At 69.7% G+C, this 111,047-nt stretch carries 114 protein-coding genes, 2 tRNA genes and 1 pseudogene (2 of these 117 only partly in view); 52 read left to right on the top strand and 65 right to left on the bottom strand.

What is annotated here, in order from left to right; genetic code table 11:
- The 10 genes from panC to AC5Y4Z_RS07910 form a co-directional block, all read right to left on the bottom strand.
- On the bottom strand, positions 1 to 631 hold the 5' portion of the coding sequence (gene panC, locus AC5Y4Z_RS07955) for a pantoate--beta-alanine ligase (protein WP_499962370.1). It extends 308 nt beyond the left edge of the window; 631 of the gene's 939 nt are visible here — the first part of the coding sequence; it begins with the start codon at positions 629 to 631; its stop codon lies off the left edge, out of view.
- On the bottom strand, positions 628 to 1,536 hold the full coding sequence (locus AC5Y4Z_RS07950) for a Rossmann-like and DUF2520 domain-containing protein (protein ID WP_499962368.1): 909 nt from the start codon (positions 1,534 to 1,536) through the stop codon (positions 628 to 630). The genes panC and AC5Y4Z_RS07950 overlap by 4 nt, the downstream gene beginning before the upstream one ends.
- 123 nt (positions 1,537 to 1,659) lie before the next feature.
- A complete protein-coding gene (locus AC5Y4Z_RS07945; protein WP_499962366.1) occupies positions 1,660 to 2,844 on the bottom strand; it encodes a DUF6779 domain-containing protein in 1,185 nt (394 codons plus the stop codon).
- A gap of 88 nt (positions 2,845 to 2,932) precedes the next feature.
- A complete protein-coding gene (locus AC5Y4Z_RS07940) occupies positions 2,933 to 3,409 on the bottom strand; it encodes a DUF3180 domain-containing protein (RefSeq protein WP_499962364.1) in 477 nt (158 codons plus the stop codon).
- Complete coding sequence (gene folK / locus AC5Y4Z_RS07935; protein ID WP_499962362.1) at positions 3,409 to 3,927, bottom strand: 2-amino-4-hydroxy-6-hydroxymethyldihydropteridine diphosphokinase; 519 nt, start codon at positions 3,925 to 3,927, stop codon at positions 3,409 to 3,411. The genes AC5Y4Z_RS07940 and folK overlap by 1 nt, the downstream gene beginning before the upstream one ends.
- The gene (folB, locus tag AC5Y4Z_RS07930; protein WP_499962360.1) at positions 3,924 to 4,325 is read right to left on the bottom strand and encodes a dihydroneopterin aldolase; all 402 of its coding nucleotides are present in this window, start codon (positions 4,323 to 4,325) and stop codon (positions 3,924 to 3,926) included. Before folB ends, folK begins: the two co-directional genes overlap by 4 nt.
- Positions 4,318 to 5,151, bottom strand: coding sequence for a dihydropteroate synthase (gene folP / locus AC5Y4Z_RS07925; RefSeq protein WP_499962358.1), 834 nt, complete (start codon positions 5,149 to 5,151; stop codon positions 4,318 to 4,320). The genes folB and folP overlap by 8 nt, the downstream gene beginning before the upstream one ends.
- Positions 5,148 to 5,780, bottom strand: a complete 633-nt coding sequence (folE, locus tag AC5Y4Z_RS07920) for a GTP cyclohydrolase I FolE (RefSeq protein WP_499962356.1) — start codon at positions 5,778 to 5,780, stop codon at positions 5,148 to 5,150. The genes folP and folE overlap by 4 nt, the downstream gene beginning before the upstream one ends.
- Before the next feature lie 15 nt (positions 5,781 to 5,795).
- Complete coding sequence (gene ftsH / locus AC5Y4Z_RS07915) at positions 5,796 to 8,180, bottom strand: ATP-dependent zinc metalloprotease FtsH (RefSeq protein WP_499962354.1); 2,385 nt, start codon at positions 8,178 to 8,180, stop codon at positions 5,796 to 5,798.
- 171 nt (positions 8,181 to 8,351) lie between these two features.
- The gene (locus AC5Y4Z_RS07910; protein WP_499962352.1) at positions 8,352 to 8,765 is read right to left on the bottom strand and encodes a VOC family protein; all 414 of its coding nucleotides are present in this window, start codon (positions 8,763 to 8,765) and stop codon (positions 8,352 to 8,354) included.
- 61 nt (positions 8,766 to 8,826) lie between these two features.
- Here AC5Y4Z_RS07910 and AC5Y4Z_RS07905 point away from each other — a divergent pair, with 61 nt between their 5' ends.
- From AC5Y4Z_RS07905 to AC5Y4Z_RS07885, 5 genes and pseudogenes are all read left to right on the top strand, one after another.
- The gene (locus tag AC5Y4Z_RS07905) at positions 8,827 to 9,792 is read left to right on the top strand and encodes an alpha/beta fold hydrolase (RefSeq protein WP_499962350.1); all 966 of its coding nucleotides are present in this window, start codon (positions 8,827 to 8,829) and stop codon (positions 9,790 to 9,792) included.
- Positions 9,786 to 10,982 carry an LLM class flavin-dependent oxidoreductase gene (locus AC5Y4Z_RS07900; RefSeq protein ID WP_499962348.1) on the top strand — a complete coding sequence of 399 codons (1,197 nt, stop codon included), beginning with the start codon at positions 9,786 to 9,788 and terminating at the stop codon, positions 10,980 to 10,982. The genes AC5Y4Z_RS07905 and AC5Y4Z_RS07900 overlap by 7 nt, the downstream gene beginning before the upstream one ends.
- Positions 10,982 to 11,995, top strand: a complete 1,014-nt coding sequence (locus AC5Y4Z_RS07895) for a zinc-binding dehydrogenase (RefSeq protein ID WP_499962346.1) — start codon at positions 10,982 to 10,984, stop codon at positions 11,993 to 11,995. Before AC5Y4Z_RS07900 ends, AC5Y4Z_RS07895 begins: the two co-directional genes overlap by 1 nt.
- A gap of 46 nt (positions 11,996 to 12,041) precedes the next feature.
- On the top strand, positions 12,042 to 12,329 hold the full coding sequence (locus AC5Y4Z_RS07890) for a CDGP domain-containing protein (RefSeq protein ID WP_499962344.1): 288 nt from the start codon (positions 12,042 to 12,044) through the stop codon (positions 12,327 to 12,329).
- A 55-nt stretch (positions 12,330 to 12,384) separates the two neighbouring features.
- Positions 12,385 to 13,425: pseudogene (locus AC5Y4Z_RS07885) on the top strand (DUF222 domain-containing protein).
- A gap of 14 nt (positions 13,426 to 13,439) precedes the next feature.
- On the opposite strand, the gene AC5Y4Z_RS07880 reads toward AC5Y4Z_RS07885, so the two are convergent.
- From AC5Y4Z_RS07880 to AC5Y4Z_RS07870, 3 genes are all read right to left on the bottom strand, one after another.
- Positions 13,440 to 14,654 (bottom strand): PPE family protein, encoded by a 1,215-nt coding sequence (locus AC5Y4Z_RS07880; protein ID WP_499962342.1) that lies wholly within the window; start codon positions 14,652 to 14,654, stop codon positions 13,440 to 13,442.
- Between the two features lie 8 nt (positions 14,655 to 14,662).
- Positions 14,663 to 14,962: a PE family protein gene (locus AC5Y4Z_RS07875; RefSeq protein WP_499962340.1), complete on the bottom strand. Its 300-nt coding sequence runs from the start codon at positions 14,960 to 14,962 to the stop codon at positions 14,663 to 14,665.
- Positions 14,963 to 15,194: 232 nt separating this feature from the next.
- Positions 15,195 to 16,082 (bottom strand): SCO6745 family protein, encoded by an 888-nt coding sequence (locus AC5Y4Z_RS07870; RefSeq protein ID WP_499962339.1) that lies wholly within the window; start codon positions 16,080 to 16,082, stop codon positions 15,195 to 15,197.
- A gap of 30 nt (positions 16,083 to 16,112) precedes the next feature.
- Between AC5Y4Z_RS07870 and AC5Y4Z_RS07865 the strand changes: the two genes are divergently transcribed.
- A complete protein-coding gene (locus AC5Y4Z_RS07865) occupies positions 16,113 to 16,820 on the top strand; it encodes an SIMPL domain-containing protein (protein ID WP_499962337.1) in 708 nt (235 codons plus the stop codon).
- 7 nt (positions 16,821 to 16,827) lie between these two features.
- On the opposite strand, the gene hpt is transcribed toward AC5Y4Z_RS07865, so the two are convergent.
- The 4 genes from hpt to dacB are packed head-to-tail and all read right to left on the bottom strand — an operon-like array spanning position 16,828 to position 20,812.
- Positions 16,828 to 17,406, bottom strand: a complete 579-nt coding sequence (gene hpt / locus AC5Y4Z_RS07860; RefSeq protein ID WP_499962335.1) for a hypoxanthine phosphoribosyltransferase — start codon at positions 17,404 to 17,406, stop codon at positions 16,828 to 16,830.
- A gap of 27 nt (positions 17,407 to 17,433) precedes the next feature.
- On the bottom strand, positions 17,434 to 18,405 hold the full coding sequence (gene tilS / locus AC5Y4Z_RS07855) for a tRNA lysidine(34) synthetase TilS (protein WP_499962333.1): 972 nt from the start codon (positions 18,403 to 18,405) through the stop codon (positions 17,434 to 17,436).
- Entirely contained in the window at positions 18,384 to 19,430 is a 1,047-nt protein-coding gene (locus AC5Y4Z_RS07850) for a zinc-dependent metalloprotease (protein ID WP_499962331.1), read from the bottom strand. The genes tilS and AC5Y4Z_RS07850 overlap by 22 nt, the downstream gene beginning before the upstream one ends.
- Positions 19,427 to 20,812 (bottom strand): D-alanyl-D-alanine carboxypeptidase/D-alanyl-D-alanine endopeptidase, encoded by a 1,386-nt coding sequence (dacB, locus tag AC5Y4Z_RS07845; RefSeq protein WP_499963275.1) that lies wholly within the window; start codon positions 20,810 to 20,812, stop codon positions 19,427 to 19,429. Before dacB ends, AC5Y4Z_RS07850 begins: the two co-directional genes overlap by 4 nt.
- A 114-nt stretch (positions 20,813 to 20,926) precedes the next feature.
- Here dacB and AC5Y4Z_RS07840 point away from each other — a divergent pair, with 114 nt between their 5' ends.
- A complete protein-coding gene (locus AC5Y4Z_RS07840) occupies positions 20,927 to 21,415 on the top strand; it encodes an inorganic diphosphatase (RefSeq protein ID WP_499962329.1) in 489 nt (162 codons plus the stop codon).
- On the opposite strand, the gene AC5Y4Z_RS07835 is transcribed toward AC5Y4Z_RS07840, so the two are convergent.
- The gene (locus tag AC5Y4Z_RS07835; RefSeq protein WP_499962327.1) at positions 21,412 to 22,494 is read right to left on the bottom strand and encodes a DUF475 domain-containing protein; all 1,083 of its coding nucleotides are present in this window, start codon (positions 22,492 to 22,494) and stop codon (positions 21,412 to 21,414) included. The two genes, AC5Y4Z_RS07840 and AC5Y4Z_RS07835, sit on opposite strands and share 4 nt — an antisense overlap.
- Positions 22,495 to 22,549: 55 nt before the next feature.
- Between AC5Y4Z_RS07835 and AC5Y4Z_RS07830 the strand changes: the two genes are divergently transcribed.
- Genes AC5Y4Z_RS07830 through AC5Y4Z_RS07820 form a run of 3 tightly spaced genes read left to right on the top strand, consistent with a single transcriptional unit; the run spans position 22,550 to position 24,855 of the window.
- A complete protein-coding gene (locus AC5Y4Z_RS07830) occupies positions 22,550 to 23,794 on the top strand; it encodes a hypothetical protein (protein ID WP_499962325.1) in 1,245 nt (414 codons plus the stop codon).
- A gap of 24 nt (positions 23,795 to 23,818) precedes the next feature.
- On the top strand, positions 23,819 to 24,517 hold the full coding sequence (ppgS, locus tag AC5Y4Z_RS07825) for a polyprenyl-phospho-N-acetylgalactosaminyl synthase PpgS (protein ID WP_499963273.1): 699 nt from the start codon (positions 23,819 to 23,821) through the stop codon (positions 24,515 to 24,517).
- Entirely contained in the window at positions 24,514 to 24,855 is a 342-nt protein-coding gene (locus tag AC5Y4Z_RS07820; RefSeq protein ID WP_499962323.1) for a DUF2304 domain-containing protein, read from the top strand. Before ppgS ends, AC5Y4Z_RS07820 begins: the two co-directional genes overlap by 4 nt.
- Here AC5Y4Z_RS07820 and AC5Y4Z_RS07815 read toward each other — a convergent pair.
- A complete protein-coding gene (locus AC5Y4Z_RS07815) occupies positions 24,852 to 25,796 on the bottom strand; it encodes an NAD-dependent epimerase/dehydratase family protein (RefSeq protein WP_499962321.1) in 945 nt (314 codons plus the stop codon). The two genes, AC5Y4Z_RS07820 and AC5Y4Z_RS07815, sit on opposite strands and share 4 nt — an antisense overlap.
- On the opposite strand from AC5Y4Z_RS07815, the gene AC5Y4Z_RS07810 reads away from it, so the two are divergent.
- On the top strand, positions 25,762 to 27,570 hold the full coding sequence (locus AC5Y4Z_RS07810; RefSeq protein WP_499962319.1) for a hypothetical protein: 1,809 nt from the start codon (positions 25,762 to 25,764) through the stop codon (positions 27,568 to 27,570). The genes AC5Y4Z_RS07815 and AC5Y4Z_RS07810 overlap by 35 nt on opposite strands.
- 14 nt (positions 27,571 to 27,584) lie before the next feature.
- On the opposite strand, the gene AC5Y4Z_RS07805 is transcribed toward AC5Y4Z_RS07810, so the two are convergent.
- Positions 27,585 to 27,660: transfer RNA gene (locus AC5Y4Z_RS07805), tRNA-Thr, on the bottom strand.
- 45 nt (positions 27,661 to 27,705) lie between these two features.
- A complete protein-coding gene (locus AC5Y4Z_RS07800; RefSeq protein WP_499962317.1) occupies positions 27,706 to 28,911 on the bottom strand; it encodes a DNA polymerase III subunit delta' in 1,206 nt (401 codons plus the stop codon).
- A gap of 155 nt (positions 28,912 to 29,066) precedes the next feature.
- Between AC5Y4Z_RS07800 and AC5Y4Z_RS07795 the strand changes: the two genes are divergently transcribed.
- Positions 29,067 to 30,665, top strand: a complete 1,599-nt coding sequence (locus AC5Y4Z_RS07795; protein WP_499962315.1) for an adenylate/guanylate cyclase domain-containing protein — start codon at positions 29,067 to 29,069, stop codon at positions 30,663 to 30,665.
- 9 nt (positions 30,666 to 30,674) lie between these two features.
- On the opposite strand, the gene topA is transcribed toward AC5Y4Z_RS07795, so the two are convergent.
- The 3 genes from topA to cspA form a co-directional block, all read right to left on the bottom strand.
- A complete protein-coding gene (topA, locus tag AC5Y4Z_RS07790; RefSeq protein WP_499962313.1) occupies positions 30,675 to 33,470 on the bottom strand; it encodes a type I DNA topoisomerase in 2,796 nt (931 codons plus the stop codon).
- A 155-nt stretch (positions 33,471 to 33,625) separates the two neighbouring features.
- On the bottom strand, positions 33,626 to 34,216 hold the full coding sequence (locus tag AC5Y4Z_RS07785) for a hypothetical protein (protein ID WP_499962311.1): 591 nt from the start codon (positions 34,214 to 34,216) through the stop codon (positions 33,626 to 33,628).
- 133 nt (positions 34,217 to 34,349) lie between these two features.
- The gene (gene cspA / locus AC5Y4Z_RS07780) at positions 34,350 to 34,553 is read right to left on the bottom strand and encodes a cold shock protein CspA (protein WP_036363014.1); all 204 of its coding nucleotides are present in this window, start codon (positions 34,551 to 34,553) and stop codon (positions 34,350 to 34,352) included.
- Between the two features lie 247 nt (positions 34,554 to 34,800).
- Here cspA and AC5Y4Z_RS07775 point away from each other — a divergent pair, with 247 nt between their 5' ends.
- Positions 34,801 to 37,128 (top strand): DEAD/DEAH box helicase, encoded by a 2,328-nt coding sequence (locus AC5Y4Z_RS07775; protein ID WP_499962309.1) that lies wholly within the window; start codon positions 34,801 to 34,803, stop codon positions 37,126 to 37,128.
- A gap of 234 nt (positions 37,129 to 37,362) precedes the next feature.
- Positions 37,363 to 38,379: a PAS domain-containing protein gene (locus AC5Y4Z_RS07770; RefSeq protein WP_499962307.1), complete on the top strand. Its 1,017-nt coding sequence runs from the start codon at positions 37,363 to 37,365 to the stop codon at positions 38,377 to 38,379.
- On the opposite strand, the gene AC5Y4Z_RS07765 is transcribed toward AC5Y4Z_RS07770, so the two are convergent.
- The 7 genes from AC5Y4Z_RS07765 to ssd are packed head-to-tail and all read right to left on the bottom strand — an operon-like array spanning position 38,376 to position 42,848.
- Positions 38,376 to 38,666 carry an Rv3654c family TadE-like protein gene (locus AC5Y4Z_RS07765; protein WP_499962305.1) on the bottom strand — a complete coding sequence of 97 codons (291 nt, stop codon included), beginning with the start codon at positions 38,664 to 38,666 and terminating at the stop codon, positions 38,376 to 38,378. The two genes, AC5Y4Z_RS07770 and AC5Y4Z_RS07765, sit on opposite strands and share 4 nt — an antisense overlap.
- Before the next feature lie 31 nt (positions 38,667 to 38,697).
- Positions 38,698 to 38,973 carry a TadE family type IV pilus minor pilin gene (locus AC5Y4Z_RS07760; protein WP_499963271.1) on the bottom strand — a complete coding sequence of 92 codons (276 nt, stop codon included), beginning with the start codon at positions 38,971 to 38,973 and terminating at the stop codon, positions 38,698 to 38,700.
- 50 nt (positions 38,974 to 39,023) lie between these two features.
- On the bottom strand, positions 39,024 to 39,224 hold the full coding sequence (locus AC5Y4Z_RS07755) for a DUF4244 domain-containing protein (RefSeq protein ID WP_499963269.1): 201 nt from the start codon (positions 39,222 to 39,224) through the stop codon (positions 39,024 to 39,026).
- A 27-nt stretch (positions 39,225 to 39,251) separates the two neighbouring features.
- Positions 39,252 to 39,848: a type II secretion system F family protein gene (locus AC5Y4Z_RS07750; protein ID WP_499962303.1), complete on the bottom strand. Its 597-nt coding sequence runs from the start codon at positions 39,846 to 39,848 to the stop codon at positions 39,252 to 39,254.
- Positions 39,839 to 40,642 carry a type II secretion system F family protein gene (locus AC5Y4Z_RS07745; protein WP_499962302.1) on the bottom strand — a complete coding sequence of 268 codons (804 nt, stop codon included), beginning with the start codon at positions 40,640 to 40,642 and terminating at the stop codon, positions 39,839 to 39,841. The genes AC5Y4Z_RS07750 and AC5Y4Z_RS07745 overlap by 10 nt, the downstream gene beginning before the upstream one ends.
- Positions 40,639 to 41,802, bottom strand: a complete 1,164-nt coding sequence (locus AC5Y4Z_RS07740; RefSeq protein WP_499962299.1) for a TadA family conjugal transfer-associated ATPase — start codon at positions 41,800 to 41,802, stop codon at positions 40,639 to 40,641. The genes AC5Y4Z_RS07745 and AC5Y4Z_RS07740 overlap by 4 nt, the downstream gene beginning before the upstream one ends.
- Positions 41,799 to 42,848, bottom strand: coding sequence for a septum site-determining protein Ssd (gene ssd / locus AC5Y4Z_RS07735; RefSeq protein WP_499963267.1), 1,050 nt, complete (start codon positions 42,846 to 42,848; stop codon positions 41,799 to 41,801). The genes AC5Y4Z_RS07740 and ssd overlap by 4 nt, the downstream gene beginning before the upstream one ends.
- Positions 42,849 to 43,347: 499 nt before the next feature.
- Between ssd and AC5Y4Z_RS07730 the strand changes: the two genes are divergently transcribed.
- Entirely contained in the window at positions 43,348 to 44,205 is an 858-nt protein-coding gene (locus AC5Y4Z_RS07730) for an HAD-IB family hydrolase (protein ID WP_499962298.1), read from the top strand.
- A 420-nt stretch (positions 44,206 to 44,625) separates the two neighbouring features.
- Here the strand turns inward: AC5Y4Z_RS07730 and AC5Y4Z_RS07725 are convergent, their stop codons facing one another.
- Genes AC5Y4Z_RS07725 through AC5Y4Z_RS07705 form a run of 5 tightly spaced genes read right to left on the bottom strand, consistent with a single transcriptional unit; the run spans position 44,626 to position 50,404 of the window.
- On the bottom strand, positions 44,626 to 45,354 hold the full coding sequence (locus AC5Y4Z_RS07725) for an oxidoreductase (protein ID WP_499962296.1): 729 nt from the start codon (positions 45,352 to 45,354) through the stop codon (positions 44,626 to 44,628).
- Between the two features lie 33 nt (positions 45,355 to 45,387).
- Positions 45,388 to 47,004: a dipeptide ABC transporter ATP-binding protein gene (locus AC5Y4Z_RS07720; protein WP_499962294.1), complete on the bottom strand. Its 1,617-nt coding sequence runs from the start codon at positions 47,002 to 47,004 to the stop codon at positions 45,388 to 45,390.
- On the bottom strand, positions 47,001 to 47,876 hold the full coding sequence (locus AC5Y4Z_RS07715; protein ID WP_499962292.1) for an ABC transporter permease: 876 nt from the start codon (positions 47,874 to 47,876) through the stop codon (positions 47,001 to 47,003). Before AC5Y4Z_RS07715 ends, AC5Y4Z_RS07720 begins: the two co-directional genes overlap by 4 nt.
- Entirely contained in the window at positions 47,869 to 48,795 is a 927-nt protein-coding gene (locus AC5Y4Z_RS07710) for an ABC transporter permease (RefSeq protein ID WP_499962289.1), read from the bottom strand. The genes AC5Y4Z_RS07715 and AC5Y4Z_RS07710 overlap by 8 nt, the downstream gene beginning before the upstream one ends.
- A 1-nt stretch (position 48,796) precedes the next feature.
- Positions 48,797 to 50,404: a peptide ABC transporter substrate-binding protein gene (locus AC5Y4Z_RS07705; protein WP_499962287.1), complete on the bottom strand. Its 1,608-nt coding sequence runs from the start codon at positions 50,402 to 50,404 to the stop codon at positions 48,797 to 48,799.
- A gap of 71 nt (positions 50,405 to 50,475) precedes the next feature.
- Here AC5Y4Z_RS07705 and AC5Y4Z_RS07700 point away from each other — a divergent pair, with 71 nt between their 5' ends.
- Entirely contained in the window at positions 50,476 to 51,159 is a 684-nt protein-coding gene (locus tag AC5Y4Z_RS07700; RefSeq protein WP_499962285.1) for a hypothetical protein, read from the top strand.
- On the opposite strand, the gene AC5Y4Z_RS07695 is transcribed toward AC5Y4Z_RS07700, so the two are convergent.
- Positions 51,146 to 51,682, bottom strand: a complete 537-nt coding sequence (locus AC5Y4Z_RS07695) for a DUF4232 domain-containing protein (RefSeq protein ID WP_499962283.1) — start codon at positions 51,680 to 51,682, stop codon at positions 51,146 to 51,148. The two genes, AC5Y4Z_RS07700 and AC5Y4Z_RS07695, sit on opposite strands and share 14 nt — an antisense overlap.
- A gap of 99 nt (positions 51,683 to 51,781) precedes the next feature.
- Between AC5Y4Z_RS07695 and acs the strand changes: the two genes are divergently transcribed.
- On the top strand, positions 51,782 to 53,767 hold the full coding sequence (gene acs, locus AC5Y4Z_RS07690) for an acetate--CoA ligase (protein ID WP_499962281.1): 1,986 nt from the start codon (positions 51,782 to 51,784) through the stop codon (positions 53,765 to 53,767).
- Between the two features lie 10 nt (positions 53,768 to 53,777).
- Here the strand turns inward: acs and AC5Y4Z_RS07685 are convergent, their stop codons facing one another.
- Positions 53,778 to 54,473 carry a chymotrypsin family serine protease gene (locus tag AC5Y4Z_RS07685; protein ID WP_499962279.1) on the bottom strand — a complete coding sequence of 232 codons (696 nt, stop codon included), beginning with the start codon at positions 54,471 to 54,473 and terminating at the stop codon, positions 53,778 to 53,780.
- A 179-nt stretch (positions 54,474 to 54,652) separates the two neighbouring features.
- On the opposite strand from AC5Y4Z_RS07685, the gene AC5Y4Z_RS07680 reads away from it, so the two are divergent.
- Together AC5Y4Z_RS07680 and AC5Y4Z_RS07675 are read left to right on the top strand one after the other, a co-directional pair.
- Positions 54,653 to 55,186 (top strand): phage holin family protein, encoded by a 534-nt coding sequence (locus AC5Y4Z_RS07680; RefSeq protein WP_499962277.1) that lies wholly within the window; start codon positions 54,653 to 54,655, stop codon positions 55,184 to 55,186.
- Positions 55,187 to 56,158: an alpha/beta fold hydrolase gene (locus AC5Y4Z_RS07675; protein WP_499962275.1), complete on the top strand. Its 972-nt coding sequence runs from the start codon at positions 55,187 to 55,189 to the stop codon at positions 56,156 to 56,158. It begins immediately after the preceding gene.
- Here AC5Y4Z_RS07675 and marP read toward each other — a convergent pair.
- Genes marP through nth form a run of 4 tightly spaced genes read right to left on the bottom strand, consistent with a single transcriptional unit; the run spans position 56,151 to position 59,537 of the window.
- On the bottom strand, positions 56,151 to 57,344 hold the full coding sequence (marP, locus tag AC5Y4Z_RS07670; protein WP_499962273.1) for an acid resistance serine protease MarP: 1,194 nt from the start codon (positions 57,342 to 57,344) through the stop codon (positions 56,151 to 56,153). The two genes, AC5Y4Z_RS07675 and marP, sit on opposite strands and share 8 nt — an antisense overlap.
- A gap of 11 nt (positions 57,345 to 57,355) precedes the next feature.
- The gene (locus AC5Y4Z_RS07665; protein ID WP_499962271.1) at positions 57,356 to 58,183 is read right to left on the bottom strand and encodes an NUDIX hydrolase; all 828 of its coding nucleotides are present in this window, start codon (positions 58,181 to 58,183) and stop codon (positions 57,356 to 57,358) included.
- A 17-nt stretch (positions 58,184 to 58,200) separates the two neighbouring features.
- Complete coding sequence (locus AC5Y4Z_RS07660) at positions 58,201 to 58,839, bottom strand: TlpA family protein disulfide reductase (protein ID WP_499962269.1); 639 nt, start codon at positions 58,837 to 58,839, stop codon at positions 58,201 to 58,203.
- 14 nt (positions 58,840 to 58,853) lie between these two features.
- Complete coding sequence (nth, locus tag AC5Y4Z_RS07655; protein WP_499962267.1) at positions 58,854 to 59,537, bottom strand: endonuclease III; 684 nt, start codon at positions 59,535 to 59,537, stop codon at positions 58,854 to 58,856.
- Between the two features lie 149 nt (positions 59,538 to 59,686).
- Here nth and AC5Y4Z_RS07650 point away from each other — a divergent pair, with 149 nt between their 5' ends.
- Positions 59,687 to 60,070, top strand: a complete 384-nt coding sequence (locus tag AC5Y4Z_RS07650) for a hypothetical protein (RefSeq protein WP_499962265.1) — start codon at positions 59,687 to 59,689, stop codon at positions 60,068 to 60,070.
- Positions 60,071 to 60,169: 99 nt separating this feature from the next.
- Complete coding sequence (gene crp / locus AC5Y4Z_RS07645) at positions 60,170 to 60,844, top strand: cAMP-activated global transcriptional regulator CRP (protein ID WP_007772229.1); 675 nt, start codon at positions 60,170 to 60,172, stop codon at positions 60,842 to 60,844.
- A gap of 76 nt (positions 60,845 to 60,920) precedes the next feature.
- Here crp and AC5Y4Z_RS07640 read toward each other — a convergent pair whose 3' ends face one another.
- The 3 genes from AC5Y4Z_RS07640 to sp36 are packed head-to-tail and all read right to left on the bottom strand — an operon-like array spanning position 60,921 to position 62,345.
- Positions 60,921 to 61,712, bottom strand: coding sequence for an MBL fold metallo-hydrolase (locus tag AC5Y4Z_RS07640; protein WP_499962262.1), 792 nt, complete (start codon positions 61,710 to 61,712; stop codon positions 60,921 to 60,923).
- Between the two features lie 5 nt (positions 61,713 to 61,717).
- The gene (locus tag AC5Y4Z_RS07635; RefSeq protein WP_499962260.1) at positions 61,718 to 62,173 is read right to left on the bottom strand and encodes a RidA family protein; all 456 of its coding nucleotides are present in this window, start codon (positions 62,171 to 62,173) and stop codon (positions 61,718 to 61,720) included.
- 10 nt (positions 62,174 to 62,183) lie between these two features.
- Positions 62,184 to 62,345: a Sp36 family protein gene (gene sp36, locus AC5Y4Z_RS07630; RefSeq protein WP_120313477.1), complete on the bottom strand. Its 162-nt coding sequence runs from the start codon at positions 62,343 to 62,345 to the stop codon at positions 62,184 to 62,186.
- A gap of 69 nt (positions 62,346 to 62,414) precedes the next feature.
- On the opposite strand from sp36, the gene bagA reads away from it, so the two are divergent.
- Both bagA and bagB read left to right on the top strand, forming a co-directional pair.
- Entirely contained in the window at positions 62,415 to 63,440 is a 1,026-nt protein-coding gene (bagA, locus tag AC5Y4Z_RS07625) for an ATPase BagA (RefSeq protein ID WP_499962258.1), read from the top strand.
- Complete coding sequence (bagB, locus tag AC5Y4Z_RS07620; protein ID WP_499962256.1) at positions 63,437 to 64,585, top strand: ATPase BagB; 1,149 nt, start codon at positions 63,437 to 63,439, stop codon at positions 64,583 to 64,585. The genes bagA and bagB overlap by 4 nt, the downstream gene beginning before the upstream one ends.
- A 277-nt stretch (positions 64,586 to 64,862) precedes the next feature.
- Here the strand turns inward: bagB and AC5Y4Z_RS07615 are convergent, their stop codons facing one another.
- Positions 64,863 to 65,213: a WhiB family transcriptional regulator gene (locus tag AC5Y4Z_RS07615; protein ID WP_067317306.1), complete on the bottom strand. Its 351-nt coding sequence runs from the start codon at positions 65,211 to 65,213 to the stop codon at positions 64,863 to 64,865.
- Between the two features lie 361 nt (positions 65,214 to 65,574).
- Between AC5Y4Z_RS07615 and ponA2 the strand changes: the two genes are divergently transcribed.
- From ponA2 to AC5Y4Z_RS07590, 5 genes are all read left to right on the top strand, one after another.
- Positions 65,575 to 68,007, top strand: coding sequence for a transglycosylase/D,D-transpeptidase PonA2 (gene ponA2, locus AC5Y4Z_RS07610; protein WP_499962253.1), 2,433 nt, complete (start codon positions 65,575 to 65,577; stop codon positions 68,005 to 68,007).
- Between the two features lie 86 nt (positions 68,008 to 68,093).
- Positions 68,094 to 69,053 carry a metallophosphoesterase gene (locus tag AC5Y4Z_RS07605; protein WP_499962251.1) on the top strand — a complete coding sequence of 320 codons (960 nt, stop codon included), beginning with the start codon at positions 68,094 to 68,096 and terminating at the stop codon, positions 69,051 to 69,053.
- Complete coding sequence (cds1, locus tag AC5Y4Z_RS07600; RefSeq protein ID WP_499962249.1) at positions 69,050 to 70,156, top strand: L-cysteine desulfhydrase Cds1; 1,107 nt, start codon at positions 69,050 to 69,052, stop codon at positions 70,154 to 70,156. Before AC5Y4Z_RS07605 ends, cds1 begins: the two co-directional genes overlap by 4 nt.
- A gap of 61 nt (positions 70,157 to 70,217) precedes the next feature.
- Positions 70,218 to 70,291, top strand: a tRNA-Pro gene (locus AC5Y4Z_RS07595).
- A gap of 95 nt (positions 70,292 to 70,386) precedes the next feature.
- A complete protein-coding gene (locus AC5Y4Z_RS07590) occupies positions 70,387 to 71,556 on the top strand; it encodes a hypothetical protein (RefSeq protein WP_499962247.1) in 1,170 nt (389 codons plus the stop codon).
- Positions 71,557 to 71,813: 257 nt separating this feature from the next.
- On the opposite strand, the gene AC5Y4Z_RS07585 is transcribed toward AC5Y4Z_RS07590, so the two are convergent.
- Together AC5Y4Z_RS07585 and AC5Y4Z_RS07580 are read right to left on the bottom strand one after the other, a co-directional pair.
- Positions 71,814 to 74,933, bottom strand: coding sequence for a type I restriction endonuclease subunit R (locus tag AC5Y4Z_RS07585; protein WP_499962245.1), 3,120 nt, complete (start codon positions 74,931 to 74,933; stop codon positions 71,814 to 71,816).
- 3 nt (positions 74,934 to 74,936) lie between these two features.
- Positions 74,937 to 75,236, bottom strand: a complete 300-nt coding sequence (locus AC5Y4Z_RS07580) for a nucleotidyltransferase family protein (RefSeq protein WP_499962243.1) — start codon at positions 75,234 to 75,236, stop codon at positions 74,937 to 74,939.
- Positions 75,237 to 75,344: 108 nt separating this feature from the next.
- On the opposite strand from AC5Y4Z_RS07580, the gene AC5Y4Z_RS07575 reads away from it, so the two are divergent.
- From AC5Y4Z_RS07575 to AC5Y4Z_RS07560, 4 genes are all read left to right on the top strand, one after another.
- Positions 75,345 to 76,025 carry a DUF433 domain-containing protein gene (locus tag AC5Y4Z_RS07575; protein ID WP_499962241.1) on the top strand — a complete coding sequence of 227 codons (681 nt, stop codon included), beginning with the start codon at positions 75,345 to 75,347 and terminating at the stop codon, positions 76,023 to 76,025.
- A gap of 66 nt (positions 76,026 to 76,091) precedes the next feature.
- Positions 76,092 to 76,343 carry a type II toxin-antitoxin system Phd/YefM family antitoxin gene (locus AC5Y4Z_RS07570; RefSeq protein WP_499962239.1) on the top strand — a complete coding sequence of 84 codons (252 nt, stop codon included), beginning with the start codon at positions 76,092 to 76,094 and terminating at the stop codon, positions 76,341 to 76,343.
- Complete coding sequence (locus AC5Y4Z_RS07565) at positions 76,340 to 76,735, top strand: PIN domain-containing protein (RefSeq protein WP_499962237.1); 396 nt, start codon at positions 76,340 to 76,342, stop codon at positions 76,733 to 76,735. Before AC5Y4Z_RS07570 ends, AC5Y4Z_RS07565 begins: the two co-directional genes overlap by 4 nt.
- A 162-nt stretch (positions 76,736 to 76,897) precedes the next feature.
- Entirely contained in the window at positions 76,898 to 78,148 is a 1,251-nt protein-coding gene (locus tag AC5Y4Z_RS07560) for an HNH endonuclease signature motif containing protein (protein WP_499962235.1), read from the top strand.
- Positions 78,149 to 78,271: 123 nt separating this feature from the next.
- On the opposite strand, the gene AC5Y4Z_RS07555 is transcribed toward AC5Y4Z_RS07560, so the two are convergent.
- A complete protein-coding gene (locus AC5Y4Z_RS07555) occupies positions 78,272 to 79,468 on the bottom strand; it encodes a restriction endonuclease subunit S (protein WP_499962233.1) in 1,197 nt (398 codons plus the stop codon).
- Positions 79,469 to 79,497: 29 nt separating this feature from the next.
- Complete coding sequence (locus AC5Y4Z_RS07550) at positions 79,498 to 81,234, bottom strand: type I restriction-modification system subunit M (RefSeq protein ID WP_499963265.1); 1,737 nt, start codon at positions 81,232 to 81,234, stop codon at positions 79,498 to 79,500.
- 315 nt (positions 81,235 to 81,549) lie between these two features.
- On the opposite strand from AC5Y4Z_RS07550, the gene AC5Y4Z_RS07545 reads away from it, so the two are divergent.
- The gene (locus AC5Y4Z_RS07545) at positions 81,550 to 82,146 is read left to right on the top strand and encodes a hypothetical protein (RefSeq protein WP_499962230.1); all 597 of its coding nucleotides are present in this window, start codon (positions 81,550 to 81,552) and stop codon (positions 82,144 to 82,146) included.
- A 26-nt stretch (positions 82,147 to 82,172) separates the two neighbouring features.
- Here AC5Y4Z_RS07545 and AC5Y4Z_RS07540 read toward each other — a convergent pair whose 3' ends face one another.
- From AC5Y4Z_RS07540 to AC5Y4Z_RS07525, 4 genes are all read right to left on the bottom strand, one after another.
- A complete protein-coding gene (locus AC5Y4Z_RS07540) occupies positions 82,173 to 82,778 on the bottom strand; it encodes a restriction endonuclease (protein WP_499962228.1) in 606 nt (201 codons plus the stop codon).
- Positions 82,779 to 82,822: 44 nt separating this feature from the next.
- A complete protein-coding gene (locus AC5Y4Z_RS07535) occupies positions 82,823 to 84,208 on the bottom strand; it encodes a cytochrome P450 (RefSeq protein ID WP_499963263.1) in 1,386 nt (461 codons plus the stop codon).
- The gene (locus AC5Y4Z_RS07530; protein ID WP_499962226.1) at positions 84,205 to 84,504 is read right to left on the bottom strand and encodes a DUF4193 domain-containing protein; all 300 of its coding nucleotides are present in this window, start codon (positions 84,502 to 84,504) and stop codon (positions 84,205 to 84,207) included. The genes AC5Y4Z_RS07535 and AC5Y4Z_RS07530 overlap by 4 nt, the downstream gene beginning before the upstream one ends.
- A gap of 144 nt (positions 84,505 to 84,648) precedes the next feature.
- Positions 84,649 to 84,960: a hypothetical protein gene (locus tag AC5Y4Z_RS07525; protein ID WP_499962224.1), complete on the bottom strand. Its 312-nt coding sequence runs from the start codon at positions 84,958 to 84,960 to the stop codon at positions 84,649 to 84,651.
- A 123-nt stretch (positions 84,961 to 85,083) separates the two neighbouring features.
- Here AC5Y4Z_RS07525 and AC5Y4Z_RS07520 point away from each other — a divergent pair, with 123 nt between their 5' ends.
- Positions 85,084 to 85,767, top strand: a complete 684-nt coding sequence (locus AC5Y4Z_RS07520) for an HAD family hydrolase (RefSeq protein ID WP_499962222.1) — start codon at positions 85,084 to 85,086, stop codon at positions 85,765 to 85,767.
- Here AC5Y4Z_RS07520 and AC5Y4Z_RS07515 read toward each other — a convergent pair whose 3' ends face one another.
- Complete coding sequence (locus tag AC5Y4Z_RS07515; protein WP_499962220.1) at positions 85,768 to 86,268, bottom strand: DUF6328 family protein; 501 nt, start codon at positions 86,266 to 86,268, stop codon at positions 85,768 to 85,770.
- 95 nt (positions 86,269 to 86,363) lie between these two features.
- Here AC5Y4Z_RS07515 and AC5Y4Z_RS07510 point away from each other — a divergent pair, with 95 nt between their 5' ends.
- Genes AC5Y4Z_RS07510 through AC5Y4Z_RS07500 form a run of 3 tightly spaced genes read left to right on the top strand, consistent with a single transcriptional unit; the run spans position 86,364 to position 89,251 of the window.
- Positions 86,364 to 86,924: a hypothetical protein gene (locus tag AC5Y4Z_RS07510; RefSeq protein ID WP_499962218.1), complete on the top strand. Its 561-nt coding sequence runs from the start codon at positions 86,364 to 86,366 to the stop codon at positions 86,922 to 86,924.
- Positions 86,925 to 88,241 carry a Dyp-type peroxidase gene (locus AC5Y4Z_RS07505; RefSeq protein WP_499962216.1) on the top strand — a complete coding sequence of 439 codons (1,317 nt, stop codon included), beginning with the start codon at positions 86,925 to 86,927 and terminating at the stop codon, positions 88,239 to 88,241. It begins immediately after the preceding gene.
- A complete protein-coding gene (locus AC5Y4Z_RS07500) occupies positions 88,238 to 89,251 on the top strand; it encodes a hypothetical protein (protein ID WP_499962214.1) in 1,014 nt (337 codons plus the stop codon). Before AC5Y4Z_RS07505 ends, AC5Y4Z_RS07500 begins: the two co-directional genes overlap by 4 nt.
- Before the next feature lie 9 nt (positions 89,252 to 89,260).
- Here AC5Y4Z_RS07500 and AC5Y4Z_RS07495 read toward each other — a convergent pair whose 3' ends face one another.
- Positions 89,261 to 89,629 carry an STAS domain-containing protein gene (locus AC5Y4Z_RS07495; RefSeq protein ID WP_499962211.1) on the bottom strand — a complete coding sequence of 123 codons (369 nt, stop codon included), beginning with the start codon at positions 89,627 to 89,629 and terminating at the stop codon, positions 89,261 to 89,263.
- Positions 89,630 to 89,785: 156 nt separating this feature from the next.
- Here AC5Y4Z_RS07495 and AC5Y4Z_RS07490 point away from each other — a divergent pair, with 156 nt between their 5' ends.
- The 6 genes from AC5Y4Z_RS07490 to AC5Y4Z_RS07465 are packed head-to-tail and all read left to right on the top strand — an operon-like array spanning position 89,786 to position 95,416.
- On the top strand, positions 89,786 to 90,679 hold the full coding sequence (locus AC5Y4Z_RS07490) for an STAS domain-containing protein (protein WP_499962209.1): 894 nt from the start codon (positions 89,786 to 89,788) through the stop codon (positions 90,677 to 90,679).
- 22 nt (positions 90,680 to 90,701) lie between these two features.
- Complete coding sequence (locus tag AC5Y4Z_RS07485; RefSeq protein ID WP_499962207.1) at positions 90,702 to 91,091, top strand: STAS domain-containing protein; 390 nt, start codon at positions 90,702 to 90,704, stop codon at positions 91,089 to 91,091.
- Positions 91,081 to 91,500 carry an anti-sigma regulatory factor gene (locus AC5Y4Z_RS07480; protein WP_499962205.1) on the top strand — a complete coding sequence of 140 codons (420 nt, stop codon included), beginning with the start codon at positions 91,081 to 91,083 and terminating at the stop codon, positions 91,498 to 91,500. Before AC5Y4Z_RS07485 ends, AC5Y4Z_RS07480 begins: the two co-directional genes overlap by 11 nt.
- Positions 91,493 to 92,128, top strand: coding sequence for a SpoIIE family protein phosphatase (locus AC5Y4Z_RS07475; RefSeq protein WP_499962203.1), 636 nt, complete (start codon positions 91,493 to 91,495; stop codon positions 92,126 to 92,128). Before AC5Y4Z_RS07480 ends, AC5Y4Z_RS07475 begins: the two co-directional genes overlap by 8 nt.
- Positions 92,125 to 94,347, top strand: a complete 2,223-nt coding sequence (locus tag AC5Y4Z_RS07470; protein ID WP_499962201.1) for a SpoIIE family protein phosphatase — start codon at positions 92,125 to 92,127, stop codon at positions 94,345 to 94,347. The genes AC5Y4Z_RS07475 and AC5Y4Z_RS07470 overlap by 4 nt, the downstream gene beginning before the upstream one ends.
- Positions 94,348 to 94,393: 46 nt before the next feature.
- Complete coding sequence (locus tag AC5Y4Z_RS07465; protein ID WP_499962199.1) at positions 94,394 to 95,416, top strand: iron-containing redox enzyme family protein; 1,023 nt, start codon at positions 94,394 to 94,396, stop codon at positions 95,414 to 95,416.
- Here the strand turns inward: AC5Y4Z_RS07465 and AC5Y4Z_RS07460 are convergent.
- From AC5Y4Z_RS07460 to AC5Y4Z_RS07435, 6 genes are all read right to left on the bottom strand, one after another.
- Positions 95,361 to 95,615 (bottom strand): CDGSH iron-sulfur domain-containing protein, encoded by a 255-nt coding sequence (locus AC5Y4Z_RS07460; protein WP_499962197.1) that lies wholly within the window; start codon positions 95,613 to 95,615, stop codon positions 95,361 to 95,363. The two genes, AC5Y4Z_RS07465 and AC5Y4Z_RS07460, sit on opposite strands and share 56 nt — an antisense overlap.
- The gene (locus AC5Y4Z_RS07455; RefSeq protein WP_499962195.1) at positions 95,612 to 96,301 is read right to left on the bottom strand and encodes a HemK2/MTQ2 family protein methyltransferase; all 690 of its coding nucleotides are present in this window, start codon (positions 96,299 to 96,301) and stop codon (positions 95,612 to 95,614) included. The genes AC5Y4Z_RS07460 and AC5Y4Z_RS07455 overlap by 4 nt, the downstream gene beginning before the upstream one ends.
- 96 nt (positions 96,302 to 96,397) lie before the next feature.
- Entirely contained in the window at positions 96,398 to 96,952 is a 555-nt protein-coding gene (locus AC5Y4Z_RS07450; protein ID WP_499962193.1) for a type 1 glutamine amidotransferase domain-containing protein, read from the bottom strand.
- Positions 96,953 to 96,966: 14 nt separating this feature from the next.
- Positions 96,967 to 97,377 carry a malate dehydrogenase gene (locus tag AC5Y4Z_RS07445; protein WP_499962191.1) on the bottom strand — a complete coding sequence of 137 codons (411 nt, stop codon included), beginning with the start codon at positions 97,375 to 97,377 and terminating at the stop codon, positions 96,967 to 96,969.
- Between the two features lie 156 nt (positions 97,378 to 97,533).
- The gene (locus tag AC5Y4Z_RS07440; protein WP_499962189.1) at positions 97,534 to 98,520 is read right to left on the bottom strand and encodes an LLM class F420-dependent oxidoreductase; all 987 of its coding nucleotides are present in this window, start codon (positions 98,518 to 98,520) and stop codon (positions 97,534 to 97,536) included.
- 133 nt (positions 98,521 to 98,653) lie between these two features.
- Positions 98,654 to 99,118 carry a GatB/YqeY domain-containing protein gene (locus AC5Y4Z_RS07435; protein ID WP_499962186.1) on the bottom strand — a complete coding sequence of 155 codons (465 nt, stop codon included), beginning with the start codon at positions 99,116 to 99,118 and terminating at the stop codon, positions 98,654 to 98,656.
- A gap of 71 nt (positions 99,119 to 99,189) precedes the next feature.
- Here AC5Y4Z_RS07435 and AC5Y4Z_RS07430 point away from each other — a divergent pair, with 71 nt between their 5' ends.
- From AC5Y4Z_RS07430 to AC5Y4Z_RS07410, 5 genes are read left to right on the top strand one after another with little or no spacing between them, the layout of a single operon-like run.
- Positions 99,190 to 100,386, top strand: a complete 1,197-nt coding sequence (locus AC5Y4Z_RS07430) for a DUF7847 domain-containing protein (RefSeq protein ID WP_499962184.1) — start codon at positions 99,190 to 99,192, stop codon at positions 100,384 to 100,386.
- A 13-nt stretch (positions 100,387 to 100,399) separates the two neighbouring features.
- The gene (locus AC5Y4Z_RS07425) at positions 100,400 to 101,053 is read left to right on the top strand and encodes a DUF4129 domain-containing protein (protein WP_499962181.1); all 654 of its coding nucleotides are present in this window, start codon (positions 100,400 to 100,402) and stop codon (positions 101,051 to 101,053) included.
- Positions 101,035 to 102,189 (top strand): DUF4350 domain-containing protein, encoded by a 1,155-nt coding sequence (locus AC5Y4Z_RS07420; RefSeq protein ID WP_499962178.1) that lies wholly within the window; start codon positions 101,035 to 101,037, stop codon positions 102,187 to 102,189. The genes AC5Y4Z_RS07425 and AC5Y4Z_RS07420 overlap by 19 nt, the downstream gene beginning before the upstream one ends.
- The gene (locus AC5Y4Z_RS07415; RefSeq protein ID WP_499962175.1) at positions 102,186 to 103,163 is read left to right on the top strand and encodes an AAA family ATPase; all 978 of its coding nucleotides are present in this window, start codon (positions 102,186 to 102,188) and stop codon (positions 103,161 to 103,163) included. Before AC5Y4Z_RS07420 ends, AC5Y4Z_RS07415 begins: the two co-directional genes overlap by 4 nt.
- Complete coding sequence (locus AC5Y4Z_RS07410; RefSeq protein ID WP_499962171.1) at positions 103,163 to 104,485, top strand: DUF58 domain-containing protein; 1,323 nt, start codon at positions 103,163 to 103,165, stop codon at positions 104,483 to 104,485. Before AC5Y4Z_RS07415 ends, AC5Y4Z_RS07410 begins: the two co-directional genes overlap by 1 nt.
- Before the next feature lie 19 nt (positions 104,486 to 104,504).
- Here the strand turns inward: AC5Y4Z_RS07410 and AC5Y4Z_RS07405 are convergent, their stop codons facing one another.
- Positions 104,505 to 105,497 (bottom strand): stage II sporulation protein M, encoded by a 993-nt coding sequence (locus AC5Y4Z_RS07405; RefSeq protein WP_499962169.1) that lies wholly within the window; start codon positions 105,495 to 105,497, stop codon positions 104,505 to 104,507.
- Between the two features lie 89 nt (positions 105,498 to 105,586).
- Between AC5Y4Z_RS07405 and AC5Y4Z_RS07400 the strand changes: the two genes are divergently transcribed.
- On the top strand, positions 105,587 to 106,393 hold the full coding sequence (locus AC5Y4Z_RS07400; protein WP_499962165.1) for an RDD family protein: 807 nt from the start codon (positions 105,587 to 105,589) through the stop codon (positions 106,391 to 106,393).
- 8 nt (positions 106,394 to 106,401) lie between these two features.
- Here the strand turns inward: AC5Y4Z_RS07400 and AC5Y4Z_RS07395 are convergent, their stop codons facing one another.
- Complete coding sequence (locus tag AC5Y4Z_RS07395) at positions 106,402 to 106,788, bottom strand: hypothetical protein (protein ID WP_499962163.1); 387 nt, start codon at positions 106,786 to 106,788, stop codon at positions 106,402 to 106,404.
- Between the two features lie 215 nt (positions 106,789 to 107,003).
- On the opposite strand from AC5Y4Z_RS07395, the gene AC5Y4Z_RS07390 reads away from it, so the two are divergent.
- On the top strand, positions 107,004 to 107,738 hold the full coding sequence (locus tag AC5Y4Z_RS07390; RefSeq protein WP_499962161.1) for a PadR family transcriptional regulator: 735 nt from the start codon (positions 107,004 to 107,006) through the stop codon (positions 107,736 to 107,738).
- 72 nt (positions 107,739 to 107,810) lie between these two features.
- Here the strand turns inward: AC5Y4Z_RS07390 and glpK are convergent, their stop codons facing one another.
- Positions 107,811 to 109,376 carry a glycerol kinase GlpK gene (gene glpK / locus AC5Y4Z_RS07385; protein WP_499962159.1) on the bottom strand — a complete coding sequence of 522 codons (1,566 nt, stop codon included), beginning with the start codon at positions 109,374 to 109,376 and terminating at the stop codon, positions 107,811 to 107,813.
- Positions 109,377 to 109,425: 49 nt separating this feature from the next.
- Between glpK and AC5Y4Z_RS07380 the strand changes: the two genes are divergently transcribed.
- Together AC5Y4Z_RS07380 and AC5Y4Z_RS07375 are read left to right on the top strand one after the other, a co-directional pair.
- Complete coding sequence (locus tag AC5Y4Z_RS07380; protein ID WP_499962156.1) at positions 109,426 to 110,895, top strand: glutamate-cysteine ligase family protein; 1,470 nt, start codon at positions 109,426 to 109,428, stop codon at positions 110,893 to 110,895.
- 28 nt (positions 110,896 to 110,923) lie between these two features.
- On the top strand, positions 110,924 to 111,047 hold the beginning of the coding sequence (locus tag AC5Y4Z_RS07375) for a class I SAM-dependent methyltransferase (RefSeq protein ID WP_499962154.1). Its footprint extends 563 nt past the window's final position; 124 of the gene's 687 nt are visible here — the first part of the coding sequence; its start codon is at positions 110,924 to 110,926; the stop codon falls past the right edge of the window.

Genomic DNA, 111,047 nt, shown 5'->3' with positions numbered 1-111,047 from the left:
GTTCGCGCTGCTCGGGGTCCAGGTAGCGGTTGCGCGACGACATCGCCAGCCCGTCGTGCTCGCGCACCGTCGGCACGCCCACCACCGCCACGTCGACGTTCAGGTCGGCGACCATCTGGCGGATCAGCACCAGCTGCTGATAATCCTTCTCGCCGAAGAAGATTCGGTCGGGACGCACGATCTGCAGCAGTTTGCACACCACGGTCAGCACGCCGGCGAAGTGGGTCGGCCGCGCGGCGCCCTCCAGCTCGGCCGCCAGCGGGCCGGGCTGCACGGTGGTGCGCAGGCCGTTCGGGTACATCGCCGCGGCGTTCGGCGCGAAGACGATCTCGACGCCCTCGCCGCGCAGCAGCTCCAGGTCGGTGTCGAGGGTGCGGGGGTAGGCGTCGAGGTCTTCGCCGGCCCCGAACTGCAGCGGGTTGACGAAAATCGACACCACGACCACCGATCCGGGGACCCGCTTGGCCGCACGCACCAAAGACAGGTGCCCGTCGTGCAGGGCGCCCATGGTGGGCACCAGCATCACCCGGCGGCCGGTGTGGCGCAGCGCCCGGCCGACGTCGGTGACGTCGCGCGGCACCGAATAGACGTTGAGGGCGGCCGGGCTGAACGCGGGCTTGTCTGCCTTCACGCCAGCACCTCGAGGACATCCTGGGGGGCGTGGGCGCGCTGCGCGGTGCGCAGGGCGTTGACCCGGTAGGCCTGCGCCAGTTCCGGTCCGACCTCGGCCAGGGCGGCCAGATGCCCGGCGACCGCCGCCGCGTCACCGCGGGCGACCGGGCCGGTCAGCGCGGCCTGGCCGCGGCGCAGGGTGTTCTCCAGCGCCGCGCGGGCCAGCGGTCCGACGATGCGTTCGGCCAGCCCGCCCGGCTGGTCGTCGACCGATTGTTGGCCGAGCAGTTCGCTGCCGCGCAGCGCCGCGCGCAACGCGTCGAGGGCGTCGGCGAGCACCGTCACGACGTGGTTGCCCGCGTGGGCGAGGGCGGCGTGGTACAGGGGGCGGGCGTCTTCGCGGACGCAGAACGGTTCCCCGCCCATCTCGAGGACCAGCGATTGCCCGATCGCGTATCCGACGTCGTCGGCCGCGGTGATCCCGAAGCAGGTGTCGGGCAACCGGCTGATGTCCTCGTCGGAGCCGGTGAAGGTCATCGCGGGGTGAATCGCCAGCGGGATGCAGCCGTCGTGGGCCAGGGGCGCGAGGATGCCGACCCCGTTGGCGCCGGAGGTGTGCGCCACGATGGTGCCGGGTTTGACGGCGGCGGTGGCCGCGAGCCCGGACACCAGGCCGCCGAGTTCGCTGTCGGGGACGGCCAGCAGCAGCAGTTCGGCGTTGGCGGCCACGTCCGGCGCCGGTATGACGGGGGTGTCGGGCAGCCGGCGCTCGGCCCGCCGGCGCGACGCGCGCGAAACCCCGCTGCACGCGACCACGACGTGGTCGGCGCGCTCCAGCGCGACACCGAGTGCGGAGCCCACCCGGCCGGCGGAGATGATGCCCACTTTGAGCCTGGCCGGGCGCAGTCCGTCGAACTGCCCCATCGCAGACGACCTCACAGCTTTTCTTGGTTCGTTCCAGTCCCATCGGGTACCGGACGGTCACTAAGACTTTAATCGATGCATCATGCCGAGCCCAGCGACGGCGGGTGTGAAAAAGGTCCCAGCTCAGCCGTCGCGGCGCCGGCGCCGGCCACCGCCCGACGGCTCGGCCTGCAGTCGCGCCAGCAGGTCGGCGACCGACTGGCCGCCGCTGGGCGGAGCGTCCGCGTCCGCGCCTTGGGCGAGGGGGTCCACGCCCCGGTGGCGGGGTGCGGGCTCCGGGTACGCCGGCGGGGCCATGTGCGGCGGCGGGGCCATGTGCGGCGGTGGAGGCGGCGGGGCCGGGGGCTCGTTCGCGGGCGCGAAGTTGCCCCCGCCCTGGACGCCCTGGCCGCCCTGGTCGCTCTCGTCGCGGTACTCGGCCGCGTGGCGCGAGCGCGCCCGGCGACCGGGCTGGCCGTAGGGCGGGGGTTCGACGGGCGCGCCATGGCGACCGGCCGGCTCACCGTTCGGCGCGGCGCCGGCCCAGTTGCTGCCCGGCGTCCCGGGTGGCAGCCATTGCCCCTGCGCGCCGGCGGGCTGCCAGTCCTGCGGCGGCGGTGCTGTCGGTGGTGGCGGCGGTGGCGGCTGCCACGGGGACTGTTGGGCGGCCCCGTACGTGGCCTCGTACGGGGGCCGCGGCGGTTGAGCGGGCTCGCGCGGGGGCGGCGCCGGTTGCCGGGGCGGCAGCAATGGTTCCTCGGGCACGTCGATGATCGCGGACTCGTCGGGACGCGCGGCCGCGTTGTCCCTGGTGACCGACGTGACCCGGTCGCTGGACACCCAATCCCGGGTGCGCGGCGCCTCGGTCTCGTTCGTCTCTAGCGCCGGCCGATCCTGCAGGTCGGTGCCGAACAGGATCTCGAGGCTGGTGCGCAACGCGGTCAGTTCCGTCCGCAGCGCCGCCAGGTCGTCGGCGGCCTGGGCGCGCAGCTCGGAGGCCAGCTCGCGACGCAGCTGGGACTCCACGGTCAGCTCGTACTCGCGCCGGGCCGAAATCTCCCGGTCCAGCTGCAGGTCGTAGACGAGCTTGAGGTCGCGGACCCTGGACTGGTCCGCGTCGCTTTGGCGGCGGTAGAGCACCGAAACGAACGCGCCGGCGACTGCGGCCCACAGCGCCAGGATGACAGCGAGCTTGAGGAGTTCCACCCGATTGGTGAAAACCAGTGCGGAGCTGGCCCCCATCGCGAGGACCAGCAACGCGGTCAAGAGCACCCAACCCGGCCTGCGGCCGCCGCGCCGGACCCGGGCGCCGCGGGACAGAACGGTCATGGCCTGACTGTACCTGTGCGAGGTCAGTCAGCGTGTCGCGCGACTCCGGCGATTCTCACGCGGGTTGATCGCGGGGCCGCGAAGCGCACTAAGTTTCCGCGCCGTCGCCGCGCTCGCCCGGGTCCTGCGGCGACTTGCAGCAATGCTGCAGCCACAGCGCGGCGATCACCAGCGCCAAGGCACTGACGGCGGCCACGACGGTCCCGGTGGTGTCCTCCGCGGCGGCCCGCAGCCACGACCGTCGCGGCAGGAAATACACCAGCACGCCGATCCACCAGCCCAGCACCAGCGCGCCCACCCAGGCCGACGCCTTGGCCACCACCACGCTGCGCGCCACCGCCAGCGGGTGCAGCCAGCCGGGCGCGGCACCGATTTCGCCCTCGCTGATCTTGGTCCGCACGTAACGCGCCCACAGCGCCTCGATGATCGCCACGGCCAGCAACGACAGGCCGGTCCACACGGTGATGGGCGGAAACCACCGGTACAGGTTGACCACCAGCAGGTAACCCACGACGGCGGCGCCGACCACCGCGGCCGTCAGGTCACGCTTGCGGGTCGGTCCCATCAGGTTTCGAGCTCGAGCGTCAGATCGGACAGCCGGACGGCGGCCCGATCGGCGGGCTCCAGCTCGCCGAGCAGCTGCGCGACGGGACGCGGCCCCTCGGCGACCGTCAGCCGCGCGTCCGGCTCGATCGCCAGCCACGGCACCAGCACGAAGGCCCGCAGGTGGGCCAGCGGGTGCGGCAGCGTCAGGTTGGGCTCGCGCGCGATCAGCTCGGTGCCGTCGTAGCAGGCGATCAGGTCGACGTCGAGGGTGCGCGGGCCCCAGCGCTCGCCGCGAACCCGGCCCGCCGCCCGCTCGAACTCCTGCGCCCGCCGCAGCCAGGCCTGCCCGTCGCACGCGGGGTCGTCGGCGATGAGCACCGCGTTGAGGAACGGCGCCTGCTCCACCCGGCCCCAGGGGTCCGTCTCGTAGACCGGGGACACCGCGACGACCGCTTTGCCGAGCCCGTCGACGACCGACTGCAGCCGCGCCAGCCGGTCGCCCAGATTGGAGCCGACGGACAGCACCACACGCGTCACAGGGCCCCGCCCGCCGGGATCACCGAACCGCGCCCGCCGCGGCGCGACCGACGCACCACCACGGCGACGTCGGCGAACTGGTGCGCGATGGGCGCCTGGGGCTTGTGCACCACCACCTCGACGGCGTGCACGCGATGGTCGTCCATCACCCGGTCGGCGATGTCGCCGCCGACCGCTTCGATCAGCCTGCGCGGGGGGCCGGCGACGACGTCGGCGGCCAGCTGGGCCAGCGAGGCGTAGTCGTAGGTGTGGGTCAGCTCGTCACTGGCGGCGGCGTCGGCCAGGTCGATCCACACGGTGATGTCGACGACGAAATCCTGCCCCACCGCGCGCTCGTGATCGAAGACCCCGTGCCGGCCGCGAACCGTCAAGCCGCGCAACTCGATTCGATCAGCCATGCGTCCCGCCTTGTTTCCAAGCCTCCACGACCTTGACGGCATCGACGGACGCGCGCACGTCGTGCACGCGGACCCCCCAGGCCCCGTAGAGCGCGGCCAGCGCGGAGATCACCGCGGTCGCCGTCTCGCGCCCGTCGGGCGGTCGCGGCGACCCGTCGGGCCCGGCCAGCAGCGTGCCCAGGAACCGCTTGCGCGACGCGCCCAGCAGCACCGGGATCCCGGTGGCGATCAGCTGCGGCAGCGCGTGCAGCAGCGCCCAATTGTGTTGTCCGGTCTTGGCGAAGCCGAGCCCGGGGTCGATCACCAGCTTGTCGGGGTCGACGCCCGCGGCCACCGCGTCGTCGACGCTGCAGAGCAGCTCGGCGCGGACCTCGGCCACCACGTCGCGGTAGTGCGGGGCCCGGTGCGGGCTCTCCGACGCCACCGAACGCCAGTGCATCAACACCCACGGCACACCGGCCTCGGCCAGCAGCGGCGCCATCGCGGGATCGGCCCGCCCACCCGACACGTCGTTGACGATCTGGGCCCCGCTCTGCAGGGCCGCCCGCGCGACGTCGGCATGCATGGTGTCGATGCTAACGGTAATGCCCTGGGCGGCAAGGTCTTTGACGACCGGGAGCACACGCGCCGCCTCCGACCGCGGGTCAACGGGGCAGGCACCGGGTCGGGTCGACTCGCCCCCGACGTCGACGATCCCCGCGCCCTCGGCCGCCAACGCCAGGCCGTGCGCGACGGCGTCATCGACGTCGAGATAGCGTCCGCCGTCCGAGAACGAGTCGTCCGTGACGTTCAGAACTCCCATAACCTGCATGGGCGCCCGGCTCACTTACGCAGGATGAGGTCGAGCGCTTCGGCCCGAGACGCGGCGCTGGTTTTGAACAGGCCGCGCACCGCCGACGTCGTGGTGACGGCCCCGGGCTTGCGCACACCGCGCATCGCCATGCACAGGTGCTCGGCCTCGACGACGACGATCACCCCGCGCGGGTCGAGCTTGCTCACCAGGGCATCGGCGATCTGGCTGGTGAGCCGCTCCTGAACCTGCGGCCGCTTGGCGTACAGGTCGACCAGCCGGGCTATCTTCGACAGCCCGGTGACCCTGCCGTCCTGGCCGGGGATGTAGCCGACGTGGGCCACCCCGTGAAACGACACCAGGTGGTGCTCGCAGGTGGAGTACAGCGGGATCTCCTTGACGATCACCATCTCGTCGTGGTCCTCGTCGAACATGGTGTTCAAGACGCTGTCGGGATCGGTGTAGAGCCCGGCGAACATCTCACGGTATGCGCGCGCGACGCGGGCCGGCGTGTCCTGCAAGCCATTTCGGTCCGGGTCTTCGCCGATAGCGTACAGCAGCTCGCGGATGGCGGCCTCGGCGCGCTGCTGGTCGAATTTCCGTATGCGGGCAGGCGCGGTGTGGGTGTCCGGTCCCAAATCCGGTCCCAAACCCGGTAACGCCATCGAATCCTCCGTTCGTCAGCCGTGCGCCGGCGGGTTGGACCGGCTCACGTCGTCGTCCGGCTGCTCGGGCGATTTTCCGGTATCCGGGGTGGGCTGGCCCGGCGGCGGATAGGGCGGATAAGGCGGGTACTGGGGATTGGGCGGGTGGGGCGGGTAAGCCGCCTGGCCCTGCCCCGGGTAACTCGGCACCGGCCGCGGCCAATAGGGCTGCGGCGGAGGCGGTGCCGGGCTCGGCGCGGGCGGATACCAGCGATTGGGCTGCTGCTGCTGTTGCTGCGGCGGCCAGCCGGGCGCGTGCCAGCCCGCCGGGGCGCCGTAGTCCGGCTGGGTCGGGCCGTTCGGCACGGGCTGGCGATTGCCGCCCCCGTGAGACCCGTTGGGGCCGTGGGCGTTTCTGTCGGCCTCGACCCGCGCGGCCTCCTCGCTGGCCCGCGCGATGGCGGCCTTGAAGGCCGGCTCGGCGACCGGCGGCGGCCAGGGCTCGCCCCGCTCGATCGCCAGTTCGCCCGGCGTCTTGATCGGCGGCTTGTCCGACGGAATACGGCCGCCGAAGTCGTCGAACATGGTGAGCCGGGGCCGCTTTTGGACGTCGGCGAAGATGCCCTCCAGCTCGGCGCGGTGCAGCGTTTCCTTCTCCAGCAGCTCGCCGGCCAGCGTGTCGAGCACGTCGCGGTATTCGGTGAGGATCTCCCACGCCTCGGTGTGCGCCGCCTCGATCAGCTTGCGCACCTCGTCGTCGATGTCGCGGGCGACCTCGTGGGAGTAGTCCGCCTGAGTTCCCATGGTGCGGCCCAAAAACGGGTCACCGTGCTCGGTGCCGTATTTGACCGCACCCAGCTTGGAGCTCATCCCGAACTCGGTGACCATCGCGCGCGCGACCTTGGTGGCCTGCTCGATGTCGGACACCGCGCCCGTCGTCGGCTCGCGGAACACCAGTTCCTCGGCGGCGCGCCCACCCATCGCGAACACCAGCTGCGCAATCATCTCCGAGCGCGTCCGCAGGCCCTTGTCCTCCTCGGGCACGGCGACCGCGTGCCCGCCGGTGCGCCCGCGGGCCAGGATCGTCACCTTGTAGACCGGGTCGATGTCGGGCATCGCCCAGGCCGCCAGGGTGTGCCCGCCCTCGTGGTAGGCGGTGATCTTCTTTTCCTGCTCGCTGATGATGCGGCCCTTGCGGCGCGGGCCGCCGATCACCCGGTCCACCGCCTCCTCGAGCGCCGGTCCGGTGATGACGGTGCCGTTCTCGCGCGCGGTCAGCAGTGCCGCCTCGTTGATGACGTTGGCCAGGTCGGCGCCGGTCATGCCGACCGTGCGCTTGGCCAGCCCGTCGAGGTCGGCGTCCGGGGCGATCGGCTTGCCCTTGGAATGCACCCGCAGGACGGCCCGCCGCCCGGCCAGATCGGGGTTGGTGACCGGGATCTGGCGGTCGAAGCGTCCCGGCCGCAGCAGCGCCGGGTCAAGGATGTCGGGCCGGTTGGTGGCGGCGATCAGGATGACGCCTGCGCGGTCGCCGAATCCGTCCATCTCGACCAGCAACTGGTTGAGGGTCTGTTCGCGCTCGTCGTGGCCGCCGCCCAGCCCGGCGCCGCGCTGGCGGCCCACGGCGTCGATCTCGTCGACGAAGATAATGCAGGGGCTGTTCTGCTTGGCCTGCTCGAACAGGTCGCGCACGCGGGAGGCGCCCACGCCGACGAACATCTCGACGAAGTCCGAGCCCGAAATCGTGAAGAACGGAACCCCGGCCTCGCCGGCCACGGCGCGGGCCAGCAGCGTCTTTCCGGTGCCCGGCGGCCCGTAGAGCAGCACGCCCTTGGGGATCTTGGCGCCCAGGGCCTGGTAGCGGCTGGGGTTCTGCAGGAAGTCCTTGATCTCGTAGAGCTCCTCGACCGCCTCGTCGACGCCGGCGACGTCGGCGAAGGTGGTCTTGGGCATGTCCTTGGACAGCTGCTTGGCCCGCGACTTGCCGAACCCGAAGCCCATCCGGGCCCCGCCCTGCATCCGGGAGAACATCACGAACAGGCCCACCAGCAACAGCAGCGGCAGCACGTAGACCAGCAGCTCGCCCAGGATGCTGCCCTGGTTCACGACGGTGCTGATTTTCGCGTTTTTCGCCGTGAGCGAATTGAACAGGTCGACCGCGTATCCGCTGGGGTATTTGGTGATGACCTGGTCGGAATTGTCGGTGTCCTTATTGCCCTTCTTCAGGGTCAGCCGCAACTGCTGCTCGCGGTCGTCGATCTGCGCGCTCTTGACGTTGTCGCCGTTGATCTGGGCCATCGCCACCGAGGTGTCGACGGGCTTGTAGCCGCGGGTGTCGTCGCTAAAGTAAAAAAACGACCAGCCCAGCACCACCACAACGGCGATCGCCGTGATGGTGCGAATCACGTTTTTCCGGTTCATCAATCATCGGCCTCGCCGGCCAGGTCCTTCCCCGATACACGAAGCTGGTAAAAGTCCAGGTTACCGCTAGGGGTCATCGCCAGCCCCGGCAGAGCCGGGCTCAGCTATCCCGCTATAGCAACGAGCGGCAGTTCCCGAACGTCACGCCGGCGTGGCCACCGGCGGCCGGTGTCACTCGTAGTAGCGGGCCTCGACGACGTTGCCGTCCGGGTCGGCGAAGTAGTACGTCTGCGGCGACCACCCCCGCGCCCCGAAGCTGTGGGTCAGCCGCGCGCCGGTGTCCACGCCCTCCGCCCGCAGGCGCGCGTCCAGCGCGTCGTATTCGGCTTTCGACAGCGCAAGGCAGACGTGGTTGACGGGTTGGCCGGCACTGCCCTCGGCCACCGCGGACGACGCGGCGCCGGAAGCCATCTCGAGCGGCATCAGGTCGATGATGGAGTCCTCGCACACCCGCACGCTCGGGAACGGCGCCTCGCCCGCCTCGAACTCGCCGAAGCGCAGCGGCGCCAGCCCGACCACTCTGGTGTAGAAATCCATCGCCGCCCGCGCGTCCCTCGTCCACAGAACTACGTGGTCCAATCGCATGCCCAAATTATGGGCGCGCCGAGCCCTTCTCAGTGCGGGGTCCTTGTGATTTGGTGAGACGGTGCTTTCGTCAACCGAACGGTTAGTGGACACCAACGGCGTGCGGCTGCGGGTGATCGAGGCGGGGGATCGCGGCGCGCCCGTGGTGATCCTGGCCCACGGCTTCCCCGAACTCGCCTATTCCTGGCGGCACCAGATCCCGGTCCTGGCCGAGGCCGGCTATCACGTGCTGGCGCCCGATCAGCGCGGCTACGGCGGCTCGTCGCGTCCGGATGCCATAGAGGCCTACAACATTCGCGAGTTGACCGCCGACATCGTCGGCCTGCTCGACGACGTCGGTGCCGAGCGCGCCGCCTGGATCGGGCACGACTGGGGCGCGGCGGTCGTGTGGAACGCCCCACTGCTGCACCCCGACCGGGTCGCGGCCGTCGCCGCGCTCAGCGTGCCGGCCACGCCCCGCCCCCGCTCGGCCCCCACGGCGAGGTGGCGCAAGATCTTCGGCGAGAACTTCTTCTACATCCTGTACTTCCAGGAGCCCGGCGTCGCCGATGCCGAACTCAATGGAGATCCCGCGCGTTTCATGCGCCGGATGATGGGCAGCGCGGGAGCGTCCGGCGACGAGGCCGCGGCGCTGAGGATGCTTGCCCCCGGCCCGGAAGGCTTCGCCGATCGCATTCCCGAACCCAACGGTCTGCCGGACTGGATCAGCCAGGACGAGCTCGACCACTACGTCGCCGAATTCTCCCGCACCGGATTCACCGGCGGGCTGAACTGGTACCGCAACTTCGACCGCAACTGGGAGATCACCCCCGAGCTCGCCGGCGCGAAAATCCCGGTGCCGTGCCTGTTTATCGGCGGGACGGCCGATCCGGTGCTGGGCTTCACTCCCACCGACCGTGCGTCGGAGGTGATCTCCGGTCCCTACCGTGAGGTGATGCTCGACGGCGCCGGGCACTGGCTGCAGCAGGAGCGGCCCGACGAGATCAACGCGGCACTGCTGGACTTCCTCAAAGGAGTGGAATGGTGACAAGTGCTCCACTGCGCTTCGGCGTCTTCATCACGCCGTTTCATCCCGTCGGCCAATCCCCCACGGTGGCACTGGAATACGACATGGAACGCGTCGTCGCTCTGGACCGCCTCGGCTTCGACGAAGCCTGGTTCGGCGAACACCACTCCGGCGGCTACGAGCTGATCGCCTGTCCGGAGGTGTTCATCGCCGCGGCGGCCGAGCGGACCAAGCACATCCGGCTGGGCACCGGGGTGGTCTCGCTGCCCTACCACCATCCGCTGATGGTGGCCGACCGCTGGGTGCTGCTAGACCACCTCACCCGCGGTCGCGTCATGTTCGGCACCGGTCCCGGCGCGCTGCCGTCGGACGCGTACATGATGGGCATCGACCCCATCGAGCAACGACGGATGATGCAGGAGTCCCTGGATGCGATCCTGGCGCTGTTCCGCGCCGGGCCCGAGGAGCGCATCGACCGCCACTCCGACTGGTTCACACTGCGTGACGCGCAGTTGCACATCCGCCCGTACACCTGGCCCTATCCCGAGATCGCCACGGCGGCAATGATTTCGCCGTCCGGGCCGCGGCTGGCCGGCGCGCTGGGAACGTCGCTGCTGTCGCTGTCGATGTCGGTGCCCGGGGGGTATGCCGCGCTCGAGAACACCTGGGAGGTGGTGCGCGAGCAGGCCGCCAAGGTCGGCCGCGACGAGCCGGACCGGTCCGACTGGCGGGTGCTGAGCATCATGCACATCGCCGACAGCCGCGAGCAGGCGATCGACGACTGCACCTACGGGCTACAGGATTTCGCGAACTACTTCGGCGCGGCGGGATTCGTCCCGCTGTCCAACGAGGTTGACGGCGCCGCCCAGACCCCGCACGAGTTCGTCGCGGACTATGCGGCGAAAGGAAATTGCTGCATCGGCGCGCCCGAGGACGCGATCGCGCACATCGAAGACCTGCTCGAGCGGTCGGGCGGTTTCGGCACGCTGCTGATGCTCGGCCACGACTGGGCCTCGCCCGAGGCGACCTACCACTGCTATGACCTGATGGCCCGCAAGGTGATTCCCCACTTCAAGGGGCAGCTCGCGGCGTCGCGGTCGTCTCACGACTGGGCCAGGGGCAAACGCGACCAATTGATCGGCCGCGCCGGCGAGGCCGTCGTGAAGGCCATCACCGAGCACGTAGGCGAGCAGGAAGGCCGGGTGAACTGATGCGCGCGGCGGTATTGCGCGACGGCCGGATGGTGTACCGCGACGACGTGCCCGAACCGGTGCCGGGACCGGGTCAGGTGCTGGTCGGCGTGCGGGCGTGCGGAATCTGCGGTTCAGACTTGCATTTCGCCGCTCACGGGGACGACGTGGTGGCCATGACCGCGCAGGTGGCCGCCGGCGCCGGCGGCATGGGCGTCGACCTGAACCGCGACGTCTTCATGGGTCACGAATTCAGCGCCGAGGTGCTCGAGGCCGGACCCGACACGGACACCCATCCGCCCGGCACCATGGTGACGTCGATTCCGGTGCTGCTGTCCACGACGGGCGTCGAGCCGATCGTTTACAGCAACAACACGATTGGGGGCTACGCCGAGCGGATGCTGCTCTCGGCGCCGCTGCTGTTGCCCATCCCCAACGGCCTGGACCTCAAGCATGCCGCGTTGACCGAACCCATGGCGGTGGGGCTGCATGCCGTCAACAAGTCCAACATCGCGCCCGGGGAGACCGCGCTGGTGCTCGGCTGCGGGCCGATCGGCATCGCCATCATCGCGGCCCTTCGGGCACGCGGGGTCGAAACGGTTGTGGCGTCCGACTTTTCGCCGAAGCGCCGCGAGCTGGCCACCGCCATGGGCGCCCACGAGACGCAGGACCCGGCCCAGGACTCGCCGTTCGACACAGTCAAACCGGCGGTCGTGTTCGAGGCCGTCGGGGTGCCGGGCATCATCGACGACGTGCTGCGGCGCGCGCGGCCGGGCACCCGCCTGGTGGTCGCGGGGGTGTGCATGCAGCCCGACACCGTGCATCCGTTCTTCGCGATCGCCAAAGAGATCAACGTGCAGTTCGTGCTCGCCTACAGCCCCGAGGAGTTCGGCGAGTCGCTGCGCGCGCTGGCCGAGGGCGACATCGACGTCACCCCGCTGATCACCGGGGAGGTCGGGCTCGACGGCGTCGGCCGGGCCTTCGACGACCTGGCCGATCCCGAGCGGCACTGCAAGATCCTGGTGACGCCCTGAACGCTTCGGCGTAGCGTCAGGGTTGCCGGCACGACGGGAGGCGACCATGAAGCGTGGCATCGTCGGAGGATTGGCCGCCCTGCTGATGGCCGCGGGGCCGATCGCTTGGGCACCGCCGGCCGGCGCCGGCTGTCAATACGGAGGGCCCGTCCTCAGCAAGTGCGACGGGCCCGTCCAGCCCGACGGCACCTGGCAGCGTTGCGTGGCGGTTCCCCGCTTGATTCCCAACGGCGCCAGTTCCTACCTGATCCCCGACGGGCACTGCGAGGTGCTGGGCCCCGACCAGCACCCGTCGGACTTCACCTTCGCCGACCCGCCGACACATATCGGCTGAGCCGTCATCCGCCGCCGACAAGCCCGGTCCGGCGGACTCGTGTAGTATCGAACATATGTTCGACTCAGTGCCCGGTCCGGCGGTGATCGAGGAGCTCGCACCCGACGCGCTCATCGGGGTGGTCGAGTCCACCTACCGGGCGGAGTCGGTGCTGGTCGCGCGGCGGATGGCGGCCGTGGCGGCATTGCTGGGGCATCGGATGCAGGCCGCCGAACGGGCCGTCAGCCGGGACGGCTACGCGGCGATCGACCCGTACCAGCAGACGTCCGCGGAGGTGGCCGCGGCGATGAACCTGTCGCCGATGGCGGCGGGCTATCTGGTGTCGGACGCCGAGGCACTCGACAGGCGGTTACCCGCCATCGCGGCGTTGCTGGGCGAGGGCCGAACGGATTGGCGCACGGTCCGGTTGATCATCAGGCGCACCGATTTGATCGCCGACGACGAGTTGATCGCCAAGGTCGACCGGTCGCTGGCTGCGCGCATCGGCAAATGGTCCGGCTGGTCGAGGCAGCGCATCGTCAACGCCGTCGACGCCGCGGTGCGCGCCGCCGATCCCGACGCCGCGCGCGAGCGCCGCGAGTCCGCCGAGGACGGCCGGCACATCGGGATAACTCCGACCGACAACGGAATGGCGGACCTCTTCGGCAAGGTTGGGGCGACGGCCGCGACGGCGTTCGATCGACGGCTGTCCGAACTCGCCAGGCAGGTATGCCCGAACGACCCGCGGACGCTGGACCAACGCCGCGCCGACGCGCTGGCGGCGCTGGCGCTGGGCCACGATTTGGCCTGCGCCTGCGGACAGCCCGGCTGCACCGCCGATGCGGTCGACCCCGAGCGCGAGCGGGGCGGGCCTCGGGTGGCGCTCAACTTGATCGCCGGCGAACAAACCGTGCGCGGCGAGAGCAACCAGCCCGGGTAGATCGCGGACCGGAAATTTCGAAATCACATGCGCGACATGCTGTTTCTGTTGAAGGGGGCGCCGAGCGCCAGTCCCTTCTGCACCTGGGTCAACGACCCACGGGAGCCCGAAGAACTGCCACCCGACTGGGCACCGCCCCCACCGCCGCCACCGCGGCCCGACGACCCGCCATTCTAAAGCCGGCTGAGTCGTCATCCCCCGACGGACGCCTGCGGCACCACCGTGGGCTTGAAACCGTATCGCGGAGCGGCGAAGTGGGCCACGCCGCGACCACCGCCACCGCCCATCAGCGGCAGCCCACCCACTGTGTGCGTGGCCGGCTCAGCGGCTTCGGCCGCCCCGAGGCCGTTAAGCGACACGACGGCCGGGCTCGCCGGCGGGGCCGCGGCCGCCCAGGCGGCAGGCACCGACAACCGCCCGATCGGAACGGCATTGCCCACGGATCCAGCGGCGCTGCCGACGGCGCCCGACACCGCTTGTGGCAGCGCCTGCACGGCCTTGGCTGCGCCCTCGGCGGCCTTGGCGGCCTGCGGCACCAATCCCTGGGCCAGGCCGTGGATGTCCCTGAACGCGGTCGAAAAGAGCCGCACCGGAGAGACCAACCGGATGAACGCGTCAAAGCCCGTGCTGCCGTCGATGGTGGACGACCCGGTGAGGCCCTCCACGACATCCCCCAGTAGCCCGCCCACGACGATCCCGTCGCCGTTGCTGTTCCAGACATGCCCGGTCAGACCGAGCGCGGCCGCGGGATTCGCTAGCCACGGCGGGGAATTCGTCAGGCTGGCTAGGCCGCGCAGCACCTCCGGCACCCCCTGCGTACCCGCCGCTGTCCCCATCGCTTCGGCCACCGCGGCGGCCTGTCCGGCCATCCCGCCCGGGTTGGTGCCGGGCGCTGCCGGGGTGAACGGCGTCAACGTCGAGGCCGCCGCCGACGCGCCCGCGTAGCCGTACATCGCGGCGGCGTCTTGGGCCCACATCTCGGCGTAGTGCGCCTCGGTGGCCGCGATCGCCGCGGTGTTCTGACCGAGAACGTTCGTCGCCGACAGGGCCGCCAACAACGCCCGGTTGGCCGCGATCTCCGGCGGCGGCACCGTTGCGGCGAACGCGGCCTCGTAGGCGGCGGCCGCGGCCCCGGCTTGCGCGCTGACCTCTTCGGCCAGCGCGGCGGTGCCGTGCAGCCATCCGATTTGCGAGGTGGCCGCGGTCGCCATGGAGGCCGCGGCCGGACCCTGCCATGGCCCTTCGGTGAGGCCGGTGATCAGCGAGCGGTAGGACGACGCCGTGCTGTGCAGTTCGGTGGCCAGGCCGTCCCAGGCCGCCGCGGCGGTCAGCATCGGGGCCGAACCGGGGCCGGCATACATCAGTGCGGAGTTGATTTCCGGCGGCAACTGAGCGAAATCCAGCATGGCTCTCGTCAGCCGACCGCGGTCGTGTTCGCGGCTTCGGTGGCCTCATACGAACCCGCGCTGACGCCGAGCGTGGTGGCCAGCAGCTCGCGCAGCGCCGCAGCCTGCGCGCTGACCTCCTGGTAAAGCCTTGCGTGCGAAGCGAAATGCGCCGCGGTCAGCATCGACACCACGTCGGCGGCGGCGGGAACCACTCCGGTCGTCGGGGCTGCCGCGGCCGCGTTGCCGGCCGACACCAGCGCGTTGAGGGCGTGCATTTCCTCGGCGGCCGCGGCCAGCAGCTCGGGCTGGGCGATCACGATCGACATGCTTTTCCTCCAAAATCACGGTTACTCAACATGTTTCGGAGATTAGGCCGCCCCAGCGGGGGCGGACAGCCCTTCGTGGGCCTGTTCATGGGCGGGTCGTTAACTGTTCACTTGGCTAAGGGTGTGTGCTGGAACTTTTTGTGCTCCACCTGAAATACCTTATGAACCAATATGATTAGAGTTCGGCATGAGTTTTCACCCGATTGCCACGCGACGCGCTAGGCTTTGCGGTTCAGCGGTTTGCGGCTGCGGCGAGGTCCTGCGGCCCGGCGGCCGGATAGCCACCCGCGGACTGCAATTGCCGCGACCAACCGCCCACCAGACCGATCAGCTCGTCGAGGTCGTCGCCCAGTGCCGCGACGATCGGCGCGCAGCCCTCGTCGGTAGCCACCTCGATCTCCTCGCGAGCCTGCCGGCCCGCATCGGTCAACGCGCCGTCGCGGACCAGCCCACGTGACTGGAGCCGTTCCTCGGCGGCGGCGAAATCCGGCTCGGTCCAGGCCCTCGTGCGGGTGTAGCTGCGCAGCGGCAGGCCCCAGTAGAGCTCGGTGAGCAGGCCAATCTCCACCGCATCGAAACCCGCTGTGGTCCAAGCGTTTATGTGGACATCGCCGCGGTACTCACGCAGCTCGTCGGCCAGCCGCCAGGCGTCGGCCGGCGCCTCGCCCGGCAGTCCCTGAGCGACGAGACCCGCAAAGAGCGGCTTGCCCTCCAGCGGCAACCCCTCGGTTGCACGCCGCAGCAGTTCCAGCGCACGACCGAGGCCGTCCGGATCGGCGCCCAGCACTCGGCGCAGCTGTCGCGCCGCGCCGTCGGTTCGTGCCGCGCAGATCGTCGGGGCGTCGGTCAGCGTCCACCCGTGGGCGACCGCCGGCACCACGACCGCCGGGTTGAACACCGCGAAGGCCGCCGCGATCACCTCGCCCGGCACCTGTCCCAGCACCGAGCCGCGGCTACAGAAGTACGCCGGGCCGTCGGGCATCGCGACTTCCCCCGATTTGCCGCGACTGGGCCCGAAGCCGAGCGCGGCATAGCGTTCGTGGCATTCCGGCGCGAAGTACACCTGCCCCGCGAAGGGCTCGATCGCCAGGGCCAGCGCTCTCGCCGGTGTGAGCGTCATGAGAAGCAATCCTGGCATAGGGTCCCTGTCATGCGCCGTCTCATCCTCGCCTTGGGTCTCGTCGTCGCCGCGGCGGCGGCCTGCGACAAGCACGATGCGCCGGCCCCGGGTGCGAATCCCCGTCAGGTGACCGTGGTCGGCTCCGGGCAGGTGCAGGGCGTCCCGGACACGCTGACCGCCGAGGCCGGCATCGAGTTCACCGCCCCCGACGTCACCGCCGCGATGAACCAGACCAACGATCGCCAGCAGGCGGTGATCAACGCGCTGATCGGCGCGGGCCTGGACCGCAAGGACATCAGCACCACCACGGTCACCCTCGAGCCGCAGTACAGCAATCCCGGCCCCACGGCCGCGGCGACCATCACCGGCTACCGCGCCACCAACGCGATCCGGGTCAAGATCCACCCGACCGACGCGGCGTCGCGCCTGCTGGCACTCATCGTCAGCACCGGCGGCGACGCCACCCGGATCAGCTCGGTCGCCTACTCGATCGCCGACGACTCGCAGCTGGTCAAGGATGCCCGCGCGCGGGCGTTCAACGACGCCAAGGCCCGCGCGGACCAGTACGCCCAGTTGTCCGGCCTGCGGCTGGGCCGGGTGCTGTCCATTTCGGAGTCGTCCGCCCCCGCGCCGACGGGCGGGCCGCCGGCCCCGCCGCGCGCCATGGCGGCGGTGCCGCTGGAACCGGGCCAGCAGACCGTGAGCTTCTCGGTGACCGCGGTGTGGGAGCTCGACTAGCTCAGAGCTATTCCGCGTACACCCGCGGGTCCAGCGTGCCGATGTAGGGCAGGTCCCGGTAGCGCTCGTCGTAGTCCAGGCCGTAGCCCACGACGAAGTCGTTCGGAATGTCGAAACCCACGTAGGCGATCTCGGCGTTGGCGCGCACCGCGTCGGGCTTGCGCAGCAGCGTGCACACCCGCAACGAGCGGGGATGGCGGCTCTTCAGGTTGCGCAGCAGCCACGACAACGTCAGGCCCGAGTCGACGACGTCCTCGACGATCAGCACGTCGCGGACGTTGATGTCGCGGTCGAGGTCCTTGAGGATGCGCACCACGCCCGACGACGACGTCGACGACCCGTAGGAGCTGACGGCCATGAATTCGAACTGTGTGGGCAGCGGAATCGCGCGCGCCAGATCCGTCACGAAGATCACCGCACCCTTCAGCACGGTGATCAGCAGCAGGTCCTGACCCGTCTCGGCGGCGTTGTCGCGATAGTGCTTGCCGATCTCCTCGCCGAGTTCGGCGATGCGGGCCTGGATCTGCTCGGCGGTGAGCAGCACCGACTTGATGTCCCCCGGATACAGCTCCACGGCCACGACCACAGCGTGCCACGCCGGCGGGCGGAATCGCTACACGGGCTCCCGCCACAGGCTCAGCACGCCGTCGCGGCGCCCCGCGACCAATCGCTGTCCGCGCAGCGCGGAGCCCACCGCGACCCCGCCCTGCCCGCGCCACGCGGTGATCAGCGCGTCGACGCCGCGGATCTGCTTGTCGGTCAACCCGGTCGCGCCCCCGGCCAGCAGCCAGCCGCGGATCACCCGGCGCCGAACGGCGTCCGGCAGCCCGGCCAGGGCCGCGGGCCGCAGCCCCGAATCCGCGCGCACCTCGGGCAGCGCCGTCGCGGCGAGCGCGTCGATCATGTCGGTGTCCTCGCGCACGGCGGTCGCGGTGCGCGCCAACGCCTCGGCGACCCCGCCGCCCAGCACGTCCTCCAGCAGCGGCAGCACCTCCAGGCGCAGCCGGGTCCGGGTGAACCGGCGGTCGCTGTTGTGCGGGTCCTGCCACGGGGTCAGGCCGAGTTCGGCGCATGCCGCGTGGGTCACCGAGCGCCGCTCCCCCAGCAGCGGGCGGCACCACGGCGGGTCGTGTGGGCGCATCCCGGCGATCGAGCGGCCCCCGGACCCGCGGCCCAGGCCCAGCAACACCGTCTCGGCCTGGTCGTCGAGCGTGTGCGCCAGCAGCACCGGGTCGCCGCGGCGCCCCTCCCCCAGCGCGGCGTACCGCGCGGTGCGCGCCGCCGCCTCCGGGCCGCCGCCGGGGCCGTTCGGGCCCACCTGCACGCGAAGCACCTGTGCGCCAACGCATCCCAGCTCGAGCGCCTGTTTTCGGGCGGCCTCGGCGACGGCGGCCGAGTCGGCCTGCAGGCCGTGGTCGACGAGCAGCGCGGTGGTGGGGCGCAGCGCGGCGGCGACCGCGGTGAGCGCCAGCGAGTCCGGGCCGCCGGAAAGCGCCACGCACCAACGCTTTTCGGCGGCGAGGTGGGTGTGGGCGAACGCCTCGAGGGCCGCGCGCAGCCGCCCTACAGCACCCTGTCGATCCATCGCTGGGGGTCTTCGATTTCGGGGGGTAGCGGCAGCGTTTCGGGGCTCGACCACACGGCGTTGAATCGTTCCATCCCCACCCTGCCCACCACGTGGTCGACGAATGCCTTGCCCCGGGTGTACTGGCTGAGCTTGGCGTCGAGCCCCAGCAGCGCGCGCAGCAGGCGCTGCAGCGGCGGTTGCTTGCGGTGGCGGCGCTCGTCGAACCGGCGGCGGATGGTGGCCACCGACGGCACCACGACGGGCCCCGCGGCGTCCATCACGTGATCGGCGTGGCCCTCCAGCAGCGTGCCCAGCACCAGCAGCTGGTCCAGGGCGTGGCGCTGCGGCTCGGATTGCACGGCACGCACCAGGCCCAGGATGCCCGACGCGTTGGCGTCGGCCGACCCGTTGCCGCGGTTGCGGACGAACTCGGCGAGCCGGCCCACCACCTGGCCGAGGTCCTCCGCGACGTCCTGCGTCAGCGTGCCCAACGCCCGCGACATGTGCTCGGACAGCCACGGGTTGGCGGTGAACTGCACGCGGTGGGTCACCTCGTGCAGGCACACCCACAACCGGAAGTCGGCGGGCTCGACCCGGAGCTGGCGTTCGACGGCGAGGACGTTGGGATAGACCAGCAGCAGGCTGCCCTGCTTCGCGGAGGCGAACGGGTCGTATTGGCCGAGGATCCCCGACGACACGAACGCCAGCACCGCGCCCGTCTGCGCGCCGGTGAGGCGCCCGGTGAGAAAGCCGTGCGGCTTCTCGCTTCCGTTGGTCATCAGCCGCATCGACTCGGCCGCCGCGCCGATCCACTGCGGGCGGTCGACGATGCGGGCCGGCGGCACCACGTCGTCGGTGACCAACCCGGTGACGTCGCGCACCGGCGGTTCGGCCTTGGCGGCCGCGGTCGTCAGCTCGTCGATCACCTGGCGGCGGGTGTAGTCGCTGGCGGCGGGCCCCGGCCGGGCCAGCCGCTGGCCGACGGTCGCGGCGAACCGCCAGTCGACGGCGGTGCCGAGGGTCAGGGACGAGGGGCCGCTCATGAGCACCCGCAGAACCAGAGCCTGGTGGCCAGGGCGTCCATCGCGTTGCGGCCGTTGGGGCCCGCGGCGTTGGACAGGAAGGCGAAGGTGAGCACCCGCCCGCTGTGGTCGGTGAGCACCCCGACCAGCGAGTTGACGTCGGTCAGCGAGCCGGTCTTGGCGCGCAGCCAGCCGGCGGGTCCCCGGTCGGTGGCCGGGTCGAGGAACCGGTCGCCCAGGGTGCCGCTGCCGCCGGCGATCGGCAGCAGGTCCAGCAGGGCCCGCAGCGCGGGCTGGTCGGGTCCGGCGGCGGCCTGCATCACGCCGTCGAGCGTCTTGGCGGTCAACTTGTCGTCGACGGACAGGCCGCTGGAGTCCTGCAGGGCGGCGCCGGCGGTGTCGACGTGCGCGGTACTCAGGCGGTTGGTCACCGCGTCGACGGCCCCGGCGAAGCTGCGCGGCCGGTTGATCGCGGCCGCGACCTCGCGCGCGATGCATTCGGCCAGCACGTTGTCGGAGTGCTCCATCATCTCGGAGAGCCGCTGGACCAACGGCGCGGACTGCACGACGGCCAGCTGCCGCGCCCCCGTCGGCGCCGTGGCGACCGTGACCGCGGCCGGATCCAGGCCGAGGCCCTTGGCCAGCTCCCGGCCGGCGTCCAGCGCCGGCGTCTTGGACCGCCGCGAGTTGACCGTGGTCGGCTGGATGCGGCCGGCGTCGATCATCACCGACTCGATCGGCGCGATGTCGCCGTTGTCGACGTCGGCGGGGTCCCAGCCCTGGGCCATGGTGGGCCCGCTGAACGCCGAGGTGTCCACCTGCACCGCGGTCGGGGTCACGCCGCTGCGGCGCACCTGTTCGACCAGGTCACTGATGCGCGCGGCGCCGCGATACCAGGTGTCCACGCCCGGCGGCGCCGCCGAGAGCACCGGGTCACCCGCCCCGACCAGCACGACGGGCCCCTGCGCGTTGGGGCTGCCCGCGACCACCCGGGTGCTGATCCGGGCCTGGCGGTCCAACGTCAGCAGCGCGGCGGCGGCGGTGAGTACCTTGTTGGTCGACGCCGGCACCAGCGGCAGGTCGTCGGCCACCTGCCAGAGCTCTTTTCCGGTGAGGGCGTCGCTGATCCGGCCGCCCAGCCTGCCCAGGTTGGGATCGGCCGCCACGGGCGCGAGCGCGGCGGCCACCCCGGTGGGGCTGGGCGTCTCGGCGCTGTCCGCGACGGGGACCATCCCCGCCTTGACCGTCGGCGGGCGCGGCGGCGGCACGGGGGCGTGCGCGGCCCCGGCGCCGTGCCCACCCGTCGTGAAAAACGTGGCCGCCGCGACCACCGCGGCGACGAACGCCAGCACGGCCAACCCGATGAGCACCTGGGTGGATTTCCGCCAGCGAGTTGGACCCATCACTCTCCTGACTGTTTGAACCCATTCTGCCGAATCGGCCGCAATGCGCTCGACTAGGGTGATGCCCGGCGTAACTGACCTACCAAGACCCACCCTCGTGAAGGAGCCGGCGCGGTGCAATTCGACGTGACGATCGAAATTCCGAAAGGCCAACGCAACAAGTACGAGGTCGATCACGAAACCGGGCGGGTGCGTCTGGACCGCTACCTCTATACCTCGATGGCCTACCCCACCGACTACGGCTTCATCGAGGACACCCTCGGCGAGGACGGCGACCCGCTGGACGCGATGGTGCTGTTGCCGCAGCCGTTGTTCCCTGGCGTGCTGGTCGAGGCGCGCCCGGTAGGAATGTTCCGCATGGTCGACGAGGCCGGCGGCGACGACAAGGTGTTGTGCGTGCCGGCCGGCGACCATCGCTGGGACCACATCCAGGACATCGGCGACGTCCCGGAATTCGAGCTCGACGTGATCAAGCACTTCTTCTCGCAGTACAAGGCTTTGGAGCCGGGCAAGTTCGTCAAGACGGCCGACTGGGTCGACCGCGCCCAGGCCGAGGCGGAGATCCAGCGCTCGGTGGAGCGGTTCAAGGCGTCAGGACACTAGTGGCTGGAGTCGGCCGCGCGCCTGTTGCGTAGCACGCTGTGGCCCAGCGCCGCCCCGATGAGGACGACGCCCACCGAGGCGGTGAACACCTCGGGCACCTGGAGCCGCGGCTCGATGGAGATCAACATGATCACGGCCAGCGCGCCGATCGCCCAGTGCGCGCCGTGTTCTAGGTACACGTAGCGATCCAGCGTCTCCTGCTGGACGAGGTAGATGGTGATCGACCGGACGAACATCGAGCCCACCAGCCCCAGACCCAGGGCGATGATGATCGGGTCCGACGTGATCGCGAAGGCGCCGGTGACCCCGTCGAAGGAGAAGGCGGCGTCGAGCACCTCCAGGTAGAGGAACAGCATCAGGCCGGCCTTGCCGACCGCGCCGGCCGCCTCACCCGCCGTCACCGCGTCGAGGCTCGCGGGCCGAAACGCGCGGCTCAGGCCGTTGACGACGAGGTAGGCGATCAGGCCCAGCAGCCCGGCGATCAGCACCGTCGCCCGCTCGTGGCTGGAGTGGGTCAGCTGCGTGCCGACCAGGACCAGCGCGAGCGCGGCGACCACCACCGACACCTGGCCGAGCCGCCCGAGCCGCGCGAACGGCACCTCAATCCATTTGAGCCACTTGATGTCTCGGTCGTGGAACACGAAATCCAAGAACAGCATCAGCAGAAAGATGCCGCCGAACGCGGCGATCTGGGGGTGGGCGGAGGTGATCAGCTTCTCGTAGCTCGGTGAGCCGTCGGGGAATTCCAGCGCGCCGTGCGGCGGCGGGTTGAGCGCCAGGTCCATCGCGCGCACGGGGTCGAGGCCCGCGGTCGCCCACACGATGAGCAGCGGGAAGAGCAGCCGCATGCCGAACACCGCGACGAGGATCCCGACGGTCAGGAACATCTGCCGCCAGAATGTGCTCATCCGCTGCAGGATCGCCGCGTTGATGATGGCGTTGTCGAACGACAGCGACACCTCGAGGACGGCCAGCACGACGAGCAGGAACAGGGCGTTGAGACCGCCGTGGAGATACCCGGCCGCCAGAGCCGCCACGGTGCACAACAGCGAGAGCCCGAAGATGCGGAACGCGGCCATGGATCCTTCCTGACAGCCGCCACAGTAGCGGCTCGGTATTTTCAATCCTGTGGCGATGCCCGAAGCCTCCCCGGGGCCGGTCACGCGCGCCAGCGTGGCCCGCGTCGGCGCCGCGACCGCGCTGACCGCCCTGTGCGGGTACGCGGTGATCTACCTGGCCGCCCGTGACCTGGCCCCGCGCGGCTTTTCCGTCTTCGGGGTGTTCTGGGGCGCGTTCGGCCTGGTGACCGGCGCCGCCAACGGCCTGCTGCAGGAGACCACCCGGGAGGTCCGCTCGGCGCAGTACCTGGAGGTGGCGCCACTCAAGCGGACCCATCCGCTCCGCGTGGCCGCGATGGTCGGTGTGGCCGCGGCCGTCGTGATCGCCGCCAGCTCGCCGTTGTGGGGCGGGCGGGTGTTCGTCGAGGCGCGCTGGCTGTCGGTAGCGCTGCTGTCCGTCGGGCTGGCCGGGTTCTGCCTGCACGCCACCCTGCTGGGCATGCTGGCCGGCACCAACCACTGGACCCAGTACGGATCGCTGATGGTGACCGACGCGGTCATCCGGGTGACGGTCGCCGCGGCCACGTTCGTGATCGGCTGGGGCCTGACCGGGTTCTTGTGGGCGACGGTGGCGGGCGCGACGGCGTGGCTGATCCTGCTGGCGGCCTCGCCCGCGTCGCGCGCCGTGGGCCGGCTGCTCACGCCGGGCGGCACCGCGACGTTCCTGCGCGGCGCCGCCCACTCGATCACCGCGGCCGGCGCCAGCGCGATCCTGGTGATGGGGTTTCCGGTGCTGCTGAAGTTGACCAGCACCGAGCTGGGGGCGCAGGGCGGTGTGATCATCCTGGCCGTGACGCTGACGCGGGCGCCGCTGCTGGTGCCGCTGACCGCCATGCAGGGCAACCTGATCGCCCATTTCGTTGACGAGCGGAGCGACCGGCTGCGGGCCCTGGTCGCGCCGGCGGCGCTGATCGGCGGGATCGGCGCGATCGGCGTGCTCGCGGCCGGCGTCGTCGGGCCCTGGCTGCTGCGCGTCGCCTTCGGGCCGCAGTACCACGCCAGCAGCGCGCTGCTGGCGTGGCTGACGGCGGCGGCGGTCGCGATCGCGATGCTGACGCTGACCGGCGCCGCCGCGGTGGCCGCCGCGCTGCACCGCGCCTACGCGCTGGGCTGGGTCGGCGCGACGCTGGCGTCGGGGCTGCTGCTGTTGTTGCCGCTGCCGCTGCCGACGCGCACGGTCGTCGGCCTGCTGTGCGGCCCGCTGGTGGGGATCGGGGTTCATCTGCTGGCGCTGGCGCGTGCCGGGCGCTCAACCGGCTGATCGTGGCTACCCTGATGGGCAGTGATGTCGACTGAATCGCATTACCCGGGCGCCTGGATCGTCATTCCCGCCTTCAACGAAGCCGCGGTCATCGGCGAGGTCGTCGCCGAGGTGCGCTCGGTCTTCGACCATGTCGTCTGCGTCGACGACGGCAGCACCGACGGCACCGGCGACATCGCCCGGCGCGCCGGGGCTCATCTGGTGCGCCACCCCATCAACCTGGGTCAGGGCGCGGCCATCCAGACCGGCGTCGAGTACGCCCGCAAGCAGCCCGGGGCAGAGGTTTTCGCGACGTTCGACGCCGACGGCCAGCACCGCGTGAAGGACGTGGCCGCCATGATCGACCGGCTCGGCGCCGGTGACGTCGACGTCGTCATCGGGACCCGGTTCGGCGGGCACGGCGACAGCAGGCCGCCGTTCTTCAAGCGGATCGTGCTGCGGACCGCGGCCAGGCTTTCGCGCCGTGGTCGCCGACTTGGCTTGACCGACACCAACAATGGGCTTCGGGTGTTCAACAAGAAGGTCGCCGACGGGCTCAACATCACCATGAGCGGGATGAGCCACGCCAACGAGATCATCATGCTGATCGCCGAAAACCGTTGGCGCGTCGCCGAACAGCCGGTCGAGGTGCTCTACACCGAATACTCGAGGTCGAAGGGGCAGCCGCTGCTCAACGGCGTCAACATCATCTTCGACGGATTCCTGCGAGGGAGGACACGATGAACTGGATCCAGGTGCTGCTGATCGGGGCGATCGTCGCGCTGTTGGTGTACCTGCTGCGGTCGCGGCGCAACGCGCGGTCGCGGGCGTGGGTCAAGGTGGGCTACATCCTGTTCGTGCTCGCCGGCATCTACGCGGTGTTGCGGCCCGACGACACGACGGTGGTCGCGCACTGGTTCGGCGTGCGCCGGGGCACCGACCTGATGCTCTACGCGCTGATCATGGCGTTCAGCTTCACGACGCTGAGCACCTACATGCGGTTCAAGGATCTCGAGCTGCGCTATGCGCGGCTGGCCCGCGCGGTGGCGTTGGACTCGGCGCAGGAGCCCTCGCCGAGCTAGCCCGTTGGCCCGTCGCGGAAGTACTCCACGGTGCGCCGCACGCCGTCGTTCAACCCGACCTGCGGGCGCCAACCCAAAACCTCTGCGGCCAAACCGATGTCGAGGCACGACCGCCTCAAATCGCCCAGGCGGTCCGGGTGGTACTCAGGGTCGTCGGGCCCCCCGACGGCCGCGGCGACCGCCGAATGCAGTTGGCGGTCGGAGGTTTCGACACCGGTGCCGACGTTGAACCGCTGCCCGCCGCCCGCGCCGCCGGAGGCCTTGACGAACGCGTCGACCACGTCGTCGACGTACACGTAGTCGCGGGTCTTGCCGCCGTCGCCGAACACCTTGGTCGGCTTACCGGACAGCAGCGCCTGGGCGAAGATCGCCACCACGCCCGCCTCGCCGTGCGGGTCCTGGCGCGGACCGTAGACGTTGGCCGGCGCGATGTGCGAGCAGTCCAGGCCGTACAGGTGGCGGAACGTGTTGAGGTAGATCTCGCCGGCCACCTTGCCCGCGGCGTACGGCGAAGCGGGATCGGTGGGCGCCGACTCCGGGGTCGGGTACACCGGCGGGGTGCCGTAGATGGATCCCCCCGACGAGGTGTGCACGATCTTGCGCACCCCCGTCAACCGCGCCGCCTCGGCCAGCCGCACCGTGCCGATGACGTTGACCGACGCGTCGAATTGCGGGTCGGCCACCGACTGCCGCACGTCGATCTGCGCGGCCAGGTGGAACACCACCTCGGGCCGGTGCTCGTCGAGGATGGCGTGCAGGTCGGCGGTCACGATGTCGGCCTCGACGAAGACGTGCGCGGGGTTGCCGGCCAGGTGCTCGAGGTTGGTCGCGCGGCCGGTCGCAAAATTGTCCAGGCCCACCACCGTGTGACCGTCGGCCAGCAGGCGGTCGACTAGCGTCGAGCCGATGAATCCGGCTGCCCCGGTGACCAGTGCGCGCACCGGCCCACCATACAGAGTGGCCCTGGCAGCCGCCGCGCTCATCACGGCGCAGCTGGTGATCCGCGCGGTGCTGGCGTTCGGCGGCTACTTCTACTGGGACGACCTGATTCTCGTCGGCAAAGCCGGCACCGAGGGGCTGCTTTCGCCGTCGTACCTCTTCGACGACCACGACGGCCACGTGATGCCGGCGGCCTTCCTGGTCGCCGGCGCCATCACCCGGCTGGCGCCGCTGGACTGGACGTGGCCGGCGGTCAGCCTGGTGGTGTTGCAGCTGCTGGCGTCGCTGGCTTTGCTGCGCGCGCTGCACGTGATCCTCGGCTGGCGCTGGGCGCTGCTGATCCCGCTGACCTTCGCGCTGTTCACCCCGCTGGCGGTGCCGGGCTTCGCGTGGTGGGCGGCGGCGCTGAACTCGCTGCCGATGCTGGCGGCGCTGGCGTGGGTGTGCGCCGACGCGGTCCTGCTGGTGCGCACCGGCAACCCGCGCTACGCGCTGACCGGCGCGCTGGTCTACCTGGGCGGGCTGCTGTTCTTCGAGAAGGCCGCCGTCATCCCGTTCGTCGCCTTCGCCGTGGCCGCGCTGCTGTGCCACGTGCGCGGCGACGGGTCGGCGCTACTGACGGCGTGGCGGGCCGGGAGGTGGCTGTGGATCGCGTCGCTGGCGCTGACCGCGGCCTGGGTGGCGCTCTACCTGGCGGTGGTCAACCAGAGGCGGTGGAGTTCCGACCTGGCGATGACGGCCGACCTGCTGTGGCGGTCGATCACCCACGGCATCGTGCCGGGCCTGGCCGGCGGCCCGTGGCACTGGGACCGGTGGGCGCCGGCCTCGCCGTGGGCCACGCCCCCGCCGGCGGTGATGGCGCTGGGCTGGCTGGTGCTGGCCGCGGTGTTCGCGCTGTCGCTGGTGCGCAAGCGACGCATCGTGCCGGTGTGGGTGGTCGCGGCCGGCTACACCGTCGCCTGTCAGGTGCCGATCTATTTGATGCGCTCGTCGAGGCAGACCGCCCTGGAGCTCGCCCAGACCCTGCGGTATCTGCCGGATCTCGTCGTCGTGCTGGCGCTGCTGGCCGCCGTCGCGTTGTGCGCCCCGAATCGGTCGGCGTCGCGGTGGCTCGACGCGTCACCGAGGCGCACCGCGGTGGCGGTGGGTGTGGCGGTGGCCTTCGTGGCGAGCAGCCTGTATTCGACGGCGACGTTTTTGACCAGCTGGCGCGACAACCCCGCCCAGCCCTACCTGCAGAACGCCCGCGCGAGTCTGGCTGCGGCGCATGCCGATTCGGACGCGCCGCTGCTGGATCAGGAGGTCGATCCGCTGGTGCTGCAGCGGGTGGCCGCGCCGCAGAACCTGGCCAGCCACATGTTCGCCCTGCTGCGGGACAGGCCCGAATTCGCTCCCGCCACAACGCGATTGCGCATGCTGGACAGCTCGGGGCGGCTGATCAAGGCGCGGGTGAACTGGATCCGCACCGTCGTGCCGGGTCCGATGCCGCGCTGCGGTTACTTCGCGCAACCGGACAGGCCGGCGCGGCTGGTCCTCGACGGGCCGCTGCTGCCCGCCGACTGGACGGTCGAACTGAACTACCTGGCCAACAGCGACGGGTCGATGACGCTGTCGCTCGCCGAGGGGCCCGACGTCAAGGTCCCGGTGCATCCCGGGCTCAACCGCGTCTTTGTCCGGCTGCCCGGTGCCGGGGGCGCGATCACCGTGCGGGCCAACACCGCCGCGCTGTCGCTGTGCCTGGCGTCGGGGCCGGTCGGGTTCGTCGTGCCGGCGTGATGACCGGGCAAGAGTGGAGCCGCCTAGGAGAATCGAACTCCTGACCTATTCATTACGAGTGAATCGCTCTACCGACTGAGCTAAGGCGGCGCGCCCGCGCGGCGGGCGGCACGAGTCTACGGCAGGCGGGTCGGGTCACCCAAGTTCCTGGCCGAACGTCGCGACCATCGCGTCGACGGCGAACTTGGGTTTGACGTTGGTGGCCAGCGCCTCGCGGCACTCGAGCACCGCCTCGATGCAGCGCAGCAGCCGCTCGGGCGAGGCGTGGGCGGCCAGCGCCGCCGCCCGGTCGGCCATGTCGGGGTGGTTGGCCTGGACACCGCCCGCATCGGCCGACACCACCAGCGCGTCGCGGAAGTAGGTGGCGAGGTCGATCAGCGCGCGGTCCAGGGCGTCGCGCGACGCCCGCGTCTGGCGCGACTTCTGCCGCCGCTCCAGGTCCTTGATCGCCCCCGCGGCGCCCCGCAGCGCGCCCGCGGTGCCCTTGCCGGTGCCGCCCGCGCCCAACGCGGTGCGCAGCTCCTCGGTCTCGGCCTCGGCGCGGTCGGCGGTCAGCACCACGGCCTCGGCCTCGGCGGCGGCCACCAACTCCTCGGCGGCGGCGTAGGCGCGCGACGGGGTCGCCGCGTCGCGCACCAGCCCCAGCGCCCGCTCCCGTCGCTGCCGGGCCTCGGCGTCGGTGGCCAGTCGGCGCGCGCGTCCCACATGCCCGCCGCTGACCGACGCCGCCCAGTTGGCCGTGTCGGCGTCCAGGCCGTCGCTGTCCACCAGGACCCGGGCGATCGCGTCGGTCGGCGGGGTCACCAGCGCGACGTGCCGGCACCGCGAGCGCAGCGTGATCGCGATGTCCTCGGGATCCACCGACGGCGCGCACAGCAGGAACACCGTCGACGGCGGCGGCTCCTCGACCACCTTCAGCAAGGCGTTCGCGGCGCCCTCGGTCAACCGGTCTGCGTCCTCGATGACCACGATCTGCCGGTGCCCGGTGGTCGGGCGGCGCGACGCGATCTGCACGATGGCGCGCATCTCGTCGACGCCGATGGACAGGCCCTCGGGAATCACCCGGCGCACGTCGGCGTGGGTGCCGGCCATCGTCGTCGTGCACGCCCGGCACTTCCCGCAGCCGGGTTCGCCGTCGTCGGTGCATTGCAGCGCGGCCGCGAAGCACACCGCCGCGATCGAGCGCCCGGAGCCCGGCGGGCCGGTGATGAGCCACGCATGTGTCATAGTCCCGTGGTCGGCATCGCTGTGAGCGGGGTCACCGCGGGCCGCGCGGGCGGCGGCCAGCAGGTCGGCCACCACGGCCTCCTGGCCTACCAGCCGCGTAAACACTCCGGTCATCACGGGCAACGTTAGTGACACCGGCGGACAGATACCGATCGGCCACCGAAACGCGACAATTCCGTTACCTTCCGGCGCGTTTCGCCAGGTTCACCCGACTTGCCGAGATGCTTATTGTTTTCCGCTGAGTCCGCCCTGCCCGATACGGTGGATTGGTGGCAACCGCGGCAGCACTGCCCGGGCGGATCAGTGCGTTCGTCCGGTGGGTGGTGCGCACCCCGTGGCCGCTGTTCTCGCTGAGCATGCTGCAGTCCGACATCATCGGCGGCCTGTTCGTGCTGGGCTTCCTGCGCTACGGCCTGCCGCCCCAGGACCGCATCCAGCTGCAGGACCTGCCGGTGCTGAACCTGGCGATCTTCATCAGCGTCGTGATCAGCCTGTTTTTGGCCGGGGTCATGTTCAATCTGCAGCTGCTGCTGCCGGTGTTCCGCTGGCAGCGGCGCGACAACCTGCTCGCCGACGCCGATCCGGCCGCCACCGAACTCGCGCGCAGCCGCGCGCTGCGCATGCCGTACTACCGGGCGCTGACCAGCTCGGTGGCGTGGTGCATCGGCGGCGTCGTGTTCATCATCGCCAGCTGGTCGGTGGCCAAGTACACGGCGCCGGTGGTGGCGGTCGCCACCGCGCTGGGCGCCGCCGCGACGGCGATCATCGGCTACCTGCAGTCCGAGCGGGTGCTGCGGCCGGTGGCCGTGGCCGCCCTGCGCAGCGGCGTGCCCGAGAACGTCAAGGCGCCCGGGGTCATCCTGCGCCAGCTGTTGAGCTGGATGCTGTCCACGGCCGTGCCGCTGCTGGCGATCGTGCTGGCCGTGGTGGCCGACAAGGCGTCGCTGCTGCACGCGACGCCGGAGAAGTTGTTCGACCCGATCCTGCTGCTGGCGCTGGCGGCACTGAGCATCGGGCTGGTCAGCACCCTGCTGGTGGCGATGTCGATCGCCGACCCGCTGCGCCAGCTGCGCTGGGCGCTCTCGGAGGTGCAGCGCGGAAACTACAACGCGCACATGCAGATCTACGACGCCAGCGAGCTGGGCCTGCTGCAGGCCGGCTTCAACGACATGGTCCGCGACCTGTCCGAACGGCAGCGGCTGCGCGACCTGTTCGGCCGCTACGTCGGTGAGGACGTGGCCCGCCGGGCGCTGGAGCGCGGCACCGAGCTGGGCGGGCAGGAGCGCGACGTCGCGGTGCTGTTCGTCGACCTGGTCGGCTCCACCCAGCTGGCCGCCACGCGGCCGCCGGCCGAGGTGGTCCACCTGCTCAACGAGTTCTTCCGGGTGGTCGTCGACACCGTCGGCCGCCACGGCGGGTTCGTCAACAAGTTCCAGGGCGACGCGGCGCTGGCCATCTTCGGCGCGCCGATCGAACACCCCGACGCGTCCGGCGGCGCGCTGGCTGCCGCCCGCGAGCTGCACGACGAGATCCTCCCGGTGATCGGCTCGGCGGAGTTCGGGATCGGAGTGTCGGCCGGGCGGGCCATCGCCGGCCACATCGGCGCGCAGGCCCGCTTCGAATACACGGTGATCGGCGACCCGGTCAACGAGGCCGCGCGGCTCACCGAGCTGGCCAAGCTCGAGTCCGGCCACGTGCTGGCGTCGGCGATCGCGGTCAGCGGCGCGCTGGACGCCGAGGCGTTGTGCTGGGACGTCGGCGAGGTGGTCGAGCTGCGCGGACGCACGGCACCCACCCAGCTGGCCCGGCCGGTGAAACTGGCCGCCCCCGAAGAGGTTGCGGCCGAGGAGATTTCGAGCGAGGTCTAGGAGCGCCTACTAAGAGCGCTTCGTGGCCTTCTTGGCCGGCGCGCGGCGGCTGCTTTTGCGGGCGGGACGCTTGACCGGCCCCCGGGCGCGCCGGTCGGCCAGCAGCTCGGAGGCGCGTGCGTCGGTCATCGACAGCACGTCGTCGCCCTTGCGCAGGCTGGCGTTGGTCTCGCCGTCGGTGACGTACGGGCCGAAACGCCCGTCTTTGATGACCATCGGCTTGCCCGACGCCGGATCGGTGCCCAACTCGCGCAGCGGCGGCGCCGAAGCGCTCTGCCGGCCACGGCGTTTGGGCTCGGCGTAGATCTGCAGCGCCTCGTCCAGGGTGATGTCGAAGATCTGGTCCTCGGTCGCCAGCGAGCGAGAATCGTTGCCCCGCTTCAGGTATGGCCCGTAGCGGCCGTTCTGCGCGGTGATCTCCTCGCCGGATTCGGGGTCCGTGCCGACAACCCGGGGCAGCGACAGCAGCTTGAGCGCGTCCTCGAGGGTGACCGTCTGCAGGTCCATGCTGCGCAGCAGCGAACCCGTTCGCGGCTTGGGGCCCTTGGCCGAAGCCTTCTTGCCCTTCTTGGCGGGCTCGCCGTTGGAGTCGGCGGACGGCTCGGGCTGCGGCAGGACCTCGGTCACGTACGGGCCGTACCGGCCGTCCTTGGCGACGATCTCGTGACCGGTCTCCGGGTCCACGCCCAGGGGGCGGCCCTCCTGCGGGGTGGCGAAGAGCTCCTCGGCCACCTCGAGCGTGAGCTCGTCGGGGGTCAGCGAGTCGTTGAGGTTGGCCCGCTGCGGGGTGGGCTCGCCGTCGTCGCCCGTCACCACCCGTTCCAGGTACGGCCCGTTCTTGCCGACCCGAACGTAGACCGGGCGGCCCTCGGCGTCGTCGAACACCTTGATGGAGTTGACTTCTCGCGCGTCGATGCCCTCCAGGTTGACCCCGACGAGCTTCTTCAGCCCACCCGAGCGGGCCACCGAGTCCGCCACCCCGTGCTCGCCACCGAAGTAGAAGTTGTTGAGCCAGTCGGTGCGTCGTTCCTGCCCCGAGGCGATCGCGTCGAGCTCGTCTTCCATCGCCGCGGTGAAGCCGTAGTCGACCAGCCGGCCGAAGTGCTGCTCCAGCAGACCGGTGACGGCGAACGCCACCCACGAGGGCACCAGCGCGCTGCCCTTCTTGTACACGTAGCCGCGGTCCTGGATCGTCTTGATGATCGACGCGTACGTCGACGGGCGGCCGATGCCCAGCTCCTCGAGGGCCTTGACCAGGGACGCCTCGGTGTAGCGCGCCGGCGGGTTGGTGGCGTGGCCGTCGGGGGTGAGCTCGAGGGCCGCCAGCCGCTGCCCCTCGGTCAGTTGCGGCAGCCTGCGCTCGGCGTCGTCGGCCTCGCCGCCGGCCAGCTCGTCCACCGTCTCCACGTAGGCCTTGAGGAAGCCGGCGAACGTGATGGTGCGGCCGCTGGCCGAGAACACGACCTGCCGGCCATTGGATTCGCCGTTGATCCGCAGGCTCAGCGTCGTCCCGCGCGCGTCGGCCATTTGCGAGGCCACCGTGCGCTGCCAGATCAGTTCGTAGAGGCGGAAGTCATCGCCGTCGAGCTCGCGGCGCACCGCGTCCGGGGTCGCGAACGTCTCCCCGGCGGGCCGGATCGCCTCGTGCGCCTCCTGCGCGTTCTTCACCTTGCGGGTGTACTGGCGCGGCGAGGGCGAGACGTACTCCTCGCCATAAAGCTGGCGCGCCTGGGTGCGCGCGGCGTTGATCGCCGACTCCGACAGCGTCGTCGAGTCGGTACGCATATAAGTGATGTAGCCGTTCTCGTAGAGCCGCTGGGCGATGCTCATCGTGCGCTCCGAGGAGAACCGCAGCTTGCGGCCGGCCTCCTGCTGCAGCGTCGACGTCATGAACGGCGCGTACGGCCGCCGGGTGTAGGGCTTCTCCTCCACCGACGCCACCGACAGCTGGCCGCCGCGCAGGCCCGCGGCCAGCTCGGTCGCGGCCGCCTCGTCGAGGATCGTCACCTCGTCGGCCTTGCGCAGCTGGCCCAGCGAGTCGAAATCGCGGCCGGTGGCCACGCGCAGGCCATCCACGTTCGTCAGCCGCGCGGTGAAGGTGGGCGGTTGCGCCTGCGGGTCGGACACGCTGGCGTCGAGCTGGGCGACGATGTCCCAGTAGGACGCGCTGCGGAACGCCATGCGGTCGCGCTCACGCTGCACGATGATGCGGGTGGCCACCGACTGGACCCGGCCCGCCGACAGCTTGGGCGCCACCTTCTTCCACAGCACGGGGCTGACCTCGTAGCCGTACAGCCGGTCCAGGATGCGGCGGGTCTCCTGGGCGTCGACCAGGTCGATGTCCAGGTCGCGGGGGTGCTCGGCGGCCGCGCGGATCGCCGGCTCGGTGATCTCGTGGAAGACCATCCGCTTGACCGGGATGTTGGGCTTGAGGGTTTCCAGCAGGTGCCAGGCGATGGCCTCGCCCTCGCGGTCACCATCCGTGGCCAGGTACAGCTCGTCGACGTCCTTGAGCAGCCCCTTGAGCTCGCTGACGGTGTGCTTCTTCTCCGGGCTGATGATGTAGAGCGGCTCGAAGTCGGCGTCGACGTTGACGCCCAGCCGCGCCCAGGGCTCGGACTTGAACTTCGCCGGCACGTCGGCCGCGGCGCGGGGCAGGTCGCGGATGTGTCCGCGCGAGGACTCGACGATGTAGCTGGAGCCCAGGTAACCGGCCAGTTTGCGCGCCTTGGTCGGCGACTCGACGATCACGAGTCGCCGACGGCTCCCATTTCCGCCGCTGACGCGGTCCTCTAGGTCAGCCAACTGCGCTTACGCTCCATCTCTTGTCTGGGCCCCCCTGCGAATTCCGGATAAATCAGGTACGCCAGCGTTCCTTCGCTTCAGGGCACCTGACAATTTCGCACCCTCGGGCGGGCCTGCGCAAACCGGATGGCCGACAAACGGCTCTCCGATTCCGGCTACACGTGGGGCCACAGGGGCAACGCTTCCGCGGCGTCGGGGGGTTCCCCCACGTTCTCTACCAGGCGCGACAGCCTCCGGCGGCCGCTGATCCGCAGCGCCGGCCGGCCGCCGCGGGTGCCGATCAGGGTGGGCGCGATTCCCACCCGCATCAGCGCCGACGCCAGCGGGGAATGGGTGTCGGGCGCGTGCGGATCGAGACCCAGCAGATAGTGGTCGTTCTCCGGGTTGCCCGCCGCCAGCGTCCAGGCCCGCAGCTCCCGCGGCCCGGGCAGCCACCGCGGGGGCACCGTCTTGACCGCGCCGCGGGTCCATTCGGCGGCGATGCCGGTCAGCGCGGGCGTCACCGCCGTCCGCACCAGCGGGGTGTCCTCGTCGGTGCGGCCGACCTCGGCCGCCAGGCCCGCCTCGTGGATCATCTCGGCCAGCGCCGCGGCGCGCCACACCTGGTCCACCACGACAGACAGCCGGGCGCCCTGCGCCTCCGGAGCGCCGACCAGCACGATCTGGCCCGACGCCGCCAGCACCCCCGAGAGGTCGGCGACCGCGGGCGGCACCGACTCCGCTGTAAAGAAGGAAAGCTGGCTCACGCCACCGACAGTAGGCCAGGTCGTCGGCCCACGCCCTCAAGTTTTCGGCGCGTCTCGGAGCGCCGGCCTGCCGAACAGACGGAAAAGCCCCCACATCGGTGCCGAAGTGGGGGCTTTTGCGTCTGCTCGCGTCTCAGACGGAGCGGACTCCGGTGGCCTGGGGGCCCTTAGGGCTGTGGCCGATCTCGAACTCGACCTTCTGGTTTTCTTCAAGGGTGCGGAAGCCCGTTCCCTGGATCTCCGTGTAGTGGACAAAAACATCCGCGGAACCGTCTTCAGGGGCAATGAACCCGAACCCCTTCTCCGCGTTGAACCACTTCACAGTTCCCTGTGGCATCTCTCGATCTTTCCTTTTCTTTTGGATGCGAGGCACCGCCTTTCGGTGCCCCGGGCCGAGTACGACCGCCATACCTCGCGGAGTCGCCGGAACTTCACCCGACCGATAACCTCGCAGGAACCGCGGCCGCAACGTTGTTCCTGCGAAAGTTTGACACGAACACAGAAGCTGCGACCGCAATCAGTCAACCATGTTCATCGCGTCCGCGACAGACTTGTGTCCAGTACTGATTCCAGGAGGCGATGAGGTGGCGAGTTTCGGCGCCGACCTGCTCACCGTCGCCCTCGCCGGCACCCCGGCGCCCGAGCGGCCGCTGCGCCACGTCGCCGAGCTGCCGGCCCGCGGCGGCCGCCCGCACGATTGGCCGGACTGGGCCGACCCCGACGTCGTGCGCGCGTTCGCCGACCGCGGCATCAGCCGCCCCTGGTCGCACCAGGCCGCGGCGGCCGATTCGGCCCACGCCGGCCGGCACGTGGTGATCAGCACCGGCACCGCGTCGGGCAAGTCGCTGGCCTACCAGCTCCCCGTCCTGCACGCGCTGGCGACCGACCCGCGCGCCCGGGTGCTCTACCTGTCGCCGACCAAGGCGCTCGGTCACGACCAGTTGCGCGCCGCGCACGCGCTGACCGCCGCCATTCCCCGGCTGCGCGATCCCGGTTTCGCGGTCGCCCCCACCGCCTACGACGGCGACAGCCCCGCCGAGGTGCGCCGCTTCGCCCGTGAACGCTCCCGATGGTTGTTTTCCAACCCCGACATGATCCACCTGTCGATCCTGCGCAACCACGCCCGCTGGGCGGTCCTGCTGCGGGGGCTGCGCTTCGTGATCGTCGACGAATGCCACTACTACCGGGGGGTTTTCGGGTCGAACGTGGCGATGGTGCTGCGCCGGCTGCTGCGGCTGTGCGAGCGCTACTCGTCGGCCCCTACGGTGGTGTTCGCCAGCGCGACGACGGATTCCCCGGGCGCGACGGCCGCCGAACTGATCGGCATGCCGGTCGCCGAGGTCACCGAGGACGGCTCGCCGCAGGGGGCGCGCACCGTGGCGCTGTGGGAGCCCGCGCTGCGGGCCGACCTGACCGGCGAGAACGGCGCGCCGGTGCGCCGTTCGGCCGGGGCCGAGGCGGCGCGGGTGATGGCGGACCTGATCGCCGAGGGGGCCCAGACCCTGACGTTCGTGCGGTCGCGCCGCGCCGCGGAGCTGACGGCGCTGGGGGCGCGGGCGCGGCTCGAGGATGTGGCCCCGCAGCTGTCGCAGGCGGTGGCGTCGTATCGGGCCGGCTACCTCGCCGAGGACCGCACCGCGCTGGAGCGCGCCCTGGCCGAGGGCCGGCTGCGCGGGCTGGCCACCACCAACGCGCTGGAGCTGGGCGTCGACATCGCCGGGCTGGACGCGGTGGTGCTCGCCGGGTTTCCCGGGACGGTCGCGTCGTTCTGGCAGCAGGCCGGCCGGTCCGGCCGGCGCGGCCAGGGCGCGCTGGTGGTGCTGATCGCCCGCGACGACCCGCTGGACACCTACCTCGTCCACCACCCCGGCGCGCTGCTGGACAAGCCGGTCGAGCGGGTCGTGATCGATCCCGCCAACCCGTATATTCTCGGCCCCCAACTCCTCTGCGCCGCAACCGAACTCCCGCTCACCGATACCGAAGTCCGGGCTTTGGGTGCCACGGAGGTGGCCGGGGGCCTCGTCGACGATGGGCTGCTGCGGCGGCGCGGCGACAAGTACTTTCCCGCGGCCGGCCTGCAACCGCATGGGGCGGTGGACATCCGCGGGTCGGCGGGCGGCCAGATTGTCATCGTCGAGGCCGACACGGGGCGACTGCTGGGCAGCACCGGGGTCGACCGGGCCCCGGCCAGCGTCCACCCCGGGGCCGTGTACCTGCATCAGGGCGAGACCTACGTCGTCGACTCGCTGGACACCGACGACGCGATCGCGTTCGTGCACGCCGAGGACCCCGGCTACGCGACGTTCGCGCGCGAAATCACCGACATCGTGGTCACGGGCACGGGCGAGCGCTCCGCGTTCGGGCCCGTGGCTTTGGGCCTGGTGCCGGTGCGGGTCACCCATCGGGTGGTGGGTTACCTGCGCCGCCGGCTGTCCGGGGAGGTGATCGACTTCATCGAGCTGGACATGCCCGAACACGTGCTGCCCACCACGGCCGCGATGTACACCATCGCCCCGGACGCGCTGGCGCGCAACGGTGTTGAGGCCGTTCGCGTTCCCGGCTCGCTGCACGCCGCCGAGCACGCGGCCATCGGCCTGCTGCCGCTGGTGGCCAGCTGCGACCGCGGCGACATCGGCGGACTGTCCACCGCGATCGGGCCCGACGGGCTGCCCAGCGTCTTCGTCTACGACGGCTATCCGGGCGGCGCGGGCTTCGCCGAACGCGGGTTCCGCCGGGCGCAGACGTGGCTGGGGGCGACGGCCGCCGCGATCGAGGCGTGCGAGTGCCCGAACGGATGCCCGTCGTGCGTGCAATCCCCCAAGTGCGGCAACGGCAACGACCCGTTGGACAAGGCGGGAGCGGTGGCGGTGTTGCGGCTGGTGCTCGCGGAGTTGACCCGCGGGCCGCGCTGACTGCCGCAAGCCATCCGGGCAACGTCGAATAAACCCGGGATGGCGACCGACCCCTCAACGGTCGACTGCTGAAGAATTGTCAGCATACTACCGCGGACGGCCACATGCGGCCGGATGACACGCGTTCATCGCGATACGTTGTCGCGCAAGGCGTTACGACCCGCGCGGGTGCCCGGAATCGGAGCGGCGGGGTCGGCCCCCGCGCCAGCCCTCCACCGCCGTAAAATCGGGCGCATGGCCCACGACTGGTTGCTCGTGGAGACGCTGGGGGGCGAACCCGCTGTGGTCGCGCAGGGACCGCAGCTCAAAAACCTCGTCCCGATCACGACGTTCATGCGCCGCAGCCCGCACCTGGCCGCCGTGCGGACCGCGATCGCCGAGTCGGTGCAGACGGGACAGAGCCTGACGAGCATCACCACCAAGCGGGCCCGCGTCATCCGCACCGAGCCGGTGGTGATGTCCGACGGCTACGTCCACGGTGTCCATGTGTGGACCGGCCCCGCCGGCGTCGAGCCGGCGCAGCGGCCGATCCCCGGCCCGCTGAAGTGGGACCTGACCCTGGGCGTGGCCACCGACACGCGTGAGTCGCTGGCCAACAGCGGCAAGAACCCCGACGTCGAAGTCACCCTCGGCAGGGCGTTCGCGGAGGACCTTCCGTCACGGGAACTCAACCCGAACGAGACCAAGATCCTGGCCATGGCCGTCCGGGCCAAGCCCGACCAAACCATTTGCAGCACATGGGATCTCACCGATTGGCAGGGAAAACCCATCCGGATAGGCTTCGTCGCGCGCACCGCCCTGGAGCCGGGACCCGACGGCCGGGAGCACCTGGTGGCGCGGGCGATGAACTGGCGCTCGGAACTCAAGGGACCGGTGGTCTCCACCGACGACCTGGCGCAACGGATCCTCAACGGGCTGGCCCAGGCCGGGGTGCACCGGGCCCTGGTCGACCTCGACAGCTGGACCCTGCTGAAATGGCTCGACGAGCCGTGCACCTTCTATGACTGGCGCGGCAACCAGACGGACAGGCCGAGGGTCCACCCGGACGACCAGCACCTGAAGTCTTCCATGACAGCGGAATTCGCCGACGGTCCGACGAGCCGGGTGCTGCGCATGCGCGGCCACGACGACGATTGGGTGCCGGTGCACGTCACGGTCAACAAGGTCGAGCTCGAACCGGACACCTTCGCCGGGCTGGTTTCGCTGCGACTGCCCACCGAGGAGGAAGTCGCCGCCGCCGGGCTGTCTTAGACCACAGGCCCCGCCCGAGCGGCGGCGCGCGCCGCGCCGACGAAGGCGACGGCCACCCGGGCGGTCACCACCACGTCGAGGCCGTCGACCCCGCACCCGATCTCGTCGACCCGCATCTCATGGGCCACCGCGGTCGCTCGGGCGCAGGCCGCCGCCGCCCCGGACGGCAGCAGGGCCGCCGCGGCCAGCGCGGCGAGATCGGCCGCGGCCTGCGCGCGGTGGCGCGCCACCACCGCCGAGCCGAGGTAGGCACCGGCACCGGTGAGCCACAGCAGCACCACTACCATCGCGGCCGCGACCACCGTCGCCGAGCCGCGGTCATCGCCCAGGCTCGGCCGCCGACACCGCCCTGGCCGCAATGTCCAACGAGGGCAACAACTTCGAGTGTGCGACGACCGTGGCCACCAGGAAATCGCCGTCGCGGCGCACCTGAATCCGCGATCCGGCGGGCGCGATGCTGCGCGCGGCGTCGAGCGCCGAGCGTTCGTCGCCGCGCGCGGCCAACCGGGCGGCCTCGCGGGCGGCGTCGACGCAGCGCACCTGCATCGACACCGCGGTGACACCGGCCAGGCACAGCGCCAGCACCACGACCAGCGCCGCGATCGCCAGCGCCGCCTCGACGGTGCTCGCGCCGGCACAGCCGGCTACACCTTGGCGTTGAGCGCGCGACCGATGATGTTGGTCAGCGCCGAGACGATCGAGTCGCCGGTGACGACGGTGTACAGGATCGCGCCGAACGCGGCCGCCGCGATCGTCCCGATCGCGTACTCGACCGTCGACATGCCCGACTCGTCGGTCGCCAGCGCGGCGGCGCGCGCCAGCAGCCCGTGGAACTTGTCGCTCATCTTGATGATCACTGCCTTCCCTTCCCTTCACAGCAGACCCGACTGAAAGACGTCACCGGCCAGCCCCGCCACCACCGGGACGATGCCCAGGCACACGAACGCCGGCAGGAAACAGAGCCCGAGCGGTCCGGCGATCAGCACCCCGGCCCGCTCGGCCGCCGCGGTGGCCGCGTGCGCGGCCTCGTGGCGGGATTCGTCGGCCAGCTCGGCGACGCCGGCGGCCAGCGCGGCACCCGAGGACGCCGAGCGCCGCGCCAGGCGCAGCAGGGCGTCGAGTTGGGTGTCGGCCGGCGCGGCCGGCAGGCCCGGCGGAATCGACCACGCCACAGCCGGATCCGCGCCGAGCGCCAGCAGGTCGGCGGCGCGGCGCAGCGCGCGGGCCAGCCTCGGCGGCGCGGAGGGGGCGGTCGCCGCCGCGGCCGTCGGCACCGCCATGCCGGCCTCGAGGCACACGGCCAGCACGTCGAGGCTCGACGCGACCGCCAGCGGGTCCGGGCCCGCTGAAAGCCCCGGCGGCGGCGCGCGCCTTATCGCGTGCGGCGGCATGCCCGCGCGCGCCCGCACCAGCGACGGGCCGGGGCCGATCCACAGCGCCGCCGCCAGCAGCAGCGCGGTCAGGGACATGCGCCGGCCCGGTCGGTGATGCGGTCCGACCACAGCAGCCCGGCGCAGGCCAGCGCCGACCCCACGACCAGCAGCCACCCGCCGGCGTGCCCGCCCAGCAGAAAACTCAGCGGCCGCGCCCCGATCAGCTGACCCAGCAGCACGCCGAGCACCGGCAGGCCGGCCAGTATCGTCGCGGTCGCGCGCGCTCCGGCCATGCTCGACGACACCCGCGCCGAAAAGCGTTGCCGCTCGGCGATGTCACGTTGCGCCGCCCGCATCAGGGTGGCGACCGCCAGTCCCTGGTCGCCGGCCAGCTGCCAGCACACCGCGAGCCGGTCCCACTGCCCGGGCAGCGCCGACGACCGCGCCGCGGCGCGCAGGCCGGCCGCGACGTCGGCGCCCAACCTGGCCCGCGCCGCGACCGCGCGCAGCGACGCCCCGACGGCGCCGGCGGTCTCCCCCGCGGCGACCTGGAAGGCGCGCACCGGATGCGCGCCCACGCGCAACTCGCCGACCAGCACGTCGAGGGCGGTTTCCAGGGTGCGGCCCTCCTCGGCGGCCCGCCGGATGCGCCGGCGGCGCCGGTAGCGCAGGCTCGCGGTCGCGCCCACCGCCGCGCCGGCGAGGACCGCCGTCGGCGGCAGCAGCACGGCGGCGCCCGCGAGGAGGGCCGCGGCGACGAGGGCCACCCCGGCGGCGGGCCGGCGACCAACCCGGACGCGCGCCCGGGCCACCAATCGGCGCCGCGGCGACGACGGAAGCACCAGCAGCGCAAGCGACGACAGCAGGGCCGCCGTGCCGAGGCCGTTCATGCCGACAGGCGGCTTCGCAGCAGCCGATGCAGCTCGCCCGCATCGTCGGTCAGTCCCCGGTCGGCGTGCCATGCGGTGACCGCGCGGACCTGCCCGTCGACCGGGCGCAGCACGGCGATCTCGCCCAACCGGCGCCGGCCGGCCCGGTCGCGGGTGACGTGCAGCAGCACCTGGACCGCCGCGGCGAGCTGGCTGTGCAGCGCCGCGCGGCCGAGACCGCCCAGGGCTCCCAGGGCCTCCAGCCGGGCGGGAACCTCGCCGGGATTGTTGGCGTGCACCGTGCCTGCGCCGCCGTCGTGGCCGGTGTTCAGCGCCGCCAGCAGATCGACCACTTCGGCGCCCCGCACCTCGCCGACCACGATGCGATCGGGGCGCATCCGCAGCGCCTGCCGGACGAGATCGCGGACCGGCACCTCGCCGACACCCTCGACGTTGGGGCAGCGCGCGACCAGCTTGACCAGATGCGGATGCCGCGGCGCCAGCTCCGCGGCGTCCTCGACGCACACGATCCGTTCGGCGGGCGGCACGGCCCCCAGCATCGCGGCCAGCAGGGTGGTCTTGCCGGCGCCGGTGCCCCCGCACACGAGGAACGCCAACCGCGCCGCGATGATGTCGGCGACCAGCGCGCCGGCCGCGGGGCCGATCGCACCGGCCGCGGTCAGCGCCGCCAGATCCTGGGTGGCCGGCCGCAACACCCGCAGCGACACGCAGGTGCCGCCGGCGGCGACGGGCGGAAGCACGGCGTGCAACCGCACCGCGAACCCGCCAGCGCCGATGCCGGTCAGCTGTCCATCCACCCACGGTTGGGCGTCGTCGAGCCGCCGGCCGGCGAGCAACGCCAGCCGCTGCGCCAGCCGTCGCACCGCCGCCTCGTCGGTGAAACGGATCCCGGTGCGCCGCAGGCCGTTTCCATCGTCGACCCACACCGCGTCCGGCGCGGTCACCAGGACGTCGGTGGTCCCCGCCGCACACAACAGCGGTTCGAGGATGCCGGCGCCGGTCAGCTCGGTTTCCAGCACCCGTAGGTTGGCGAGGACCTCGGTGTCGCCGAGCATGCCGCCGGACTCGGCACGGATCGCCGCGGCCACCACGCTTGGGTGCAGCGGGGCGGATTCGGATGCCAGGCGTTCGCGCACCCGCTCGATCAGCGAGCCGCTCACGCCGCCCTGCCGTTTCGCCCCGGCCCCACCCGCGGCAGGACGGCCAGCACCCCGCGCGCGGCGATCGCGAGCGGGCAACGCCGTCTCAGCCGCAGACCCCCGCGTTCCAGCCGCCGGGCGAGCTGCGGCTGCGCCCGGATCGACGCGAGCAAGGGCAGGCCGGTGATGTCGGCGACCTCCGCGGCGCGCAGTCCGCCGGGCGACGGCCCCCGCACCACCAGCCCGAGGTTGGGATTGCTCGCGGCCAGCACCGGAGCCATCGCGGCGGTCGCGGCGCACGCCCGCACGTCGGCGCGGCTGACCACGGCGACGAGGTCGGCGGCGTCCAGCGCGGCCTGCGTCGCATCGGTGAGGCGCCGGGGCAGATCGCAGACCACGACGACCCCGCCGCGGCGCCCGGCGTCGACGACGGATTCCACCGGCGCACCGCCCAACTCGTATCCGCGGCGCGTACCGGACAGCACGCTGACCCCACGATGTCGCGGCAGCGCCTCGCGCACGGCCGACCAGTGCAGCCGCCCTCCCTCCAGCGCAAGGTCGGGCCACCGCAGCCCCGGGGCGCTCTCGCCGCCCACCAGCAGGTCGATGCCGCCACCCCACGGGTCGAGATCGACCAACAGGGCGTCGCCGGCGGCGTCGGCCACGGCGGCCGCGAGCGACGAGGCGCCGGCCCCGCCGCAGCCCCCGACAACGGCGACGACCGCTCCGCGTGGACCCTCCTCGCGGGCGGCTTCGCCGGCTTCGGCGAGCTCGCGGATCAACTCGCTCTCTCGCTCGGGCAGCTTCAGCACGTGTTGGGCACCGACGGCGACGGCCGCCGCCCAGGTCGCCGTCGCGGGCTCGGCGGCGGTCAGGACGCTGACGTGGCCGCGCCGCGGCAGCCCCGCCCGCCCACACCGTTCCGCGGCGGCCTCGTCCAACACCACCGCGGCGGCGGCCGACCAGGTTCGCCGGCTCACCGCGGACCCGCCGGCGTGAACGACCCGCACCCCGACCGCCGCCGTCACCCGGTCGAGTTCGTCGCGCAGCCCCGGGTCGGTCAGCACCGCCAGCACGCCCGCCGAACCCGCCGCAGGGTCTGCAGTCTTCGTCGCCGTCAGGCGAATGGTGCTCGTCACCCACCCACCTTGCGGGGCGGAAATGGTGGGACACCAGTCCCAAAGCCGAATCTGTGGATAGAGACGCCGGTGTGCACAAATGCGCCTGACCAGCGGTCACCGAGCGCACGAAAATGCCGTTCCCGCAACGCGCTGCGGGCGGGAAACCGGCTCCCGCGACCCCGGAAAAGGGACGACCCCCGCCAGGGGGGGAGGAGGCGAGGGTCGTCGTGCATCAGCCCCGGGGGGTCGGGCTGATACACCCTCGGCTCAGGCCGAGTAATGCTTACTATACACATGACAGTCCGCATTAACGCAAGTAGCTGTTCATTCGAAAAAACACCGTGAGCCGCTAAAACACCGTCGGCACCGCCCGTCACACCCGTGTTCAGCCGCCGTTTTCCGCGCAACGCCGCGGCGCGCGCAACCACCGACCTATGCTGGGTCGGTGACCGTCTTCGACTCGGCCGCCCAGCACCAAACCACATCGGAAACGGCTGCTCTCGGCGCTCCGCACGCCCGCACCGCCGCCTTCTTCGACCTGGACAAGACGATCATCGCCAAGTCCAGCGCACTCGCGTTCAGCAAACCATTTTTCGCCCAGGGGCTGCTCAACCGCCGCGCCGTGCTCAAGTCCAGCTACGCCCAGTTCATCTATCTGCTCTCCGGTGCCGATCATGACCAAATGGACCGGATCCGCGCCCACATGACCAATATGTGCACGGGTTGGGACGTCGAACAGGTCAAGTCGATTGTCAACGAGACGCTGCACGACATCGTGACGCCCCTGGTGTTCGCCGAAGCCGCGGACCTGATCGCCGGCCACAAGCTGTGCGGCCGTGACGTCGTGGTGGTCTCGGCGTCCGGGGAGGAGATCGTCGCGCCGATCGCTCGCGCGCTGGGTGCGACGCACGCGATGGCGACCCGGATGGTCGTCGAGGACGGCAAGTACACCGGCGAGGTCGCGTTCTACTGCTACGGCGAGGGCAAGGTGCAGGCGATCCGCGAGCTGGCCGCGCGCGAGGGCTACCCGCTCGAGCACTGCTACGCCTATTCCGACTCGATCACCGATCTGCCGATGCTCGAGGCAGTGGGGCACCCCAGCGTGGTCAACCCCGACCGCGGGTTGCGCCGCGAAGCCGGCGAGCGCGGCTGGCCCGTGTTGGTGTTTTCCCGCCCGGTATCGCTCCGCGACCGCATCCCCGCGCCGTCTGGCGCCGCGATCGCGACCACCGCCGCGGTGGGCGTCACCGCGCTCGCCGCCGGCGCGGTTACCTACTCATTGCTGCGCCGCTTCGCCTTTTAGGTCCCGCCAGCAAACGCGGCGCCCGCGCACCGCCATTTGCTTCGTATTTAGGCCTTGCTGTGCTAGGGGTCTAGTAGTACAAAGGAACCACGGAAGCCCGGTGAGGCCTAGGTCGATCCGGAAGAGAAGGATCGTTCTCCCGAACCCGGGCGCCCAGCACGGAACCCGGCACCCACGCGGAGTCATAGCCGCGATAATGGCAGAAGTGTTGCGGGCCTGCGTAATTGCGAAAAGCGGATGGTATCGACGGCCCTTTGGGTGGGGCGGCAACCGGAAGCGTCGCAAGATCGCCGAGGCCGACCCACGCAGCCCAGAAATGCACGCTTGGTAACCGAGTTCCGTGCTAGCGGGCGGCGGACCGAATTTTTCGGAACGTCGCCCGCTTTACATTTGTGAAACACTTCTCCGGCACCGGTCCGGCTACCGATTCGACAGCGACTCCGCGATCGACAAAGCCTCCTGCGCGCCGGCCCGCAGCGCCCGGCAACACAGCACCAGCCACGCTCTGACGCCGTCCGGGGTGCCCTCGGCGAATCCGCGCGCGGCGTCGCGGTAATCCGCGGGCTGGCGCATCCAACTGACCTCGGGCACGCCCAGCCCGTGCGGGTCGAGCCCGCTGGCTATCGTCACCAGTCGCGACACCGCGCGTGCGACCACGCCGTCGGCGCTGCCGAACGGCTCGAGCGTGAGCAATTCGCCGTGCGCGACGGCGGCCACCACCGGAGCCGGCGCGCGCGTGCCGCCGGTCACCAGCCCGGCCAGCAATTCCAGCCGCGGCCCCACCTCGGCCTCGGCGCGCGGGCGGCCCAGCCGGTCGTCGTCCACCTGGTCGGCCGCGGCGAGCATGTGCAGGCGGGCCAGCGCCTGCAACGGCGCCCGCTGCCAGATCCCGATCAGCGGGCCGCCCCCGCCCTCCAGCGCCTGGGCCACGCGCAGCGCGCCGCCGAACACCGGCTCGCTGACCACGGGACCGCCGTCGAGCACCGACGACGCGCGCGCGGCCCGCAACGCCGCCTCGGCGGCGGTCACCGGCCACCGCCGCAGGTTGGCCCGGTGCCGGTGCGCGCGGCCCAGCGCCTCGCGGGCCCGGTCGCTGGCCTCGGCGACGCCGGGCAGGTCCAGCAACGGGGCCAGGGGGTCGGTGGTCACAGCTTGCCAACCTATCGGGCTTCGCGGGCGGTCCTATAAAGGCCTGGGGATCGCCTCGAGCAGCCGGCGCGTGTACTCGTGGCCGGGCCGGGCGAACAGCTCCTCGGTGGGCGCCTGCTCCACCACCCGGCCGGCGCGCATCACCAACACGTCGTCGGCGATCTGCCGGATCACCGCCAGGTCATGGCTGATGAACAAATAGGCCAGCCCAAGCTCGGCCTGCAGTTCGGCCAGCAGGTCCAGGATCTGCGCCTGCACCAGAACGTCGAGCGCCGAGACCGCCTCGTCGCACACCAGCACTTCGGGCCGCAGCGCCAGCGCGCGGGCGATGGCGACCCGCTGCCGTTGACCGCCGGACAGTTCCCGGGGCAACCGCCGCAACACCGACGACGGCAGCGCCACATGGTCTACGAGCTCGCGCACCGCTTGCTCGCGCTGCTTGCGGTCACCGACGCGATGGATGCGCAGCGGCTCCTCGATGGCGCGAAACACCGAATACATGGGATCCAAACTGCCGTAAGGGTTCTGGAACACCGGCTGTACCCGCCGGCGAAACGCCAACGCCGCGTCCCGGTCCAGCGCGTCGCTGATCTCGGTGCCGTCGAACACCACCGTGCCCGAGGTGCGTCGCAGCAGGCCCAGCACCATGCGCGCCAGGGTCGATTTTCCCGACCCCGACTCCCCGACGATCGCCAGCGTGCTGGTGCGGCGCAGCCGGAACGACACGTCGTCGACGGCGCGGAACTCCGCGCGCCGCCTTCCCGGCCAGCCGGGCGACTCCCGGTAGACCTTGGTCAGGCCGGCGGCGACGAGAATGTCGCCGGCCGGTCCGTCCGGGGTGCGGGGCCGGGTTCGCGACGGCGTCGGTGCCAGCGACGGGGCCGCGGCCACCAACCGCCGGGTGTAGTCGTGCTGCGGCTCGCGCAGGATTGCTTGCGCGGCACCGGATTCCACCGCCGACCCGCGATGCACGACGACGACGGACTCGGCGCGTTCGGCGGCCAGCGCCAGGTCGTGGGTGATCAGCAGCAACGCGGTGCCCAGCTCGTCGGTGAGCCCCCGCAGGTGGTCGAGCACCTGGCGCTGCACGGTGACGTCGAGCGCGGAGGTCGGTTCGTCGGCGATGAGCAGCTTGGGCCGGCCCGCCAGCCCGATCGCGATCAGCGCGCGCTGGCACATGCCACCGGACAGCTGATGCGGGTAGGTGCCGGCCTGCTTCTCCGGATCCGGCATGCCCGCCTCGGCCAGCAGCTCGAGCGCGCGCCGCCGCGCCTCGCGGGTATCGGTGTTGGCCCGCAACGCTTCTCGCACCTGGAAGCCGATCTTCCAGACGGGGTTGAGGTTGGTCATCGGGTCCTGGGGCACGTAGCCGATGCCGCGACCCCTGATCGATCGCATGGTCCGGCGATCGGACGAGGTGATGTCGCGCCCGTCGAAGACGATGCGCCCGGCGGTGATTCGCCCGTCATGCGGAAGCAGCCCGAGGATGGCGGCGGCCATCGTGGATTTCCCGGATCCCGACTCCCCGACCACCGCGACGGTCTGGCCGCGCCGCACGGTCAGGTCCACGCCGCGGACCGCGGGCTCCTGGCCGCCGAACCCGACTTCCAGGCCCTCGACCGACAGCAGCGGGGTCTCGCGCGTGGTCATGCGCGCCGCGCCCGCGAGGCCGGATCCAGGGCGTCGCGCAGCGCGTCGCCCATCATCATGAACGCCAGCACCGTGATCGCCAGCGCGCCGGCCGGATAGAACAGGATGGGCGAGCCCGACCGCAGCCGGCTCTGCGCGAGGTTGATGTCGCCTCCCCAGGACACCACCGAGGCCGGCAAGCCGACGCCCAGGTACGACAGCGACGCCTCGGTCACGATGAACACGCCGAAGGCGATGGTGGACACCGCGAGCACCGGCCCCAGCGCGTTGGGCAGCACATGGCGGATCAGGGTACGAAAGTCGCTGAGCCCCAAGGCCTTCGCCGCGAGCACGTAGTCGCTGACCCGCGCCTCGAGCACCGCGCCGCGGGCGACCCGGGCCACCTGTGGCCAGCCGAACAGGGCCAGGATGACCACCACCGTCCACACCCTGCGGTGGTGCATGATGCCCATGATCACGATGGCGGCCAGCAGCAGCGGCAGCCCGAAGAACACATCGGTGATGCGGGAGACCACCGCGTCGACCCAGCGGCCGTAGAAGCCGGCCAGCGCGCCCAGCACCGTGCCGACCAGGAACACGAGCAGGGTGGCCCCGAGCCCGACGGTGAGCGAGGCCCGCGCCCCGTAGACGGTGCGCGCGTAGATGTCGTGGCCCTGCAGGTCGGTTCCGAACCAGTGCGCGGCCGACGGGGACAGCAGGCTCTGGCTGGGATCGGCGTAGGCGGGATCGATGCCGGTGAACAGCCCGGGGAACAGGGCGACGACGACGATCGACGCGATCAGGACGGCGGCGACGACGAACTTCGGGCGCCGGCGCAGCTTGCGCCAGGTGTCGCGCCAGAAGCCGTGGCGATCCGAATCGCGCTCAGCCATAGCGGATCCGGGGGTCCAGGGCGGCGTAAAGCAGGTCCACCACGAGGTTGGTGACCAGATACACCAGCACCAGCACGGTCACGATGGAGACCACCGTCGGCGCCTCCTGCCTGGTGACGGCCTGATACAACACGCCACCGACGCCATGAATGTTGAAGATGCCCTCGGTCACGATGGCCCCGCCCATCAGCGACCCGAGGTCCGCGCCGAGGAACGTCACCACGGGGATCAGCGAGTTGCGCAGGATGTGCACCGTCACCACGCGCCGCCGCGACAGCCCCTTGGCCGTCGCGGTGCGGACGTAGTCGGCGTGCGCGTTGGCGGCCACCGCCGATCGGGTCAGCCGCACCACGTACGCGAAAGAGACCGCGCCCAACACGATTCCGGGCAGCAGCAGCCGCGCGAAGCCCGACCTGTCGCCCACGGTGACGGGCGCGATTCCCAGCCGCACGCCGAACACGAACTGCGCCAAAAAGCCCAGCACGAAGATCGGGATCGCGATGATGACGAGGCCGGCGATCAGCACGGTGGAATCGAAGACCCCGCCGGTGCGCAGGCCGGCGGCCACGCCGAAGCCGATGCCGAACACCGTTTCCACCGCCACCGCGATAAGCGCGAGCCGCAGCGTGACCGGAAAGGCATGGGCCAGAACGGCGCTGACGGGCAGGCCGGAATACGAGCGCCCCAAGTCGCCGTGCAGGATGCCGCCCAGGTAGCGCAGGTACTGCACGATGAAGGGGTCGTCGAGGTGGTAGCGGGCGCGCAACGCGGCGGCCACCGCGGGCGTCAGCGGCCGGTCCCCGGCCATGGCCGCCACCGGATCGCCGGGCAGCAGGAAGACCATGGCGTAGATCAGCAGCGTGGCGCCGAGGAAGACCGGCACCATGATGGCGACGCGCCGCGCGATGTACCAGCCCATCTCAGCCCTTCACGATGTTCTCGTAGTCGGGCAGCCCGTTCCAGGCGACGTGGATGTTGTGCACCTCCGTCGACCAGCCGACCACCCCGACGTTGTCCCACAGCGGGACAACGGGCATGTCGTGGAACAGGATTCGCTGCGCCGAGTTGGCAGCGGCATCCGACCGCGCAATGGTCGGGGCGGCCTCGGCGGCGGTCAGCGCCGCGTCGAATTCGGGGTTGGTGTAGCCGACGTCGTTGGAACCCGCGCCGGTGGCGAACAGCGGGGCGAGAAACTCGATCATCGACGGGTAGTCCCCCAGCCACGCGGCGCGAAATGCCGTCGCGATGGTGTGGTTGGTGATCTGGGTGCGGAATCCGGCGAAGGTGGGCTGCGGCGCGCCGACCGCGTCGATGCCCAGCACGTTCTTGATGCTGTTGGCCACCGCGTCCACCCACTCCTGGTTTCCGGCGTCGGCGTTGTAGGCGATGGCGTACTGGCCGCTCCACCGCGAGATCGCGTCGGCCTGCGCCCAGAGCCGCCGCGCGCGGTCGGGATCGAAGTTCAGGACGTCGTTCCCGGGCAGGTTCGGGTCGAAGCCGGGCAGCGACCGGGCGGTGAAATCGCGCGACGGGATGCGGGTGCCCATGAAGATCCGCGCACAGATCTGCTCACGGTTGACCGCGGCCGACAGCGCCAGCCGGCGCAGGCGGCCCTCCTCGCCGCCGAAGTGCGCCAGCCGCAGCGGGGTGTCGAGGCTGTGCTTGACGGCGACCGGGCCGCTGGTGACGTTATCGCCCAGGTCGCGCTTATAGACCGGCAGCGCGCTCGGCGGAATCGTGTCCAGGACATCGAGATTGCCCGACAGCAGGTCGGCATACGCGGTGTCGAGATTGGCGTAGAACTCGAACCTCAGCCCCTTGTTGCGGGGTTTGCGGTTGCCGTGATAGCCGGGGTTGGGCCGCAGGTCGATCCTGACGTTGTGTTCCCAGGCATGGCCCTCGGGGCCTTGAGAATCAGCGGCAAGCTGGTAGGGGCCGTTGCCAAAAGGGTTGCGCCCGAAGGCTGCCATGTCGCGGAACGCGGCGGCCGGCAGCGGATAGAAGGCGCTGTGGCCCAGCCGCAATACGAAATCAATGGTCGGCGCCTTCAGTCGCACGGTGAACTCGAGGTCGTCGACCACGCGCAGGCCGGACAGGGTGGCCTGTCCCTCGTCGAACCCGGCGATCGGGCTGAAAAAGCTTTGTTGCAGTTGGGCGTTGGCGCTCAACGCTCCGTAGTTCCACGCGTCGACGAACGAGTGCGACGTCACCGGCGACCCGTCGGTGAATTGCCAGCCCGGTTTGAGGATTACGCGGTAGTTGACGTTGTCGGCGGTCTCGATCGACTGGGCGACCTCGTTGGCCGGGTTTCCGGCGGCGTCATAGGAGACCAGGCCGGCGAACAGCCGGTCGATGATCCGCCCGCCATTGCTGTCGTTGGTGCTGGTCGGCACCAGCGGGTAGGGCGGCTCGCCGCCGTTGACCAGCACGAGGTCGGGGCTCAGGACGCCGCCGCCACAGCCGGCCAGCGGCCCGGCGGCCAGCATTGCGGCGGCAAGGACGGCCAGCGCGGCCCGCATCCGACGCATGCCAGCGACCCTAGGGCGTGCGCCGGCTCCGTGCCGCAACGGGTCGGCGCGCCTACTATGGCGCTGTGAACTTGGGCGAAGTCGGCGTTCAGTTGGCCTATCTGGCGGCGATGTTCGTCCTCCCCGCGATCGGATTGATCTGTCTGATAGCCGGGTTGCGCTGGCGCAATAGACTGCACGCCGCACCGGCACCGCCGGCGACGTATCCGGCGCAGCGCCGAAGCGGAACGTCGGGCACCACGCTGATCGTCATCGGTTGCGCACTGCTGACCTTGGGCGCGCTGGGGATCGCCGGAAACTTCGTGCTACCCCACTTCAGGAGCCCGTTCGAGAACGACACGTCCATGCGGGTGGGGGCGTGCATCGATCAAAACGCTTTTTTCGCAAGTTCTTTCGGTTCAAGGCCGGAAGACGGCTGCGCCAACCCGGCCAATACCTATGAGCTCGCGTTCAAGGGCGGCCGGGCGGCGAATTGCCCGGACGGCAAACGCGATCACTCGGTCTACCACCGGTTCACCGATGACTACACGAGCCTGTGCTTTGCGCTCAACCTCAAGCAGGGCCAGTGCTACCAGCCGACCAACGGTGACGACAGCTTGACGATGGGGATCGGCGACTGCGCCGAGCAGCGGCCGTCGCAAGTCAAAGTCGTCCAGCGCATCGACGGCAGCGCGGACACATCGCGCTGCGCGCCGGGGGACAAGGCGATCGCATACCCCGTCCCGGCGCGCGTCTACTGCCTCAGCCCGCAGTGACCGGGTGTACCTCCAGCCGGCACGCGTCGATGGTGGCGGGCACGGTGAACACCTGGACGATGTCGGGCGGGCTGACGGCCAAGTCGGTGTAGCGGGGGCACGAGTTGCCGTCGGCGTCGGCGGCCAACCCCTCGACGACGGCCTGCGCCTGCGTCGACAGCGACAGGGTGACCGTCGGCGGCGCATCGACGCCCGCGGGGAGCCCGCCCATGTAGCCGCGCGGCGTGGGCCGGGCATGGACGGGCGGCCCGCCGTTGCCCGTGTCGACGTTGGGGTATCCGGTGAGCGTGCATGGCTCCGCGCCGCCGGCGAGGGCGAACACCAGCGTCAGCCGGCGGTGGCCGGCGGCGCCCTGGGTGTCCGACGCGCTGACGGCGACCTGTTCGGACCAGCACGGCGCCGGCTCGTCGACCGTGTCGGCCGGTGCCGCCCACGCGGGCGACGCCGGCACGATCGCGGCCGCGCAACCCGTCGCGGCGAGGCTGGCTAGCCGGCGCACGCGCCGCCGTTGCGGTCCAGGCACATCGGTGATTATCCGCCCCGGAGGGCGCGGCCGCCCCGGGTTTGACAAGCGGCTTTTCGCTTCGGGGTTTAGGCTCACTGACGGTCGACGACCCTAGGCATGACCCGCGAAAGCCGCGAGCAAGGAGGAAATCCCGTGACCGCCGCCCCCACCGAGGGACCGTCGTCGTATCCACCGTCGCCGGACTTCGCCGCGCAGGCCAACGCCGGCGCGGAGCTGTACGGCGCCGCGACCGACGACCGGCTGGCGTTCTGGGCCGAGCAGGCCGAGCGGCTGTCCTGGTCGACGCCGTTCACCGAGGTGCTGGACTGGTCGGGGGCGCCGTTCGCCAGGTGGTTCGCCGACGGCAAGCTCAACGTCGCCTACAACTGCGTGGACCGCCACGTGGAGGCCGGCCACGGCGATCGGGTCGCCATCCACTGGGAGGGGGAGCCCGGCGACAGCCGCAGCCTGACCTATGCGGAGCTGCGCGCCGAGGTGTGCAAGGCGGCCAACGCGCTGACCGATCTGGGGCTGGTCGCCGGCGACCGGGTCGCCATCTATCTGCCGCTGATCCCCGAGGCGGTGATCGCGATGCTGGCCTGCGCGCGCCTGGGCATCATGCACAGCGTCGTGTTCGCCGGCTTCACCGCCAAGGCGCTGCGCGCACGCATCGCCGACGCCGAGGCCAAGCTGCTGATCACCAGCGACGGGCAATTCCGCCGCGGCAAGCCCGCGCCGCTGAAGGACGCGGCCGACGAGGCCGTCGCGGAGCCAGACAGCCCCGTCGAGCACGTTCTGGTGGTGCGGCGCACCGGGATTGACGTGTCGTGGACCGACGAGCGCGACCTGTGGTGGCACGACGTCGTCGGCGCCGCCTCCCCCGACCACACCCCCGAACCGTTCGACGCCGAGCAGCCGCTGTTCCTGCTGTACACCTCGGGTACCACCGGTAAGCCCAAGGGCATCGTGCACACCAGCGGCGGGTATTTGACCCAGACCTCCTACACCCACTACTACGTCTTCGACATCAAGCCCGAGAGCGACGTCTTCTGGTGCACCGCCGACATCGGCTGGGTCACCGGGCACACCTACGGCGTCTACGGCCCGCTGTCCAACGGTGTCACCGAGGTTCTCTACGAGGGCACGCCCGACTCGCCCACGCAGCACCGGCATTTCGAGATCATCGAAAAGTACGGCGTCACAATCTATTACACCGCGCCCACGCTGATCCGCACGTTCATGAAGTGGGGCCGCGAGATCCCCGACGCGCACGACCTGTCCAGCCTGCGGTTGCTGGGGTCGGTCGGCGAGCCGATCAACCCCGAGGCGTGGCGCTGGTACCGCAGGGTGATCGGCGCCGATCGCCTCCCGATCGTCGACACCTGGTGGCAGACCGAAACGGGCGCCACGATGATCTCCCCGCTGCCCGGAATCGCTGCGGCCAAACCGGGTTCGGCGATGGCCCCGCTGCCGGGCGTCTCGGCGAAGATCGTCGACGACCACGGCGACGAGCTGCCGCGGGGCGCCGCCAAGGGTGAGCACGCCACCGGTTACCTGGTGCTGGATCAGCCGTGGCCGTCGATGCTGCGCGGCATCTGGGGCGACCCCGACCGGTACGTCGAGACCTACTGGTCGAGGTTCGCCGAGCAGGGCTGGTACTTCGCCGGTGACAGCGCCTACTACGACGGCGACGGCGACATCTGGGTGGTCGGCCGCATCGACGACGTGATGAACGTGTCGGGGCACCGGCTGTCGACCGCCGAGGTGGAGTCGGCGCTGGTCGGCCATGTCGCGGTGGCCGAAGCGGCTGTGGTGGGCATGACCGACGAAACCACCGGGCAGGCCATCTGCGCGTTCGTCGTGCTGTGCGCCGAATACGACGTGCACGATGCAATCGTCGACGAGCTGCGCGGCGAGGTGGCCCGCGAGATCTCGCCCATCGCCAAGCCGCGCGAGGTGCATGTGGTGCCCGAGCTGCCGAAGACCCGCAGCGGCAAGATCATGCGCCGGCTGCTGCGCGACGTCGCCGAAAACCGGGAGCTGGGTGACACGTCGACGCTGCTGGATCCCGGCGTGTTCGACGCGATCAAGGCCGGCAAATAGGCCGGCTCGGTCAGCCCGGCAAGGGCGCGAATCCCGCGCCGGTCCGGTGCTTGGCGTTGACGTCGGCGAGGATGGCGTTGAACGACATCACCACCGCCGGGGTGTGCAGCGGGATGTATTTGATGATGCAGCCCGGCAGGTTGTCGCTGAACGCCCCGTGAATCATCCCGACCAGAAGGTTGTCGACGGTCACCGGCGCCCCCGAGTCACCGGGCTGGCCGCACACCTGCATGACGATGGTGCCCGGGTCCTGGCCCATCCCCCACGTCACGCCGCACGAATTGCCCGTCGTGCGGCCCTGCTTGCAGGCGATCTGGCCGAACGCCGGATCCGGGCCGATGCCGTTGATCACGAAGCCGTTGTAGTTGGCCACCGGCGCCACCTTGGCCGGGTCGAACTTGATCACCGCGTAGTCGAGGTTGTCGTTGCCGGCGACCATGACGCCCAGCGGGCCGCGGTTCTGCGCGGCCTCCGCGGCGACCTGCGCGCCGGGACCGCCGCAGTGCGCGGAGGTGAAGCCGATCAGCTCACCGGCGGCGTCGGCGCCGATTGTCGTCAGGGTGCACATGGTGTCGCCGTTGATGACGATGCCCGCCCCGCCGCCCATCGGCACCCGGTCGTCGGCGGTCGCGTGGGCGGGGACCGCTGACAGTGCCACGAGCACGGCCACCAGCGCCGCCTTCAAGCAACGGTTGGCCGTGTGCAATGCAACACCCCCATCGAGCGGTCGGACATCCTGAGCAGCCTGGTCAGTCTAGTCGGATGGGGCCGCCGCACCCCGTTCGTCGGCGCCGCGGCCGTCGTGCCGCCCTGCTTCGGCTGGCCTCGTCTGGCACGGCACCGCATGGCAACATAAACGCGACGAGAAAACCGAGAGGACGGTCCGTGAGCAAAGTCGATCGCAAGAACGGTGTGCCCGGCACACTGACCACGATTCCGTTGGCCGACCCGCACGCCACGCCCGCCGAACCCTCGATCGGTCACCTGATCAAAGACGCCACCGCCCAGGTGTCCACGCTGGTGCGCGCCGAGGTCGAACTGGCCCGCGCGGAGATCACCCGGGACGTCAAGAAGGGCCTGACCGGCAGTGTCTATTTCGTCGCCGCGCTGTTGGTGCTGTTCTACTCGACGTTCTTCTTCTTTTTCTTCGTCGCCGAACTGCTGGACACCTGGCTGTGGCGCTGGGCGTCATACCTGATCGTGTTCGGGGTCATGGTGGTCTTCGGCGCGCTGCTGGGGCTGCTGGGCTACCGGAAGGTCCGCCGGATCCGGGGGCCGCGCGAGACGATCGAATCGGTCAAGGAGACGCGCACCGCGCTCACCCCCGGCCACGACAAGGCCGCGGGCGCTTCCAAGCAGCTCACCGAGTCCGCCGGCCGGCACCACAAGCCCGACGGCGCCGATCCCTCGGGCTGGTAGATGCCGGCACCCGATCCGTCGGTCACCCGCATCGACGGGCCGTGGCGGCATCTGGACGTGCACGCCAACGGCATCCGATTCCACGTCGTCGAGGCCATCCCATCGCGCCCCTCCGGGCCGCCAACACCCGCGGAGCCGGCCACGGCGCGGCCGCTGGTGATGTTGCTGCACGGCTTCGGATCGTTCTGGTGGTCGTGGCGCCATCAGTTGCGCGCGCTGACGGGGGCCCGGGTGGTCGCGGTCGACCTGCGCGGCTACGGCGGCAGCGACAAGCCGCCCCGCGGCTACGACGGCTGGACGCTGGCCGGCGACACGGCCGGCCTCATTCGCGCGCTGGGGCACTCGTCGGCGACGCTGGTGGGTCACGCCGACGGTGGGCTGGCCTGCTGGGCCACCGCGCTGCTGCATTCGCGGCTGGTGCGCGCTATCGCGCTGATCAGCTCGCCGCACCCGGCGGCGCTGCGGCGATCCACGCTGACCCGGCGCGATCAGGGCTACGCGCTGCTGCCGACGCTGCTGCAATACCAGCTGCCGATCTGGCCGGAACGGCTGCTGACCCGCGACAACGGGGCCGAGATCGAACGGCTGGTGCGAAGCCGAAGCTGCGGCAAATGGGTTGCCTCCGAGGATTTTTCACAGACCATCGGATATCTGCGCACGGCGATCCAGATTCCCGCCGCCGCGCACTCCGCGCTGGAATACCAGCGCTGGGCGGCGCGCAGCCAGCTGCGCGGCGAGGGCCGGCGGTTCATGCGGTCGATGAGCCAACGGCTCACCATGCCGGTGCTGCACCTGCGCGGCGACGCCGACCCGTATGTGCTCGCCGATCCCGTCGACCACTCGCAGCGCTACGCGCCGCAGGGTCGCTACCTATCCATCGGTGGCGCAGGGCATTTCAGCCACGAAGAGGCTCCGGAGGAAGTCAACCGGCACCTGACGAAGTTCCTCGAGCAGGTGCACCGGGTCAGCTGACGCAGGCCCCGGTGGCCACCTGTTGGGATTCGCCGATCCGCGACATCTGGCCGGCCACCTCGTCGGCCGTCAACACGAAGCCGGTGTCGGGGTCGTCGACGGCAGCGCCGAACACCACCCCGAGCACGTGACCGTTGAGGTCGATCAACGGCCCACCCGAATTGCCTTGCTCCACACTGGCTCTGATGGTGTACACGTCGCGCGTGACAGGCGCCGGGTCGCGGTAGATGTCGGGGCCGCTGAGCCTGATCGCCTCGCGGATCCGGGCCGGCGTCGCGGTGAAGTTGCCGCCGCCCGGATAGCCCAGCACCACGACGCTGGCGCCGGTCTTCGCCTCCTCCTGGGCGAAGGACAACGGCGGCGGCGGCAGGTTGGGGACGGCGAGGATGGCGATGTCGACCGACGGATCGTAGGACACCACGGTGGCTTCCAGCGGGTTGCCGCTGGCGTAGATCTGGACGCTGTTGGACCCGGCCACCACGTGCGCGTTGGTCATCACCCGGTCCGGCGCGATCACGAAACCGCTGCCCTCCAAAACCTTTTGGCAGCTGGGTGCCAGGCTTCGCACCTTGACGACGCTCGGCGCGGCGGACGTCACCACCGGGTTGGTGGCCAGGGCGGGGTCGGGCGAGGCGACCGGAATCACCGGGGTGCGGCTGAACGGCTCCAACACCTGGGGCAGGCCGGAGGTGTTCAACAGCGACGACAGCCGCTTGGGCACCGTCTTCAGCCAGGGCGGCGCGACCTCGTTGACCTTGGCGAGCACCCGCGAGCCGCGGACCGCCGCGGCCAGCTCGGGCTGGTCCTTGGACTGGGTCAGCGGCGTCGCCAACAGCCAGGCCGCGGTCAACACCACGACAAGCTGCACGCCCACCCCGATCACCGAGTCGATCAAACGGATTGTGCGGCTGCGGATTGCGCCGCGCACGGCCCGCCCCAGCACCACGCCGGCGACCTCGCCGACGACGACCAGCGCCAGGATCAGGAACAGGGCGGTGAACAGCTTGGCGCGCGGCGCGGCGATGTGGCTGACGATGTGGGGCGCCAGCAGCACGCCCGCGATGGCGCCGAGCAGCACGCCGACAAAAGAAAGTAGTGAGCCCAGCGCGCCGGAGCGCCAGCCCGAGATCGCCGCGATGAACGCGACAGCGAGCACCGCGATGTCCAGCCACTGCGACGGGGTCATCGAATTCATGTTCATTTCAGCGACCCGCCCTCGCCGACCAGCACCATCGCCTCGTCCAACTCGCGGATGTCGGTGGTGTCCCAGGGCCGGGCCCAGCCTGCGACGTCGAGCACCGCGGAGATCACCTGGCCGGTGAACCCCCAAACCAGCATCTGGTTCAACAGGAACGCCGGCCCGGCCCACCGGCGGCCGAGGTTGCCGCGGTACACCATCAGCCGGTTTTCCGGATTGATGAAGGCGCGCACCGGAACCCGCGACACGATCGCGGTTTCGGTCTCGTCGACGACGGCCACCGGCCCGGGGTCCGGCGAGTAGGCCAGCACGGGCACGACGTGGAATCGGGACGGCGCGATGAACGTCCGTTCCATCGTGGCCAGCGGGTGGAGCCGGGTGACGTCGATGCCGGTTTCCTCGCGCGCCTCGCGCAACGCGGTGGAAACCGGCCCGTCGTCGCCGGGATCGGAGGCGCCGCCGGGAAAGGCCGCCTGGCCGGCGTGGTGGCGCAGCGTCGAGGCCCGCACCGTCAGCAACAGGTCGGCATCGTCCGGCACGCCGCCGTCCGCCGGGCCGGACCGCGGGCCCGAGAACAACACCAGCACGGCGGCCTCGCGGTCATTGTCGTTCGGGCCGAACAACGATGCCATCGAGGACGCGGCCTTGGCGGCGGTGACCATCGCCAGCACGCCGGCCGGCAGCCGATGCCGGTACGCCTCGGGGATCTGGCCCACGTTGTCGACGAGCGGGCGCAACCACGGCGGCGACTTGTCGGGCGTGAGCGGAACGGTCGCCCGCCCGTGGGTGGGGTCCCCGTTAGGCGGGGGCGTGCCCCCAGCACTCACCGGCACCTCCCTCGGCCTCAACCCGCGTCGTTTCCGATCGCAGCCGCGATCTCGTCGGCATTGGCAAAAGGCCGCGGCAGCATCTGGGCAACGCTACCGTCCGGCCGGAGGACGACCGTCGCGGGCATCACATTTACCACACGCAGCGCAGCCGCGACCCGACGGCGGCCGTCCTGCAGCGTCGGCAGCCGAACCCCCAACTCCGCCAACCGCAGTAACCCGGCCGTCTCGTTCTCGTCCTGGTGCACGGTCACGACCGTCACGCCCGGGCCGGAGCGTCGTTGGTACTCGGCCATCGCGGGGAGTTCGGCCGCGCACGGCGCGCACCAATACGCCCACAGGTTGAGGACCACCCGGCGCCCGGCCAGCGCGCGCCCGACGTCGACGGTCGAGCCGTCGGCGGCGCATTCCACCGTCACTCCTTGCAGTGCCGCCGGGCCGGGGCCCGCGTCCGCAGCGGGACACGGCGGCAGGTTGGCGCGCTGGCGCGGGCCGGCCAGCGCGGCCGCGGTGTCGGCGTCCCGGTGCTCGCGCGGGGCGGGCGTCGCGGTCGGCGCGGTCGGAGCGCTGCCGTCGCGCAGCTGGGCCACCAGCGCAACGACCAGTGCCGCCACCACCGCCAGGATCGCGATGGTCCAGCGGGTCGTGCGGGTCAAGGTCTCCTGCCCCGTTATTGGAGCCCGGCCAGGGCCAGCAGGTGCTCGGTTTCGGGGCCCTGCACCAGGGGCGCGGCCAAAAGCGGCTCGGTCGGGCCGAGGCCGAAGGAGGGGCAGTCCTTGGCGAGGATGCAGACCCCGCACGCGGGTTTGCGGGCGTGGCAGACCCGGCGGCCGTGGAAGATCACGCGGTGGCTGAGCATCGTCCACTCCCGCCGCTCGATCAGCTCGCCGATCGCGTGCTCGATCTTGACCGGGTCCTTCTCGGCGGTCCAGCGCCACCGCTGCACCAACCGCGAGAAGTGGGTGTCGACGGTGATTCCCGGGACGCCGAAGGCATTGCCCAGGATGACGTTGGCGGTCTTGCGCCCCACGCCGGGCAGCGTGACGAGCTCGGCGAGCGTCGCCGGCACCTCGCCGTCGAAGCGTTCGACCAGCGCCTGACCGAGCCCGATCAGCGACGTCGCCTTGTTGCGGAAGAAACCGGTGGGACGGATGAGACCTTCCAGTTCGGCGCGGTCGGCTTGCGCGTAATCCAGCGCGGTGCGGTACCGCTTGAACAACGCCGGCGTCGTCAGGTTGACCCGCTTGTCGGTGCTCTGCGCCGACAGAATGGTGGCCACCGTCAGCTCCAGCGGTGTGGTGAAGTCCAGCTCGCAGTGCGCGTCCGGAAACGCTTGCGCCAGAGCCCGATTCATGCGCCGCGCCCGTCGCACCAACCCGGCGCGGGTCTCCTGCGACCAGCGCCTGTCCCGCTTGGCCGCTGTCGGTTTCGGGCGCTCGGATGACTTCGCCGCTGTCACCTACGACAGAGTACTGATTTCGTAATCTCACTGAGACCTAAGCCATGTTTACTCTCCTTGTGTCATGGTTGCTGGTGGCGTGCGTGCCGGGGCTGTTGATGCTGGCGACGCTGGGTCTGGGGCGGCTGGAAGCCGAACTCGCCGACGACGCGGTCACGGCGACCGACGTCGACGATTTCCTCGAGCACGCGGAGGCCGTCGACGTGCACACGCTGGCCCGCGAAGGCATGCCCGAGGCGCTGGAGCTCCTGCATCGGCGCCAGGCGTTGCGGCTGGCCGAATCACCGCCGCCCGGCCCGCGGCACGCCGCGCCGGAGTTTGCCACCACCCTCGGTCAGCGCGGCGAGGCCGGCCTACCGACGCGCACCGGGGCCGATCCGCACGTCAATCCGCAATTTAGGTGGGCTAGACACGCCAATCGTGTGTAGCGTGGCACGTTGGACATAATTGCTCTAGCTCTAGACTCATGACGCGGGCAAGGGGTTAGCTTGCGCACGAACACATCGTTGGAAAGCTGAAGAGGCAACGTGGACGAGATCCTGGCAAGGGCCGGTATCTTCCAAGGGGTTGAGCCCGGCGCGGTCACCGCGCTGACCAAGCAACTGCAACCCGTCGACTTCCCGCGCGGACACACGGTTTTCGCCGAGGGAGAGCCGGGCGACCGGCTGTACATCATCGTCGCGGGCAAGGTCAAAATCGGGCGCCGTTCGCCCGACGGCCGCGAGAACCTCCTGACGATCATGGGCCCGTCGGACATGTTCGGCGAGCTGTCCATCTTCGACCCCGGCCCGCGGACGTCGAGCGCCACCACGATCACCGAGGTGCGGGCGGTGTCGATGGACCGCGACGCGCTGCGGGCGTGGATCGCCGACCGACCGGAGATCGCCGAGCAGTTGTTGCGCGTGCTGGCCCGGCGGTTGCGCCGCACCAACAACAACCTCGCCGACCTCATCTTCACCGACGTGCCCGGCCGGGTGGCCAAGCAGCTGTTGCAGCTCGCCCAGCGTTTCGGCACCCAGGAGGGTGGCGCGATGCGGGTCACCCACGACCTGACGCAAGAGGAGATCGCGCAGCTGGTGGGCGCCTCCCGCGAGACGGTGAACAAGGCCTTGGCCGATTTCGCCCACCGCGGCTGGATCCGCCTGGAGGGCAAGAGCGTGCTGATCTCGGACTCCGAGCGGCTGGCGAGGCGGGCGCGCTAGCGCGCCCGTCATCGAGCCTGCGCTCAGCGCTACCCGATCGCGCTCCGCGACGCTCTGTGCGCAGTTTCGACGTGGATCAGCGGCGCAGGTAGTCCAGCTGCGCCTGGACCGACCATTCGGCCGCGTCCCAGAGCTTCTCGTCGACGTCGACGTAGACGTATTCGACGATCTCGCGGAGGGTGGCCTCGTCGCCGAGATCCCACAGCGCCGCGCGCACCTGCTCCAGCCGTTCGTGGCGGTGCGTCAGATAACCCTCCGCGACGGCTTCCAGGTCGATCAGCTGCGGCCCGTGCCCGGGCAGCACCGTGCGCCGGCCCAGACCGCGCAGCCGCCGCAGCGATTCCAGGTAGTCGGCCAGGTTGCCGTCTTCCTTGTCGATGACGGTGGTGCCGCGGCCCAGCACGGTGTCGGCGGTGAGCACGGCGTCGGAGAGCACGAACGACAGCGAGTCCGCGGTGTGCCCGGGCGTCGCCATGACCTTGATCTTCAGCCCGGCGGCGTCGATCACCTCGCCGTCGACCAGATGACCGCCCAGCCCGCGCAAGAACCCGCTGCCCGCCGCACGGACCGTCGCGCCGGTCCGCTCGACCAGCTTGTCGATGCCGTCGGTGTGGTCGCCGTGCCGGTGGCTGATCAGCACCAAACTGACGCGTCCCAGCGCGGCGATCCGCGCGATGTGTTCGTCGTCGTCCGGACCGGGATCGACGATCACCAACTCGTCGCTGCCGGGGGCGCACAGCACCCAGGTGTTGGTGCCCTCCAGCGTCAGCAGGCCGGGGTTGTCGGCCAACAGCACCGAGGCCGTGTCGGTGACCGCCCGCAACCTGCCGTATGCGGGGTGGGTCAGCGCCTCAGCAGCATCGGTCACGGCCGTCAGCCGACCTCCACGATGAGTTCGACTTCCACCGGCGCGTCCAGGGGCAGCTCGGAGACGCCGACCGCCGAACGCGCATGCGCGCCTTGCTCGCCGAAAACCTCGGCCAGCAGCTCGGAGGCCCCGTTGACCACACCGGGCTGTCCGTTGAAACCGGGCGCGGACGCGACGAAACCGACCACCTTGACCACCCGCACGACCGCGTCGATGCCCACCAGCGAGTCCACCGCGGCCAGCGCGTTGAGCGCGCAGATCCGCGCCAGCGACTTGCCCTCTTCGGGGCTGACCTCGGCCCCCACCTTGCCGGCGCCCGCCAGCTTTCCCGCCTCCATGGGCAGCTGGCCCGCGGTGTAGACCAGGTTGCCGGTGCGCACCGCGGGCACGTAGGACGCCAGCGGCGCGACCACCTCGGGAAGTTCGACACCCAGCTGCCCGAGCCGGGCGGAGGCGCTCATCCGTTCTGCCCTACTTGGCGCGCTTCAGGTACGCCACGTGCTGCTCGCCGGTGGGCCCGGGCAGCACCGATACCAGCTCCCAGCCGTCGGCGCCCCACTGGTCGAGGATCTGCTTGGTGGCGTGCGTCAGCAACGGCACGGTGACGTATTCCCATGCGGTGGGTTGGCTCATGACGCGAGCTTATCGGTCGGTTCGGAACGGCTCCGGCCCGGTGGCCAGCGACCCTCGGGCTAGCATGCGATGGTGGCATCCACTTCTAGCGGCGGTAGTTCCGTCGGCTGGCCGGCGCGCCTGTCGAAGGCCCGCTTACATTTCGTGACCGGCAAAGGCGGGACGGGCAAGTCGACGGTGGCGGCCGCGCTGGCGCTGACGCTCGCGGCGGGCGGGCGCAAGGTGCTGCTCGTCGAAGTCGAAGGGCGCCAAGGCATTGCGCAGCTTTTCGACGTCCCGCCGCTGCCCTATCAGGAGCTCAAGATCGCCACCGCCGAGCGGGGCGGAGAGGTCAACGCGCTGGCGATCGACATCGAGGCGGCGTTCCTGGAGTACCTGGACATGTTCTACAACCTCGGCATCGCTGGCCGCGCGATGCGCCGCATCGGTGCCATCGAATTCGCGACGACGATCGCGCCCGGCCTGCGCGACGTGCTCCTCACCGGCAAGATCAAGGAGTCGGTGGTGCGCCAGAAGAAGGGGTCCAAGGATCCGGTCTATGACGCGGTCGTCGTCGACGCGCCGCCGACGGGCCGGATCGCGCGCTTTCTCGACGTCACCAAGGCCGTGTCCGAGCTGGCCAAGGGCGGGCCGGTGTTCTCCCAGGCCGAGGGCGTGGTGAAGCTGCTGCACTCCGAGCAGACCGCCATCCACCTGGTCACGCTGCTCGAAGCGCTGCCGGTGCAGGAGACCCTGGAGGCCATCGAGGAGCTCGCGGAGATGAAACTGCCGATCGGCAGCGTCATCGTGAACCGCAACATCCCGTCGTTCCTGGAGCCGCGCGACCTCGCCAAGGCGGCCGAGGGGGACGTCGACGCCGACTCGGTGCGGGCCGGTTTGGAGATGGCCGGAATCAAGCTGGACGACGCCGACTTCGCGGGCCTGCTGACCGAGACCATCCAGCACGCGACGCGGATCACCGCGCGCGCCGAGACCGCGCAGCAGCTCGATGCCCTGAAGGTGCCGCGGCTGGAACTGCCGGCGATTTCCGACGGCGTCGACCTGGGCAGCCTGTATGAGCTTTCCGAATCGCTTGCGCAGCAGGGAGTTCGATGAGTAGCGCACCGAAAACCCTTGACATGGCGGCGATCCTCGCCGACACGTCCAACCGTGTGGTCGTCTGCTGCGGCGCCGGCGGCGTCGGCAAGACCACCACCGCGGCCGCGATCGCGATGCGCGCGGCCGAATACGGCCGCACCGTATGCGTTTTGACGATCGACCCGGCCAAGCGGCTGGCACAGGCCCTGGGTGTCAACGACCTCGGCAATGCCCCGCAGCGGGTGCCGCTGGCGCCCGAGGTTTCCGGCGAGTTGCACGCGATGATGCTCGACATGCGGCGCACGTTCGATGAAATGGTGATCCAGTACTCCGGACCCGGTCGGGCGCAAGCGATTCTGGAGAACCAGTTCTATCAGACCGTGGCCACCTCGCTGGCCGGCACGCAAGAGTACATGGCGATGGAGAAGCTCGGTCAACTGCTGAGCGAGGACCGCTGGGACCTGGTAGTGGTGGACACTCCCCCGTCGCGCAACGCGCTCGATTTCCTGGACGCGCCGAAACGGCTGGGCAGCTTCATGGACAGCCGACTGTGGCGGCTGCTGCTGGCGCCCGGCCGCGGCATCGGCCGATTGGTCACCGGCGCAATGGGGTTGGCGATGAAGGCACTCTCCACGGTGCTCGGCTCGCAGATGCTGGGCGACGCGGCGGCGTTCGTGCAGTCGCTGGACGCCACCTTCGGCGGTTTCCGCGAGAAGGCCGACCGCACCTACTCGCTGCTCAAGCGGCGCGGCACGCAGTTCGTCGTGGTGTCGGCCGCCGAACCGGACGCGCTGCGCGAGGCGGCCTTCTTCGTCGACCGGCTGTCCCAGGAGGGGATGCCGCTGGCGGGCCTCGTGCTGAACCGCACCCACCCCACGTTGTGCTCCCTGCCGGTGGAGCGGGCGATCGACGGCAGCGAAACCCTGGAGGCCGCGGATTCCGAGTCCGCGGAGCTGGCCGCCGCGGTGCTGCGCATTCACGCCGACCGCGCCCAGACCGCCAAGCGGGAGGTCAGGCTGCTCTCCCGGTTCACCGGGGCGCACCCGCACGTGCCGGTGGTCGGGGTTCCGTCGCTGCCGTTCGACGTGTCGGACCTGGACGCGCTGCGGGCGCTGGCCGACCAGATCACCGCCGTCGGCGACGAGGCCGCCCGCGTAGGCTAGGCGGCCCGTCTTGTTGGGCACGCGCCAGTAAGAAGGCGCGAAAACGTATTGGACACGGGCCAGTTTTGCCCGGTACCGAGCGTGCCGTTGCTGTTGAATTCCTATTAGTCACAAGACAGCTCGTATTTGACACGAGCCAGTAGGCTATTCGACAATGTCCAATTAGAGGGGGCTGGACCTGCGCTGTAACAGTAACGTAATTATGAAAACCGAGGTTTTCAAAACCTCTGGACGGGTTCTTCGCGTCGGAGCGTTATGCGCACCTCGCGCGCCCGGGTCAGCCGACGCTGCGTCCGCGGCGCTTTTCGAAGAAATCGGCCCAGGAAACGACCTCGGGATGCTGCTTGAGCAGGGCCCTGCGCTGGCGTTCGGTCATGCCACCCCACACCCCGAACTCGACCTTGTTGTCCAACGCGTCCGCCCCGCACTCCTGCATCACGGGGCAGTGCCGGCAGATCACCGCGGCCTTGCGCTGGGCGGCGCCCCGAACGAATAGTTCATCGGGGTCAGTGGTGCGGCACAACGCTTTTGAGACCCACGCGATCCGTTCTTCGGCGTCGACGCTGCGCAGTACGCCTTGTGCAGCCGCGATGTTCGTCCGTCGCGCGGCCGGCCGTGTTCCTGACACGAGCTGTTCCCTTCCTCCCGACCGCCCTCCGCGGCCGCCCTCCTCGGGTGCAGACCCCTGCTGCGATCTACGCCACACCATGCAAATCGGTGTTATCTGAATCTCACCGTGTGTCTAAGTTAGGTGGTCAGGTGGCAATTGCGCAACAGTCTGATAACGCTTTTTTTGGGACGCGCGTGCAGTCTTGTCCGGAAGAATACGGCCGGGGGTGCGGCCGCGCACCTCGCCTCGGCGAACGAACAGTGACGGAGGCGCAAATTTTGTAACACCGCCCATCGTAAGTTCGCTGGTCACGGGATGGGAGGGACTTTGGTCAACTCATGCTCTGGCCCTCTGACCAGGGGCCGCTACCCTGGTACGCATGCCTGAACGCCCCCCGGCCGCTCTGACGGCTCTCAAGCTCGCGGGGTGCTGCTTATTGGCCAGCGTCGTCGCCACGGCGCTGATGTTTCCGCTGGCGGGCGGGATCGGGCTGATGTCCAACCGGGCCTCCGAGGTCGTGGCCAACGGGTCGGCCCAGCTGCTCCAGGGCGAGGTGCCCGCCGTGTCGACGATGGTCGACAAGAAGGGCAACGTCATCGCGTGGCTGTACTCGCAACGCCGGTTCGAGGTGCCCACCGACAAGATCGCCAACACCATGAAGCTGGCGATCGTCTCGATCGAGGACAAGCGGTTCGCCGACCACAACGGGGTGGACTGGAAGGGCACCCTGACGGGGCTGGCCGGCTACGCGTCCGGCGACGTGGACACGCGCGGCGGCTCGACCATCGAGCAGCAGTATGTGAAGAACTACCAGCTGCTGGTCACCGCCCAGACCGACGCCGAGAAGCGCGCGGCCGTCGAAACCACCCCGGCGCGCAAGCTGCGCGAGATCCGCATGGCGCTCACGCTGGACAAGACGTTCACCAAGCCCGAGATCCTGACCCGCTATCTGAACCTGGTCTCGTTCGGCAACAACTCGTTCGGGGTGCAGGACGCGGCGCAGACCTACTTCGGCATCAACGCGTCCGACCTGAACTGGCAGCAGGCCGCGCTGCTGGCGGGCATGGTCCAGTCGACCAGCGCGCTCAACCCGTACACCAACCCCGACGGGGCCCTGGCCCGGCGCAACCTGGTCCTGGACACCATGATCGAGAACCTGCCCCAGGAGGCCGACGCCCTGCGCGCCGCCAAGGCCACCCCGCTGGGCATCCTGCCGCAGCCCAACGAGCTGCCCCGGGGCTGCATCGCCGCGGGCGACCGCGCGTTCTTCTGCGATTACGTCCAGGAGTACCTGTCGCGCGCGGGGATCAGTAAGGAACAGGTGGCCCGGGGCGGCTACCTGATCCGCACCACGCTGGACCCGGACGTGCAGATCCCGGTCAAGTCCGCCATCGACAAGTACGCCAGCCCCACCCTCCCCGGCATCTCGAGCGTCATGAGCGTCATCGAGCCGGGCAAGACGTCCCACCACGTGATGGCGATGGCCAGCAACCGCACCTACGGGCTGGACCTCGACGCCGGCCAGACCATGCGGCCGCAGCCGTTCTCCCTCGTCGGCGACGGCGCGGGGTCGGTCTTCAAGATCTTCACCACGGCCGCCGCGCTGGACATGGGCATGGGCATCAACGCCACGCTCGAGGTGCCGGGCCGGTTCCAGGCCAAGGGCATGGGCAGCGGTGGGGCCAAGGGCTGCCCCAAGGACACCTGGTGCGTGATCAACGCCGGCAACTACCGCGGCTCGATGAACGTCACCGACGCGCTGGCCACCTCGCCCAACACCGCGTTCGCCAAGCTGATCCAGCAGGTCGGGGTGACCCGCACGGTGGACATGGCGATCAAACTGGGGCTGCGCTCCTACGCCGACCCCGGGACCGCGCGCGACTACAACCGCGACAGCAACGAAAGCCTGGCCGACTTCGTCAAGCGGCAGAACATCGGCTCGTTCACGCTCGGCCCGATCGAGGTGAATGCGCTGGAGTTGTCCAACGTCGCGGCCACACTGGCCTCCGGCGGGGTGTGGTGCCCGCCCAACCCGATCGACAAGCTGATCGACCGCAACGGCAATGAGGTCGCGGTGACCACCGAGACCTGCGACCAGGTGGTGCCGGAAGGGCTGGCCAACACGTTGGCCAACGCGATGAGCAAGGACGCGCTGGGCGGGGGCACGGCGTCGGGTTCGGCCGGGGCGGCGGGCTGGACCCTACCGATGTCGGGCAAGACCGGCACCACCGAGGCCCACCGCTCGTCCGGGTTCGTCGGTTTCACCAACCACTACGCGGCCGCCAACTACATCTATGACGACTCGCCCAACCCGACCGATCTGTGTTCGGCCCCGCTGCGCCACTGCGGCGAGGGCGACCTGTACGGCGGCAACGAGCCCGCGCGCACCTGGTTCACCGCGATGAAGCCGATCGCCGACCACTTCGGGCCGGTGGCGCTCCCGCCGACCGACCCCCGCTACGTCGAGGGGTCGCCCGGCTCGCGGGTGCCCAGCATCGCCGGCCTGGATATCGACGCGGCACGCCAGCGCCTCAAAGACGCCGGTTTCCAGGTCGCCGACCAGACCAACTTCGTCAACAGCACCGCAAAGCAGGGCGAAGTGGTCGGAACGACGCCCAGCGGCCAGACGATTCCCGGATCGATCATCACGATCCAAGCGAGCAACGGCATCCCTCCGCCGCCGCCCCCGCCGCCGGAGGGTGGGCCGCCGGTGCCGGTCGGGTCGCAGGTGGTCGAAATCCCGGGTCTGCCGCCGATCACGATCCCGCTGCTCGCCCCACCGCCGCCCCCGGGCGCGCCGCCGCCTCCTTAGACTTCTCAGGCTTCTCGGGCCAGATTTACGCCACTGTGGCGCAAGCTATACGTGGCCAGAACCCAACCGGCAGTACGCTTGCCAGCATGGCTGATGTTTTGCCCGTCCTGATGCGCACCGGCGTGGCCGCGATCGGCTCGACCCTGGCCGGCATCGGATATGCCGCGTTCGTCGAGCGCAACGCGTTCGTCCTGCGCGAGATCACCATGCCCGTCCTGTCGCCCGGGTCCACGCCGCTGCGTGTGCTGCACCTCAGCGATCTGCACATGCTGCCCAATCAGCGCCGCAAACAGGCCTGGCTGCGCGAGCTCGCGGCCTGGGAGCCCGACCTGGTGGTCAACACCGGCGACAACCTGGCCCACCCCAAGGCGGTGCCCGCGGTCGTGCAGACCCTGGGCGACCTGCTGTCTCGGCCGGGCGTCTTCGTGTTCGGCAGCAACGACTACTTCGGGCCGCGCGTGAAGAACCCGATGAACTACCTGACCAACCCGTCGCACCGGGTACGCGGCGAGCCGCTGCCCTGGCAGGACCTGCGGGCGGCGTTCACCGAGCGCGGCTGGCTCGACCTCACCCACACCCGCCGCGAGTTCGAGGTTGCCGGCCTGCACATCGCCGCCGCCGGCGTCGACGACCCGCACATCGACCGGGACCGCTACGACGCGATCGCCGGCCCGGCCAGCCCCGCGGCGAACCTGCGGCTGGGGCTGACCCACTCCCCGGAGCCGCGGGTGCTCGACCGCTTCGCCGCCGACGGCTACCAGCTGGTGATGGCCGGGCACACCCACGGCGGGCAGCTGTGCCTGCCGTTCTACGGTGCCCTGGTGACCAACTGCGGCCTGGACCGCTCCCGGGCCAAGGGCCCGTCGCGGTGGGGCGCCAACATGCAGCTGCACGTGTCGGCCGGGATCGGCACGTCGCCGTTCGCGCCGGTGCGCTTCTGCTGCCGGCCCGAGGCGACGCTGCTCACGCTGATCGCCACCCCGATGGGCGACCGCGACTCCACCAGCGACCTGAGCCGTTCGCAGCCCACCGCCTCGGTGCGGTGAGCGAACGGACCCATACCGCGGTCCGCACCCGCTCGCGCGGCTGGACGGACAACGCGATCCGGCTGATCCACGCCGACGCGCGGCGCAGCGCCGACACCCACCTGCTGCGCTATCCCCTGCCGTCGGCCTGGTCGACCGACGCGGACGTCGCGTTGTATCTCAAGGACGAGTCGACGCATATCACCGGCAGCCTCAAGCACCGGCTGGCGCGCTCGCTGTTCCTCTACGCGCTGTGCAACGGCCGGATCGGCGAGGGCACCACCGTCGTCGAGGCGTCCTCGGGCTCGACGGCGGTGTCGGAGGCCTATTTCGCGGCCATGCTGGGGCTGCCGTTCGTCGCGGTGATGACGGCCTCGACCAGCCCAGCCAAGGTAGCGTTGATCGAATCACAAGGCGGCCGTTGCCATTTCGTCGACGACGCCGGCCAGGTGTACGCCGAGGCCGAGCGGGTCGCCCGCGAGACCGGCGGGCACTACCTGGACCAGTTCACCAACGCCGAGCGGGCCACCGACTGGCGCGGCAACAACAACATCGCCGAGTCGATCTACGAGCAGATGCGCGAGGAGCGCCACCCCGTCCCGGAGTGGATCGTGGTCGGGGCGGGCACCGGCGGCACGAGCGCGACGATCGGCCGCTACATCCGCTACCGCCGCCACACGACGCGGCTGTGCGTCGTCGACCCGGAGAACTCCGCGTTCTATCCGGCCTACTCCGAGGACCGCCCCGACATCGTGACGGAGACGTCCTCGCGGATCGAGGGCATCGGCCGCCCCCGGGTCGAGCCCTCGTTTCTGCCGGGCGTGGTCGACCGCATGGTCGCCGTGCCCGACGCCGCGTCCATCGCCGCCGCCCGCCACGTCAGCGCCGTGCTGGGGCGGCGGGTGGGGCCGTCGACGGGCACCAATCTGTGGGGCGCCTTCGGGCTGCTCGCCGAGATGGTCGCCGACGGGCGCAGCGGGTCGGTGGTCACGCTGCTCGCTGACAGCGGCGACCGCTACGCCGACACCTATTTCAGCGACGACTGGGTGCGCGCGCAGGGCCTCGATCCGACCGGGGCCGCCGCGGCGCTGGCCGAATTCGAGCGCAGTTGCGCGTGGACGTAGCCGCCCAGCCTGCGGTTTGGTCAGGCGACCGGCCCGTGCGATAGGCTGTCGTGGCTTCAAGCGGGGTGTGGCGCAGCTTGGTAGCGCGCTTCGTTCGGGACGAAGAGGCCGTGGGTTCAAATCCCGCCACCCCGACTCGTGTGGCTTGGTAACAGGCTTCCTGATCCGGCTTCCATACGTTGGCGATTCGTGAGCTCGGCGGCCGCTACAGCAGACCTATGCTCCAGTACATGGCAACACCTGAGTCGTTGCAGAGATGGCGCGGTGCGCTGCTGGACATCGAACAAGTCGGCGCGATCCCGAGCGGCCAGCAGATGCGCCAGCAATTCGATATCCCGCAACTGCGCCCTGGTAGCCCCATCTATAAGTTGATCGCCGTCATCACCTCACGTGCCGCTTCAACCCCGTTCACTGACCTATGGTCTGCCGACCATCCAACGGATCCGGCCTTGCTCAAGGTGTTGCAACCAGTGCACGATGCTGTGACCGCCTTCACCGCCGACCAGGAACTCCCGCCACAGTGGGATCGCCTCACCGTCGCCGCCCGAAGCGCTCGTGCGGCCCTGGACACCGAGCCTATGGGCGACCCGACTGTGGACGAAGTCATTACCGACATCCTCTTTGCGCTCAAGACGACGCTGCTCATCTCGGCCCTAGGCCAGCAGGGATTTATCCGGCTCATCAGCGAAGACCTTGTTCGATATTTCAAAGGCATCCTCGCTGAGGGAGTGACGCACGGCTCCGAAGGCCTCATGCAACGAGGCGGCGCGCCCATGCCCGCGGCAACGCCGAGGCGATGTTTCGACTTGGCAACAAATCAGTTCGTCGACCAACCATCCCCGACCGCACTCAGCCTGGCAGGCTTCAAATACTTTGCAAACCGGGATATTTCGTTGAGCGAAAGCAACCCCGACGTTGAATCACTGCCCAAATCTCCACCTGCGGTCGCAAAGCAGTTTGCCGGACAAGCAATTGTGAACTTCTATACCGACTGGGAAGAGCACTACCGCGCCGCATTGGCCGCCGTGCACGGCTGTGATGAGCGCGACTTTCAGATCGACTACTTCGGCGACCTCAACCGCATGCGCCAGGACTACGTCCATCGCAGCGGCATAGCCGGTCAATCGGACGATTGCAGGCGGCTCAAGTGGTTCAAGACCGGCGACCTGATGACACCCACCCCGCAGAACTACTGCGAACTCCTCACAGCTTTCCCGGCTGACGAACTCAAGCAGAAACCCGCCCAGCGCAAGACGGGACGAGAACGGCCCAAAATCCACGCGGACCTAAAACTTCTCCGCGAGTTCGAACGCCTAACAAGCGAGTTCAATGGCTCTAAAGGAGACGCCCTCGATGACGCGCTGAAGGACTGGGTCAACAAGATGCAGTCGAAGACCTAAGACCACGGTCGCGTTGGCGACAGGTGACGCCCGGCGAAACGCTTACGCGCGTCATCCAACTGCGCGCTACGAGTTTCCGGAGGCTCACAACGCTGTTTACGAGACCAGCCTTCGAAGCGAGGAAGGACTCCCCTGCTGGACGGCGTCGGATTAGGGAGTTTAAGACGGTTTATGCAATCTCCCGTTCCTGGGCGTTGACCAGTCGGACCGACTGAAGGGGCAGGAACCAAGGGCACTTTGTGGCGACAACTGCTCCTTCAAAGCGCTGAAGCGTTCGCGTTCTCCGAGGAGACGACCTGGTAGAACCACTTGGCGATGTCGGAAATCAGGTGCGCCCGGCCCGGCGTGTTGGTGAAGAAGTAGTCGCTCATCTTTTCGTGTGCGCCCTGGTTGTCGGCGACTGCGCCGGTGACGGCGTCGTCAAAGTCGGGTGACTCGACAAACTGCTTCGCGGAGTTGACCTTCGCCTGCTGCACGAGCGCGTGGTTGTCGAGCAATGTCTGCAGCAGGGCTTCGAGGAACGACACCTTCTGCGACTCGGTGAAGTCCTCCGATCCGAACAGGTCGTTGAGGCGGTCGAGTACCTGCTGGAAGGCGACCATCTTCGGGTCCCGCTTTTCACCGGACCCGGCCGCGGTGATGCCGGACAGTCCAACCCGCACGCCGAGAGTGATGTCAATGCTTCCCCGGTCGATCTGCTTGACGTGCTTCAGCACGACGTCGGACAGGTCGATGGGTGCGGTGTAGTTGTCGGGCTGGATCACGCGGTCAAGGTGGCGCAGATAAATCTGCTTCTTCTCCAACGCCGGGTCGCCGTAGTCGATGATCTGCGACATGAAGTCATAGAGACGAACGAACGAACCGACGTCCTTGCGGAACATGTCGAGTTCCGCGAGTGCCGCCTTATCGCCCTCGCCGCCGTTGTCGATCAGGGCCGCCTGGTAGCGCTCGGCGAAACGCTTCTTGCCGGGGTCGATTGCCGCCGCGAGGGCATTGTTGCCTTTGCCCTTCACGAAAGCCTCTGCGCACTGGTCGATCTCGGCTTGGGTGTAGATGCCGGCGGTGTCGAGTTTCGCCGCCAGGTCGTGCACCAGGTTCGGGTCGGTCTCGGTTTCCAGGAACGCGTCGGTGAAGTACGGCTCGAATGCCTTGCGGATTTCCTCGGGCTCGTTGACGAAATCCACGACCTGCGTCATCGCCGCCGTCTTCTGGATGCCCGACGGGGTGCGATAAGTCCGGTTGAGCCGGGAGAGGGTCTGCACCGCGGTGACGCCGGAGAGGATCCGGTCGACGTACATCGCGCACAGCAACGGCTGATCGAAGCCCGTCTGGAACTTGTTGGCGACGATCATCACCTTGTACTGGTCACCTCGGAAAGACGTGCGCAGATCGTGGACGCCCGGGTTCATCGTGGCCTCGGTGAAATCGCCGGGGCCCGACTCGGGATCCTGCACCGTGCCAGAGAATGCGACCAGGGTGCCGTAGCCGTAACCCTTCTGCGCGATGAACGAGTCGATCGCAAGCTTGTACCGCACGGCCGCCTTGCGGGAGTCGGTGACGACCATCGCCTTGGCGTGCCCGTCAAGCAGGTCCGCCACGTTCTCGCGAAAGTGTTCGACGATGATCGCGGCCTTCTGCGTGATCGTTTGTGGGTTGAGCTTGACCCAGCGCATCACCTCCTTGGTGGCCTGAGCCTGGTCCACCTCCTTCGCATGCGCGACGTTCTGTCCGACCCGGAACGCCAGCTTGAACGAGTGGTAACCGGTCAGCACGTCGAGGATGTAGCTCTCCTCGATGGCCTGCTTCATCGAGTAAACGTGAAACGGCACGGGCAAGGCTGCGGGAGTGGGCTTGCGACCGAACAGTTCCAGCGTCTTGGCCTTGGGGGTGGCGGTGAATGCGAAGTATGAAATGTTGGCCGACGCGGCACGCTCGGTCGCTTCGGCCGCTAGCACGGCTTCAACGTCGATCCCGCCGCCTTCCTCGATCTCCTCGATTTCCTCGGCGGTCAGCACCGCCTTGAGCTTGCCTGCGACATGCCCGGACTGCGACGAGTGGGCTTCGTCGGCGATCACCGCGAACGTCTTACCCTTGAGCCCCTTGTTCTTTCGGATCTCGCTCATCGCGAACGGGAACGTCTGAATGGTGACGACGATGATGAGCTTGCCGTCGGTCAGCGCCTTGGCGAGTAATCCGGATTTCGATCCGCCGGCTTTCACGGCCTCGCCGCGGTCGATCGCGACGACGATGCCCTGGTCGTTGTCGATCTGTTTGATGGCGTCCTGTAGCTGGGCGTCGAGGACGTTGCGGTCGGTCACGACGATGACCGAATCGAACACCTTCTGGTTGTCGACCTGTAGGCGCGCCATTCGGTGCGCGGTCCACGCGATCGAGTCGGTCTTGCCCGAGCCCGCCGAATGCTGGATCAAATATCGCTTGCCGACGCCTTCGGAGGTGACGGCGGCCGTGAGTTCGGTGACGGCCTCCCATTGGTGAAAGCGCGGGAACCGTAGCGACGACGACTTGGTGGTCTTGCCGCTGATCGGGTCGGTGCTCGCCTCGTGCTTGATGTACATGAGCCGGCCCAGGATGTTCAACCACGCGTCGCGCTGCAGGACCCGCTCCCACAGGTATGAGGTCTTTGAGCCGGCCGGGTTAAGCGGATTGCCGGCACCGCCGTCCTCGGTACCCCGGTTGAACGGCAAGAAATACGTCTTGTCGCCGGCGAGTTTGGTGGTCATCCAGACCTCGTCATTGGACACGGCGAAGTGCACCAGCGCGCGGGCGCCGGAGACGAAAAGCGGCTCCACCGCGCCGCTTCCGGGGTCCTTGGGCAGCCGGGAGGTTTTGTATTGGGTGATGGCGTCGGCGACGGTCTGGGTGAAGTCGGTCTTCAGCTCGGCGGTGGCGACCGGGAGCCCGTTGACGAAGAACACCAGATCTACCGAACGTTGGTCGGCGGTGGAGAAGTGCACCTGGCGCATGACGCGCACCCGCACCGCGGCATAGTCGGCGGTGCGCTTCTCGTTCAGCGTCGACTCGGGCTTGAACACGCACATCTGGAATTTGGCAGCCAGGTGCGAGAATCCCTTGCGGAGCAGGTTGAGGGTGCCGCCGCCGTTGTCCAGCGGCGTGTCAAGGACTTTCACGATCCGGTCGAGCAGCTGGGCCTGCTGCCTGACGATGTCATCGGCGCCCGGCTTAACGACCTTCTCCAGCTGCTCGGGCTGGGTGTCGGCCAGCCACCCGAGGACGTCTTCGGGGAATAGTGCGCGTTCGCGGTTGTAGCCGGTGTCGTTGGGCGAGTAGAGCCAACCGTGCTTGGCCAGGTACTCGCACAGTTCGCGTTCGAACTCGATCTCGTTGTGCTGCGCCATGTCTCAGGCCGCGTAGATCAATTCTCGCGTCTGCATGACGCGCTGGCTGAAGTACGGGCTAACGAGGCCCGGCAGTGTTACCACGTCAACCGGGCGGCCGATGATTTCTTCAAGCCCTTCCTTGAGCGCGAAGTAGTGGTCGAAGTCGAGTCCCTCGTCAAATTCCACGAGTACGTCGACATCACTCGTGTCGATGTCGAACGAGCCGCTGACGACAGAGCCGAACACATCCAAGCGGCGCACCGACAGCTCGCGGCACAGGGCCTGAATCTGATGTCGCTTCGACTCGACCACCTGGTGCATCGCCCCTCACCTCCGCGTCGCATTTTGCCTTACCGGCGGCGTCAGTGGGTTGAAGCGGCCGCGCAAATTGAGCAGCCCGGCTGCCTGGCCCGTGCCAATATTGACGGGATGGCCCACTCGCTGCTTGATCGGGCGATCTATGCCTACCGGGATGTGGATCGCCTTGTCGGTCTGCATGCAGGCACAGCGAAGCGGTGGCTAGAGGGTTACACCCGCGGCGGGAAGTTCTACGACCCCGTACTCCGAGAGGAGCCGACCGGCTTCGACTCGGTGACGTGGGGTGAGATGGTTGAGTCTCGGCTACTGGCCGAGTACCGCAGCCGGGAGGTCCCCGTCCAGCTTCTCCGCCCGGCCATCGTGGCACTCCGCAGCGAATTCGGGCGCTACCCGCTGGCTCATGCGCGCCCGTTTCTCGACGTCGAAGGACGCGAACTGGTCCGGATCGTGCAGGACAGGGTCGGCCTTGAGCGCTCGCTCCAACTCGTGGTGGTGCGCAATGGGCAGCTCGTACCCGCTGTCCCGGCCGAGCAATTCCAGTCGGCGGTCGGATATGCCGATGACGTGGTCGCCCACATGAAGCCGGACGTCCGCACCCCGCACGTCGTAATGGACCCACGCAGGGCCTTCGGCCAACCCGCGATCCGCGGCGTGAAGACTGAATCGCTCGTTGAGGATTTCCGGGCCGGCACCAGTCGCGACGCCCTCGCGGACCTTTACGACCTTGCCCCCGAGCAGGTCGACGAAGCCATCCGCTTCGAACTGATCGCAGGCTGCGCGCGCACTGCCTGATGCCTCAGGGGTTGCGGCCGTCGCCCTTGATGTAGACATCAGTAGACAAACAGGTAGCATCGACCTATGAAGACGGTGACTGTGGGCCAGTTGCGGCAGAACCCGACTGAAGTCCTCGGCGACGTCGAGGCTGGGGCGACCTACGCGATCACGCGGCACAACCACGTGATCGGGCACATCGTCCCACCCGATAGAGCCGCCGGCATCGCACCGCCGAAGAAATCCGGTGCCGCACAGACGCGCTTGCTCGACCGCGTCGAGCTGACCTCCGCGGCATCGATCGACGAGCTGATCGACGATGCTCGGGGCGATTGGTGACCTACTTCTACCTCGACGCGTCCGTCGCCGTGCGGATTGTGCTCGGACATTCAGCGGCGGCCGCTGCCTGGTTCGATACGGCGACGGGTTCCCCCGAGGCATCGGTCATCTCATCTCGACTGCTACGAACGGAGCTCACTCGCGTGCTGCGGCGTGAGGGGCTTGCGGTGGGCCGCCGGGACGCACTGCTCGACTATGTCGGCATGCTTCCGGTCAGCGACGCGCTGCTGGCCGAGGCCGAGGCCATCGTCCCGCACATCAAGACGCTCGATGCGATCCACTTGGCGTCGGTCATCCGCAGCGGCCTCGACGCCACCGTTGTCTCCCACGACGCGACGATGCTGTCGGTGGCCGACGAACTCGGATACGCCACACTCGATCCTTGTCGCTGAGGGGGATTCAGGCTCGACTTGCCTCGCAGTTAGGTGCAGGGTTCCGGGATGTTGATCGCGCTCGATGCCCCACCTTGGTTGCGCCCATGATCGAGGCCGAGTTGGTGGCACCGGAGGTCGCGGAGCCCCGGACTTGTCGTACCCCCCTGCGATGATGGGGCTATGTCTTCGACCGCAACCGCTGGCGCCGTGGAGGTGACTCCGAAAGAGCGTCTTGAGGTGTTGTTCGAGGAGTTGGCGGAGTTGGCCGGTCAGCGCAATGCGATCGATGGACGCATCGTGGAGATCGCCGCCGAGATCGATCGCGACGAGCTGTGCGGGATGACGGGGGCTCGGTCGGTGGCGGCGTTGGTGGCATGGAAGCTCGGTGCGTCGTCGGCCAACGCCCACACGATCACGACCGTGGCGCGTCGGTTGGAGGAGTTTCCGCGCTGCGCGGCGGGCATGCGGGAGGGCCGGCTGTCGCTGGATCAGGTCGGCGTCATCGCCGCACGCGCGGGCGCGGGATCCGATGAGCACTATGCGGCGCTGGCGGCCTGCGCGACGGTCAGCCAGCTGCGCACCGCGGTCAAGCTCGAACCGCGACCCGAACCCCAACCTCGCCCCGAACCGCAGCGGTCGATCACCAAGCACACCGACGAGAACTGCAGCTGCTGGCGGATCAAGCTTCCGCCCCCCGATGCGGCGAAGTTCGACGCGGCGCTGGCCTCGCATCTTGATGCGCTGATCGCCGAGTGGAAGCGCGATCGCGACAGCGACGGCCGCGCCTCCGATGCTGCGCCGCCGTTGCCCACGACCGCCGATGCGTTTATGCGCCTGGTCGAGACCGGATGGGATGGCGAAGTGGCGCGCCGCCCGCACGGGCAGCACACCACGGTGGTAATGCATTTCGACGTCAAGCAGCGCCTCGCGGCGCTCCATCTGGGCCCGCTGCTGTCGGAGTCCGAACGCCGATACCTGTTGTGTGATGCCACCTGTGAGGCCTGGTTCGAACGTGACGGCGAGCTCATCGGCTGCGGCCGAGCGACCCGGGTGATCAGCCGCCGGCTTCGTCGTGCGCTCGAGCACCGCCACCCCAGCTGCGCGGTTCCCGGTTGTGGGGCCACCCGGGGTCTTCATGCACACCACATCATCCACTGGGAAGACGGCGGCCTAACCGAGCTGGCCAACCTCGTGCTGGTGTGCCCGTATCACCACCGGCTGCACCATCGCGGCATCATCACCATCACCGGACCCGCGCACAACCTCACCGTCACCGACAGCGACGGGCGACCACTGAACCCAGGCTCGCTTGCCCGCACACCGACCCAACCCCCGCCCGCGGTCCCACCGTGTCCCGGACCAACCGGCGAGCGCGCCGACTGGTGGTGGTACGAGCCGTTCCAGCCCCAGCCGCCGCCGTCAAACAACTAGGTCGGCCACCCGCGCTAAGTCAGTGTCCGCATCACGTAGCAGCGCCAACTGCTTGGGGCACAAGGTAATTCACTCGCTGGTCAGCTCGCGTACTCCACACTCGCCCCTTGCTACCAAGTGGATTCACACCATCGCCGGCACGTCGATCTGGCCGGTGACAGCGGCGGTGATCAGAGCCGAGCGGCGCTCGCGGGCGAGTTCGATGAACCGCTCAGTCTCGGCGATCAGGATGTCGATCTTGGTCGTCTGCTCGTCGAGGTAGATTGCGATTCGGCGTTGCTCGTCGAGGGAAGGAAGCCAGATAGGAGTCGCGCGAAGGATGGGTAACCGTACATTTCCGACGGTAGATCCGTTGGCCGCCAACCGGAAGCGATCCTGCACACGACCTGAATAGATCTGCCACAGCAAGAACTTGCCAAGACAGACTCGATCATCCACCCGAAGCAAGACCATTCTCTGACCGAGGCAAATTTCTTCAGAGGGCACCATACATGCCTCGCCAGCGGGCGCTTCCCTGGTGAATAGAATATCGCCCATCCTGGGCGACCCACCCGCATTGCGCGTCAACCACGTATCTCGGTCTACACGAAGGCCATTCCCGGGTCGAAACTTTCCGGCCCGAACCGAGGCAGTCCGTACCGCCTCATACGCCCCATCGTCGGAAACTCCAGGCGTCGTGTGTGGACAGTCAACGACATCAAGGCACGCATGCTCGACCCTACTGTTCACGGCCTTGTCCACAAACATGCCGGACACGAGTGCACCCCTCCGCTCCCGCAGCATCTCAATGAGTCGATGTTGCTCCTCAATGAGGGTGTCGATACGGGCAGTTTCGCTGTCGAGGAAATCTGCGATGGCCTGCTGGTCACCCAACTCGGGGATAGTCAAGCGCAGATTACGGAAATCGCTCTGCGAGATGTTCTGCATCGAAGCACTTGTCCCAACACCTGCGCTCGAAACTTGGTCCCGGTAGGCGCGGGTCTGCATCCAATAACTAACAAAGGCAGCAGAGACATCCGGCTTAACACTCACCTGCCATAGTCGGTCTGGCAGGTATAGATTCTCCACGGGTTCACGAACAAGACCCGCGGCTCCCACCAACTCTGGTGTATTCATCCTGCTCACGATTATCGCGCCCAACGTCGCAGGGCACGCCACTCGGTTGAGTTCTGCTACGTCAACGGTCTTGTTTTGCTCCGGATCGAAGACACCTCTTGAAACACAACTAGTCTTCAGAACGCCGATCTCATTCGCAGCACGCGGTATGTCAACCGCATTGACACTTACGCCCGAGTCGATTTGCTGAATGAGTTGCTTCATGCGGACATGTCGCCATCCGGGCATAGTCCTCACGCTTCCACTTCTCGCAGCAGCTTGAGAATTTTCGCGACTTGCGCGTCCAGATCCGCATCAATCTCGGCGAGCGGCCGGGGCGGCACGTACTTGTAGAAGTGGCGGGTGAACGGGATCTCGTAGCCCACTTTGGTTTTCGTGCTGTCGATCCAGGCGTCGGGGACGTGCGGGCTCACCTCGGTCTCGAAGTATGCCTTGATCGTAGCCGCCCGACCCGCGTCGCCTTCGGCGTTGCCGCCGTAGGTAAAGGGGACATTTTCGGTGTCGCGCCTCTTGGCGTCGGGCTTCGGGTTTCCCTTGCGGTCGGTCACCGGCTTCCCGTCGTCGTCGAGCAGCGGCCGTTCCACGGTGATCGTCCAATACGCGAAGTCGTTGGCGGTGAACACCTTCGAGTAATCAGGGTCGGCCTCGTCGAAGGCGTCGTAGAGCGACAGGATGCGATCACGGGCCGCAGCGTCGACCTCGCGGTTCTTCGCACCGAGGTTCTTGCGGATCTTCGTCCAGAACGAGGTCGCGTCGATCAGCTGGATCTTGCCTTGCCGCTCAGGGCGTTTGGTGTTGTCGAGGATCCAGATGTAGGTGGCGATGCCGGTGTTGAAGAACATGTTCGTCGGCAGCGCGACGATCGCCTCCACCAGATCCGATTCGAGCAGCCACTGTCGGATCTTCGACGGCCCCGACTCGGCGGCGCCGTTGAACAGCGGCGAGCCGTTGAGGACGATGCCGGCCCGGCCGCCGCCCTCGTGCGACGGACGCATTTTGTGGGCGAGGTGGCACAGGAACAGCATCTGGCCGTCGCCGACGGAGGGGAGGCCGTGTGAGAACCGAGAGCCCTGGGCGAGCGCCTCCTTCTTGACGGCCCCTTCCGAGGCCTTCCAGTCGAACCCGTACGGCGGGTTGGACATGCAGAAGTCGAAGGTGCGGTCCCAGAACTGGTCGTCGGCCAACGTATCGCCAAGTCGGATGTTGCCGGCGTCCTGCCCCTTGGCGATCATGTCGGACTTGCAGATCGCGTACGACTGGTCGTTGATCTCCTGCCCGTACAGCCGCAGCCGGGCGTCGGGGTTACGTTCCAGCAGCCGTTCCTCGGCGACCGACAGCATGCCCCCCGTACCGGCGGTGGGGTCGTAGATCGCGCGGACAGTGCCGGGCTCCAGCAGGGCCTTGCTGTCCTCGGCGAACAGCAAGTCGACCATCAGCCGGATCGCGTCACGCGGGGTGTAGTGCTCGCCGGCCTCCTCGTTGGACGCCTCGGCGAACTTGTAGATCAGGTGCTCGAACAGGTCGCCCATCTCGGCATTGGGCACCGTGTCCGGGTGCAGGTCGACCTCGGCGAACTTCGACGTCACCAGGTACAGCCGGTTCTTCTCATCCAGGGTCGCCAGCTCGTTTTCGAACTTGAACCGCTCGAAGACGTCGATATTGGCCGAGAAGCCGGTGATGTAGTCCATCAGATTGGCGCGCAGCCCCTCGGGATCTTCCAGCAGCCGCGCGAAGTCGAAGGCGCTGGTGTTGTAGAACCCGAGCCCGGTCTTGCGCTTCACCTGCACGTCGAGCGCTCCACCCCTGTGCTTGGTGGCCAGTGTGCTAACCTCGTCGCGGGTGGGCTGTAGGACGCAGTCCAGGCGCCGCAGAATCGTGAACGGCAGGATCACCCCGCCGTACTGATGGGGCTTGTACACGCCACGAAGCTGATCGGCAATCCCCCACACGAAGTTGCCCAGCTTGCTCAACCCGGCCTCCATCCAACCATCGTGCATCCACCCGTTTGGCACGCACTTTAGTTACAACAGACCCACTTTGGGAGCGCATGAGCAAGGTCGGTAGACGATCCCAGCTCCTCGCTGCGGGACGGTCACGATTTCGGACGTCGCGCGTCGCTGCATCTGCTGGCCACCGCATTCGCGGTCCTACGCCGCGAATTGTGGCGCACGGCCACCAACCCGTGGCTGACCTTCTTCGATTCGAGTAGCCGAATACGCTAACGCGGCCCTCGCACTCGCGGATAAACCTGACCTCGTTGTCGGATTGCCACGAGAGGAGAAGTCATGTCGGACTTGAGGGTGGCGGCCCCGCTGCCGAAGGCGCTGGTTGCTCGGCTGAAGGAGTTCGAGAAGCGGCCGGGTGTGCAGGTGAACCGCGTCCCGTCGCTAACGACACCGGTCAGCCCACGCGAGATCCTCGACACCGCCCCGGGCAGGGTGCGGGCGTTGGACCCGGCGCAGCTGGCGATCCTCGCCGTGCTCAACCCGCGCCGGCCCGCGGTGGACGGGGTCGCGTGGCTCGATTTCGAGACCGTCGCGTACTACACGGCCGGGAGCGACCCGTTCGCCTCGATCGGGAGCTTCTCCGGTAACACGGAGTTCGCGCCGTACCTGCGCCTCACCCTGGAGCGCCCGCCGACGGGCGCGGGGGTGCTGGTGACCTGCCGGGCGACCAGCATCGCCGTCGGGCCGCACTACCCGGGCTACTTCCACGTCGAGGGACCGGGCCTGGCGGCCAACTTCGAGGACAACGCCCGACCCACCACGTTCACGTTCGTCGTGCCGACGGGCGGGAGCGGCCCGGTCGAGATCAAGATCCACACCGACCCCGACCGCATTGCGCTGTGGGCCTTCCACGACTGCACGATCACGCAGATCTAGGCTCGCACAACCGGATTCGCGGTCGGCTACGCCTCCAGCTGCGGCTGCATCCGCCGCCGGACGCGCTGGCTTTCCATGCGCGCCCAGATCCGCAGCTGTTCGCGCCCGACGAGGCGGCAGCGATGGGTCGCCGCCAGCCGGCGCGCCGCCTTGGTGAACGCCTGATTGGTCACCACGACCGTCTGATCGCAGCGGTGGTGCAGGGCGCCCGCGACCACCTGTTGCACGGCGGCGACGCCGACGGCCTTGGCCTGCCGCTTGCATTGGACCGCCATGCGGGTGCCGTCCTTCGTGGCGATCAAGTCCACGCCGTAGTCACCGGTGCTGGCGGTGTGGGTGACGCCGAAGCCCACGGTGCGCAGCTGTGCGGCAACGAATTCCTCGAACTCGACACCCGGCATCTCGTCGATGGCCGCCAGGCTCGCCGTCACGTAGCGACGGTCGCGCCGCCGCTGCCGTCCGGCCCGCAGGCGGTCCCGCTGCGCACCGAGCCACAGCAGGGCGGACACCGTGAGGACCAGCCCGACCAGGCCGGCCGAGAACCCGATGACCACGCTTCCGGTCGCCCGCTGGGTGAAATACCAAGGGAGAGCGAACCCGACGACGAGGAGGGACCCGAATATCTTGTCCATGATGCGATGAACCTAGCCGACGGCTACGACAATTCAGCGACAATTCAGCGCAGGCGAAACCGAACCCTGGTGCCGTTGCGGGGTGCCAGCATGATGGAGCGGCGCACGATGCGCTCCGGAAGGTCGTCGACCGCGCTGAACTCCCCCTCACGCAGCAGCGTGTGCAGCACGGTGATCAGCTCCCGCATCGAGAAGGCCGCGCCCAGACAACGTTTGACCCCACCGCCGAACGGGACCCACGCGTAGGTCTCGGGCCGCCGGTCCAGGAATCGTTCCGGGCGAAATTCGTTCGGGTTTTCGTAGGTGCGCGGGTTGCGGTTGATGGCGATGATGTGGATGACGATTCGCGTGCCGGCGTCGACGAGGTAGCCGCCGATCGGGAACGGTTGCGCCGCAACGCGGGCCGTGAACGGCGCCGGCGGGCGCACCCGCAGCGTCTCGTGGATCACCGCGGTCGTGAAGTCCTCCGCCCCGCTGCACGCCTCGGCCTGCACGCGCCGCAGCGCGTCGGGATGGTGCAGCAGCAGGTCGAAGACCCAGGCCAGCGTGGTCGCGGTGGTCTCGTGACCGGCCAGCATCAGGGTGATCAGGTCGTCGCGAATCTCGCTGTCGGACAGTCGTTCTCCGTCGTCGCCGCGCGCAGACATCAGCAGCGCCAGGATGTCGAGTCGCTCGCTCAGCCGCGGGTCGCCGCGCCGTTGCGCGATGAGCGGCATGACCACGTCGTCGATCTCCCGGTTGGCCCGCGCCCGCTGGGACCACACCCGCAGCGCACCCAGGCGCCGCAGCGCGTAGCGCAGCGTCAACTGCTCGGAAACGCCCAGGTTCAACAGGCGTTCGAAGGGCCGGCCCAGCCGCCGGACCTCGTCGGGATCGTCCACGCCGAAGATGACCTTGACGATCACGTCCAGGGTCAGCGCCCGCGCCGCCGCCAGCATCGGGAACGGCCGGTCGACCGGCCAGCCGAGCATCGCCGCGCGCGCGGAGTTCTCCATGATCGGCACGTAGCTGCTCAGGGCGGCGCCGTGCAGCGGGGGCGTCAGGAGCTTGCGCCGCCGCAGGTGCTCCGGCTCCTCCTGCACGAACATCGACCCGGACCCGTAGATGGCGGCCGCGGGACCCACGCCCTCGCCGCCGAGTAGCACGTCGGGCGGCGCGGTGAACACCGTCTTGGCCAGCTCCGGGTCGGACACGATCGCCACATTCCCGAGGCTGAGAATGGGCATCGTCATGATCGGGCCATAGCGGCGGATCAGCCGCAGCATCCGCCGCTCGCCGCCGACGAGGTAGGCGAGCGCATACGCCGCGGCGAAAGCCCAACGAAACGGGCGCGGGGCGGGCAGGCCGGGCGGTCGGCTCACGCTGATGACAGAAACACGGCGGGTGTGGTTGGTCAAGGCGCGCGCGCCGGCCGCCGGGCCCGGTGTCAGGCGCAGTCGGCGCAGACCGGAAGTCCCGAGCTCGTCGAGCGCAGCCGGCTTCGGTGCTGCACCAAAAAGCAGCTCGAGCACGTGAACTCGTCGGCCCGCTGGGGCACCACCGTCACCGACAGCTCTTCGCTGGACAGGTCCGCGCCCGGCAGCTCGTAGAACAGGACGTCGTTGGGGTCCTCGTCGACGACGGCCGTGGCCGAGGCGGGCAGGGGGGCGAGGTCGCGTAGGGCGGCGGCGTCCTGGGTCTCGACGTCCGGTGCGCGGCGTGCGTCGTAATCGCTTGCGGTCGCCATGGGTGTTCCTCCTCCATGAATGCCGGGTTGACGCACTTGCTTGTACTCACCCGTGGCAGAGTCGATACCCCGTTCAGCTGCGAGTTACACCTTTTTTCTTCGGCTTTGACGGAGAATTCGCCGACGCGAATGGGCCGCGGCCGGTCAGCTGCTCGGCGGCGGCGCGGCTTGGCCGGAATTGATTGCTTCCCAGCGCAGTTCGGCGTCGCGGACCCTGCGGTGGGTGCGCATCACCCAGCCGGCACCCGCGGCGGCCAGGACGGCGGCCACCACCACGGCCACCCAGCCGACGGCGGCATGCCCGGTGGCGAACGCGAACAGACCCACGATCAGGGCGATCACGGCGAGCGCCGCGCCGAGCAGGCCGGGCGCGTTGGCACCGTGGTTCAGGGTTTCGCCAGCGTGCTGACGGGTGGTACGTGCGTGATCGACCGGGTCCCTTTTCAGGTGATCCAACTTTGCTCCCCACGAGAACGTTTGTGCACCACTGGCCTTCGCACGGCGCAACCGCCGCCGACCCCTGGCGCGTACCCTCAGCCCGTAGGCATCAAACTGCCCGGGCGCGGGTATGCCGCGCAGATGACCGCCCGAGGCGCGCCCGCAGTCCTGTTCGACGTCGACGGGACGCTGGTCGATTCCAACTACCTGCACGTGTACGCCTGGCAGCGTGCCTTTCACGACGAGGGCATGCCCGTGGGCGCCTGGAAGATCCACCGCTGCATCGGGATGGACGGCTCGCGGCTGGTGCGCACGTTGTCCGACGACGCCCCGGACGACGTGCGCGAGCGGCTGAGCGACGGTCACAGCGCCTATTACGAGGACACCATCTCGCTGCTGGCGCCGTTGCCTGGGGCCCGCGCGCTGCTGCGCCGCGTCGCCGAGCTCGGGCTGCAGGTCGTGCTGGCCAGCTCGGCGCCCGAGGACGAACTGCAGGCCCTGCTCAAGGCCCTCGACTGCGACGACGTCATCGCCGCGACCACGTCGTCACGCGACGTGGACACCGCCAAGCCCGAACCCGGCATCGTGCAGGTCGCGCTGGAGCGGGCCGGGGTCGATGTCGAGCACGCCGTGTTCGTCGGTGACGCCGTGTGGGACGCCCAGGCCGCCGCGGCCGCGGGGCTGCCGTGCATCGGCGTGCTCAGCGGCGGCATCTCCCGCGAGGAGCTGCGGGACGCCGGCGCGGCGCCGGTCTTCGCCGATCCGCAGGATCTGCTCGACCAGCTGGAATCCACCCGCATCGCCGAGCTGGCCCGCGGCGGCTGACTACATCCCGCGGGTGCGCAGCGCCAGGGGCAGCGCCAACCAGAAGAAGGCGAACAGCGCCAGCGCGCACGCTCCGGCCGCGAAACCCGCGGCCTGCCCCGCCACCGCGACGAAGATGATGACCGTCACCCCGGTCAGCGCCGCGCCGAGCAACACCAGCCCCGCGTAGGCGCACCGGTGCGCGGCCGACACCAGGGCCTGCAGGCGATGCCGCCGGAACAGCAGCCGGTGGATGGCCACCGGCGCGATCAGCAGCACGGTCGCGGCCACCGAGCACCCCACCGTCGCGAGGTAGGCGATGTGCATCTGCCCGTCGAGGATGTCGAAGCGCTGCTGGAACGGCAGCGTCAGCAGGAACCCGGTGAGCAGCTGCACCCCGGTCTGCACCACTCGCAACTCCTGCAGCAGGCTGTTCCAATTGCGGTCCAGCCGTTCGATTTCGGTTTCACCGCGCTGATCGCGATCCCAGCGCTGGTCGTCTTCGGGGTGATCGACGTCCATGCCGTGATCATCGCACCGTGCGCGGCCTGGCCGCGCTGAGGGTCAGAGCGAGTAATGTCCCGCCCAGCGAACATCCAATAAAGCGGAGGACGACGATGCCGCCGACCGATCCCGAATGGAGCAAACCCGCCGCCATGGCCATCCCGGCGGAAGGGTACTTCGAACTCCAGCGCGGCAGATACGGGCCGGTCTTTCCCCGGACACCCGCCTGCTATGGGTTCTCGATCATCGCCAAGGTGAAGCCCGGACGCGAAGACGCGGTCCGCGAGTACGGCAAAGTGATCGAGGCCGCCATCGCGGCCCAGCCCGAGCTGCTCGCCCCGCTGCGATTGCACTACCTGCGCTGGATCCTGTTCGACGTCGGCTCCGGACTGCATTTCCAATACCAAGGGATTTTCGATACCGACTTCGACAAGTACACCGAAGACGCGATCCGGCTTTTCTCCCAGTCGGGCGTCACCACCGTGTTCACCAACCTCGAAGGCTTTCCCGAGGATTGGCAAACCAATCCGGAGGCGTTCATCGAGTTCGTGCGCGAGCACCAAGTCCCGAGCTTCCTCGAGTACGGGGAGTACCCCTACGTCACGGCGGACGAGATCAAGAAGGCGCTCAAGCTCAAGGCCGCCTTCTCCGACATGCTCGACCAGATGCAATAAATGCTTGAGTTAGACAACATCCAGCACATCCTCGTGACACGCACACCGGCGATGACGGGGCGCTACGAATTCTTGTCGTTCGGCGACCCGGCAGGGGGCCGGGCGTGGCTGCGCGAACTCGTGGGCAAAGTGCAATCGGCCGCCGACGCACGAAGGACGATGGACAGCCAGGATCGGTGGGTCACCCTCGCGTTCACCTGGAATGGCCTGCGCGCGCTCGGCGTTTCCGAGGAGTCACTGGCTACCTTTCCGGACGAGTTCCGGGAAGGCATGGCCGCGCGAGCCGACATCCTGGGTGACACCGGGGCAAACCACCCCGACAACTGGGTGGGCGGGCTGGCCGACGAGGGCCTGCACGCGATCGCAATCCTGTTCGCGCGCAACGAATCGGAGCACCGGCGTTGTACCGCCGTCCACGCCGACCTGGTCGCCCGGTGTCCGGGAGTGCGCGCGCTGTCCTTCCTGGACCTGAACGCGACCCCACCGTTCGACTACGCCCACGATCACTTCGGGTTCCGGGACCGGTTGTCGCAACCGGTGATCGACGGAACCGGCGAAGAGGCGACGCCGGGCTCCGGGGGACCGCTGCAACCCGGCGAGTTCATCCTCGGCTATCCCGACGAGGAAGGCGTCGTCCCGAAACCTCCCCAGCCCGAAGCACTGTCACGCAACGGCAGTTTCATGGCGTACCGCCGACTGCGGGAGCACGTCGGCCTGTTTCGGAGCTACCTCGAGCAGCAGGCGGCCACACGGGACGGGCAAGACCTGCTTGCCGCCAAGCTCATGGGCCGGTGGCGAAGCGGCGCGCCGCTGACCCTGGCACCCGAGCACGACAATCCGGAGCTGGGCGCGGATCCGATGCGCAACAACGACTTCACCTACAAGGAGATGGACCCGTTCGGCTACGCCGTGCCGCTGGGCTCCCACATCCGCCGGCTGAATCCGCGCGACACGGCCGCGAACATGAACCGGCGCCGGATGATCCGGCGCGGCGCGACCTACGGCGCCGCGCTTCCGGAGGGCGCCGACGACGACGGTGCGGACCGGGGCATCGCCGCGTTCATCATCTGCGCGAGCCTCGTCCGTCAATTCGAGTTCGCGCAAAACGTGTGGATCAACGACCGCACCTTTCACGAGTTGCGCAACGAGCGCGATCCCATCTGCGGAACACAGGACGGCACCATGGAATTCACGATCCCCAAGCGTCCCATCCGCAAGGTTCTCAAAGGGCTGCCCGCCTTCACCACCCTGACGGGCGGGGCGTACTTCTTCCTGCCCGGCATCAACGGCCTCGAGTACCTTGCGAGGGCGCAGTGAGCGCGCCCGCACGCACCTACAACCAGCACCACGTACCCCGCAGACCCACACCGGGCCGTCGGCGCATCAGCATCTACTGGACCTGGAGCTATCCCTGGGAGGCCCAACGGGATCCCGCCGAGTTGGACAATCGGTTCTCCACGATGACCGAGGTGCGCAGGGTGGCCTGGCCCAATTACGAGGGCCCGCAGTGGGATGCGGCGCATTTCCTGCAGGGCATCGTCGGGACCCTGGAGTTGTTCCACCGCTCGACGTTGCGCTTCCAGGATCTTGCCGGCGAGGTGACCGGCCACCCGGTCGCGGTTTTCCAGCGCGTCGACCAGGCCGGCTACCGGCTGCCGATCGACGAACGGATACTGGCCGACACCGACACCCTGATGGTCTTCGGACTCGACCATGTGCTCGGACAAGCCGAGGCGGGGGCCGAGGAGGTCGGCGCGATCCGCGCCTGGCTGCAGCGGGAGGGCACCTGCCTGCTGCTGGCGCCGCACCACGACGTCGGCTTTTCCGACAACGCGGAGCAACGCCAGGTCGAATATCTCCACCACGGTGACCCGCTGGTTCCCCGCCAGCAGCGCTTCAGCCACTACGCGCGCTCCCTGATGCGGGCGCTGGACGTCCCCGTCCACAACACGTGGGGGCTACGGCCGGCCGTCGTCGCGGAGGGCAGCAACCAGATCGCGCCGCTGACGGGCTTCCCGGACCTCGACACCCCGCGACTCCTCGACGGCGTCACCACCTTCAACTTCCACCCCCACCTGCCGCACTACGAACTGACCGCGCCGGAAAGCGACGCCCTGCGGGTGCTCGGCCGGCAGCGCGTCGATCCGACGCGGCCCCATCCCTTCTCCGCGGCGGGCAACACCGAGTTCAACGCGCTCATCTGGATGCCGCCGGCCGGGCAACGGGCCGGCGACATCGTGTTGGTCGACTCCACGAACTTCACGACGCTGTTCGGCGGCACCGACAGCCTGGTGAACTTCTGGCGAAACGTCGCGCAGATGGCGTGAGGGGCCCGGCTAGCGGTTGAGGTTGCCGTCCCGCACCGCGGTCAACGCGTCGTCGAGGGTGGGGTACAGGGGGAAGGTCTTGTCCAAGCCGGTCAGGTGAATGGGTCTCCTGGTGGCCGGACCGCGCGCCACCACGCCGAACTCGGTGGACTTGCCGAGTTTCTCGTACGTGGCGGCCAGGATCTTCAGCCCGACCGAACCGAGGAACTCCACCGCGGAAAGGTCGATGACCAGCGCCGTCGGCCCGTCCGCGATCACCGCGCCGATGGCCTGTTCGAGCGCCGGGGCGGTGACCAGATCGATTTCGCCGCTGACGCTGACCACGGACACGCCGTCGTGGTCCTCAACCAACGTGGTAATCGAGTCAGGAGCTGACAATGGGCGATCCTTTGTCCAGGCCGTAAGTGTGGTGCAAGCGTAACCTGCCGCGCGAACTGCGAGAAGAATATGCCCTCGACGCCCGCGCCGCGATAGCCCAGGCTAGTCTCCAAATGCAGTGCGCACTGCGGAGCGCGACGTGGCACGGGAGGCCAGATGTCAGATTCGCCGTCGGATTTCGGAACGACCAGCACCGCCGCGCAGACGGTCAGTGAGGGTCTGCTGCCCCAGCTGGTCCAGCACCTGCGGCAGAACCGCACCGTGCTGCGCGAGGAGTGGGCCCGCAGGATCACCGAGGCCGAGCTGCTGACCGCGATGACGCCGGAGGAGCTGTTCTCCGAGGCGACCGCCGTCTACGACAACTACGTCGAGGTGCTCGAGACCGGTAGCGTCGAGGCGCTGCAGGCCTACGCCCGCGACCTGTCCGAACGCATCATCCCCCGGGGCGTGGAAACCGACGAGGTGCTCGGCATCGTGCTGCTGCTGCGCGACGTGCTCGCGCGGTCACTGTTCGAGAAGTACCAGGCCGAGTTCGAGATGCTCAACCGGGTGCTGGACGCCTACGAGCCGGCGGCCAACCGCATCGCCAACACCGTGGGCGTGAGCTTCGTGCAGGAACGCGAGCGCATCATCCGCCAGCAGCAGGAGGCGATCCGCGAGCTGTCGACGCCGGTGCTGCAGGTGCGCGAGCAGCTGCTGATTCTGCCGATCATCGGCGTGCTCGACAGCCAGCGCGCCCGCCAGGTCACCGAGCAGCTGCTGCGGGCCATCCGCGCCAACCGCGCCAAGGTCGTGGTCATCGACATCACCGGTGTCCCCACCATCGACTCGACGGTGGCCAACCACCTGGTGCAGACCGTCGACGCGTCGGGCCTGATGGGCGCCAGCGTGATCATCACCGGCCTGTCCTCGGAAATCGCTTTGACACTGGTCACCATCGGGCTGGACCTGTCGAAGATGAACGCCGTCGGCGACCTGCAGGGCGGCATCGAAGAAGCCGAGCGCCTGCTCGGCTACGAAGTCACGCGCACCGGCGAACAGACCGGATAACCGCCATCGACACGAGCAGCCCATGCCAGTACCCATCCTGAAACAGGGATCGATCCTCATCGCCTCGGTGCAGGCCGCGCTGTCCGACTCGGACGCCGAACGGCTCCGCTACGACCTCATGGAGCGGGTCAGCCAGTTCCGCGCGCAGGGCATCATCGTCGACGTCACCGCGATCGACGTGATGGATTCCTTCGCGGCCCGGTCGCTGCGCACGATCGCGCACATGACCCGGCTGCGCGGCGCGGACACCGTTATCGTGGGCCTGCAGCCCGAGGTGGCCTTCGCGATGGTGCAGCTGGGTTTGGCGTTCGACGACATGAACACCGCGCTGGATCTCGAAGAGGGCCTCGCGTTGCTCAACCGCGAAGGCGGAGTGGGGAAATCGACGATCGGGCGCGACGGTGGCGGGTGACCCGCAAGTTCTGGTCGTCGACATCCACAACCCCGACGACATCGTCGCCGCCCGCAAAGCAGGACACCAACTCGCACTCGACCTCGGTTTCTCGCTGACCGACGTCACCATGATCGCCACGGCGATCTCCGAAATCGCGCGCAACATCACCAGCTACGCGGGTCGCGGCGCCGTGCAGGTCGCCGTCGCCGACCGCGAGGGGCGCAAGGCCCTGGTGGTGCGCGCCGAGGACGACGGCCCGGGCATCGCCGACATCGAGCGCGCGATGGAGGACGGGTACTCCACCGGCCGGGGGCTGGGCATGGGCCTGCCCGGGGCGCGCCGCCTGATGGACCGGCTCGTCGTGGACTCCACGCTCGGACGCGGAACGGTCATCGAGATGTGGAAATGGGTTCCCGCCCGTGCATGAGAAAGGCCGGCTGGGCCCCATCGAGTGGGCGGCCGCCGGCCGCCCGCTACCCGGCGAGCAGATCTCGGGCGACCAGCGGATCGCGCTGCACATCGACGACGACGCCGCGCTGTTCGGCGTGATCGACGGGCTCGGGCACGGCCCGGCCGCCGCGACGGCCGCCCTGCGCGCGGTCGACACCCTCGCCAAGGCGCCCGGTGAGCGGCTCGAGGTCCTGATCCAGCTGTGCCACCGGGTGCTGGAGGGCACCCGGGGGGTGGCGATGACGCTGGCGCGGGTGGACTTCGCGGCGGGCCTGCTGTCCTGGACCGGGGTCGGAAACGTCGCCGCCGACTTGGTGGCCAAGGCCGCCACCGGCGTGCAGGTCCGCTCCAGCGCGCGCCTCATCGCCGGCATCGTCGGCTACCGCATCCCGGAAATCCGTCCCGCGCAGGTGGTTTCGATTCGCGCCGGGGACCTGATCCTGATCACCTCCGACGGCATCGGCGACGAGCGCCTGGAGCACATCGACTTCGCCGCTCCCGCCTCCGTCATCGCCGACCACATACTGACCAAGTACTGCAAAGAGACCGACGACGCGATGGTGCTGGCCGCGCGTCATCGGGGGACGTCGATGAGCGAGACATGAGCGAGCCTGACCTCTCCGGCGACTTCCACGCCGCCTACGCCGCCGCCTTGCAGCGCTACCTGACCGAGCGCGACGAGGATGCCCTGGCCGTCGGGCACGAACTGGGACGGCGCGCCCTGCAAGAACGCGTCAGCATGCTCGAAATCATCGAGCACCACTTCCGGTTCGTCCAAGAGCTCGCCGCGGGCGCTTCGATCGACCGGCCGGCGGCTCTCGAATTCCTGTTGCAGACGCTGGCCCCGCTGGACGTCGCGACCCGCGGATTCCTCGACGGCACCAGGCGTTACGCGGAGGAACGCGCCCGCGCCGAGGGCCTGGCCGACCGGGACAAATTCCGCACCGCCCTGGTGAATTCGCTGCAGGAGGGCTTTTTCGTCGCCGACAACGAGGGCTCGGTGATCGAGGTGAACAACGCCTTCGTCGATATCCTCGGCTATCCGGCCTCGGGCCTGCCCTACCGGTGGCCCCACCCGTGGCTGGTCGACAAGAAGACCGCCCGCGAACAGATCGCGGTGGTCCGCACCAACGGCAGCGCCGAGTACGAAACCCCGATTCGGCACCGGGACGGCCATCTCGCGTGGGTGATGGTGAGCATCAACGCGGTCAAGGAAACCGGCAGCGACCGCGACGTCTACGTGGGAACCATCCGGGACATCACCGTGGAGCGCGCATTCGCCGCCCGCGAAAGCGCGGTCCTGCGCCTGGCCACCGCGGTGGCCGTCGCCAAGAGCGTCGCCGAGCTGCTGTCGATCACCCTCGACGAGTGCCGGGCGGCGATCGACGTCCAGCGCGTGATCGCCGTGTCGTGGCCCGGCGGCGGCGGTGAGCCCAGCGTCCAGGTCGCGGGCGACCCCTCCGAAACGTCGTGGCGCAGGCTGGATCCGTGGCTGCAGCACACCTTCTCCGACGCCCGCCATCAGCTGCCGCTGACCGCCAAGACCGTCGACAGCCCCGAAAACCCCGGCAAGGCACAGGGTTTGGTGGCGGTGCTGTCCAACACCGGCGACCTCGCGCTGTGGCTGGAGCTGCGCACCCCGCGCTGGGTCAGCGCCGAGGACCGGCTGTTGGTCACCGTGCTCATCGGCCACCTCAGCCTGGCCATGCAGCACGTGCGCCAGTTCGAGAGCGCCCGCGAAACGTCGCTGACGCTGCAGCGCACCATGCTGCCCCCGCTGCAGCCGCCACCCGGTTTCGCGGTGTGCTACGAACCCGCGGTCCCGCCGTTAGAAATCGGGGGCGACTGGTACGACGTGCTGCCGATCGGCGAAAACCGCATCGGCATCGTCGTCGGCGACTGCGTGGGCCGCGGCCTGCCCGCGGCGGCGATCATGGGTCAGCTGCGCAGCTCGGCGCGCGCGCTGTTGATCAACGGCGCCCGGCCGGCGCTGTTGCTCGAACAGCTCGACTCGGCGGCCTCGCTCATCCCGAACGCCTACTGCACCACCGTCTTTCTGGCCGTCCTGGACACCGAAACCGGGCTGCTGGAATACAGCAACGCCGGCCACATGCCCGCCGTGCTGGCCGGGCCCGAGGCCGGGCAGACGGCCGTGCTGACCGACGCCTCGTCGGTGCCGCTCGCGGTCCGCCGCGGGGAACCACGTCCCCAGGCTTCGCTGGTGCTCCCCCCCGGCTCGACGCTGATGGTGTTCACCGATGGCCTGGTCGAGCGCAAACACGAGTCGATCGACGACGGAATCGGGCGCGCGGCAAGCATTTTGGCCAAGACGATGCAGTCGCCCCTGGAAACCGTCCCGGAGGCCATGGTTCGGGCGCTGGCGCCGGCGTCGGGGTACGACGACGACGTCGCGATGGTGGTGTACCGCCACCGGCCGGCGCGGCTGCGCATCGAAAGCCCCGCCGTGGCAGAGCAATTGGTGATGGTCCGGCACCGGCTGGCGGCGTGGCTACACACCGCCGGCATGCCGGACGACCTGGCCGCCGACATCGTGCTGGTGGTCAACGAGGCGTGCACCAACTGCGTCGAGCACGCGTATCGCGGGCAGCGCGTCGGCACAATGCTGCTCGAAGCCGACATCGCCGACGGCCAGGTCCGGACGCGGATCACCGACTCCGGTTCGTGGAAGACGCCGGCCGCCAACCCGGGCAACAGCGGGCGCGGCCTGGTGTTGATGCGGGCGCTCAGCGAGGCGATGGACATCCAAAGCACCACGACCGGAACCACTGTCGACATCAGCTTCCGCCTGCCGCACGAGGCGTAGTGAGCGGCGACCGTTTGCCCGGCCCGTTTCGGGGGTAGACATCGGCGTGACCCGCGCATCAATCACCGTCGAGCCCGCCCTGCCTGCGGCGCACGGACCACTGTCGACCGCCGTCCGTCGCGCGCTGTCCGGACCCCCCGCACACGACTCGCTGACCCGCATCGGCGCGCCCGTGCGGGATTCCGACCCGTACGGCCTGGACCTGCAACTCGCGTTGACCATGTGCTACGAGCTGCACTACCGCGGATTCGCGGGCGTCGACCCCGGCTGGGAATGGAATCCCGCCCTGCTGCAGTTGCGCGCCGAACTGGAGCGCGCCTTCCTCGCGGGCGTGCGACGCGACGTAGGCCCGATCGAGCCCGGGCACACCGCGGTGAGCGAGATGGAGGCGATCTCCGTCGAGCCCGCCGACGGCACTGGGCCGTCGTATCACCTGCGCGACACGGGAACCTGGGAGCAGATGCGCGAATACTTCGCGCACCGCTCGGTGTACCACCTCAAGGAGGGCGACCCGCACGCGTGGGCCATCCCGCGGCTGATGGGCACCGCCAAGGCGGCGTTCGTGGCCGTCGAGTTCGACGAATACGGCGCCGGCAGGGGTCCGCGGCTGCACCAGCAGCTTTTCGCCGATCTGTTGGACGCGGCGGGCCTGGATTCGACGTATCTGGGCTACCTCGAGGCCGTCCCGGCCGAGGCGCTGGCGGCGGTGAATCTCATGTCGCTGTTCGGGCTGCATCGCTCGTTGCGCGGCGCCGCGGTAGGGCACTTCGCGTCGACGGAGATCACCTCGCCGCCGGGTTCCCGGCGGATGGTCCAGGCCCTGCAGAGGATGGCGGCGCCGCCGGCCTGCATCGGCTTCTACCGCGAACACGTCGAGGCCGACGCCGTGCACGAACAGGTCGTGCGCATCGACGTCGTCGGCGATCTCGTGGCCCGGGAGCCGCACCTCGACGCCGATGTCGTCTTCGGGATACGCGCACACGCCGCGGTCGAAAACCGTTTGGCGGAGCGGATTATGGAGTCGTGGCGGCAGGGTCGGACGTCGCTGCGGCGGCCGCTCGACCAGTAGCCGGGGGGCGCTTCTTCATGTTTCGGCAGCGCCGGTGGCTGGTGTCGCACAACGGATAATCGTCGCTGCGCCGGCATGTGCAGATCGCGACCATGAAGCGGTCGGACTCCACGACCTCGCCGTCGGGCATCTCGATGCGCACCGGGCCGGACACCAGCACCGGGCCGTTGGGCACCACCTGCACCCGGGTGGTGGTCATCGCTTGTCCGCACGGATCACGACGAGTTCCTCTTCCCGGCGCCCCGGCGGGATCCGGCCGATCTCCTCGAGCCACGTGGCCCGCGCCGTCATCACCGGGCCGAACGGAATCCACTTCGAGGCAACGATTTCGGCCTGCATGCCGGCCCATTTCAGGCGATCCAGCGATTGCTGCGCGCCGGCGATCGCCGAATGCACCAGCAGCAGCGATCCGCCGTCGCACAGCAGTTTCGGCGCCGCCTCGCACAGCGGGTCGAGCACCAGCCGGCCGTCGCCGCCGGCATTCCAGGCCCACGACGGGCCCGCGCTCGAACCGATTTGATCGGAGTCGTCGCAGGGCGGGGCCGGGACGTAGGGCGGATTCGCCACCACCACGTCGAACGGCGCGCAGTCGATGGCGTCCACCCACGATCCCTCGCGGACGTCGACGTCCCGGCCCGCCAGCGCGGCGTTGTCGCGCGAGCAGGCCACGGCGTGCGGGCAGATGTCGAAGGCGGTGACGCCGGCGCCACCCATCTCGGCCGCGGCGATCGCGACGAATCCACTACCCGTGCACAGGTCGAGGACCCTACGGCCCGGGATGAGCGCGGAGTCGTGCATCACGTCGACCAGCAACCGGGAATCTTCCTGGGGCTGGTAGACATTGTGCGCGACCGAGATGGCGGGTTCGGGATAGGTGGTTGTCAACGTGGGCCTTTCACCAGATCCGTCGTGGAGCGCCGTGGCGGTCACGGCTTCGGCTGTATATGCCCGCAAATTTGCGGGTTAAAACGGTTCGATCGGCTACCCCGTGGGCGCGTGCGCGAATTGCTTGACGACCGTCTCGCAGAACGCCGGCAGGTCCTTGGGCGAGCGACTGGTGATCAAATTGCCGTCGACCACCACCTCTTCGTCAATGACGTGTGCGCCGGCGTTGCGAAGGTCGGTGCGAATGCTCGGGTAGGAGGTCAGGGTTCGGCCCACGACCACCCCGGCCTCCACCAGCGTCCAGGGTCCGTGACAGATCGCCGCGACGGGCTTTCCCGAGACGACGAAATCGCGCACGAACGAAACCGCGGCCGCGTCGAGGCGCAGCTTGTCCGGGTTGACCGTGCCGCCTGGAAGGACCAGACCGGCGAATTCGCCGACGGAGGCGTCGGATACCGCGCGGTCCACGTCGAAAGTCCCGGCCGGCTCGAGATCGTGGTTGCGGGCCTGGATTTCGCCGTCTTTCACCGACAGCACCTCGACCCGGGCGCCGGCCTGTTCGAGGGCCGCGCGCGGCTGCTCGAGTTCGACCTTCTCGACGCCGTCGGCGGCCAGGATCGCAACTTTCATGCCTTGCAACTCATTTGACATCGCGGGTACCCCCTTCACTGGGCTTCGCGGGTGGTTGGGTTCGGTGATCCGTCACGGCTGGTGCGCAGCGCCGCATAGAGGTCGAGCGCGCCGATCCCGCCGAGGGCCGCGGCCGAGACCGCGCCGCGCCGCCGTCGCCCGCGGCCGCGCGCGGCCACCCCGGCCAGCAGCAGCGACACGTCCAGGACGTCGCCCGCCACCCTGGTCCAGACCAGCTTGTCGGGACCCGCCAGCAGCGCGGCCCCGTGGCCGCATTCGCGGGCACCGAGCGCCCGGATGATTCGGCGCGCGGGGCGCGTGTCATCCACGCCGGCGATCGCAGCAACCTTGCCCGGGGCCGCCAACTCGGTGATTCCCAGCCCGAAGCTCGCGCCGGCGAGGGCTTTCACCAAGGGTGTGGCGGTGTTGCCGGATCGATCAGTCAACGTCGACTCCCTTGCCATGCCGGACGTGCGTCGCCTCAATTCTGCTGTCGCGCAAGCGACGTCGCAGACAGCCGGTCGATCCGGCCCCTGTCGGCGGTAGCCCGAATACCCACAGTGGCATTCGGGTACCCCGCGAGCCACCGGCCAAACCTGCAATCAGCCTGACGCGTCGCGCAGCGCCTCCAGCAAAGGCTGGGCGGCTTCCTTGAGGAACAGGTCCTGCGTCTCGCCACCAATCTGGACCAGCGCGATGTCGGTGAACCCGGCTTCCCAGTAGGGGCGGACGGCGTCGACGATCGCGTCGAGGTCCGGGCCGCAGGGCATCGCGTCGGCGACGTCTTCGGGCCGGACGAACTGGGTCGCGCCCGCGAAACCGGCCGGCGTCGGCAGGTCGGCGTTGACCTTCCAGCCGCCGGCGAACCAGCGGAATTGGTCGTGCGCCCGCTGCACGGCGGTGTCGCGGTCGGGGTCCCAGGACACCGGAATCTGGCCCACCACCCGCCCGCCCCCGGCGAGGTTGCCCGCCTGACGTGCGGCGTGCCACGCGTCGACGAGTTCCGCGTCGGGCTCCACGGCGACGAAGTGATCGGCCAGCCGGGCGAACTTGTCGACACCTTTGGTGCCGGCCATCGCCACCGCGATGCCGACCGGGACGTCGGGCACGTCCCACAGCCGCGCGGAATCCACCTGGAAGTACTCGCCGCGCCAGCTCACCAGCTGGCCGCCGAACAGCTCGCGGATGATCTTGATGGCCTCGCGCAGCATGTCCTGCCGGCGTTCGACGGCCGGCCAGCCTTTGCCGACCACGTGTTCGTTGAGGTTCTCGCCGCTGCCCAGGCCGAGGGTGAACCGGCCGTCGGACAGGATCTGCACGGTGGCGGCCTGCTGCGCGACGATCGCGGGGTGATACCGCATCGTCGGGCAGGTCACGTAGGTGTACAGGTCCACCCGCTCGGTGGCGTGGGCCACCGCGCCCAACACCGTCCAGGCGTTGGGCGCGTGCCCCTGCGAGGCCAGCCAGGGGGAGAAGTGGTCGCTGCACACCTCGAAGTCGAACCCGCGCTCCTCGGCCGAAATAGCATGCCGCACAAGCTCTTTGGGTCCACTCTGCTCGGTCATCAGAGTGTAGCCGAAATTCGTCATGCCGGCATGGTTACCCGGGCGTCAACGGGGCAAACCGGCATGTGCACCGCTCGCGAGCCAAACCGCACTGCGAAAAATGGGGCCCGGAATCGCAGCCAGGTTCGGCTCGCGGCGGTGCGCGCCCGCGAACGGCTTAGAGGCGCTCTTTGACCGCGGTCGACAGGCGGGCCCCGTCGGCCTTGCCGGCGGCGATCGCGGTCGCCGCCTTCATCACCAGCCCCATCTGCTTCATCCCCGGGCGCTCCCCGATCTCCTCGGCGACCTGGGCAATCGCGGTGTCGGCGACGTCGGCCAGCTCGGCCTCGGTGAGCGGCGTGGGCAGGTACTCGTCGATGATGCGCGCCTCGGCGTGCTCGTTGGCGGCCAGCTCGCCGCGACCGTTCTGGGTGTAGATCTCGGCCGACTCGCCGCGCTTCCGCGACTCCCTGGCCAGCACCTTGATGACTTCGTCGTCGGACAGCTCGCGCGCCTGCTTGCCGGAGACCTCCTCCGTCTGGATCGCCGCGAGCAGCATCCGCAGGGTCGCCGTTCGCAGCTTGTCCTGGGACTTCATCGCCAGGGTCAGGTCGGCGCGCAGTCGGGATTTGAGTTCGGCCATGCCTGTGACGCTACGCGCCGCGGCGCCGGTCAAGATTGAGAAATGCCCGGTCCGCCGACAGGATGGAGCCCATGACGAACGACGGGCCGCCGGGTCAGCACGCGCCGGCCGGCTATCCGCCGGGCTACGGCGCCCCGCCCGCGTACGGCCCCCCGCCGGGCTACGGCCCCCCACCCCCGGGCTACGGCCCCCCACCCCCGGGCTACAGCCCGACGCCGCCGGGCTACGGCCCCCCGCCGCAGTGGTACGGCGCACCGCCGCCCGGCTACTACCCCCCGCAACCCTTCGTCCCCGGGGCGGCCAAACCCGGGATCATCCCGCTGCGACCGCTGACCCTCAGCGACATCTTCAACGGCGCGGTCGGCTACATCCGAACCAACCCCAGGGCGACGCTCGGGCTGACCGCGATCTTGGTCGTGCTCATGCAGATCGTCTCGCTGGCCGCGACGGTCGGCCCGCTGGCCGCCTACGGCAGGATCACGGTCGCGCGCTCGGACGAACTCAGCGGCGGGATAGCGGGCGCCTGGATGGGGTCGATGGCCGCCGGGCTGCTGGTCACCTGGTTGGGCGGGATGCTGCTGTCCGGGATGCTCACCGTCATCGTCGGGCGGGCGGTGTTCGGGTCGCCGATCACCATCGGCGAGACGTGGGCCAAGATTCGGGGGCGGCTGCTGCCCCTGCTCGGGCTGGCGCTGCTGGAGGCCGCCGCGCTCGCGACCATCCTCGCCCTGGCGGTCGGGATCATCGCGCTGTTCGCGGCGGTCGGCGGCGCGGCGCCCGCGGTCCTCTTGGGCCTGCCGCTGGCGCTGGTGGTGCTCGCGGCCATCGTCTACCTCTACACCGTGGTGCTGTTCGCGCCCGTGCTGATCGTCCTGGAGAGGCTGCCGGTCACGGACGCGCTCGCCCGGTCGTTCGCGCTGGTGCGCCACGGCTTTTGGCGGGTGCTGGGGATCCGGGCGCTGACGTTCATTGTGGCGTCGTTCATCGGCAACGCCGTCGCGTTGCCGTTCAGCATCGCCGGCCAGATCCTCATCGCCGGCGGCGCCCCGTCCACCGGGACGCTGCTGGCCAGCACCGCGATCGCCGCGGTCGGATCGGCGATCGGCCAGATCATCACCGCGCCGTTCAACGCCGGTGTCATCGTGCTGCTCTACACCGACCGCCGGATGCGGGCCGAGGCGTTCGACCTGGTGCTGCAGAGCGGCGCCGCCGACGGCCCCTACGCGGTCGCGTCCACCGACAATCTCTGGCTCACCCGCCCGGTGTGAGGACCCGCTGACCGTGCCTTCCATCGACATCGACCGTGATGCCGCCCATCAGGCCGCCGAGATAGAGCTGAGCAAGCCGATCTACTCCAAGGGTTCCGCCTCCCAGCAATTCGCGGAGTGGGTCAACGAACAGCTCTACCGGCTGCTGGAGAAGACCGCCTCGATCCCCGGCGGCTGGCTGACCACCACCGTGCTGCTCGTCCTGCTGGCGGTCGCGGTGGTGGTCGCCGTCCATGCCGCTCGGCGCACGATGCGGACCAACCGCGGCGGCGATCATCTGTTGTTCGAGGCCGCCCAGCTCACCGCCGCCCAGCATCGTGAAACCGCCGAAAGGTATGCCGCGCAAGGTGATTGGGCGGCGGCGATTCGACACCGGCTGCGCGCGGTCGCCCGTCACCTCGAGGAGACCGGCGTCGTGGAGCCGGCGCCCGGCCGCACCGCCAACGAGCTGGCCTCCGACGCGGGCGCGGCGCTGCCCCACCTGCGCGACGAATTGTCCGGGGCGGCAACGGCATTCAACGACGTTACCTACGGCGAGCAGCCTGGAACCGAGGACGCCTACCGGATGATCGCCGCCCTCGACGACCACCTGCGCTCGCGGCCACCGGCGCTCTCGCCGGCGGCGGCCCGGCCCGCGGCCACCGAGTCATGGGCGCAGGTCCGGTGAGTGCCGTCGGGGCACGTCCGCCGGCCGCGACGCGGCGCTGGCGACTGTGGGGCTGGGTGATCCTCACGCTGGTCGTGCTGGCCGCGATCGCCGCCGTCGGTGCCTACCTGAGCGCGCCGCGGCCAGGTGCCCGGATGGACCCGAAATCGACCGAGCCCGGCGGCGCGCACGCGCTGGTGGCGCTGCTGCGCGACGGCGGCGTCGACGTGGTGGTCGCCGACACCATCGCCGACGTCGAAGGGGCGGCACGGCCCGACACGCAGATCCTCGTGGCGCAGACCCAGTTCCTCACCCCCGCGCTGCTCGACCGGCTGGCCCAGGTCCCCGGCGATCTTTTGTTGGCGGAGCCGACGGCGCGCGCCCGCGAGGCGCTGATGCCGGAGGTGCGCGTGTCGAAGACCACCGCGGCCTTCGACAGCAGCCCGGATTGCGCACTGCGAGAGGCCAATCGCGCGGGAACGGTGCGACTCGGGATCAGCAACACCTATCACGCTCCCGACGGCCGGGCCATGACCAGCTGCTACGACGGGGCGCTGATCCGGTACCGGGACCACGGGCGGACCGTCACGGCCGTCGGCACCGCCGACTTCATGACCAACTCGAACCTATTGCAGGCCGGCAACGCCGCGCTGGCGATGAACCTCGCCGGCGAACGGCCCCGGCTGGTCTGGTACGCACCCCACCAGATCGAGGGTGAAACACCGCCCGGCTCTTCGCTTTCCGACCTGATCCCCGAAAACGCCGAGTGGATCGTGTGGCAGCTGTGCCTGGTCGTGCTGCTGCTCGCCGTGTGGAAGGGCCGCCGGCCGGGCCCGCTGGTGGCCGAGGAGTTGCCCGTCGTGGTGCGCGCCTCGGAGACCGTCGAGGGCCGCGCCCGGCTGTACCGGTCGCGCCGGGCCCGCGACCGCGCCGCCGCGGCGTTGCGCACCGCGACCGTGCAGCGGATGCTGCCCCGGCTGGGCCTCGGCCCGGGCGCGCCGCCGGTGACGGTGGTGAACACGGTGGCCCAACGTAGCGGCGCCGACCCGGGATTCGTCTCCTACCACCTCTACGGACCGCCGCCGGCCACCGACGGTGACCTGTTACAACTGGCCCGTGCGCTCGACGACATCGAAAGGCAGGTCACCCACACGTGACGCAACCATCTGTGACCGAGACCCCGGGCGCTGAAGCGGCGCGAGAGGCGCTGCTGGCGCTGCGGGGCGAGCTCGCCAAGGCCGTCGTCGGGCAGGAGGGCGTCGTCAGCGGCCTGGTGATCGCGCTGCTGTGCCGCGGCCACGTGCTGCTGGAAGGCGTTCCGGGAGTGGCGAAGACGCTGCTGGTGCGGGCCCTGTCGGCGGCCCTGCAGTTGGAGTTCAAGCGCGTGCAGTTCACCCCCGACCTGATGCCGGGCGACGTCACCGGCTCGCTGGTGTACGACGCGCGCACCGCCGCATTCGTGTTCCGGCCGGGCCCGGTGTTCACCAACCTGCTGCTGGCCGACGAGATCAACCGCACACCGCCCAAGACGCAGGCCGCGCTGCTCGAGGCGATGGAGGAGCGTCAGGTCAGCGTGGAGGGCGAGGCGAAGCCGCTGCCCGACCCGTTCATCGTCGCGGCGACCCAGAACCCGATCGAGTACGAGGGCACCTACCAGCTGCCCGAGGCGCAACTGGACCGCTTTTTGCTCAAGCTGAATGTGGCGCTGCCGTCGCGCGACGCCGAGATCGCCATCCTGGGCCGGCACGCGCACGGCTTCGACCCCCGCGACCTGTCGGCGATCAAGCCGGTGGCCGGACCCGCCGAGCTCGCGGCCGGGCGCCAGGCGGTGCAGCAGGTGCTGATCGCCGACGAGGTGCTGGGCTACATCGTCGACATCGTCGGGGCCACCCGCTCCTCGCCCGCGCTGCAGCTGGGCGTGTCGCCGCGGGGGGCGACGGCGCTGCTGGGCACCGCCCGGTCCTGGGCGTGGCTGTCGGGACGTAACTACGTCACCCCCGACGACGTCAAGGCGATGGCCCGTCCGACGCTGCGCCACCGGGTGATGCTGCGCCCGGAGGCCGAGCTCGAAGGCGCCACACCCGACGGTGTGCTCGACGGCATCCTGGCGTCGGTTCCGGTGCCCCGCTAGTGATCCTGACCGGGCGCGCGGGGCTGCTGGGGCTCATCGGCGTCCTTCCGATAGCGGTATCGCCTTGGCCGGCAAGGGCTTTCCTGGTGCTGCTGGTGCTGCTGTCGACACTGGCGGTCGCCGATGCCGCGCTGGCGGCCAGCCCCCGCAGGTTGCGCTACACCCGGTCGCCGGACTCCTCGGCCCGCCTGGCCCAGCCGGTGGAGGTGGGCCTGTCGATTCACAATGACGGCGGCCGCCGGTTTCGCGGCCAGGTCCGCGACGCCTGGCCGCCCAGCGCGCGGGCCGAGCCGCGCAGCCACGGCGTCACCATCGCCGCCGGGCAGCACCAGCACGTCCAGACGCTGCTGCGGCCGGTGCGCCGCGGCGATCAACGCGCCGCCGTGGTCACCGCCCGATCGGTCGGGCCGCTGGGGCTTGCCGGACGGCAGGGTTCACAGCCGGTGCCGGGCCAGGTGCGGGTGCTGCCGCCGTTCCTGTCGCGCAAACACCTGCCGTCGCGGCTGGCCAAACTGCGGGAGATCGACGGCCTGCTGCCGACGCTGATCCGCGGGCAGGGAACCGAATTCGACTCGCTGCGTGAGTATGTCGTCGGCGACGACGTGCGCTCGATCGACTGGCGCGCATCGGCGCGCCGCGCCGACGTCGTGGTCCGCACCTGGCGACCCGAACGCGACCGGCGCGTGGTGATCGTGCTGGACACCGGCCGCACGGCGGCCGGCCGCGTGGGCGTCGACCCTACCGCCGCCGACCCGGCGGGCTGGCCCCGGCTGGACTGGGCGATGGACGCCGCGCTGCTGCTGGCCGCGCTCGCGTCGCGGGCCGGCGACCACGTCGACTTCCTCGCGCACGACCGGGTGAGCCGGACCGGAGTGTTCGGCGCGTCGCGCACCGAAATCCTCGCCCAGCTGGTCGAGGCGATGGCGCCGCTGCAGCCCGCCCTCGTCGAGTCCGATTGGCGCGCAATGGTTGCCGCGATCGCGCGACGGACGAGGCGGCGGTCGCTGGTGGTGCTGCTGACCGATCTCAACGCGACCGCCCTCGACGAGGGCCTGCTGCCGGTGCTGCCGCAGCTGTCGGCCAAGCACCACGTGATGATCGGCGCCGTCGGCGATCCGCGCGTCGACCACATGGCGGCCGGGCGCTCGGACGCGGCCGCCGTCTACGACGCGGCGGCCGCCGAACGATCCCGCAACGATCGGAGCGCGATGGCCGCGCGGCTGCGTCGCGGCGGGGTGGAAGTCGTCGACGCCCCGCCCACCGAGATCGCGCCCGCGCTCGCCGACCACTATCTGGCGATGAAAGCCAGCGGGCGGCTGTGACTTTCAGGCCCGGCGGCGTTCAGCCCGTCGGGATCACATCGGGCGCGTCGTCGATGTCGCCGGTCTCGCCGGTCCGTGCCGCGCGGCGACCGAAATACACGACGTAGGACAAGAACGCGGCCTCGGCGACGACCCCGATACCCACCCGCAGGAACGTCGGCAACGGGGACGGCGTCACCAATGCCTCGATCAATCCGGACACCAGCAACACGCCCGCCAGCCCCACCGCGACCGCCACCACGCCGCGGCCCTGCTCGGCGAGCACCTGCCCGCGGGGCCGATCTCCGGGCGAGATCACCGACCACCCCAACCGCATCCCCGTTGCCCCGGCGAGGAATACGGCCGTCAGCTCCAGCAGCCCGTGCGGGGCCAGCAGGCCCAGCAGGATGCCACCCTTGCCGGCCTGGAACATCAGCCCGGCGATCAGCCCGAGGTTGGCGGCGTTGCTGAACAGGATGATCGGGATCGGCAGGCCCAGCAGCACCGACATCGCGATGCACTGCGCGGAAACCCACGAGTTGTTGATCCAGATCTGCAGGGCGAACGCCGCGGCCGGGTGTTCGCTGTAGTACGACGCGACATCGTGGTTGACCAATTCCTCTATGTCGCTTGGGGTTCCGATGGCCGACTGCACCTCCGGATTGCCGGCCACCCACATCGCGATGATCACCACCACCGCCAGGAACGCCGCCGCCGTGCCCGCCCACCACCGCCAGGTGCGGTAGGCGACCACCGGAAACGACACCGTCCAGAACCGGACGAACGTCCGGCTCAGCGGGGCGTGCGCGCCGGTCACCACCGAGCGGGCCCGCGCCACCAGGCTCGAGAGCCGGCCGCTCAGCACCGAATCCGAGGACGCCGACCGCAGCATCGACAGGTGGGTGGAGACCCGCTGGTAGAGCTCGACGAGTTCGTCGACCTCGGCACCGGTCAACGACCGGCGCCGCTTCACCAGCCGGTCGAGCCGGTCCCACGTCCCGCGATGGGTCAGAACGAAAGCGTCGACGTCCACCCTGCGCAGCCTAACCGGCGGCGCCGCCGGACCCTGTACCGTTCGGTGTTATGTCGGAGGTGGTGACCGGCGACGCCGTGGTGCTCGACGTGCAGATCGCCCAGCTGCCGGTGCGGGCGGTGGGCGCGCTGATCGACATCACGGTGATCGTCATCGGCTACCTCGTCGGCTTGATGTTGTGGGCGGCCACCCTCACCCAGTTCGACAGCGCGCTGAGCGCCGCCGTCCTGCTGATCTTCACGGTGCTGGTGATCGTCGGGTATCCCCTGGTGCTGGAAACCGCGACGCGGGGCCGGTCGGTGGGCAAGATCGTGATGGGCCTGCGCGTCGTTTCCGAGGACGGCGGCCCGGAACGCTTCCGCCAGGCGCTGTTTCGCGCGCTGGCGTCGGTGGTGGAGATCTGGATGCTGGCCGGGAGCCCGGCCGTCATCTGCAGCATGTTGTCGCCCAAGGCCAAACGCATCGGCGACGTGTTCGCCGGCACCGTCGTGGTCAGCGAACGCGGGCCGCGGCTGAACCCACCGCCGGCGATGCCGCCGTCGCTCGCGTGGTGGGCGTCCTCGCTGCAGCTGTCCGGGCTGGACCCGAACCACGCCGAGGTCGCGCGCCAATTCCTTTCCCGCGCACCCCAACTCGATCGTCAATTGCGTCAGCAGATGGCCTACCGGATCGCGGGTGACGTCGTGGCCCGCATCGCCCCGCCGCCGCCTTCCGGCGCCCCGCCGGAGCTGGTGCTGGCCGCCGTGCTCGCCGAACGGCATCGCCGCGAGCTGGCGCGCATGCAGCCCGCCCCTTTGAACGTGCCGTGGCCACCCGCCCAGCGGCCGCCAGCCAGCCCGAAATCCCCCGTGCCACAACAGGAACCGCACTCCGGCGGCTTCGCCCCGCCGGGCTGATCGGGCGGTTAGGAAACGGCCGCCACCATCAGGACGACGTCGGCCACCAGCAGCGCCCACCCGATCACCGGAACGGCGATGCCGCCGCGGCGCTTGGCGGTGAAGAACGAGACGACGATCACGACGAGGGCCACCACGGGCGCCCCGTAGAACGCGACGCCGAAGTTGATTCCGCCGCGGCCCAGGTCGGGGCAGCCGCCACCGCTGCAGCCGTCGGTGCTCATCACGGCGCCCAGCGCGAAAAGCATCACGATCGCCGCGGCGGGCACCGTCGCCAGCGCCAACCCCCAGTTGACCCATGGCCACGCGTTGCGGCCGCGGGCGCCCTCGCCCCGGGCGGGCTCGGCCACGCCGGGGGCTCCGCTACCCACCGCAAGGTTGTTGTTCGCATTCATCCCACTGTTCCTACCCGCCGCCCGCGGGATACAAACCGCGCTGCAGCCGCGGCCTTGAATCGGTTTTGCGCAGGTCAGGCGTTTGCGGGTGCGGTTTCCGCGCCCTCAGCCAGAATATCTCGTTGCATCGCGTTAGGTTCCGATATATCGTGATGTTTCGTAATGGTTGAGCGCGCATCTTCGCGCGCCACCCTCCAAATACGTAAGGACAGAAAATGAGCAACCCATTCACTCCCCCCGACAGCCCGTTCGGCGGCCGGCCCGGCTTCGGGTTCGGCTTCGCCCCCGGCCCCGTAGTCGGGCCGCCGCCCGCCTTCGGGGGGCGGCGGGCACTGCACGAGGCCCGGCGCCAGGCGCGACGGGAATTCCGCGAACACCTCCGCGACCACGCCGGTGAGCACTTCGGTGTTGGCTTCGGCCCCGGTTTCGGGCCTGACTTCGGTCCCGGGTTCGGGCCGGGATTCGGCTTAGGCCCCGGCGGCCGGCGCGGCGGATGGCGCCGTGGCACCGGGCGCGGGCGCCGCGGCGACGTGCGCGCGGCCATCCTGGCGCTGCTGACCGAGCGGCCGATGCACGGCTACGAGATGATCCAGCAGATCGCCGAGCGCAGCAACGGGATCTGGCGGCCCAGCCCCGGGTCGGTGTACCCGACGCTGCAGCTGCTGGATGACGAAGGCCTCATCACCGCGAGCGAAACCGAAGGCAGCAAAAAGCTTTTCGAGCTGACCGACGAGGGCCGCGCCGCCGCGGAGAAGATCGAGACCCCACCATGGGACGAGATCGCCGAGGGCGCCGACCCCGGGCACGTCAGCCTGCGTGCGGCCGTGGGCCAGTTGTTCGGGGCGGTCGCGCAGTCCGCGCACACCGCCACCGCCGAGCAGCAGCAGCGCATCGTCGAGATCCTCAACAACGCCCGCCGCGAGGTCTACGGCATCCTCGGCGAGGACTGACCCTTTGACCGCGAGCGCCCGCAAATGCACAGCCGTACCGGCGTGTCGGCGTGCAGACACGGGCGCTCGCGGCTAGGAGGTATCCACCCAGTCGAGGGTGCGCTGCACCGCCTTGCGCCAGCCCGCGTAACCCGCGGCGCGCTGGTCGTCGTCCCAGTGGGGTGTCCAGCGCTTGTCCTCTTGCCAATTGGCGCGCAGCTCGGACGGGTCTTCCCAGAACCCGACCGCCAGACCCGCCGCGTAGGCGGCGCCCAGCGCGGTGGTCTCGGCGACCACCGGCCGGACCACGTCCACGCCCAGCACGTCGGCCTGAATCTGCATGCACAGGTCGTTGCCGGTGATGCCGCCGTCGACCTTCAAGATCTCGAGGCGCACACCGGAATCCGCTTGCATCGCGTCGACCACGTCGCGGCTCTGGTAACAGATCGCCTCCAGCGTGGCGCGCGCCAGGTGGGCGTTGGTGTTGAACCGCGACAGGCCCACGATCGCGCCGCGGGCATCCGATCGCCAGTACGGGGCGAACAGCCCGGAGAACGCGGGCACGAAGTACACCCCGCCGTTGTCGGGCACCTGACGGGCCAGGGCCTCGCTTTGCGCCGCGCCGCTGATGATGCCCAGCTGGTCGCGCAGCCACTGCACCGCCGAGCCCGTGACCGCGATCGAACCCTCAAGCGCGTACACGGGTTTGGCGTCGCCGAACTGATAGCAGACCGTGGTCAGCAGCCCGTTGTCCGACCGCACGATCGTCTCCCCGGTGTTGAGGAGCAGGAAATTGCCGGTGCCGTAGGTGTTTTTGGCCTCCCCCTCGGCCAGGCACACCTGACCGACCATCGCCGCGTGCTGGTCACCGAGAACGCCGGTGATCGGGACCTCGCCGCCGAGGGGCCCGGTGTCCAGCGTCACCCCGTAGGGCTGCAGCGGCGACGACGACGCGATCGCCGGCAGCATCGCGCGCGGGACGGAAAAGAATGACAGCAGCTCGTCGTCCCAGTCCAGCGTTTCCAGGTTCATCAGCATGGTGCGGCTGGCGTTGGTCACGTCGGTGACGTGCACGCCGCCCCGTGAGCCACCGGTCAGGTTCCACAGCACCCAGGTGTCGGCGGTGCCGAACAGGGCGTCGCCGCTTTCGGCGGCCGCGCGCACCCCGTCGACGTTCTCCAGGATCCACTGCAGCTTGCCGCCGGAGAAGTACGTCGCCGGCGGCAGGCCCGCCTTTCGGCGGATCACCTCGCCGCGGCCGTCCCGGTCCAGCGCCGACGCGATCCGGTCGGTGCGGGTGTCCTGCCACACGACCGCGTTGTAGTACGGCCGGCCCGTTCGCTTGTCCCACACCAGCGTGGTCTCGCGCTGATTCGTAATTCCCAAGCCGGCAAGGTCTTTCGACGACAGCTTGGTGCGGTTCAGCACGGAGGTCAGCACCGAGGAGGTGCGCTCCCAGATTTCGACCGGGTCGTGCTCGACCCAGCCGGCGCGCGGCAGGATCTGCTCGTGCTCGAGCTGATGGCGGGCCACTTCGGCGCCCTCGTGATCGAAAATCATGCAGCGGGTGCTGGTGGTGCCCTGATCGATGGCGGCCACGAATTCGGCGGGTTCGGCCAACTGCTCTCCTCCGGTGCGGGCTGTGACGTTAGCGTCCATGATGGCCCAGCCCTTGCGCTACCGCCGGTAAACCTGTTCCATCGGCGTTGTGGGCGAAGAAGTCAAGCGCACCACATACGACCGCGCGCAGCGGCAAGAATACCGGCGCAAGGTGCGGCTGTGTCTGGACGTCTTCGAGACGATGCTCACCCAGTCGCGCTTCGATTCCGGCCGGCCGCTCACCGGCATGGAGATCGAATGCAACCTCGTCGACTCCGACTACCTGCCCGCGATGTCGAATCGGTCCGTGCTCGAGGCCATCGCCGATCCGGCCTACCAGACCGAATTAGGCGCCTACAACATCGAATTCAACGTGCCGCCCCGCCCGCTGCCCGGCCACACCGGGCTGGACCTCGAGGCCGAGGTGCGGGCCAGCCTGAACGACGCCGAGACCAAGGCCAACACCGGCGGGGCCCACATCGTGATGATCGGCATTTTGCCGACGCTGATGCCCGAACACCTCGACGACGGCTGGATGAGCGAGTCGACGCGGTACACCGCGCTCAACGACTCGATCTTTTCCGCGCGCGGCGAGGACATCCCGATCAACATCACCGGCCCGGAACCGCTGAGCTGGCACGCCGCGACCATCGCGCCCGAATCCGCCTGCACCAGCATGCAATTGCACCTGCAGCTGGCGCCGGCGGAGTTCGCCGCCAACTGGAACGCCGCCCAGGTGTTCGCGGGCGCGCAGCTGGCCCTGGCCGCCAATTCCCCCTACTTCTTCGGCCATCAGCTGTGGTCGGAGACCCGCATCGAGCTGTTCGCGCAGTCCACCGACACCCGTCCCGAGGAACTCAAGTCCCAGGGCGTGCGGCCGCGGGTGTGGTTCGGCGAACGCTGGATCACGTCCGTGCTCGACCTGTTCGGAGAGAACATCCGCTACTTCCCGTCCCTGCTGCCCGAGGTGTCCGACGAAGACCCCGCCGCCGAGCTAGCCGCCGGCCGCACCCCGCAGCTGGCCGAACTGCGACTGCACAACGGGACCGTGTACCGGTGGAACCGGCCGGTGTACGACGTGGTCGACGACCGCCCGCACCTGCGGCTGGAGAACCGGGTGCTGCCGGCCGGGCCGACCGTCATCGACATGCTGGCGAACGCCGCCTTCTACTACGGCGTGCTGCGCAGCCTGTCCGAAGAGCAAGACCCCCTGTGGAACAAGATGGGTTTCGTTGTGGCAGAGGCGAATTTCCTCGAGGCGGCCCGCTACGGCATCGACGCGCGGCTGCACTGGCCCGGGGTGGGGGACGTGCCGGCCCGGCGACTGGTCCTGGACACGCTGCTGCCGATCGCCGACGAGGGCCTGCGCCGCTGGGGCGTCGACGCCGAGGTGCGCGACCGTTTCCTGGGCGTCATCGACGGCCGCGCCCGCGCCGGCCGCAACGGCGCCAGCTGGCAGGTGTCCACCGTGCGTACGCTGGAGGACGGCGGTATGAGCCGTCCCGCGGCGCTGGCCGAGATGCTGCGCCGGTACTGCGAACACATGCACAGCAATGAACCCGTGCACACCTGGGACTGATAAGGACGTAGAGGAGCCACGAAGCGAGATGCCACCCGAAATCATGGACTGGGACAGCGCCTACCGCGAGCAGGGCGAGTTCGAGGGCCCGCCACCGTGGAACATCGGTGAGCCGCAACCGGAATTGGCGGCGCTGATCGCGGCGGGCAAGT

It is taken from the genome of Mycobacterium sp. NGS63 (genome assembly GCF_059812295.1).
Note: the sequence above shows the minus strand (reverse complement) of the source record. Positions and strands in the feature narration are given on the sequence as shown.

Coding starts and splice junctions, on each gene's coding strand:
- AC5Y4Z_RS07520 (WP_499962222.1), top strand. CDS start 85,084: ATGACCGCCCGAGGCGCGCCCGCAGTCCTGTTCGACGTCGACGGGACG.
- acs (WP_499962281.1), top strand. CDS start 51,782: ATGACCCGCGAAAGCCGCGAGCAAGGAGGAAATCCCGTGACCGCCGCC.
- AC5Y4Z_RS07830 (WP_499962325.1), top strand. CDS start 22,550: ATGCCCGAAGCCTCCCCGGGGCCGGTCACGCGCGCCAGCGTGGCCCGC.
- AC5Y4Z_RS07950 (WP_499962368.1), bottom strand. CDS start 1,536: ATGGGGCAGTTCGACGGACTGCGCCCGGCCAGGCTCAAAGTGGGCATC.
- AC5Y4Z_RS07705 (WP_499962287.1), bottom strand. CDS start 50,404: ATGCGTCGGATGCGGGCCGCGCTGGCCGTCCTTGCCGCCGCAATGCTG.
- AC5Y4Z_RS07875 (WP_499962340.1), bottom strand. CDS start 14,962: ATGTCGATCGTGATCGCCCAGCCCGAGCTGCTGGCCGCGGCCGCCGAG.
- folB (WP_499962360.1), bottom strand. CDS start 4,325: ATGGCTGATCGAATCGAGTTGCGCGGCTTGACGGTTCGCGGCCGGCAC.
- AC5Y4Z_RS07540 (WP_499962228.1), bottom strand. CDS start 82,778: ATGGACAAGATATTCGGGTCCCTCCTCGTCGTCGGGTTCGCTCTCCCT.
- sp36 (WP_120313477.1), bottom strand. CDS start 62,345: ATGAGCCAACCCACCGCATGGGAATACGTCACCGTGCCGTTGCTGACG.
- AC5Y4Z_RS07850 (WP_499962331.1), bottom strand. CDS start 19,430: ATGAGCGGCCCCTCGTCCCTGACCCTCGGCACCGCCGTCGACTGGCGG.
- AC5Y4Z_RS07755 (WP_499963269.1), bottom strand. CDS start 39,224: ATGAGCGACAAGTTCCACGGGCTGCTGGCGCGCGCCGCCGCGCTGGCG.
- AC5Y4Z_RS07675 (WP_499962275.1), top strand. CDS start 55,187: ATGCCGGCACCCGATCCGTCGGTCACCCGCATCGACGGGCCGTGGCGG.
- AC5Y4Z_RS07570 (WP_499962239.1), top strand. CDS start 76,092: ATGAAGACGGTGACTGTGGGCCAGTTGCGGCAGAACCCGACTGAAGTC.
- folE (WP_499962356.1), bottom strand. CDS start 5,780: ATGGCGTTACCGGGTTTGGGACCGGATTTGGGACCGGACACCCACACC.
- AC5Y4Z_RS07585 (WP_499962245.1), bottom strand. CDS start 74,933: ATGGCGCAGCACAACGAGATCGAGTTCGAACGCGAACTGTGCGAGTAC.
- AC5Y4Z_RS07635 (WP_499962260.1), bottom strand. CDS start 62,173: ATGAGCGCCTCCGCCCGGCTCGGGCAGCTGGGTGTCGAACTTCCCGAG.
- AC5Y4Z_RS07390 (WP_499962161.1), top strand. CDS start 107,004: ATGAGCAACCCATTCACTCCCCCCGACAGCCCGTTCGGCGGCCGGCCC.
- AC5Y4Z_RS07515 (WP_499962220.1), bottom strand. CDS start 86,268: ATGGACGTCGATCACCCCGAAGACGACCAGCGCTGGGATCGCGATCAG.
- AC5Y4Z_RS07430 (WP_499962184.1), top strand. CDS start 99,190: ATGACGAACGACGGGCCGCCGGGTCAGCACGCGCCGGCCGGCTATCCG.
- AC5Y4Z_RS07530 (WP_499962226.1), bottom strand. CDS start 84,504: ATGGCGACCGCAAGCGATTACGACGCACGCCGCGCACCGGACGTCGAG.
- AC5Y4Z_RS07590 (WP_499962247.1), top strand. CDS start 70,387: ATGGCAACACCTGAGTCGTTGCAGAGATGGCGCGGTGCGCTGCTGGAC.
- bagB (WP_499962256.1), top strand. CDS start 63,437: ATGAGTAGCGCACCGAAAACCCTTGACATGGCGGCGATCCTCGCCGAC.
- AC5Y4Z_RS07800 (WP_499962317.1), bottom strand. CDS start 28,911: ATGACCGGAGTGTTTACGCGGCTGGTAGGCCAGGAGGCCGTGGTGGCC.
- AC5Y4Z_RS07490 (WP_499962209.1), top strand. CDS start 89,786: ATGTCAGATTCGCCGTCGGATTTCGGAACGACCAGCACCGCCGCGCAG.
- AC5Y4Z_RS07440 (WP_499962189.1), bottom strand. CDS start 98,520: ATGACGAATTTCGGCTACACTCTGATGACCGAGCAGAGTGGACCCAAA.
- AC5Y4Z_RS07470 (WP_499962201.1), top strand. CDS start 92,125: ATGAGCGAGCCTGACCTCTCCGGCGACTTCCACGCCGCCTACGCCGCC.
- AC5Y4Z_RS07895 (WP_499962346.1), top strand. CDS start 10,982: ATGCGCGCGGCGGTATTGCGCGACGGCCGGATGGTGTACCGCGACGAC.
- AC5Y4Z_RS07765 (WP_499962305.1), bottom strand. CDS start 38,666: ATGGTAGTGGTGCTGCTGTGGCTCACCGGTGCCGGTGCCTACCTCGGC.
- AC5Y4Z_RS07820 (WP_499962323.1), top strand. CDS start 24,514: ATGAACTGGATCCAGGTGCTGCTGATCGGGGCGATCGTCGCGCTGTTG.
- AC5Y4Z_RS07890 (WP_499962344.1), top strand. CDS start 12,042: ATGAAGCGTGGCATCGTCGGAGGATTGGCCGCCCTGCTGATGGCCGCG.
- AC5Y4Z_RS07750 (WP_499962303.1), bottom strand. CDS start 39,848: ATGTCCCTGACCGCGCTGCTGCTGGCGGCGGCGCTGTGGATCGGCCCC.
- AC5Y4Z_RS07810 (WP_499962319.1), top strand. CDS start 25,762: ATGAATCCGGCTGCCCCGGTGACCAGTGCGCGCACCGGCCCACCATAC.
- ftsH (WP_499962354.1), bottom strand. CDS start 8,180: ATGAACCGGAAAAACGTGATTCGCACCATCACGGCGATCGCCGTTGTG.
- bagA (WP_499962258.1), top strand. CDS start 62,415: ATGGTGGCATCCACTTCTAGCGGCGGTAGTTCCGTCGGCTGGCCGGCG.
- AC5Y4Z_RS07945 (WP_499962366.1), bottom strand. CDS start 2,844: ATGACCGTTCTGTCCCGCGGCGCCCGGGTCCGGCGCGGCGGCCGCAGG.
- glpK (WP_499962159.1), bottom strand. CDS start 109,376: ATGGACGCTAACGTCACAGCCCGCACCGGAGGAGAGCAGTTGGCCGAA.
- AC5Y4Z_RS07605 (WP_499962251.1), top strand. CDS start 68,094: ATGGCTGATGTTTTGCCCGTCCTGATGCGCACCGGCGTGGCCGCGATC.
- AC5Y4Z_RS07510 (WP_499962218.1), top strand. CDS start 86,364: ATGCCGCCGACCGATCCCGAATGGAGCAAACCCGCCGCCATGGCCATC.
- AC5Y4Z_RS07485 (WP_499962207.1), top strand. CDS start 90,702: ATGCCAGTACCCATCCTGAAACAGGGATCGATCCTCATCGCCTCGGTG.
- AC5Y4Z_RS07715 (WP_499962292.1), bottom strand. CDS start 47,876: ATGGCTGAGCGCGATTCGGATCGCCACGGCTTCTGGCGCGACACCTGG.
- AC5Y4Z_RS07580 (WP_499962243.1), bottom strand. CDS start 75,236: ATGCACCAGGTGGTCGAGTCGAAGCGACATCAGATTCAGGCCCTGTGC.
- AC5Y4Z_RS07745 (WP_499962302.1), bottom strand. CDS start 40,642: ATGAACGGCCTCGGCACGGCGGCCCTGCTGTCGTCGCTTGCGCTGCTG.
- AC5Y4Z_RS07545 (WP_499962230.1), top strand. CDS start 81,550: ATGTCGGACTTGAGGGTGGCGGCCCCGCTGCCGAAGGCGCTGGTTGCT.
- AC5Y4Z_RS07940 (WP_499962364.1), bottom strand. CDS start 3,409: ATGGGACCGACCCGCAAGCGTGACCTGACGGCCGCGGTGGTCGGCGCC.
- AC5Y4Z_RS07395 (WP_499962163.1), bottom strand. CDS start 106,788: ATGAATGCGAACAACAACCTTGCGGTGGGTAGCGGAGCCCCCGGCGTG.
- AC5Y4Z_RS07650 (WP_499962265.1), top strand. CDS start 59,687: ATGTTTACTCTCCTTGTGTCATGGTTGCTGGTGGCGTGCGTGCCGGGG.
- AC5Y4Z_RS07910 (WP_499962352.1), bottom strand. CDS start 8,765: ATGCGATTGGACCACGTAGTTCTGTGGACGAGGGACGCGCGGGCGGCG.
- AC5Y4Z_RS07560 (WP_499962235.1), top strand. CDS start 76,898: ATGTCTTCGACCGCAACCGCTGGCGCCGTGGAGGTGACTCCGAAAGAG.
- AC5Y4Z_RS07435 (WP_499962186.1), bottom strand. CDS start 99,118: ATGGCCGAACTCAAATCCCGACTGCGCGCCGACCTGACCCTGGCGATG.
- AC5Y4Z_RS07880 (WP_499962342.1), bottom strand. CDS start 14,654: ATGCTGGATTTCGCTCAGTTGCCGCCGGAAATCAACTCCGCACTGATG.
- AC5Y4Z_RS07720 (WP_499962294.1), bottom strand. CDS start 47,004: ATGACCACGCGCGAGACCCCGCTGCTGTCGGTCGAGGGCCTGGAAGTC.
- marP (WP_499962273.1), bottom strand. CDS start 57,344: ATGACCCCGTCGCAGTGGCTGGACATCGCGGTGCTCGCTGTCGCGTTC.
- AC5Y4Z_RS07420 (WP_499962178.1), top strand. CDS start 101,035: ATGGGCGCAGGTCCGGTGAGTGCCGTCGGGGCACGTCCGCCGGCCGCG.
- AC5Y4Z_RS07865 (WP_499962337.1), top strand. CDS start 16,113: ATGCGCCGTCTCATCCTCGCCTTGGGTCTCGTCGTCGCCGCGGCGGCG.
- nth (WP_499962267.1), bottom strand. CDS start 59,537: ATGAATCGGGCTCTGGCGCAAGCGTTTCCGGACGCGCACTGCGAGCTG.
- dacB (WP_499963275.1), bottom strand. CDS start 20,812: ATGGGTCCAACTCGCTGGCGGAAATCCACCCAGGTGCTCATCGGGTTG.
- AC5Y4Z_RS07900 (WP_499962348.1), top strand. CDS start 9,786: ATGGTGACAAGTGCTCCACTGCGCTTCGGCGTCTTCATCACGCCGTTT.
- cspA (WP_036363014.1), bottom strand. CDS start 34,553: ATGCCACAGGGAACTGTGAAGTGGTTCAACGCGGAGAAGGGGTTCGGG.
- AC5Y4Z_RS07710 (WP_499962289.1), bottom strand. CDS start 48,795: ATGGGCTGGTACATCGCGCGGCGCGTCGCCATCATGGTGCCGGTCTTC.
- ponA2 (WP_499962253.1), top strand. CDS start 65,575: ATGCCTGAACGCCCCCCGGCCGCTCTGACGGCTCTCAAGCTCGCGGGG.
- tilS (WP_499962333.1), bottom strand. CDS start 18,405: ATGGATCGACAGGGTGCTGTAGGGCGGCTGCGCGCGGCCCTCGAGGCG.
- AC5Y4Z_RS07575 (WP_499962241.1), top strand. CDS start 75,345: ATGGCCCACTCGCTGCTTGATCGGGCGATCTATGCCTACCGGGATGTG.
- AC5Y4Z_RS07770 (WP_499962307.1), top strand. CDS start 37,363: ATGGCCCACGACTGGTTGCTCGTGGAGACGCTGGGGGGCGAACCCGCT.
- AC5Y4Z_RS07450 (WP_499962193.1), bottom strand. CDS start 96,952: ATGTCAAATGAGTTGCAAGGCATGAAAGTTGCGATCCTGGCCGCCGAC.
- AC5Y4Z_RS07870 (WP_499962339.1), bottom strand. CDS start 16,082: ATGACGCTCACACCGGCGAGAGCGCTGGCCCTGGCGATCGAGCCCTTC.
- AC5Y4Z_RS07505 (WP_499962216.1), top strand. CDS start 86,925: ATGCTTGAGTTAGACAACATCCAGCACATCCTCGTGACACGCACACCG.
- ppgS (WP_499963273.1), top strand. CDS start 23,819: ATGTCGACTGAATCGCATTACCCGGGCGCCTGGATCGTCATTCCCGCC.
- AC5Y4Z_RS07555 (WP_499962233.1), bottom strand. CDS start 79,468: ATGAAGCAACTCATTCAGCAAATCGACTCGGGCGTAAGTGTCAATGCG.
- AC5Y4Z_RS07460 (WP_499962197.1), bottom strand. CDS start 95,615: ATGACCACCACCCGGGTGCAGGTGGTGCCCAACGGCCCGGTGCTGGTG.
- AC5Y4Z_RS07835 (WP_499962327.1), bottom strand. CDS start 22,494: ATGGCCGCGTTCCGCATCTTCGGGCTCTCGCTGTTGTGCACCGTGGCG.